Source organism: Bacillus paranthracis (assembly GCF_001883995.1).
In the GTDB taxonomy this organism is placed as follows: domain Bacteria; phylum Bacillota; class Bacilli; order Bacillales; family Bacillaceae_G; genus Bacillus_A; species Bacillus_A paranthracis.
Window position 1 is genome coordinate 1 of the sequence record NZ_MACE01000069.1, and the last position, 100,663, is coordinate 100,663.

A 100,663-nucleotide genomic window follows, 5' to 3' on the forward strand; every position below is an offset into this window, starting at 1 on the left:
CTAAAATAATGAAGAAAGTAATTCAAGTTTTAGGTATCACTCTAGGATTAGTAGCCGTTTTTGGTTTTACTTCAAACAACACAATACAAAATGCTGAACACGGAGAAACATTTGCACCCAAAGTAAAAGATAACTCTATCCATTACGTAATGAGAGAACATGGAGAAACGTTTTAATACCTAAAAAGAGCCATAGTATCATATATGGCTCTTTTTTATTACATTAAGTTGTACTCTTGTGTCTTTAAGTTCATTTATTCAGCTGAATTCATCAAGCTTTAATGTGTGGTTAGTCTCCCACCTAACTTTTTGCTGTAATTCAATTTTAAGCTAGGAGTCGCATCGTCCATAAATAGTAGGATAAACCATCATTTAAAAATAGTGTAATATTAATTTTTGAGACCTATAAATAATATTTAATTTTCTAGGATTTTAATTCCATATACATCTGGATATACACCATATGTATTCCATGTTTTTAAAATACACTTCTTTAAAGGTTCTATTTCAGCAACTTGCGTCCAATTAGGATAAGTTTTGTTTAATCCTCTAAGTGCGGATTTTAAAGAAAACCAACAATCACTTATTTGATAATTACTTATAAAACTATCTAATAGTTGTTCATTAATTAACTCTGTTTCTTTTGTAATACCATCCAGCTCACCTATAATAGTTGAAAACACCTTTAATAAATGGCTAGTCTTTAATTGAAGTTCTCCGAAAAAATTATATATATTTATCTCTCCATTTTGATACTTTTCAATATCTTTTTTTACTTCTTTTTGAGTATAACTTATTATATCTGCTAAAAAATTTGTATCTATAATAGTATTTGGATCTTTAGTAGTAACCGCCATTTTAGGAACTATATATTCGCTGAATATGTTCATTGCATGTGCATTTAATACACTATAAATAGTATCGGATTCCATATCTAATTCCGCTTGAAAATCAAACATTTTCGCCAAATCATTATTATCATGAACATGACATAATTCATGATGCAGAGTATTCAAAGATAACTTTTGAGCATATCCCTCTCCTAATAACAGTTGTAATAAAATTTCTTTACGAAGAAAAATTCTATCTTTCAGTTCTCCATTTACTTCTAGTTCAATTGTTTTTCCGAATGTAGTTCCCATAGCATTGTTTGTTACACCTCTTTCAGATATACCTTGTTCAATCTGAAATTCCAGTATAGCTTTATCAAAATCGTTAGGAAAATATATATAATCTAACCTAGATAAATCTAAACCTTTTGAGAGCCATTCGACAATTATTTCTACGTGTTCTTTCATTTTTTCTGTATATTCTTCTTCAATTTCATCAAGCTTATCTATAACTATCATCACTCCACCCCCTAATAAACATCATTTTTTCATTCCTCATATATTGTTGGATTATTGTTTTTGAACAAACATATACTACTGAATTAACTATTTGAACGTTTGGTTAAATTAACCTAGACCAAATAATTCAGGAACACTTATCTTTATTAAGTCTTTTAAAATAACAGAACGTCCAGCATGACGTGGATCTCCGTTCTCGGTAAAAGTGCTAATAGCATTCTTAATATCAAAAACATATAAATCATCTTTGTGTAATATTGAAAGTAAATCAACAATACGCAGAACTTCTTTATAATAAAGTAGGTGGGGAATGGTTTTAGCTTCTGGTATTCCCCAACCTACTACTATAAGCCTCTTACCCTTCGTTGCAATTGCCAACTTAGCTTCATTTACCTTTTGAACTCTATCCAGGACATTCGCTTCGTTTAAAGATCTAATTTCCTTTAAAGCCGAGGAAGTATTGCTTGCATAGACCGGTAAGACATTACAAATGCTAATATCTTTAATTTGATGTCCATCTATTTGATAGTCATAGAAAAAATCAATTAGCTTATTAACAGTATCATCTGAGTTATCTTTGTTGGCTCCAGAAGGATTCATTAATATAATCCCTACTGACGAGCCCTCTCTTCTGTTCAAAAATGGTATTGTTAAAGAATATCTGATATCTACATTTCCTATAAAAGCTTCCTTATCGATAGCAATTCTAGGTTGATTGACTTTTGTTAAGTCGTACATTATTACCACTTTTCCCACTCCTGCTTCGTTTAAATGATTATATTCATGCACTCATCAATCTTAATACTTAAATCATATTAGAATAATAACAATTTACTGTTCTTATTCCTATGAAATTTTTGGGAATTTCCTTATTAAAGAATTATTCAACAATCTGGACTGATTGTTGAATAAAAAAACCTGCATATCTACACAGGATTTTTAATCAAACTTTATTATAAATGATCGAACTTTGTTTTAATTGATCAATCTTTTATATAAAACTACACATTTCTAAGTAAACAAAATGAAAGCTATAACAATGAAATAGATACTTATCTAAATATCCTGTCACATATCGAAAAGAATTTTAATTCAATGTCATTAATTTCATTTATTAAACAACGCTATTTTAGACATAATCAGTCCTATAATGAACATACTCTCATACAGTTATAAACTACAGTTTGATGGAATTATTACAATTAACCTTCATACTAAATCAAGAATAGGAAACAAGTTTTAAAAAGCACAATCGAAACTTGTTCTCTATTCTTATGTTATCTTATTTCTGTTTCTACGCCATGATTGTATAGCTTGATAGTATCCTCTGTAAAATTCTGAATGACTGTTGCAAGTTCTTGTAATTTCTCCTGCGTTACCCCATTGATATACCAAACAAAATTACTATTGGATTCAGAATCAGTTGGTATGGAACCAATGGTTATTTTATATTCTGTAGTTTCTGTTACCGTTTCTTCATATGACTTCTTTACCTCATACTGATATTTTTCAAGACGAATAAACATATCTCGCCAGAATAAATCAGCAATTTCCATTTGATGATACTAGACTTTACGGAAATAATCAGGAATACTTCTTGTATGTTCTAACAAATACCCTTTTGTCTTTGTTGGGTGATGGATCATCGTATGAATCGCTTCCGTAATATAATGCGCTGTTGGATGATTACGAACCAAGATACGACGCGTTTCCTGACGCACTTGTAGAAGAACATCGTAATAAAAATACATCATGTCACGAGTCGTAGTAGCAAGCTCCCCTTTTTGAAATGGAACCATAGTACCGTTGTAAAATGTTAGTGATGCATCACCAAGGTTCCATGTATATGTTTGCAAATTATAATCCCCTTTCGTTTTTTTATATCTAGTATAACCTCCACACTCCCAAAAAGGATTTATTCAGTAATGAGAAACAATACTAATATCCCTTTTACACTTTCTAATCTAACCTTCAATTTATAAGGACTTGGAGAGACACTCTTAAATCTTGTTCAACTAAAGTACCCATTAGTTCAATAAGAAAAAATTATCTATTATTATTAAAGTGGCCCACCTTCAAAACCAATTGGCCATCCATCGTCTTTAAATTTTACTTTATACTGAAACTCAAAGTGACCATCATAAATAAAAGCTAAACTAAACCCAGAAAATATATAATCATCAAAATTAACCATCTTTCCAAAACATATTGTGGATAGATAGTAGTTCTTCATTTCTTGATTAGGGAAGAATTTCTGTAAATATTTTAATGCACAGCTTATATGTAGATGGAGTTCATCAAATGTTTTTTCTGCCATTTCGATAATCTCCACATCGGGATTTTCATTATTCCCCTGAATAATAATATCAACATCTTCCCATTCTCCGATATTAATACTATAAAACCACCGTTTTTGAATGAGATACTTCTCATTTTCGTATACAGGGGGATTAACTAGGTTTAATTTTTTTACCTCATCTTTAGTTAACGGTTTATCAAGAATAAGCTTATTATGCAAAATTTCTTTGATATTAGAGACAATATATTTAGATTTGTTTAATTCTAAAGAGTCCATTTTCCACCTCATAAATTATAAAATAAAGTAAATTCCCCCTTAAGTATATCATCATCCTTATTCAACTATCCTGCACCGTTAGTTCAATAAGAATTTAACAACTTTATTATCTCTTAACAATATTAATATTAAGATATAATCCAATCAAATTATACATATATTGGATAACTTATGTTAAAATACCATTGAACATTATAAAAATACTAATTATTCAAACATCAAAAAGGGGCATATAAATGGCATGATAAATCAAGCTGAATGGTTGTGGCAACGGATTATCGAAAGAGGTTCAAATTCTGAAAGTAACTTTAAAGAATCGTTAAATCTTCAGCCAGGTGCAAGTGCTGAAGATTTCCAACTTATTGAGGATACACTAGGACTTACACTACCTGAAGAAATGAAGAGCTTTTATAAAGTGTATAACGGACAAATTTGGGAACCAGGGGTGAATCCATTTGTAAGAAATTTGACCCTGTCTCCCATTTCTGAAATTATATCAAATTGGGAATTTTTACAGGAAGAATTCGATCCGGATGATGATTTAGAGCCAGATATTGAAAAAGAGCTTAAACCAGCTCTTTGGAATTCTAAGTGGATTCCAATTGCAGAAAATGGTGGCGGAGATTACCTTTGCATTGATACAGATCCATCTGAAGTTGGGTTAACAGGACAGGTTTTATACTATTACCATGACTGGGGAAAGCGTGCTATCGAGGCAAAGAATATTTTTGCCTTCATCGAAATTTGTTTAAAAGAAGAGAATTGTGAATAAATGTAGCTAAAGTAATGTGTACTTTAGCTACATAAGAAAGGACATTACATATTAAATATGTAATGTCCTTTAATTTATCTAAGCCTATTCAATTTAGGTCTTGATTATGAGAAATTCACACAATCTTTTAAGATACCATTCTGTCCTAGTAAACAATCCATTTTTACAGATGGTACTTGCTGCGAATGAAACCCTTAGGATATTAAACCTATTTCACTAAAAACTTTTCTAATTCTTCAGCTAAATGTCTAGCTCCATTAGGACTTAATGTAATTTTTCCATCTGCTAAAGTTATATTTCTCTCAGTTACCTCTCCAGTAATTTGGCAAGCATTATAAGGTGAATATCTTTTTAAAATTATATTTTCATTATCAACAAAAATTTCTAATGGTGATTTAATCCCTATGCCTAGCGTATCTCTGAGTTCTTTTGGTATTACAACTCTGCCTAACTCATCAACTTTTCGAACAATTCCAGTTGCTTTCATAATATTATTCCCCCTAATAAATTATCAACCATTTATATTTTAACACTTTTACATTATGGCTTAGATTGCTCCAATTGCTGTTTCATTTTCTTTTCATTTTCAGTTATAAGATTTATTAACTCCTTTTCCCTATTATTATAATAACTAGTTAGTGTTTCAAAACGAAGCTTAATAAGCTTTTCAAGACTGAGTTTTTTATGATTATCAATTATTTCTTTCTCACTTAAGTAAGAAATATTATTCTTTAAGTTATAATGCTCTTTATTAATTACATCATTAATCTCCATATGAGCCTTTTTAATATCCATATATAAATCTGCCCACTGCGTATTCAGACTGAAGTATTGATCAATCTTCCAATTTCCCCATTCTTTATATAGTTTTTCATACTCCTTATTAAGAGTTTGGTGTAATTCATCAGCACTACTTACTGTCGCGTAATTCCCTTTTCCTGCTTCTGCAGTATTCTTTAATTGCTGGTGTTCGCTATTTTTCACATCAAATCCAATGATATTTACAACTGCATGAGTACTAGATTGGTTGAGATTTTTGGCAGCATTAACTGGGTCTCCTCCACAAGTCTCTTCTCCATCACTCACAATATATACTACGTTTAGGTTTTCTTCTCCGGTATACTCTTTAAAATCATCATTTATAGACTCTATAGCGGATGCTAACGGCGTCCAACCCTTTGGACCAAATTTAGATAAAGCAGCATTGAATTGCTCCTTATTATAAGGCTGTAATGGATACATTACCTCGGAAGATCCACAGGATAAACTTTTATCATTTTCATTATTACTTCCTTTATGTCCATATACCCTTAACATTACATTGGCATTGTCCGGAATCTTATCAAGATAGTTGTAAATAGCTTTCTTAGCTGCTTCCATTTTAACTTCACCATTAACTTTACCAGCCATACTCCCGCTTGCATCAAGTAAGATCTCCACATTCAGGGATTTAGCTTTTGGTTTTATAGAATGTACATTGTCATTATTTTGTTCTTTAATCGCTAATTCAGGAATTATTCCCTCCAGTTTACTTACAGCATCTTTATAACTTTGCGCCTGTAAATTTAGTAATTGTACATATATTTGTTCTGCACTTAAATCTTTTGGTAATTTCATCAATTCCTGATTAAGTTCATTCATTTCTTCTGATGATAGTGCTCTTTCCTTTGCGTATTTACCTGGTCCTTCTTGAATCATTAACGGGGCATTAGTAGCAAATAACGACTCATATGTCTTGGTATCCTCTTTTTTAATTTCTTTCTTGCTGATTTCCTTTTCAACTACTTCACTTTTTGGTTCATTAGATTTAGAAGGCATAGTATCTGATTTTGAACACGCAGTAATAAATACACAGAACCCCAGTGTTATTCCAATTACATTAAATAATGATTTCCCCACTTTAAAACCTCATTTCTTCCTGCAATGAAAACAGATTCAATGTTTTACTGTTGATTAAAAATTGAAATTTGAATGGTTCTTTCCTTCTTTTCCACCTTTTCTTTAATTTCAGGCTTTTTAAACTCTAACTTATTAGCTGCTACGTTATATGACAACACAGCATCGAAAAGGTCCTCCCCCTTCTTAAATCCCTTAATCGTGTTTGTTTTTCCATCCTTCAATAGTTTTTTCACTTGTGCACTAGATATTTTCTTACCTAATATCTTCTCTTTAATCTGAAAATCACAACCTGTCGTACTATATGCAGTGCAGCCATAAAAACCTTTTTTTAGAACCACTTGACTCCCGCACTTTAAACACGAACCTAGTAACTTCTTCTCTTCCTCTTTCCTTTTAGATTCTTCAATTTTTTTAATTGAAGAATCTAAATTCCACGATTTAGAGATTTGTTCAATATCATTTAATAGCTTCACAACTAATTTTTCAGCCTTACCTATAAATTGCTTATAATCAATTCGGCCATCTGAGATTGCCTCTAAAACATTTTCCCATTTTGCCGTTAATTCAGGTGAACACACAATCATCTTGTCGCCAAGTGCATCCATTAACATCCGGCCTTTCTCTAATAAAAGTACCTTATTATTCTTATTAATTAAATATCCACGATCATATAATGTATGGATAATACCATCACGTGTAGCAACAGTACCTATTCCACTTGTTTTTTTAAGGATTTTTTGCATTTCTTTTTCTTCCATAAGTGAACCGCAATTTTCCATAAATTCAACTAGTGTTCCAGGTGTCAAATATGGTGGGGCTTTTGTCATTCCTTTACTAATTTCCGTATCAACAATTGTCCCTGTATCTCCTTCTTTTACATCCGGTAATTGGGCCACTTCTTCATTTTCCTCTTCTTGATCATCTTTCTCTTCAGATACTTGTTCTTTCTGATATAACATCTTCCAACCCAAACTCACTTCTTGTTTCCCTTTAGTTAAAAACGTTTCTGTTTCGTCTACAACTGTGATAATTGAAGTAAAATCATACAATGCATCTTCGTGATGCGCGGCAATTACTCGTTTCACCACCAAATCATATATTGCTTTTTCACCAGGATTTAATTTAGAAAAATCCTTAGGAACGTCTAATACTATAATTCCGTGATGATCTGAGACCTTCTTCTCATTTATATACCGCGAGGACAAATCAGTACTACGTATTGGAGCAGGTAAATATTTAGAGTATGACTCGGTATACTTTAACTTTTCTAAAACTGATGAAAGGATTGGTGCTTCAGCTGCCGTAATATACGGGTTATCTGCACGGGGATAAGACAACAAACCAGCTAAATACAAGTTTTCTGCATGATGAAGAGTTTCCTTAGGATCCATTTTAAATAATTTATTAGCAGTAGATTGAAGTCTGGTTAAATCAAAAAACTGTGGTGGCTTAAATGCCTTACGTTCCTTTTTCACTTCCTTTATAACAGCTGGTTCTTCAACTAATCGAATTGAAAGTTCCTCTATTTCTTCTTCACTATCAAAACGATTCTTGTCTTCTTTGAACCATCTTCCTGTATATTCTTTACCGTCCACTTCAAAAGTCCCAGTTAAAGTCCAAAAAGGTTCTGGTACATGTGCTTCTATTTGTTTAATACGATCGTAAACAAGACGTAACGTTGGAGATTGACACCTTCCAATCGAAAATACTTCCCTTTTCAAAGCACTTAAATCCCCATTTTCAGAATTTCTACTTACAAATTCTGATTGCATTCTTAGAGATACAGACCTTGATAAATTTATACCTACTAAGAAATCAGCTATTGCTCGCGCATAAGCACTATGATATAAATTCTCTTTGGATTTATAAGGAACTAATTCTTGCATTCCTTTTTTAATTGATGCTGGCGTTAGAGAAGAAATCCACAAGCATTTTGTTGGAAGGTTTCTATTTGTTACGTACTTTATTATTTCAGTAAATATTTTCATACCTTCTCTAGCTGAATCACAACAATTAATAAACATTGTAACTTTAGGATCATTAGCCAGGTTTTTTATTGTTCTAACATATTTTTCTCTTCCTTTAATTGGCTTATAAATATAATTTTTAGGCATTATAGGTAATCCAGACAAACTCCATGGAGTGTTAGTCTCCATTTTTTCTTCATCAAAAGTCAAAAGGTGCCCCATACAATAGGCTACATATGCACCATTAGGAAATTCATTGCAGGGCATTATCTCGTAATACAAATCATGCTTTTTATATTTTGGAAAAGCAGCTACAATTTTCTTTGCTACATCCGGTTTTTCTGCCAAACATAAATACACTCTTAACCCTCCTTATAAGCATAATAGGCTTTTACTATCCTGTTACTATTTCTATAAATACCGCAACTGATATCAGCTTATAGAAATAGTCTCCCTCATATGGATTATGAGATTTTCTATCCAGAAATCTAAGAAAATATAAAAAGAGATAAACCAATTGTTTTATTTAGTTTCAAGTAATTTGAATCAACCTTTTTCTTAACAGGAATAGGCATATAATGTTAAACATTATATAATAATAAAAGAAAAGGATAGAACAGACAGAATTATTCTGTCTATTCTATCCTTTTTTATCACAAAAAACTGCATTTACCACAATGTTTGTATTGACAGTCCACTTGTTATCAACTTAATACCCTTATTGATTCTTATAAGCCATTTAATGGCTTCATCAACCTTTTTACATCTACCTGAAGAAGATAATACTCTTAGTACACTATTTTCCTATTAATACTGAAATTAAATCATATCTTAATAATAATATATTTATTTTTCAAATAACTAAATGTCGTGATTTTTTGGTAAAATATCCTTAGAAGATATTTCCTAAAAATATATTAAATAAGGAATGAATATACATGATATCAACTACACAATCACATACTAAATGGTTTGTAGATGCAGGTACAACTATCTTAACATCAGAAGGTAAAAATATTGAAATTTTTGAATTTAAATATGAGCAAAATGATGAAACTTTATCTTCATGGGCAAAACATTTCCGTCAACATTATTGTTTAGATAGTGAAATTGATTATTTCAGGAAGGGTTATAAATTTACAAGAACTGAGTACTTAAACAGAATAAAATTTCCTGACCCTTCTCGTGCTCCAGGGCCAAGTATACGAGCTGGAGATTTCAGTGAGATATTAGTAGCTGATTACCTTGAGTTTATTCTAAATTACTGGGTACCTCGTACTCGATATGGTACAAAAACAATTAGTAATGAATCTACAAAAGGATGCGATACCCTGGCTTTTAAAATTATTAGTGATGGAGAGTATTCACCTGAAGATACTCTAGCAATTTTCGAAACCAAAGCACAATTCTCTGGTACAAAGGCGAATCCACGGTTGCAGGATGCCGTTGATGATTCAAAAAAAGATATAGCTAGAAAAGGTGAATCACTAAATGCAATTAAACAACAACTTTTTCTGAAAAGAGAACTTGAAGAATCTGAAAAGATAGATAGGTTCCAAAATCCTACAGATTATCCGTATAAAGAGATTTCAGGGGCTGTTGCTATGTTTTCTTCAAACCTACTGGATCTTTCAATGATTACAAATACATCTATTAATGAGCATCCAAATAAAGATAATCTAACATTATTAGTAATTCATGGTGAAGATATGATGCCCCTTGTCCATGAATTGTATAGGAGGGCGGCACATGAAGCCTGAGAAACATTCCAAACAATTATTAAGTGCTACTAGATCAAAAGCAAAAATGAATGAATACAATGTCAATGAAGAAGATCATATAAAACTCACTAAAGATCCATCAACTCTTTTTACATTGGCAATAGGCTTGCTAGGTGATTTGTCAGCCCATCTGAATTCCAAGGATCCAGACGAGCGACACCTAAAGGAATTGCGTGAAAACCTTAAATTTTCAGCGCATTTTTTTGATGCATATTTACAAACAAATCTTAAGGCAGATTTAGATGACTACGTTTTACTGCTAGGTTCAGCTTCCTATTATTTATGCGATTTACCAGGAAGTTCACTTGTTTTAGTAAATCGTATCGATATAGATAATCTAAACTTAGAATGTTCGAATTTAGATACTTTATTAGCAAGGATCCTCACTGGGAATTTCTATCCATGTTATGTGGAAGAAGGCGGAATATATACAAAAAATATATTAGATATTTCATTTTATCTAACTAAATTTTATGAGGATGGATGGTATGAGCAACATGTTTATAACCTCATTTCCACTCTCAGGGTTAATGCTTATGCATTTGGCACTCCAAGAGAATTACTTTTCGCTGATGTAATAGGTGCAGTAATAAAAAAAAGAATAGAAAACTCTAGTAGGAAATGTCTACCTATATATTCTGATATTAGCGTTGAAAATTGGGAAGATATTTTACAAAATAAAAATTTCATGCAAGAATTTTGGCCAGCTCAACACCTTTTGGGGAAAACTGGTGTTTTTAAAGGGGAATCCGCTGTAATTCAATTACCAACTAGTGCTGGGAAAACCAAAGCAACAGAAGTAATAATACGTAGCGCCTTTCTATCAAATAGAACTTCTTTAGCTGTAATTGTGGCTCCATTTAGAGCATTATGTCATGAAATTAGTATCAGTCTAAGTAAATCATTCCAAAATGAGTCTATTAATATTGATGAAGTATCAGATGTGCTTCAAATGGATTTTGAACTTAAATCAATACTTAGGGATGATTTAATCTTAGTTGTTACTCCAGAAAAACTTATTTATATGCTTCGCCAATGTCCAGAATTGGCAACGGAAATTGGATTATTAATATATGATGAAGGACATCAATTTGATAGTAATACACGAGGGATCAATTATGAATTACTCCTTACAGCTTTAAAAGGGATGGTTCCTGAAGGTGTACAAAAAGTATTAATATCCGCTGTAATCAATAATGCAGAAGTGGTTGGTTCTTGGCTTAATGGCCCTGAAAATAAAGTTGTTTCAGGAGTTAATCTTTCTCCTACATATCGAACTGTAGCACTTACAAGTTGGTTGGATCGTCTTGGAAAGCTTCAATTTCTGAATGAAGAAAATCCCGATGAAATAGATTTTTATGTACCCAGAATAATTGAGCAACAAAAACTGCAATTGAAAGGAAGAGAAACAACCGAACGCTTCTTTCCTATTAAAAACGATAGCAGCACCGTTTCTTTATTTTTAGGTTTAAAGCTAATTTCAAATGGAAGTGTAGCAATATTTTGTGGAAAGAAAGATAATGTATCCAGTCTTTGTGACAAGGTAGTGGAGGCGTATGAACGAGGATTAGCTTTAAAAACTCCATTTGAATTATCAGAAAAAAATGAAATAAGGAAACTGCACTGGCTATATCATGGACATCTGGGTTCACAAGCTTCTGTCACAAAAAGTGCAAAACTAGGGATTTTAACACATCATGGAAATATACCTTCTGGTATACGTCTTGCTGTTGAACACTCAATTAAAGAAGGTTTATCAAAATTCGTCATATGTACATCCACATTAGCACAAGGTGTTAATCTACCAATTAGGTATCTTATTGTAACGAGTATTTATCAAGGATCTGAAAAAATAAAAGTTCGTGATTTTCATAATTTGATTGGTCGCGTCGGTCGTTCTGGTATGCATACAGAAGGTAGTGTTATTTTCGCAGACCCTAGTATCTACGATAAACGTAACAGCCAAAATAACAAATGGCGTTGGCGACAAGTAAAAAACTTATTAGATCCTAATAACTCAGAACCAGTTGAAAGCTCATTGTTAAAGATATTTGATCCCTTATGTAGCGACGATAGGAAGACTACATATAATATTAATTACATAAGACTATTTGAAATTTATTTAGAAGATCCTGATAAAATATTTAATGTATTGGAAAAAATAGCTAAAGCATTTGCCGACGATGGATTTTCATTTGATGGACTAATTCAACAAGTTAAATCAAAAATAAATGCACTCTCATCTATTGAAAGTTATTTGATGGCCAATTGGGAAAATTCAACTAATGAAACAGAAGATATATGGATAAGTTCACTCGCTAAAGAAACTTTGGCTCATTCACTAGCTGAAGAACAAGTGAAAGAACAAATTATTATCTTATTCCAATTGCTAGCTAAAAATATTTCAAAAAAAATCCCACAAAACTCAAAAAAGAAACTGTTTGGGAAAATGCTATACGGAGTAGAAACTGCTATAAAAATTGAAGAATGGTCTAAAATGCATTTAGAAGAACTTGAGAAGTGTGAAAGCTATGAGGAGCTTTTGAATGTTTTATGGCCACTTTTAGCATCGAATATTAAAAATAATATTTTTAACAAATGCGAAAAACCTGAAATTTTAAGAGAAGTTGCTTTAGCATGGATTTATGGATTGCCCTACTTTAAACTACTAGATATTCTTAAAGAAAATGATATTAGGATAAAAACAAAAAAACAGCGTAGAAAATATAGAATAGATCATATTGTAGAACTCTGTGACAATGCATTTTCATATGAAGGCATGCTTCTAATTGGAGCAGTAGCGGAAATAGTTGAATCTTTAATTGCTGATCGAAATTTATATTTAGTTGACAATCTCAAGAAATTACAAAAACGTATAAAATATGGTGTACCTACCCCTTTAAGTATACTATTTTACGAATTGGGTTTTGCTGATCGGATCATTTCTTTAGATTTGAGCACAATTTTAATAGATCAACCTCCACCAGCAAATAAGAGAATGTTAAAATCGTTAATTCAAAGTTACGAAAAGGATTTTCGCAACAAACTAGTAAACTACCCTTCATATTATACCTCTGTTTTAGATAATATCTTGATGGGTAGCGACAATAGAATCATCTAAAGAATTGAATGCAATATACACAATTACTGTAATTTCATTATTATCAAAATACAGTCGTTTAAATTTTGGATGAACTATTGCATCTACACCATGCTCAAGTTCTAGCTAGATTAAATTTGCCTCACTATAGTTTTTATACGAGAAAAATTTTAAAATAGACACAAGCAATATTTTTGCTCGTGTCTATTTTTTTGTACACATTTACCACAACATTTGTATTAGCCCTTATAAGATTTTTTATGACTTCATCGACCTTTTTGTCTAAAAGAAACAAAATCACCCCTTCTAAAAGAACTAACGTTCTTTAAAGCGGAACAAAAAATGGTATAGTATTAAACAATATATTCGAATACGATAAAAGTAAAGGGGGTTCACCTATGGGATTATTCGATAAGTTTTTCGAGAAAAAAAAGAAAAATAAACAAGAAAAAATGAGAAAGCTAATTGACAAAACAATAGAAGACGAACCGAAAGAAAGTGAAAAAAAATATAGGATGTTAAAAACTTTATTGGATAGTAATACTTTATTCTAGTTATATCTGGATGCTCAGCAAAGTATGAGGTTGCATCATCTTCAATTGCAGCAATACTCCTTCTGCGACGCGCACTCTCTTCATTCCTTACACCGTTATAAAGCAAAACATCAAATTCGTCATTTTCTATATCCATAGGAATTTCATTTAAAATTTCTTTCAATTTATTCTGCATTGGCAGAAGTTTTAAATGGCTCGTGCACCATCTATTTCTTACATTTCCTAACGGAATAGAAGTACCGCGACCTAATAATTCATAAAAAAATCTACTTTTCATTGGTGGTTTCACCATATGAACCAAAAACGGCATTTTCCCCTTATTATGAAATTCACCTGCCGCATATCTCTTAATTTGTTCTAAGCATCTATATTGATAAGCAGTCATTTCTGGTGTCTCAACACCCGTATCAGCACAAATTATATGAACCTGTGAATACGTTCCTCTGGTTTCATATTCTCTAATGTTTCACATAATAATTGCATTACAAGTGATGAATCTTTCCCTCCACTCATTGCAACCATGTGAGTCTTATATTTTAAATATACTTCTTTCATTCTTTGCTTTATTATTTCAATTTCATCTAAAGAGTTTCTATTCATTTTTTCTTACCCAATATTACAATAAAAAACACAAAGGGATCTCTCCCTTGTGCTTATTGCAACAAAGGGTTATCCCCCTTTCATTTATGGTATTTACTGCATACGTAGTTTTTAATGAAGCAGCTGCTTAAAATAAAGTTAACTGTCCTAATTCATCATTATTCAAGCTCATCTCTCTAGTAATTTTTTCTTCTTGTTCTGAAGGTTCTTCTGTACATGATTGTGATAAGACGTTTTGTTCATTACACTCTGTATGATTTCGCTTATAACATGCGCAATACAATGGTACTTCAGGATCCACTTGTTCTAAATAGCAATCTCCTTTTCCCAATGAACAAGTTTTCCAGTGTCCACATGCCCCAAACCCTTTCTTAGAGTAACCTAGAGCAGTATATAAAGCGTCTGATTTCATATGTGGGTTTCTTTTCAACTGTTCTATCCACATAGATTCTCCTCCTTATAAAGCAACCATATATACGTTTTTTTGCAACTTAATGAACATTTCTTGCAGAACAAGATTTAACGAAACATTCGCTTGTCTTCTTATATAACCTTTTTCTAAAAGTTCTATTGCATCAGCAATTCCTTTTACACCTAGTTTTTCAGCATGTAACTCTAAAGTATCGATTTGACTTTGAAAAGATACAAAATCTTTCTTGTTTGTTAAAGCATATAGCACATCTTTAAACCATATATTTATAAATTTAAATAGAATGGGCTCTTTTTCTTTTGTATCTATTAATTTTAATAACTTTATTATTTCTATAAAGACTGTAGGTTCCATCAAATTTTTCATTAAACTAACTATTTGTAAATGGAGTTCTATAAACCACTGCCCTTTTGCTAGTGACATAGCTTTATCTATATTATTTGTCATACGAGTTAAAAGCTTTACTATATCCTGAGAAAGATTAGCTGCTGATAATTCTTCTTCGTATTCTCCCATAGGTGTATCTAGAAAGTTTAAAATTTGGCATCTAGATTGAATCGTACCGAGAACCTTTTGTATATTTTCAGTAACAAGAATAGCCGTTGTATTTCCATCTGGTTCTTCTAAAAATTTTAATAAACTATTAGCAGCACTAGTTGTTAGCATCTCGACTCGATCAATAAGATAAATCTTTCTTGAGAGTTCAGTAGATGTGTATGAGATTTCTTTGTGTAACTGCTGAATTTGCTCCTTTTTAATACTCCCACCCTCTTCTGGTGAAATAATAACTACGTCAGGATGAATGTTGTTATTTATGCGATTACAATTTCGGCAATCATTACATGGTATTCTCTCTGAATTTTCTAAGCAAAATAGGCTTTTAATAAATAATAAAGCTGTCTCTTTTTTTAAAGTACCTGCTTCCCCGTTAAATAGATACGCATGATTAACCTTATTATTTACTAATCCATTTTTCAGTATTGTCCCTACGATATGTTGCTTTTGCATAACTTCGCCCCAAGATATAATCCGCGTCATCATTACCACTCCTTAAATTTTATTAACACAAAAAGACCTTCCGAAGAAATAAGTGCTATTGTAAGAGACTTACAATAATTCTTATAACCCGAAAGGTCTTGTGTATTATTTTAAACAAAATAAAAGTATTATTTAATCTATATTAACTCGAACTCACGAAACATTCAAACATTTCCCTGTTACTATAATGGGTTAATATATAGTAGATAAGAGTCTTTCAATCTTATCCATAACATTATTTTGTATCATTATTAATATAATTTAAAATTGTTTTGATACCTTTTACTAAATCCTCCCCGTCTATTCCAACGTCTGATTCTTTAACATTTATTCCAATTACTTTTAGGTTTTGCTTCGAAAAGGTTAGCGCATCACTATATGAAATATTAGGAAGGATAATAAAATGTTCTCCACCCGTTTTAGATATAATTTTTTCGTACAAGTCTTTAAAATAAACATCTTGAAAAGAAAAACCTAAGAAGATAAATGATTTATTGCTCATAAACGTAGAGATTATTCTCATAAAATCCTCATTCTTATACAGCCCATCATAACTTTCCTTTGTAACAATCATAGTTTTAGGTTTATGAATCATCCCGTGTAAATGCACTATGGATTGTTTTTTCTCGCCTAAAAATTTCTGCATATTTTCAATATCATCCCACATAAGAGGGGGATGGAAACTACCCCTAATCGTCGAAAAAATATTATCATAATTTGTTGTTAAATAAAAATCAGAATTCAAATCTAAAACATCTTGATAATTATGATTTTCTCTTTCTATTTTCATGTTAATTTTTTCATTAAATATATCAACAATTTGTTCTTGAATTAATTCGTCCTTGCTTAAGAACGAAGACTTTTTTAAATAACTAAGCGCTTCGAAATAATCTCCTTCATCTAGCTTATCATTATAATACCCCTCATATCCTTTTTTCAGATATCTTGAAAATCCATTTAACATGCCTTTCCAATTAGGTAAATTAAAAGGAACTGACAATCCCGAACCCATAAATGGTATTAAATTCTCTTTTCTTTTCTTTAATTGCTCTAGATTAAGAGAATAATCCTCTATAAGATAATGATCTAACATTTCTTTTTCTCTCCTTAAATTTAACTCCTCTAATAGTATCAAAGTTTTCGTCTTATTTATTTGAAACATATGTTTAATTTCATGATTACCATTTACAACACTAATATTGTTTCCACAATGTACACATGTGGTCATCATTACATTTGTATTTTCAGTTTTATCATATCTTAAACATGTGTAATTAAAATACTCTCGTGTTAAACCTAATTCCTTCATTGCTAAAATAATTTCACTAAAATTCGGAAAAGACGAATCGCTACTAAACTTGATAAAACGAAATTTTTTTAGAAAAGAATTAATATTTTCTATGGCCTCTGATTCACTCATCGCCTTCTTCGTAATCACGGCACTGACTAAGCTCTCCAATAACATGCTGAAATAATTCCTTCCCAATATGGTTTTTGTTAATAAAAGTCACCTTGAAATTCTCTTTCATAGATACTACAGATGTTTGAATGACTTCTGTGCTATCTGTTAAATGATTTATATCTGTAAACCAAGATAGTGCCCATTTTGGTAATTCCAGAGCTTCCTGGAAGTCAGTATATAAACTATGAAACATAACAGATGTAGCTACCGGTTCACTTGCTCCTGATGTTCCAGTTGCTCCCTTTAAAGAATTACTAGATTGAAATGCCACTCTAGTAGGATAACCAACTAACTTACTACTCTTTGCGATATATATTAAATTATCATCTTCGGTCATTACATCTAAATATGTTGCCAATAATAAAGATTTAAAACGTTTTACTAAATTATCTTGTTTTACAATTGGGGCAATTGCTTTCCCAAATAGTTCTTCAGTTAACGTACTTACCATAGTTTTAAGCGTGTCCGAATTTTTCAATTCAATTTCTTCTCTTAAATCATACAACATAGTATTATCAAGTTTTTCACACATTTCAAACATTGCTCTTCTATCTTTTTTAACTTTAATAAACTTTTGAATTTGTAAGTGATTTTCAAAAAGTTTTAAAAATTTTTTATACGCTTGAACTACTGTTTTTTGTATTCCCTCATCTATTTCTCCATTCTCATCTTCATTTACTATATTGGGAATGTTTTTTAAAGCTGCTACAAGTGTTTTTTTTGTATAATTAATTTCTATTGCACATACAAGATATTTTATAACTGTTCTATCAGCGTCTGTTTTTGTTGGAACAACATGTGTAATTAGAAATCTGGATTTATCTACATAACCATTTGCAGTACTATAATCGAAACCAGCTAAAAATGTATTTTTTTCTGTAGTGTTTACTAAATCCATTATGTAAAAGCCATCTTCCTTCATTAACCTTTTAACATCTGGTGGTAAAGTATTTCTAGAATTCATATCATCAATTAAGCGTTTGACTGCTTGTTTGAAAATGTCCTCAGTAACGGGTTCATTTTTTATTTTATTTATGAATACATTGGTTAATCGTCCATAAAAAATTGATTCAAAAAATTCTCTTTCTAAAATTTCTGCCTCGCTAGCTTTTTCTGTTAGAAAGCGCTTATAATACTCTCCAAAACCCTCTCCATCCTGTTCCTCAAAACCTGTCTTCTCTTTTATAACTTTCTTTATCTCAATTGGTTCTATATACTCTAAAAAACGATTACCTTGAAAGATATACATGCTATTAGTTTCTGCATTTATATTAATTGGTTGTGACATCAGGATTCACCCTCTTTTTCAAAATCAATATAAATGCATTATAACAATAATATTATTACTTTTGGAGATAATAATATACAAATTTCACCACCTACAAGGTCTTTAATTAATTCTTAAAAATATATATTGTTGATTTTTTAAATAATGTTTGATTAGAAGTCTCTTATAAACACGTATTTTATAACATCTTAAAAGGATTCATTTTGAATAAAGTTTAATCAAAATGAATCCTTTTAAGATGAACTTACCGTTTTTCAACTTAACACTTTATTATATATTAAACTCTCTCTTATTTTATATCTTTGTATCCTTCAACCCAAATGCGTCCCCTCACCATCGAACATTCTAGCTAAATCTCAAACTTCCATCAAATTTTTATCTAATTCTCATTAGCATATCTTTTTAATGCACTTTCAAATGCTGAAATCCCCTTACTATTTACAAAGCGAATAGGAGTGTTATAACGAGCTGCGGCCGGAATAATTAATTCATGATATATATGACTCAATAATTCTGTTAGATAAAAGACTACATCAGCTTTTTTAACTGTACTATCTATCTTACGATGCTGATCTTCTGCTACAAATATAATTTCTGCATTGTATTTTTCAACGCACTCTCTATAGTATCTTTCTTTATTCCCACCAATTACAGCCACTTTCTTTCCTGACAAATCATTCTTATGCACATTTCCTTCCGGCTCTTCTTCTTTCTGCAATTGAATGATTTCTAGAGCCATTTGTTCAATCGTTTTATTTAAATACTCTATTTCTTTTTTATGTTGTTCTGACTTGATTTCCTCCTCAGTTGCCAAATCAGTCATCAATTCATTTACTGACCTCTCCGTTTGTTTAACAACTCTTGAGGCCTTAGCATCTGATGAGATTTTTTGTTTTTTCAAATGTTCATTTTCCATTTTGTATTTATTTAACATCTTCTCTTGTTTGTTAAACTTTTTTTCATACTCGTTTAACTTACTTTGAAGTTTATTCCACTCCTCTTTAAACGAAATCTCTTCGGCCTTTTCTTGACTAGGATATCTCTCCTGATGAAATATTGCTAATTCTGCAAGAATGTTAATGTATCTAAATGGAGCAGCTTCTAAATACAAATCATGCATATCATCTGTTCCTTTAGTTTTCATATAAGCAGTGATAAAAATTGTGAAATGCATTCCGTACTTCTCAATTACTTCTTGTACATCTTTAATTTTTTTCTGTTGATTATCTGTTTGATCATACGCTGCTTGTAATTGAGCTATCTCAATTTCACCAGCGACTTTCAAGTTCTTTTGAAGTCTTTCTTTCATTTGTGGTTTACTATATTCTTTTAACAAGCGATCGATTTTCCCTCGTTTACCTTGTTTCTTTTCCTTTGCAGTTAAGAAAATTTTACAGTCATTGAAAAAACGAGTAACTATTTTCTTGTGTTTTGGTGAATCACTTTCTATTAATGAAATAATAATGTACAAATCAACAACATCAGGTAATGAGTCCGTAGATTCTAACCAATACTGAGTAACAGCATCTTTCACTTTTGTAAATAATTCATCAGATATCTTATCTTGACCTATAGAATCTCCTTCCTCAAAACACTCACTATAATGTTTAAATAAATCTATTGATTCTTTTCCATCCTTTTTTGTAATCGAAACTAATTCACCCATTTTTAATCCCCTCCACAATAGAATTTTCTGACAACTCCTCTAAATAGTAATATGTGGAATTATGAGTGTCAAATCGATTCATAAACTTTTTAATCTTCCTTTTTGCTAAATCAAGAGTTATAATATTCTTATATTTTTTTACTTTTTGTTTTTTCTTCTTTAAATTAAAAGCAGCCCTTTGGGTTGAGTTAACACATGAAAATGTGAACAGTAACTCTACTCATTTGGCTGCTTTTTTGCGTTTAAAAGGATTGCCATTTAATAAAATTTATATTTATGGGAGGAATATTAATGAGTAATTATATTGCACTATACCGTGCGTATAGACCAAATAACTTTAATGATTTAGTGGGGCAAGATCATATTAAAACGACAATCATGAATGCGATTAAACTAGAAAAAGTAGCTCATGCCTACCTACTATCTGGACCACGAGGTACTGGTAAAACAACTGTTGCCAAAATAATTGGAAAAGGCGTTAACTGCTTAGCTCCATTAAGTAATGGTGAGCCTTGTCAAAAGTGCGCCAACTGTAGTGATATCAATAATAATAAATTCGCGGACATTCTAGAATTTGATGCTGCAAGTAATAATGGAGTAGAAGAAATACGGCAGATACGAGACCAGGTACATTTAGCACCGGTTACAGGAAAATATAAAGTGTACATCATCGATGAAGTGCATATGCTTTCAAATTCTGCATTTAATGCCCTATTAAAGACATTAGAAGAGCCACCAGCACATGTTATTTTCATACTGGCTACAACAGATCCACAAAAAGTTCCTAAAACTATCATTTCTAGATGCCAACAATTTGAATTTCGAAATATACCACTTCAAGCAATGATTGACAGGTTAAAATTCATCTCCCATGATCAAGGGATTCGGATTACAGATGAAGCATTGCATTTAATATCCCAATTAGCTGAAGGTGGTTTAAGAAATGCTCTTAGCATAATGGACCAAGTAATTGCATACGCAACAAATAATGTAACAATAGAGCATGTTGCAACAGTCGTTGGTAAGGTAGCAATTCAGGATATTGAAAAACTAATACATTATATAACTGAGAAAGATTTAAACAGCACTTTGGATTCCTTGCAAACTATCCTAGAGAGAAAACAAGCGGATTTCTTTTTAAGCGATTTAATCGGTTACTATAGAGACCTCATGATATTTAATCTATCTCAAAAAACTGACATGTTTAAAGTGGCCATTTATAATAATGCCTTTATAAACCTTGCTGAGCGAATACCATTATCCAAGATTCCAAATATTCTTGAAGAGCTTACTACGGTACAGTATAAAATAAAAAATTCTGTATATGCAGCAACGCTAATCGAAATTGCATTAGTTAAGATACTTCAACTGGAGCAGGAAATATCAACGATCCAACCGAATATCAAAAATAATGAAAATGAAGATTCCAGTGAGCTTAATCAAACATTGTTACAAAGTTTACTTGATACCATCGCAGCATTCAATCAGCGTTTAGACGAATTAGAAAAACAAAAAGAAGAACCAACTGCTAATCAAAGACGCAGAAACATTCAAATTTATCGCGATCCTAAAGCTAAGGAAACTGCAAAAGATATTGTTTTACCTGAAATCACTTGGGAAACAAGCAAATTGTTAGAAACTTTCCTCCCTAACTGTATTGCTCATATAAAGAAAGATAATCCCCTTATTGCAAATAGTTTAGGAGAAATAGTTCATGCTACTGGATCAAAGCACCATATTATATTCGTAATGGAACATCCCCAACAAGTTGAAACTTTATATAATCCATTAAATGATTCCATAGTTACTAAAACCATTTCACAATTACTTAGACGTCAAATTAAAATGATTTACTTAGAAAAAAGTGAGTGGGAAGAGATAAATACTAATAAGGAAGTGTAGAAATGAATCGTATCAAAGTACCGTTTGGAAGAAAAAAGAAACCTAAACTCCCAGTTGAAGATATTTCCGCCTTATCTTCTATGGAATTTGATCATCTATTGTATGTACTTAACGAACTTGCAAATAGATATAAGTATTATAATACTACCCCATATGACATTAGAAAGTTTCTTCAATTAATTGCATTTCATCTAGCAAATAAATTAACAAAGCAGCATACATTCTCTAATATCGAATTAGGTATCCTAAACGTTATACTTGAAAACAGGCTCCTACCATTTGAGGAAAGTAATAAATTAGGTGATTTTGTATTATTAGAGAAAATTGATAAGCAAAATAATTCAAATGAATTTATTACCCAATTAATAGAAAATGACTTTCAATTAGTTGAGAACATTGCATATGTAAGGATAAATAACAACACTCAATGTAATTAAATACTTCATTATGGAAGAAAATGTTGGTTTGAAATAAAGTTTAATCAAAAAAACTCCACAAACCCATATTATATGGTAAATAAGAAGACTCCATTTTGAAAAAAGATTAATCAAAATGGAGTCTTTTGTTAGAAATCCGAATCTAGTTTTTATAAAAAAGATTAATCAAAACTCATAGACATATCTATTACAACAATATACTTATACCTAACCTATTCTTCAAACCAAAACAGAACTTCAATAGGTGCTTTCAAAACCTTCGCAATATCATAAGTGAGTTTGAATGAAGGATTATATTTTCCATTTTCGAGATTGCCAATTGTTTCCCTTCGGACACCAACCTCATTGGCTAGATCTTCTTGAGACATACTTAGCTTTACCCTATATTCTTTCATTCGAGTTTTAAGTGGCATCTTGCATCCCTTTCTTTTCTCTACGTTCAAATATTTCTAAATTAATTACAAAAGTTCCTAATGGTATTACAACTGCAAGTACAACGCATAATCTGATTACATGTACATTTGCAAAAATAACGATACTTAAGATTAGTAAAACACCCATTACTAATGCCACGAAAAATGCCTTTGTGGCAGCAATGCGAACATGTAGAATAAAAAGTTCATCTGGTATAACTTTTGCATATAAAAAGAAGGGGAAGAAAGCGAAAAAGTAATATGTAAATGATGTTTCACCTAAAAATGAATGAGGACCTAAAAGTCCTAGAAATCCAATAAACCCCAAGTAAGCCAGTTTGTTTTTCATGTGAATTCTCCTTTGCGATGTATTTCGCACTAATTGTTATAAATATATCACATCAACTTGGAAATAAAAAGGATTGAAAACGGTACGACTTTTTTATAAGCAGTTAATCTTTTTTCAAAACGGTTAAACCTTATTGCAAACCTACACAAAAATCAAAAAAGACCAACCCCTTAATAAATAAGGGGTTGGTCTTTTGGGAATTCTCTATAATCTCTTAATATATTCCTTTAAAATATATCAATTACTCATAATATTTATCATATTCCACTGCATATTTAGTTTTTAATTGTTCTATTAACTTCTCATTAAATGAAATTATATCAAGTACATCCTGATTTATATATAATAAATAATTGTCATTATAAAATGAGATATATGCTGATGGATGCCCTTGTGATACATTTTGACAGTATTTATAGACATCTTGATAATTTAAATTTTTTATAGATGCAAAAATTGTTGAACTTGTAAAATTATCGTTTTTTATTAATGTTTCTTTCCAATTTCTAATTTTAGTAAATTTACCTAAACCTGTTTTTTCATGAATTCTTTTACCATTTATAATATATCCACAGATAAAGGAAGAATTTATTTTTTCGTTTTGATTGAATAAATTATCCAAGATATTTTTTAATAATCGAGTGTTATTATTCACAAATAAATCCATATCGAATCTAATTCTATGATTCGAAGTTACTTGAAAAAAGGGAGTTTCTTCAGTATTTGTAAAATCTACTTTGAATTTTTTAAATTTATCCATAATTAGTTATTAAGCTCCGATTCTTCTTAATTCTAAATCATAAGTTCCAGATCTAGTTTTCTTATTTGCAAGAGCTTTTACTGTATCAGCACCTTTAAAAGCTCCACCAATGTGGCCATCTTTGTCTCTAGTTATATATTTAGGTTTTCCTTTTTTGTTATAATATACTCTTGCACCATGAGAGTAAAATTTTGTTTCTGCGTATCCTAATCTGCTTGCAACTGCTTTAGCAAGAGGTTCAGAGTTTTTCATTAGAGTTCTAATAGCAGTTGGTCCATATTTTTTTATAGCTGCTTTTAGACCGCTTTTAACTATGAATGCAACAAGAACGGGAACCAAAGGAAGAGCAGATGCAGTTATTTCTTGTGTATCAATAGAATATTGCTCACCAGTTTCTTGATCCACAAAAATGGCTTTTAAATCTTCACCTTCTACATCAGTCACAAGAATTGAAAAATTCTTCTCTATTTCATTTCCATTATCATCATTTAGTATTGCTTTAGCACTCATTTCACTTGTTTCAATATTATATTCCAATGTACTTTCCATTTGTACTTGATCAGTATCTAATATTGATTCAAAAGTGTCTACATTATCAACAACATTTTCAGTTATTTCAATTTGTTCGGATGATTCTATTCCTAAATCTTCCTTTACATCAACTTTAACTTCGGTATCTATTTTACTAGTTTCAGTGTTTTCGGTAACATTTACAATTTCTTTTAATGCAGAATCATTTTCTTGCGCTGCATATACAAACCCTGTAGGAACATATGTAATGAAAAGCGCTGTAATTATACTGAAGATAAAATATTTTTTCATTAAATTCTCCACCTTATTCTTTTATTTGTACTAATCCCATCCCAAATTTTTCTTTCGCACCTAATTTTATTGCTCCAAAGCGTAGATCCTTTTCTATGTCTTTACTCCCATTTTGAAGCAATATAGAAACTATCCCTGTTGTATAAGCTGTTGCATAAGAAGTCCCGCTTTGCATTTCAACCTCTCCATGTATGTTTAATACAGGTACATCTACGCCTGGTGCCACAAAATCAACCTTGCCTTGGCCGGCATAAGCATATAATTTCATATCCTTATCAATAGCAGAAATAGATAATACTTCAGGGTATTTAGCAGGGTAATCAGTAGATAAGCCAATGGTATTTCCTGTAGCAGCAATAATTATTATCCCTTTATTTGATGCATTTCTTATCGCTTCCCTTAGCTTAGGGTCATCTTTAGAAAAGCCAAAACTTAAATTGATAATATCAACACCTTGTTCAACACTCCAGTTTATCCCTGATATTATATCCGCTATTTTTCCACTACCCTTTTCATTTAAAACTTGAACATCATACAATTCAACAGCAGGATTAATTCCCACCACATTATTTCTACTTTTTGTAGAAGCAATGATACTTGCAATCATAGTTCCATGATCTAATATAGCCTCTGTCTCAAAAGTATTATTAAGCGCATTATAACTTTTCTTTACCTGGCCTTTAAGTCCCTTTATGTCCTGATTAATCCCACTATCTAAAACAGCTACTTTCACAGTTTTAGAACCTGCAATTTTGATTACACGTTCAGGAAATAACGTACAAACTGCCCAATTTTTCTGGCAACTTCCCTCTGAGATAACATACTTATTAGATACTTTTTTAGTACATCCAAACATGACAAATAACACTAAAGCGCATACAAATAATAATATTTTCTTTATAAACACCACTCCTTTTTAACGATTCCTTCAAAAAACGTCCCCTTGTAATGACGAGGATTAATCAACACAAACTTAAAGTTCATATGACCCTTTAAATATTAAAGTCAATTGAATGTAATAAAAAGACTGTTTTTTACCAATATTTTCTGATATATTCAATGAGAACAGATACCAATATTTAACTTAGTTTAATATTTATATAATGCGATAAATATATTTTTATAAAGATAAAATTACTTACTAACAGAAGCAATACGTAAAGTATAAATCAACATAAAAAAGCAATAATTTCCTGTCACGAAAATATGATAGGAAATTATTGCTTTTATTTAAAATGACTTTATTACACATAAAATGATTTTTGGACAAAATTTAATCAATAAATGATATTATCTAAAAATCCTCTTTCCATACTTCAAAAGCCTTATCAAAATATAGTTTTTTAGCTGTTTCATCACTTATTACTTCTGAAACAATAGCATTCCCTTTTTCATCTTTAATGATTTTTATGAATTCTACTTCTTGAATATCTCCTTCACTATCAGGGTTATCCAATAATATAAACCCTGATGTGCCCTCAGCTATAAGGTCACCACTTGCTGCTTCCTTAGTTTCTAAATAACCTGTTATCCATTCTTCTCCTTTACCTTTGTAATTAAAAATGCTAGTTGTCCATCGGTATTTAACTTCAGCTCCCATCGAATCATCCTTTCTGATTGTACTAAAGCTTTGTAAATAAATTTGAAACTGATTATCCTATTATGAATTTATCTGTCACCCTTTATTTTATATATACTACTTTTTAACTTAGGCTTCTTGTGTAACCGTACTTTAGTTCCATTAATATCTAAGTCAATTTTCTCTTCCTCTAAAGCCTCTATTTTCTCTTCATGTTCCTTTTTAATTCTATCTCTTTCTTCTTTTTTCTTAGTCGCTTTTGGACCAATTACGAACAGAATTAAGAATATGCTTACCATTACAACAAAAGTAGTCACTAGTACCTCTCCCCTTTGGCAAAACTTCGTATCATATATTTTTTTAATCTATTAGATTTACCTTGAAATCTACAGGAGAACGGATACTAGCATCATTACACAGAAATATTTTAGAAATTACTTGCACTATTCCTCCTTCTCCTTTTATAAACCGAAATTATAAATGACGCAGTAAGGCCGGTACTAGCAATGTCATTACAAATATAAAAATGGAACTATATCTCAAACTTGAACTCCATTTTCCATATTTGGGATGTTCAAATTTCTTATAAAGCATACCTAATGCTAAAGATATCAAAAACATTAATACAGCTGTTCCTAAAATTATAGAAGTAATTAAGCCCACCATATTACTCATAAAGGTTTGAAAATCAAAAGAACGTGTCGTCAACATTAACACTGGTAGAATCCTTATTAAAAGTATGAGAATAAATGAACCTACTCCAAAATATATAGATCTTTTTTTCCACTTAATATGTTTAAACCATAACGAAGCCCCAAAAACTAATAATGATATTAAAATTACTACAGAAAGTATAAGGAAAATAACATCAAAGAATGCAGGCACACTCGCATGGACTGCACCATCTATTTTATCTCCCCCATCTTTCATTACATCACTGCCGCCATTAAACAAAGAACCAAACCAGTCTACAATCCAATCGGTCATCCAAGAAATATCAAATGGTAAATCTTCATTTTTTGTTTGTGCAGGAGCAGCTGAGTTATACACTTCCAAATTATCCTCCCCCTTAATTGAAATTAAGTCCTTTACTTTAAGTATATAAACTTAACGAACCAAAACTAAGAAAATATCAAATCATATCTTATTTGATAGAAGAACCACACTTTCGAACTTTAGTTCTGTACCTCTTTATTTATCACTAACATTTTTTTATTAGTTAACTTTGCAATATAAGTTTGTATATAATTCCTTTCAAAGACACAAAATATCGGAGTTTCTATTAATAATTCCATTGTTTTTTATCTCATTCCAAAAAAGAGCTGTATAATATGGACGAAGAAAATCTATTGAGCGAACAGATTAATCGCGTCCCATCGGATGCCCTGAATACCCCTAGTAAGGAACAAGAACAAATGCTAGAAATAAAGATATTAACCAAGACCTATATGGCACAGACTTACCCATTTCAGATGTAGATAGAACAACAAACAAAAAATAAATTACAAAGAAAAAACTTAATAACCAGCAAACTAATTTTCCCCATAAAAAATAGCTATCGGGTCAGAAGCACACGTCAAAATAAAGGATTATTTCTACATACTTACTGAAAGAATTCTCCTTCTTCAAATGTGTGCAGGACGATAGCCCGACGGTAACAGTAAGAAGGATTTTCCTTTCTGCGCATAAATAGAAAAACGAGCACCCTATCACTATAAATAGGAGTGCTCGTTTTTCTATTTATCTATTCCTTTTCTGGCCAAATTTTCACGTTTGGTTCTAATAACCACTTGTGGTCTTCCTCCATAATACGATCATTCCATGGGTTATTCTCAAGATGTCGAATCATCCAACAAAAATACATTGCATATCCAGGCGCAGTTGCTTGCGGGTGGTCTAGCTCACCTGGAATTGTAATAAAGCTATTATGTACAACGCGATAAGCATCCTCACCAACCATTACACATCCAAATCCCTGCGGCTTATTAAAGCGATAATAATATACCTCCGGTTGATCATGGTGATGCGGTGGATAACTGGACCATCGTCCTGGATAAGAAATAACTTCTCCTACTACCATGTTAGAATATGCTGCATTGTTATAGTCAAAAATCGTACGAATAACACGCTGGGCTGTTCCCTCTAATAGACCTTCCCCAGCTACAACACTTTGGCACTCATTTGGAGTATACAACTTAGACGCAAATTCTTGGTCATTATCTGTTTTTTGGACAAGCACTTCACTATCTGAAAGAGCAGTAATTGTAACCTTCACATTTTTAGCCACATGTAAACACCAAGGGTTTTCTTCAAAAACAGACTGTCTTTGAATTACTTGTTCCATTCCCACTCTAAACGTATTGTCTCTTCTAGTAAAAGTACTGCTGTTTCATTCTTATTATCAAATAACAACTCTTCTTTTCCATTAGACATCTTATATATACCTATACCCATTAACATATCATTGTATTGACCGTTCATTTCTGTTAATACATTATATCCTTCATTTTTCTATGCAAAATAAAAAAGAATAAGAAGATTCATGCGAGTAAACGCTTTAGAATCTTCCTATTCCTCTATACACCCCCTTAAAAATAGTTGGCTTATTGCTTTGTATTAGATAATCCCCTTTTTCATTAAACTCACATAGTTGTTATCTCCAATGATGACATGATCTAGAAGAGGTATACCAATAATGTTTCCACATTCTTTTAACCTTTTAGTCACTTCAACATCTTCGTGAGATTCCGCACTATGGCCTGAAGATAGCAATAGGTAAGACTTTGAGGTTATCTCCACCTTTTCCCCTGCTCCACACCGTGCATGCAACTTTCATCGCACACGGCATTCCATCGTTTACCTTCTATTTCATTTTCCTCAATCTACTTAGTTTAATTTGAATCCCTAATTTACTTGATTATTTCATTCCCAATTAACAACCTTAGTTTATTCAGCTTCATAAGTTGTTCCTCATTTAATTCAAGAAATTCAAGATACTTTTGGATAGTTTCTACATCTGTGGCATGGATTAGCCGGTGAACATCTCTAGTAATTAGCACTAAGTTGGAATAACTATCATCCTTCGTTTTACTCCATAATGTTTTATGATGGCAATCCATTTCCGTTAGAATCAATTCTTCCCCAGTCACTGCACATTTTCCATTTTGGGCTATAAACAGCGATATTCGATTGTCATTGAATTCTATTGTTGCCCGTTCATTAATGATAGGGTGTTCCCTAATCCATTGAACTTGCCAGTTCGGAACCGACTTTTGTTCCCGATGCATTAGTTCTCGTCCTTCTTTGGTAAATTTATTAACACCATTTTTAGGCATTAATGCTGTTTTTGTTTTAATGAACCCAATAGGAATAAGGGGATATCCATTAATATATCTTGTCATCTTTGATTTTAAATAAGGTTTAATGCCTTTATCTTTGATTGCATAATTGGTTGTTTTTCTCAATGAAAATTGCTTTAATCGCTGACGTTCTATTTGTGTTAATTGGTATTGTATTGGCATCAAACTATTGACTACTTGCGTCGCAATTTGATAATAATTGTGAATGCCAATAACCATACTATTATAAATTCGAACGTTCTTGATTAATTCGTTTCCATTGGGAACTCTTTGCATGAGTTTGATCTGGTCTTTGAGTTGTTTCTTAATCCTCTTTCGTGCTTTTTCTGCTATATGTGATTGACAAACGTATTTTCTGCGGCCAAAACGGTCATATCCTTTTCGTTCCATTTTCAGTTCAAAGCCGAGAAACTCGCTACTTTTCTTTTTCAGATTTGTAATTTGAGATTTCTCCTCAGAAATAGGAAGGTTTAACCGTTCCTCTAGCCACATTTTGCTTGCCATGAAAATCTTTTCAGCATCTAATCGCGTTGTAGTAAAAATTTTAAAATCATCTGCGTAGCGGACAATGTACATTTCTTTTAATGTAGATGTTTTTCTAAGTTGTTGATAGCGATATTGGCGACTATACCATCCTGTTTTCTTATTAAGATAGTCCTTAAGTGTTCGGCACTTTTTACTTTCCCATTGGTTTGCAATCCACCAATCAAATTCATTTAAAGCGATATTCGCCAATAGAGGGGAAAGTATTCCACCTTGCGGTGTCCCTTTTGTTGGATGTACGATTTCTCCATTTGGTAAAACAATAGGCGCTTTTAACATTTTACGTATAATCACAAGTAATTGTTTATCACGAATACCCATTGCCCAAATTTGTCGCATAAGTTTTGAATGTTTCACTTCATCGAAGAAACCTTTAATGTCTATATCCACTACATATTGCATTTTATTATTGTTTATTGGTCCATTACATGCAGATATTGCATTTTCAGCTGATTTTGTCGGTCTAAACCCATAACTATATTTGTAAAAATTAGCTTCACATATAGGTTCCAGTACTTGTAGAATACATTGTTGCGCAATTCTATCCCACATAGATGGAATACCTAATGGTCTAGTTTTTCCATTAGGTTTTGGAATTTCCACACGTTTTACTTTTCAAGGATTATACTGTTTAAATCTTTTCTTCACAATTCCAATAAACTCATGGGTTCCAAGCTCTTCAACGTCCTTTATCGTAACTTCATCGACTCCAGGCGTAGCACTTCCGTTATTCCGTTTAATATTTCGATAGGCGAGTAGAATGTTGTTGTATGAAGTAATGATTGACATGAGGTTTTTAAATTTTTGTTTATCCTTACTTTTTGCATAAAGTTCATCGAAGATTTCAGTCATGCCATAATAATCAGCATGGCGTAACCTTGTATTTTTCATTCTAGGGATCTTCTTAAAGTTTTTGTTCAAGGTATATCACGCTCCAATCTTGGCTCGTGACCTTTTTAGTCATACGAGAATCCTTGAGATGATTGAGTTGAAATAGTTTAGGCGAAACGACTTGAGGCTATTGTTCCATTTCCATTACAGAAACTTTATCACTCCTGCCTCTACTCTCACTATCATAAAAGGAAGTTATAGATATATTCCTTTCCTCCCTACCACTTCATAGAGTGTGTACTCTCCATGTTGATAGCTTTCCACGTTCCCTTAACTCTATCTATTCTTAACTTAGGTGCTAGCTCTTGCCTGACGTCCTCTCCATCGCCTGTAACGATGCATGGAGCTTTCGAAACCACCATACTTACTCGCCCACGGAACGCACTTGAAGTTTTCATCAAGTCTACTCATTTCTAAGTAGTTCCACTTACAGACATTTCATTCGCTAGTTCGTCAGTGTTTTACCACATTCTCACCATATTAAGTTTTTCACGACTCCCGACCTATCAGTTGTACCAACCACCTCTGGTTAGCTTTCGGTTATTCATGAGTACTACGACAACTTTCAGCCGACTTCACCGAGCTTCACACCCTATTCTTATACACATTCGAATAACGCATGTCGGAGTATTAGAGTAGGCATTTCAAGGCGTTACCCTATCATTCTACCTATCGAGTTAAGAGTTCACGACTCTCTTACTTGCCATAAATGACGTTCAGACAGCGTGCGTAACCTTTTCAGTTAGGAACGTGTCGCACGGTGATTGTGAAAACATATAATAGAAGATGCATTGTTTAATATTGCCGTGCGGAAAGTTTCCCTTGGATGGACTAACGATGAATCAACAGTTCCTTCAAACACAATGCTACAACCAATAATTTCATTCTTTGTATTTAAGTTAAATACACCAAAAATTTCATTTGGCCTTGATTCTATATCAAATATAATCTGTGCAAAGCGTACAGCATCCGCTGGACAAGTAATTTTCTTTTTCTCAATATCATAAATTCGATTACTATCTTTTACCAACTTTACAGATTGAACCATAATTTTCTTACCCATGCCCTTCTCCTTTCGAAATAAAAAAGACGAGACTGCTTCTCTCATCTTTTTCCACCTTCTTTTGTATTTTGAAATTCAAAATTCTTACTTCCTTATTACATTTCTTAAAAAGTTAAGACATCCTATCACATCCTTGTTAGTTCAATACTTGTCCTATTCCTACAACGCAAAAAAACCTCTCAGGAATACATTCGTATTACAAATTAGCGTATATGTTTTATACACTTCCTTGTAATGGATCGTAAACCCGAAAGGTTTGTGGTTATTTAGGAATGATTAAAAAGGAAAAAATTTCTTGAGCTTATTATATAATAAGCTCATTTCTATTTCAATTAAAAAAACAAAATATTCATACTTTTACAAAGGAGATTTGATTTCTAAAATAAAAGACACCCAAATTCAATTGAGTGTCTTTACAAAATTATTTAACTTGTTTTTGTAGAATTTCTTTTAATTCTCGCACAGTCTTGGAAAATTCATCAATTCTTATCGTGCACATTTCGATAGTTTTTTCAGTATTGATAACTTCCCACACAGGATGAATAACTTCTCCCTCCTGTTTCGGATACAGCAATATACATCTTTGAACTTCCTTATAAGCAGTTACATACGCATACATTTGATAAATGTCACTCTGAACATAACTAATTCTTCCATTATTTGTTGCACTTTTCCACTTCGTATCCATGATTATCATATTATCAATCACAAAATCTGGTTTTAATAAAATGTTCTGGCGTCCACTCTTCTTGTTACGTAATAGCCTCTTCTCTGCATGTTGACTGATTATTTTATTATTACCAATAGCCTCTTGTAGTGCTACTTCAATATATTTTTCAAACAACATATTCATTTGAAATAAGAAAGAGAACGATGATGCTCCTCGCCCTTTACTATAAATCGTTGCTCGCTCAACAATTAGGTTAGCAAATAAAGCAGCTTGACGAAAACGTTCATTCCGTCGGTTAAATGTAATGCTTTTTAATTCCTTCTCTGTGAAATGTACTATATCCACAGTTTCTAAGTAGCCTAAACAGCGCTCAAGATAAAGTTTTAAAGTATGTATTTTGGTATGCTTTTTTACAATGAGCAATGCACATTTAAATAACTGGTTTAAAGAGTTATTTTCCGTATATTCATCAAATGCACAATATGCTTTTGTTTTTTGAAATATATTCTTATAAATGTGTTTACTAAGCTCGAGCTTGCCACGCAGTGTATTTAAATTTTCTTCATGACGTTCGTATGTTTTATAAGTCCCTTTTCTGAGCTCATTTAGCAAACGGGTAAGAAATGTAGCAAGAAATGCCGTAAGCAGTTCACCTCTATCTTCACCATTTAGTACTTCCTCATAAAATGAAACCGGCAAAAAGCCTGTAATTGAAAGCATTCCTAGCAATGCCTTTCGATCGTCAATAGGTGTGATTTTTATTTTTGGTATAATTTCATACCGCACATCAGAACATTGTATGACGCCAACATAATTAATAAAGCGAAGTCGTTTATACTTTTGATCAATCACCTGTTCATTTGGATATTTTTCTTCAATATATCGTATAAGCTCATCAAATTGTTCTACTGTAACGTCGTTTTCTGTAATCCAGTCATACGCCTCACGCACTATAATTGTCTTATTCATAAATCGCGATTAGCTCTTGCGCTGTTAATTTTCGTTTTACTCGGTACAGTGCAGGAATATAAATAGATGGCTTTTGTTTAAACAGTTCATTTATATTAACTTCTTCTTTATAAACAATATATTGATCTTCCTTTGAGCTCCCAATTCCACCCAAAACAAGACCAATCTTTTCCCAATCATCATAAAAATACTCTTGTAAAAGTGGAATGATTTTCGTTTGAAAAATAGCTATAACTTCATTATCTGTTTTCGCGTTTATAAAATACGCATGCCCAATCATATGATCACGATCGTACAGCACTTCAATCCTCCTATTAATAACAGAAAGCATTTCAGCAAGATCAATTTCATCACCAATCGATTCAAGAAGATCCGTATTTGGCATGATTTCTTCAAACACAAAGCGACGGCGTAACGCTGTATCAAGCAGTGCAATTGAACGGTCGGCTGTATTCATCGTCCCTATTACATATAAATTGGGTGGTAACGTAAACTTCGCTTTTGAATAAGGTAGTTCAACAATCAATTCATTACTTTGTGTTAAACGCTTATCCTCTTCTAGTAACGTTAACAGCTCACCAAAAATCTTAGAAATATTGCCTCGGTTCATTTCATCAATAATTACAACATGTTTTTTCGCATTCGAATAATCAAACGAACTGTTTTCCAACAATGCCTTTTGAATAATTGCCTTTTTCTCTTCTACTTCAACTTCAATTTTTTCTTCGTCTTCTACTGTATCTTCCATTTTTTCTAATATCCAATTTAGTACAGACCAATATCTCGTCTGATTACACCCACCAATCGCCTCACGAACAAACATAATATTATTCTTCCAATCAATATCATGCTCCTGAATATAACGATAAAGGCTTAGTAAACGATTCTTTGAAACTATTGAACTAGTTTTTACATCTTCACTCGTTACAACGATATTATTTTGCTCTGAAATGTATGAAATGAAATTTTTCGTTCCTGTTTTTGATTCGAATTGAATATTATTCTTCAAGCCATTTTCAACCAGGTAATTATAAAGTTGCTCAAAACGAACTTCATTCGAAAATTCCTGACTTGTACTTTGAATTCCTTCATACATCGCTTCAAGAGCGGCTTTTTTCAAAATACCATCCGTTGGCACAAAATTCCCTTTTCCATCAGATTTCAATCCTTCTATAAAATCTTCATATCCATAGGACTGATGGAACGTTACAAGATGAATTTGTCCTTCTTTTGTTAAACGTGAAAACTCTTGTTGCAATGCTTCTCGTCCATCTGCCTTCAGTTCCTCATGTGTTTTTTTATCGATTAATTCAAGAGCACGTTCAACAATTTGATATGTTTTCCCTGTTCCAGGTGGACCAAAAAATACATAGTTTCTTGGATCTGAGTCTGACACTTCATTAGATTCTTGGAGCGTATTGCTAATTTCCTTTCCCTGCATAAATACTAAGTTAATTACATTCTTATTTTTTACTTCATTTAATGTACTCACACTGCGGTTTTTCATACACTTCTTTATCCGAATACTTAATTTCTTTTTATATGGTTGCCTGCGCCTTATGTTTACCTGCATCCAATTGTGTATACGCTGCGAACTGATTACACTCTTCTTTGCTATATACCTCTGAACAATTCTCATCGATCTTCGGCGTAACTCTTTCTTTAGAGTTGGAATTCTCCTTTCATACACCATTTTTACTATCTTCCTTAGAAACATTCTTTGTCTTTTCTTTTGTATCTGTACAACCTACAACCATAGCAGATAGTCCAAGACATAAACAAACAATCTTTATCTTACTAACTTTCATAAATACTCCCCTTTTCCCTCCATCTATATTTGACCTATATAAAAAAGAAAGAGGCTACAAGACTCCCTTTCTTTTTTGCTAACTTGCCGTCATCGCCCAGTTTTTTTGTTATCGCTTTACACAATCACAAACTTCATCCCCACTTTAAATAAATTAGTGTAGCAAGGATAAGAAGTACCGCCCACATATATATATTGCCCCTCCAGACTTTTCACCAGCACCACCTTCTATAACCGTTAGACTTACACCACCCTTTGTTTTCATAATGGTTTTTTGACTCAAATGATAATCTCTTGAAACGACAGTAGCCTTTACAGGGTTTCTTTTAAAATACCCATCGCTTAACCCCATTTCACTTGGTGATAACTTATTTTGTATAACTAATTCATACTGTTCCTCACTTACTTTACAATGCTCTGCCTCTTCACGATATCCCCTAGCCAAACAAAACTCGATTGAATATTCTCTTGCATCCCTCTCAACTTCACAATTTAAGTATTCACGCGCGGAGCTGTAAGTTGTATTAAAGTATAAATCCTGAAAATATATATACTGATAAGCATACCTCATCTCATGAGAAAGAATCGAGATTAAATAATAGTGATCAACTATATAGACATGATTCCTGTCAGCATGATAAAAGCCCCCAATACCACCATCTAACGCATAGCCCCTCGGATATATTTTAACTGTTGGGTAAACCTTTAAATTTCTTGCAATAATGTCATAATTTTTATATAGCGTCTTTATAGTAAAAGCATCCAATTGACCTACAATTTGAATTTTCAATTGCCCATTACCTGTATTATTGAGCCATTTAAATTATTAAATTTGAAACTCGTATTATTTTTTTGTAATTCAATGAATCGATTGGACACGATAATTAACCCCTCTTTATATATACGTAATCAAAAACATATAGTTTTAATTACGTTCAAAAAATCTAAATATGCATAATTTCATCTACATAAAATTATATAATGATATATACCCTAACAAATTATCTCCCTCATTACAAAGCAGTTTAAAAATAACGTCGATAAAGTATACAGCCCTTTGATAGAAAAACCTCGAAACCCTTACAGCGTAACGAGGTTTTCAATCGTTATTTGCATCTATGTATCTTTGAATTTCTCTTAGCGCTTCTTCCTCTAAATCGTACTAACTTTCGGACAGATTCACTGGCAAATGCTTTTTTCATCAAAAATATCATGTTTTTGAAGGATATCAATAACATTGTGTTTTCCTGCTTGTAGAGTTTTATTCGTATGTACATTACCAAAAACAAGTGCTTCCTCATTATCATCCTTTATACATATCTTCATGCATTTCCCCATTCGAAAAGAGCTGATTTTACCCTCTTATGGGTGTATCGGCCCTTTATTATTTAAAGCGCGTAAGGTATCTAAACTTGTTTAATTTATGTAATTTTTCTTGATGATATCTTTTACATTATTGATAAGGAACGCAAGGAAGAAAACTGCTAGGATACCATTTATCCAGTAATATGTATTTCCAGAGTTAAATTTATTATAAAAAGAATTGACATTAAAATATAATAGACCCGCTGAAAGGACGGTAGAGATTACTAACATACCAAAACTTTTCATGATGCTCACCTTCATTTCGAACATTTTGATTTTTATTACAATTATACATAAAAATGGGGGGATTAAAATGTATGCAGTATCCCATCGTTATCAAGTTAACAATACATTCTTCCTCAAAACAAAAATAACGACTAAATACACACTTCGTTGCTACTTCAGAACCTTAGATTGATTGACATGCGCCATTACCTATAAGAGACCTAATACTCCAATGCATTCAAAGTTTTATATCTTGAGGAAATGGAGTTCCCCTGATTGATAAGTATATCTAAATAAACTAAAATATAGATTGCAGAAGGGGGAATTGTTGTGAAAAAAGTTATGGCAACAGTTTTAGGTTTGTTAATTGTAGCAAGTGGGTGTAGCTCAAAAATGTATGATGAGCAAGTTGATTCAGGTAAAAAGGCCATAGAAAAAGGGGAATATGCAGATGCTGTTAACTCTTTCGAAAAAGCTGCAAAGGATAAATCAACAGACGAAATTCAGAAATACATTCGATTAGCAAATGATATGAAAGACAGCGCTACTGCATTAAAAGAAGAAAAATACGAAGTGGCAATTGCAAATGCTGAAAAAATTACGAAAGAAAAACGGATGATAAAATATTCAAATCTGCAAAAGAACAAGCGGATAAAATCATCAAAACCGCTAAGAGTTCTCAAGAACAACAAGAATCAACAAAGAAAGAAATTCAATCGGGGAAAGATTTATTAAACCAACAAAAATATGATGAAGCCTATCAAGCTTTCAAAGCAATAGCTGATAAAAAAGAATCACCACAACTTGTAAGTGAAGCAACAACATTAATGAATGAAGCGATTACATCGAAGAAACAACATGAAGATGAACAGGAAAAGGTAAGAAAAGAGAAAGCAGAAAAAGAACAAGCTGCGCAAGAAAAGAAAAAAGCGGAACAAGAACACCAAAAAACAAAAGAAGAAATTAAGAAACAACAAGACACAGTCACGGATAAAGGTGAAATAACTGAACACGAGGCTGAAGACCTTGTACGACGACAATTTAATTTCTCAACAGATGTAGTAGTACAATATAATAACGACGATGAGAATGGTAATTTTGTTATCCAAGTGTATGAAGATCATCCCGATCATACAGCTACATTAGGATGGTTTGCTGTAAATCCAAAGACGAAAAAAGTTACTAAAATACAATTATAAAATTGAACAAAGAGAAACATTCGAATAAAGGACTTCTATTACTTTACAGTAAAATAGAGGTCTTTTTCATTACAATGTGAATATTGTCAACTCATGTGCTTCCTCTCTTCCTTATAACTTTTATTTTGAAAAACAAGAAAATAATTCTTTTTTCTACTCCCCATATATTAGTTTGGAAACTTATCTTATCAATATTTAAGTAACTGTTTATATTCAAATAAAATATTATCAAATCTAGTACTCTTTTTCACATGAAACATCTAAATTATTCTTTATTACTTATGGTACTTCACCTCATGTATAAAATAATTTAAATCATCTTTTGATAAAAAATAAAGAAGTAACAAATTTAAAATTAAGACTAAGTGAAGCAATTGCTGTGAATGGGAATGTAGATTCTTTTGAAGTTAACAATAACAAGGTACACGATAACAACATCAGAATTGTTCTTATTGGACATGAAGAAATATATCCAGTAGCTGCTTTAGATCAAGCACGGAATGGAATTGTTCGTAACAATATCGCTCATTACAATTCATCTTTCATTAATCCTAGTTATAATGAAACTTATCAAAACGCTCAATTTTTAAAAGGACCTAGAAATACATATATCGGAAAATCAATGAACAGACTACAAATCCAGATGTGTCTTGATAAATCAACTGGTAGAATTATATCAGTATTTCTAATCTACTAATAGAAGGATAAACACCTACGAAATATATCTCTAAATTTTGTAAAGAATCTTTTGATATATTACTGATTAGCTTACCTGAAGAAATTTCTTTAGTTAGTGATTTGCCAACCTATCTTGTTTACTATCAATCAATTTTAAAAGAAATTCTTTGTTTAGGGGATACTTTAAAATCTTAAGTTGATGGGCATGTACAGTCCCCTACTAATATTCTTGCTTTTAAATCATTTTCAATATATTATATAAATATGGTAATATAGGAATTACGGTATACAGAAAGGGATCCAATCTATTTGTAAGATTTAAATCCTTTTCAAAGATAAAAAAATTTCACCAAAACGTAATATAATCTATGCTGGTCTTTTTAAGATGTATCTAATAAAAACACATTTTTTATCAATACAATTGTGTTTTCAATATAAACGGAAAATTTTTAATAGACGTTTATTTACTTTCAATAATAAGAGCTAGTGTTCTAAAACATAGAGAAATAAGGCACTATACATAGCATCTGACAAACTTGAGAGGTTTTGTATGTAGTTTGCTCATCACAGATAAAAACAAAAGAACCTTACCTATCTAGGCAAGACTCTACTAGTTTAGTTATATAATATTTACATAACAATTAAGAAACTAAAAACATATAACACCAAGTAGCAGAACCCTAATATTCCTCCTACAGCTAATACCTGTTTAGCCAAACTTTTAATTTTCAGATTACTGTAAATCACTTGTACTCTTTCCATATTTCCTCCTATTAGGGAAAACCCTTAAAGACTCACACCTCGCTATGGTACCATTAAAGAATGACTAATAGGACCTAATTTTTGTCCAAACGTATAAATATGCAATATTGCATACAAAAACGTATTGTTATAAATGTAAGCGCTTACTATAATGAGGTTATAAAGATTCACACATCTTAATACAAAAACAGAGGAGAGAATACTATGGAAATCGCAATGGCAGTTTTAAAATTTATTGGTGGAGCAATCCCATTAATTCAAGAACTTCTAAAAGCATTTATGTAATTTCATTCTTTAGCAATTCTTTATAAATATTATCATACAAATGATCTGTATATCAAAAATGAATTGATTTACAGATCATTTGCGTGAGTAAGGTCCCTTGAACATGATCGAGGGGCTTTTTTAAATTTTTAAATACTTACGATTACGTCACATCAAAATCAAGTTAGCAAAACAAAAATACGCCACCCTTTCCTAGGAAGTAACTCGTTCATTTCTTCTTCGAATAGCTTTTTACATAGAAAAAAGGCCTTGTAAATTACAAAGTCTTTTTTCTTCTATATAAATTTATAACTTTCATATTAGTATTAGTTAAATCCCCCCGCCAGGCTCTGTATTAGCTAGTGCTCCTGTATTCTCATGTGATTCTAACTTCGGCGCAGGGAAATGTCCATGAGTATAAGTTGGAGCTCCTCCATGATCCCCATCAGCTTCTAACTTAGGTGCAGGCGCGCCTCCTATCGCCCAAAAACACCTTGATGACACCGAGCAGAATACAGCCTGCAGCGACAATCCTAGCTAAGATGATCTGCAGTTGTAAAGTATTGCCCGGCAACCCCTTGTAGTCAGTTGTGCCACTCAGTGCCTCTGGCCAACGTGCCATTGCATACCCCGCCAATGCAAGCGGCAGGAAGACGCCGATCCCGAAAAGTGAGATCATGACGAAAATCTGCTCGTATACCCAGAAGTCGGCGGCACCTGCTTCTTGATCCCGTATCATAGCTGCAGGGCCCAGAAACGGTGCAATCAACAGCATGGGAGCGAGTAAACCGGTACCAACCCAAATAACCACGCAGGTAGCCGCTCCCCCAACGGCCTGCAAAACGCCATTGCAAGAAAGATACCAATTGCAGCGAGAACGGCGGTTACTGCGTTTATAATGCGCCAACTAGCGTCACCCATTTGCTCGGTTGGAAGGAAGATACCAAAAGTCCATACGATTTTGATCAGCAGGTAAGGTGCTACTGATATTGCGGCACCATAACCGCAGATTCTACGCAACCTCATCAATCTGGAATACTTCCTCTCTGCACTAATTGTCATCTTCTAAGCTCCTTTATAAGCTCTAACTTACTTTGTTTCATAATTATTTATTCACAACTATCCTAATGCCTCTAACGCTTTTAAACCTTTCTTGTACAACTTTCAATTATTTATATTTCCAAGACTTATATTAGTTCCTTCCTTACATAACATAGTTACTTTAGATTATCGAAAAAAAATATCATAACTCTAAATTAACTTCGATTTCCCTTTGAATAATCCCCTCCTTAATTCCATTAAATGGCCCGATTGTTGAACAGAATGACTCACATTTTTTTAAACAACTTTTTTGTCACTTTACAACAAAATTAAAATATTTTTAAATCGTAAAAAGGAAATTGAATTTTTTAACAAAAAATCAATTTCCTTAAATGATATAAAAAAAGCACTGCTGAAATCTTCAGCAATGCTTTCCCATTAACCGTATATGATAATGAACGTCTAATTTTTCTACTCATGAGTTCTGTATACTCACATATATTTATTTTATATTTAAGATACGTTCTATTTCCTTCACACTCAACTTACTTGCTTTTGCAATAGTTTCAAGTGGTACACCAATTTCATGCATTCCTCGGATCATCTGCATCTTACCTTGCTCAATGCCTTTTTCCATGCCCTCTTGTTCTGCATGTGCTAGCTTGGCTTGTTCATCTAAAAGCAATTTCTCTCGAGCTTCGTACGCTGTTCTAAAAGAAGAATCATGGCTCATATTTTCCCATTTATTTATTGCCTTTTGTAAAATTGGATCTTGATTCATCGCAATCTCCTCCAATGTTTGAGTTAAATGTTCATCTTCATGCGCTGGTAATAATAACATCCAACGAACAAATGTATTTTCCCACGGGTTTACTTTTTCTTCACGCCATTGTTTTACCAATTTCGGTATCTCTACAAAATGGATTTCAATGTCGTCACTTAGGAGTTGCTGCATTTTAGTATTCCATAATTGTCCGATGGTATGAAATGCATCATCCTGAGAAAATAAAATAAAATCTAGTAAGTTAATGGTAATAGTTTTCCGAAGTGAACGATATGGCATTCCTTCTTGCATTTGGGATGTATAAAGTTTACTCCAGTAATATAATGATCTCTTTACCATATCATGTGTATTTCGAAGCTGAATTTCAATATTCACTTGCGTTCCATTATCTAGCGTTGCTAATAGGTCTAAAATCGATAACTTATCATCTTCATAAGATTTATGGAGATGTGGATCATCTAATTGTAGCGAAGTAATAGGTGCATCTAAAGATTCCTCTAAAATTGCATTTAGGAAACCCGTTAAAATTTCCTCATTTCCTTTTGTTCCAAATAACTGTTTAAAAGCAAAATCAATGCGTAAATTCACTAATTTAGTGGACATGGATTTCCTCTCCCTGTCTATATCATATCTTATTACTATTGTACATAAAAAAAGGTAGCACATGCAAACAGGCTCTTATGTTATCAGATTGTCTAAACCTATAAAAACCTATGATTCCGACAAAATGGTATTTTTAATTCCAGATGCACCTCTATTTCTATATCTAATTCCTCATTTTTAACAGCCTTATATACATTCTTTAAATGCTCAATTTTTTCCAAGGCGCTTTGTTTTAAATATTCTTCGGCTCCTACTATTTTTAAATTAATATCTCCCTCATAAAACACTTTATCTTTATAACATTCCCTATAATATTACAATTTAAAGAGAAACTAAAAACTCATTTCATCATTTTTCTTTTCTGAATTCCTACTTAATATAACTAGTTTTAGTTGTTCATAGATTTTCTGTGTATCTGGTGTACTTTCAGCTTGTTTACGCTTACGTTTTACTGTAGTACCATTTTCCACTATTACATCATCTTTAGTTTCTGCGATCATTTCCAGGTGTTTAAGTACCTCAATATGTTCTAATCCCTCCATTCCCTCTGACTCTTTAACTTCATCTGCATCATCAATTATTTCTAGCTTTTCTGTTTTTATAATTTTCTCTTTTTCTTTTTTTAGCTCAATTGCTGGTTTCTCTTGTGACCTGCTCTCTTTTTCTATGTTAACTTCAGAAGCTTGAATGACCTCTAAAGGTTTATTTTTAACATTTACTTTTTTATTTGCTTTTGCTATAGCATTTTTCACTTTCATCGCTCTTAAAGAAGAGGATATTTGATTTAGTATTCTTCCTAACCCATAGAAACGAATTGCTTCAACTATGACACCCATTATAATTCCAAAAATCCATGAATTCGAAAAATATCCAACTAAGCCAAAAGTTATAACTCCTGGTAAATATAAGCTGGCATAGGCTATTAAGTTAGGTATAGCTTTTTCTACTGTTAATTTGAAGCTATATTTAATTATTAAATATATGGTACTTAACCCCACTATCAAAACAGCCAGACTTATTAGCAAATTTTTAAAAGTTTCACCTATCATTATAATTATCTCCCTTAATGTTTTAATTTTAATAACTCATAGTGTTTTCACATTACAAATTAACAACTCATCGCACTCTCTTTATTGAAAACCTTTAAATAATGGGACCAGCTTAATTGTTTTTAAATATAAAAAAAACCTTTCAGGTATATGAATAATTGCAAGCAATTCAGCTTTACAAAATCATAGCCCCGAAAGGGTTATATTAGTAATTGATTATGAAAAGTAAAAAAAAAGAAAGTCTTATCTATATAATATCTTTAGTTGTCTTAATTTTCAATATATAATAGTTAGTTCTCCTAATCGATAAAAACAATAAATCATAATAAAAGAAATGTTTTTATGATTTATAAACATATTTACTTTTTCACTACAACTACCAAGTTATTTTTTCTTCATATTATGTTTTTTTGTTATAATATTATTAGGAAATTCTAGTATAGAAAGAATTGTATTTGATGACAGAAGTTGGTCTTGTTCTAGCTGGTGGTGGGGGCAAAGGAGCCTATCACATAAGTGCTTGGAAAGCATTCAATGAATACGGTATTAGTGACAATATTTGTGCCATTTCAGGTACATCTGTTGGAGCTTTAAATGCAGCACTTTTCTCCCAAGGTGATTACCGTTTTGCAGAAACCATATGATTAAACATAGAACCCAGTCAAATTTTATCAATTGATACAAAACAATATATATCCAAAATGGTAGGTAGTAACTACTTAGCAACTTCTATAATGACTCCGTTAATAAAATTAGCAAAAAAAGTATCAAAAACAGGCGTTTTTTCTCGCAGTGATATTTTAGAAATTATTAATCGATATATATATAATTATATATAGAAATCTACAAAAAATAAAATTAGATATATTTCAAACAAAAGTTAAGTTGTGCATATCGATTCATCGTTAGAACAACAGAGAGCTGCTTCAGCATATTTACCTGAAGCAGCTCTTGTTATCTCAAAAATGGTAATGATGCTTGCTGAATGCTGCTTTGAGTTGAGACATAAAATGATTTTGCAAATCCCTCATTGTGAATACATTCATCTATTACAAGCATTATAGGAATCTTTCGTAAGTCTAACATTAGCTCCTTTCTAACATATTCTGCTAAAGCGAGATTAGATATAGATAATATAAAAATTCCTGGTAAACTCTTCGTGTTTTCGAAATTCAATAAATTATTTGGTCCATTTTGAATTTGATCTTCCCAAATTCTCAATCTCGATTTCAAATGTTGTGCATATCGCTGACCTTGTTGTACCCTTTCAAATATGAAGTTTTGATTTCCAATTGGAGTTTTAATTTCTCCAACAGCAATTGGATTATATCCCCTACCAGTACCTTGTAGCTTCGGATACCAGCACCAATTTTTTAATAACTGTTGGCCTACTGCAAACTCATATTTTATCTGATTCATAGTGACAAATCTCTGTACACCCGCCACCCCAAGTTTTAACCACTGCTCTGGCTTTAATGAATAGTTTGTATTACGGTTATGATAAGCCCACATCATCAAATGACCTGCAGTATTTAGCGTAATTGGAGCAGAGGTTTTGGGTTGATCCGGAAATAGCCCCGATTTTATCTCCCATCTACTAACAAATCCATACAGTACTAGCTTTTTCAGCGATTCGGAAACCTGAGACCTACTAATTTTAGACTCCACAAAATTTTTAATTTGAGCTTCAGTAATTGCTAATGAATCCCAAATAAGCTTTAGTATTAAATTGTCTTTTTCATTTATAAAACCTGAATTAATTCTGTCATAAATACTACGTAAATCTGTGAGTGGTTTGAATTTATCTGGAAGAATTGGTCCCCCCTGTAAAGAGGGGTCATCCCAAAGTGATAAAGATTGGTCCCTATTAAGCCAATATTGAACCGCCTTTCCATTCTCTTGTACGGAAACCTGCGGCGCACTCATTAGTTATATAAAAACGCCGTTGGGTCGTTAACTTTTTTGCGTCCAAAAGGAAACTTGAAGATAACCCCCGACCCTCTCTCTTTTTCTACATCCACATTCACAATTCTCATACTAACTACTTCATCCAATACTGGCTGTTCGATTGTTTTAGGGACAATTCCTTTAATTGTGCAGCCTTGGTCCAATTCAACAAAAACTCCAAAACGCGGGTCAACATTTACTACCCTTCCAACGATTGTATCTCCTTCAGCTAATTCAGATAATAACTGATAAGGGTTTTCCACTGCTGCTTTTCTAGAAACGTGGATTAATCGTTGCTCCGGATTAAATTGTAGAACCTTGACTGGAATGCGTTCACCAATAGGTGCATAACGATCCACAGCATTTTTATACACTCTTCCATAGTTTAGTTCATGTAATTTCATGAAGCATTCGGCACCATTGATGCGTAAGAATATAGTTGGAACCTGAGCATTCATATTGTATCCAGTTACTTCTGCTTCGTAGGTTGGCTCTTGCAGTCTATCATCTTGCTCCAATTCTATTAACTCACGAATTAAAGCATCTGCCGATCTCCTACTTGCTTCTTTTACTGATACCTGAACTTTATTAACATCCAGTTCATCAGACATCTGAGTGATTACTACATTAAAAATATTACCTGTGAATTGTGTAATACTTCTAAAAGAATAATCTGAGAAGTCTTCTTTTTTACAAATACCTATAATTTTACCGTTTTCAAGGGCAAACTCAGCGTATTCAGTATCTGGATCTTCTTTATCATGTCTTTTAACCGTTCTCAATACTGCTTGAATTGGCTCTTTATATCTACGTAGTGCCTGTAGCTTTTCATAAGTTTTTGAATCCATAAAAATATCTCCTCTCCCTCGTTCAATATTTATAAAATTCAAAAATAATACTTCTACTTGAATTATTGATACTTTTAACTGAGAAACTAAGTGTTTTAGAAATATTTTCTAAAATTTTTAAAACTAGCTCTGATTCTTATCTTATTTATAAAAGTTAATGTTAAAATAGTTGTATATTTAATCAATTAAATTTTCATCAAAAACTAATTCTATATAAACTATTTTTTTATTTTCAATTTTGATTGCGAGGGGAAAAAGGATGCGTAAACTATTTAATGAAAAAAGGATATTAGAAAAAGAAACCGAGGAAGGTTCGCTATATTTCATATTGCCTGCAGATGCATTTCAGAAATACGTAGGACTTTGGGGGTATCTAATACGCCCTGGAGAATTTCATAAACCTGTGAAGTGGGTAAATACTTATAAGATGCATTCTTTGGATTCCTACGTATTACTAAATGAATTTAACCCTAACGAATACGAATACATGATTTTTGAAGAGTTTGGTTTAGCCAAACAACTAAATCAAATATTGTCTTCTCATGGAATTAATATAAACAATAGCTTTGAAGAATTTTTGAATATAGCAGAAATACCAGCAGCAGCTGTAGAAGAAGTAAGAGATTGTTTAATTAAAAATGAGTGTATGAACGTTTATCCAGAAGATTTCCCTATTGTTGATGGGTATGAATATGCATATGCAGGAGAAAAGAAAAAATTCATTGTTGAAACTGAAGATCATTATGATGATGTTACTTTGTATGATCAAACCCATTACTTTTCCGATCATTACATTGTGGAATCGTACAAAAAAACAATTAACGGGCAACATACATACTTATACAAAACACATTACGATGAGTGGTATCAACTTTATTCTTTAGATACAAGTGATAAGTGCTGGGTTTTTAAAGAAGTCTTTGAAGAAGAATTTGATAACCTACCACTCTCCTCATATGAAAAAATGATAACTGAAAAAAGAGAAATTCCACAAGAAGAGATAAATTATCAATTAAATTTAAAGAAATTACATGACCCTAATACTGAATGTGATTTTTATTATTCTGACAAGATGTTTGCGTTAGGCTTCTTAAATAATGGGGGAAGAATTAATGTAGTAAACATTGATGGAGAATTAAAACGGTATAGCGAGATGGTTTTTAAAGGGGAACAGCCATTCTCAAAGTGGGACGATTTAGTATATGTAGGTACAGCAGCGCAAAAGGAAATACAAGAAGATTTTCTAACAGAGCAAGAAATGATGCAATTTGCTGTTTATATGAGAAATAAAAGAGAAAAGTCATCATTACACTAAATTGTTAGTTATTAATAATAACTACTAAAAGTAAAAGAGCCCTTTCTATTCAAGAATGATAGAAGAGGCTCTTTTATTATTACACCCTTATAGTACTTATTTATTAACTTATGGCATCTGATCTCTTAAATCAGCTAATGGTATAACCTTGTCAACGAGCCATAACTTCTTATTTCCATCATAAATTAAATTGATTTGCATCAATGACATATTTTCAGATGATACACCATTTATAATCATTTTACTTTTAACCTTAGCAAGTACGTTTGCTTTTGTAGTATCTATGAAAGCATAGTACAATTCACCACCAACGTACTCTGATTTAAAAGCTACCTTTTTCTTATCTTTTTCCTCTGCAGTACTTGAAGCAGGTGGATTTGGTGCACCAGGAGGTGTCAATTCCTTCTTCGCATTTGGAGTTATATACGCTTCAACGTTTGTAATATATGATTCTCCTTTACCAGTATCATATGTTCGAAATGCTTTCAAAAATCTCTCAGCTGCTTCCTTTACCTGTTGTTGGTTATTACTCTTTAAAGCTTGCAATTCTTTCTCCGTATCTTTATATTGTGATTCTACTTTTTGTATTTTCTTAGACAGCTTTGCCTTTTCATCTTTAAGTTGGGCATTATCTGCATTTATTTTAAAATTTAATCCTATGCTACCTATAAGCAATACGATTAATAAAATTGTCGTTTTTTTCATTTCACCCCTCCTATCTTGCCACCTTTCCATAACCCGCAAAATGCTGTTGCCAATACGGTGTATTTAAATCTGCATAACCAATTGGATCTCCTGCATGGAACATACGATTGTTACCTACATAAATTCCAACGTGTGAAATACCTGGTTTATAGGTACCTTGGAAAAATATTAAATCTCCTGGTTGTGGATCATTGGTTCGCTGTGTAATTTTAAATTGTGTTTCTGCAGTACCATTTAGATTAACACCGGCCTGCCCATATACCCACTGAATGAGTCCACTACAATCAAATGATGTTTGTGGAGTTCTTCCTGCCCAAACATAGGGCCACCCCTGATATTTAATTGCTTCATCCATTACCTTTTTAAATAATTCATCTCCTCCGGCTACAGGTCCACCACCACTACCGCCTTGATAATATCTTAATACATGTGGAACATAGTCTGGATCACCATAACACCAATTATTGGCTACTGCTTCTGCACTTCGCCAAGAAGCACATTTATAACCAGTTTTCGCTGTCTGTTCTGCTGAAAATGCTCTTGCATTCGCGTGTGTATATCCACCGTTAGAAAGTGCATAGTTTGCATAACCAGTACCATAGTTATAACACTGTAGTGTAATATTTGGATCGCCGTTAGATTTTTTATGACAATCAGCAAAATGCATTAAACCATATTTAATACTTTCTTCTGGATCTGTAAAATATCCTGGACCATATCCTTGTGATTCCGAACTTTGCATTACATCCAATTGAGTCCCAGAACTTTCTTGTTGAATAAGAGCTAATATTAATGGGGTCATCGCTTCTATGCCGTGTTGTGCTGCATACTTCCTCACCAATGGCTCCCATCTCATTACTTCAGGACTAACACTTGCAGTACCTGGTGTAAAAGGACCACCAATTCCTCCAGGACTGACTTCATCCTCTCCCATTGTAGCAGTTAATAAAAATATGACTATTCCTAAACCTGCAACAACAGCCAGAATAACACCAGCTATTATTAATAATGGCTTTGCAATAGCAACTGTAGCTGCCTTTTGAGCTACCTTAACCGCTACTTTCTTACCAACTTGCGCAACTGCTTTACCCGCTATTTTGGATCCTTTTCCAGCCGCCTTTCCTAAAGAATGGCCTGCCTTTTTCAAGGCAGGCTTAGCATTCCCTAGTTCAGCTTCAGGACGATGTTCATTTTCAAAGTCGCGATTTGGTTCCGCACTCAATGTATAAACCCTCCCTCACGAGCTGAATTATTTTGGTTTTATCGTTTCTTTTGCTTTTACATTTTTTAAAGCTTCTTGTTGTGTTTGTGCTTTCGTTTCAACTTTTTTAATTGCCGCTCCATCTTTTACCTGTTGCTGATTATTCTCTTTAGGAACATTCTTAATTTGTTGTGGATTAACCGGTTTTACCTCTACTTGTTTTTGTGGAGTACTTACATGTGAAGTAGTAACTGGTTTACTTTCAATCGGATTCGCTGGCGATGGTGTTGGTCCTGACTGTGGTGCTGTAATTTGCTTGCTCTCCACTGGATTTGCTGGCGATGGTGTTGGTCCCGACTGTGGTGTTGTAATTTGCTTGCTCTCCACTGGATTTGCTGGCGACGGTGTTGGTCCCGACTGTGGTGTTGTAACTGGCTTTGTTTGACCTGTTGGTGTTTTAATTGTTGCTGCTGGTTTTGCTTCTGCTTTTACATCTTCTTTTTTATTCTCAAGTCCACCATTATTTTGACTTGCTACTGGTCTAACTTGAGCTTTTACATCTTCTTCTTTACTATTTAGTTCCTCATTTGATTGCGCTACTGGTTTAACGTCCGCTTTTACATCCTCTTCTTTACCTTTTAATTCAGCCTGTTGCATTTCAGAATCATTACCTTCATGATTCCCTCGTACTGCTAATTCTGGATTCTCTTTAGTTGCGGCTACTTCTTCCTTAACTCTTTCTTGCTCCTGATTTCCTTTTCTATCGCGAACACCTAAATTTTCTTCTTTTTTCATTTGATTAATATTTTTTTCTTTTTCTGCTTGCATTTGCTCTTTTTCCTTACGCTTTCCTTCTCCTACCTTTTCTTTTCTGTTTGCATAGTTTGCTTTCATCTGTTTAAATTTACTATAGCCTGATTTCCCCGCATTACTAGCTACTGCAGCACCAGTTGCTACACCTCTTCCAACTGTCTTAGATCCACGTTTAACATCACGATATTTCTGCCTAATATTACTCATAGCATCTGATGCGCGTGCCGCTCCTGCACTTGCCGGTACTGTAGTAATTGCGTCGAAAATTGTTTTACGGTATAACCAAACACCTAAGAATGAAAGTACTTGTAATGCGGCAACTACTAAATAACCATACTTATCTGTTGCGCTAAATAAGATTGAAGAAACCCAAAACATTAAAGTTATAAGAAAGCCAATTGCTACTTTCATTAAAAGTGTTCTAAATAATTCAGCTAAGAACCTTTTAGCTGTTCCAGTCCAGGCTGGAACTAATGCCATTAATAACATTACAGGTGACATTAAAGCTACAATAATAAACATTAATTGATAGAATAACATCGCCATACTACATAATCCAAGAACAATCCATAAAGGTAGATTAATTGCTCCAAGTAATAATACAAGCGCCCCTCTTTCAAAAGTAGCATCTAACGAGAGTGTTTGGTTTTTCTGAACCTCAACTTCATCCTTTAAAAGAGCTTTTCTTTCTTCAGGATCTGTCGTTGTTAACATTTTCTTAATTCTCTCATCACCAATTTTCTTCATATCTGTTGTACCAAACTGTAATAACGTATACGGTTGTTTGATTAATAGGGTATGTGTTAAATCAGTGATAGAATCGACACCACTTGAATATCCTTCACTTGCTCCACTAATACTTTGAGTTGAATCAAGAACTGTTTTATTTACTTGTTCGGAGAAAGTATTAAGTCCTTTGATGATATAACTTGAATTCGCAAAAAAACCTAGGGTGAAAACTAAAATACCTAATGCCTTTAATAATCCTCCTAGCATCTCTGACTGGCGTCGTTGTACAAAGCCTACCCAGATAACCCAGCAAGCTAATAAAGCTAACATGAGTCCAATTAATTCACTATATATTCCATTCCCCCAGGAACCATTGAAGCCTGCCGCTTTAGAGATTACATCACCTAACTTATCTCCAACATCATCTACTATATTTAAACTCATTGATTGGCCTACCATACTAGTCACAAAACTACTAATTGCAAGGTTTACTGACCACCCAATACTAATTAATATAAAAATAGTTGCTACAATTTGTTCTTTAATATTATCTTTCCATTTCCAAAATTTAAGAGATTCTCCAAATCCACCTTCTGGAGTATAAACATCAATCCCATAACTACTTGGTGGATATTCTTCATATTTTAATTTTTCCTTATTCTTTGGAATGATGTCGTCTATAAGAGAAGGTCTGGGTTCTTCCTCTGCATATACTGGAGCAGCTTTAAAAAGTAAATTAAATGCTAAAAGCAAAGTACAAATTAATAACAATAGGGTAATAAACTTTTTCATTACATGTTACTCCCCCTTTTATGGGAAAACCATTAATCTTTGGAACTAAACTCATTTGTCGGTTTAGTATTTGCTACTTCATCAATTTCATTTCGTTCAGGTCCGGTATAGCTTCGAACTTTGAACCCATCTTCTGTACGAACTACTCTTACCCATTTCACTGCTTTATCGATATTCTTAGGGGGCTTCTTTGAAATAAAGTTATACATAATTGTGTCCTTATCTACCACATATTCTTTTACAGTGTAATCTTTGTAAGATAAATTATTTTGAGGTCCTTTATTAGGGTCCAATATTTTATTTTTCTCCCCATCGACAACTAATTTACGTATTGTTTTATAATCATGTTGTAAGTCGGCCTTTACAAAATCAAGCATCATTTCCCTTGGAGTGTGCCCCTGTTTATCTTTTTCTTCTCCTACATTTGTTTCGCTATTTCCACATGCTGCGCTCAAAACTAGAGCGCCAGCACATAGGCTAGATAGCATTAATTTTTTTAGTTTAGTTTTTACCATATTAACTCACTCCTACATTTATTTTTTCTCCCCCTTCTTCGACAAAGGTTGCATTAACTTCCTGCTTTTCATCATCATTTGACTTTCTATAATTCTTTCTTGCATTTGGTCTTGTATCGAATGCATCGTATAAATCCTTAAACACTACATCCATTGTGACAACACCTGTTCTTCCTTGGATATCTTGGAACAAGCATTGTCCTGTTTCCAAATTAGTAACAATCGCATGATTTTCCTCATTATCAGGTAATCCAAAGAAATCTAAGATTGAAGAAATTTCTTTACTGTCTGTGTTACGGAATGAGAACTTCATACCGATATTATTCTTAAATGTCTCATCTCCAAGGTCACTTGCACTTTGAGTAGCAAAGTATACTGCTGAGTTTAAGGCACGACCCTCACGAACTAGCTTACGAGCTAACTCTCGCCCTTGAGAAGTTCCCATGATTGCCCATGCTTCATCTAATAGAACAATTTTGAATTTAGTAGGATCCTTTTGAAAGAATTTTCTTGCAAAAGAAGATAGAGACATCAGCATACTAACTGATAAATTTTCTTGTAAGGTATAATCTTTCGGATCTTTTTGAATATCTGGCATATCAAGATGCTGAATTTGTATGATATTCACTGCTGTATCAAGTTCAATATCTCTATTTGTTCCATCACCAAAGATTAAGTGTGCAAAGGATAAATTCTCAAAAGCTTGAATATGAGCAGCTAATTGTTGATCCACTTTATCCTCACTATCTTCAAGGTATTGAGATACAGCTGTTAAGCACGGTTCTTCCATCCCTGCAACAAATTCTACAGCTGAAGCCAAACGCGGGAATTTTTCCGAGTTATCAGGTTTAATACCTGTAATGAAAGTAAGAATTGTCATTGCTAACTCAATTGCATCTTTTCTGCTATGTTTATGGATGATAAATGGGTCTAGTTTCCCTTCATCTCGTCTATCAGTACCTAGTGTAATTACATTTACCTTACCTTCTAAGCCGTGTAAATCTTCTGTCCAGTTCCCCCTCTATGATGATAGGTAAGGCTTTGATGCAATCTCCACCTTTTCCCCCACCTCACACCGTACGTGCTAGTTTCCTAGCATACGGCGTTCCATCGTTTCCAACTGACTTTTAAATCAAATTATGTTACTATCGGTTCATTTCCAGCTTTAGTTCTTAGCACATTCAGTTTATCCATTTGTTTCTTATTAAGGTTAAAAGACCGAAGGTAATGTGTAATCTTATTAAGGTTAAAAGACCGAAGGTAATGTGTAATCTTATTAAGATTCGTCATGTGAATCAGTTTGTGTATAAACCAATCTACAATTACCAAGTTGTTGTACTTGTCATCCCCACCTTGTTTAACGGGAACAATGTGATGACAATGAACACGTTCAATACCAATTTCCTCACCAGTTACATAACACTTACCATATTGAGCAACGTATTTTGATATCCTATTATCGTTGTACTCAATACTTTTATTCTTCGAATAAGTCCTCATAACTTGGTTGAGAACATCCTTAGGTATTGCCTTAAGATTACTATGTACTTTATTACGCCCAGTTTCCGTATAGTTACAGATAACCTGCGAGAAATTCCACGGGTTTTTATGATGTATTCCTGTAACTGGTAAGAGTGGAGTGTTCTGTACAACGTAAATCTTAGAGTTGGGTTGTATTCCTTTGGTCTTCCTTTTAAAATTCACAGATGTTTCACAGAACTTCATGTGCTTCATATTGTTTCTAAGTCTGGTTCTCATGACTCTTCGCAAAGAGTAATTAACCTCCGTTAAATCCATGTAAATTGTAACCGCATATTTAAAGTAATTTTGTATACCAAGAAGGGTTGAATTAAATTGAGTAACTTTCTCTGAAGTGGGCTCCTTTTGAATTCCTTTGATCCGTTCTTTTAGTTGTCTTTTAGCTTTTGTAATAGCTTTGTCGGACATACTGGTTTTTGCAATATGTCCAAATTTAGCTTTACCTTGTTTAACCACTTTGATTTTGAATCCAAGGAAATCTGACGAGTTTTTCTTGAGATTAACCACTTTGGACTTTTTGGCGTTAATTTCTAATCCCAAACGGGATTTGAGAAAATCAACTGTCGCATGATAAAAGCGTTGCGCTTCATCATAAGTCCGACACATTATTTTGAAGTCATCCGCGTATCTCACTACATAACCACATTTTAGATTCGTGTACTTCCTAGCATATTGTCGAAACCCTAGATGCCGAGTAGATATTCTGTGAGGTTTGTAAGTTTCCCATTGGCTACTTATCCACCAATCAAGTTCATTTAGAACAATGTTGGAAAGTAAAGGAGAAATAATTCCTCCTTGCGGAGTACCCTTATTGGGAATACCCTCTCCTTCTATCTCTGATTTAAGGATTTTTGAAATAACACATAGAAGCGATTTGTCTCTTATTCCCAAAGTCCACATTTGCCTTAATAGCTTTTTGTGGCATACATTATCAAAGAACCCCTTAATGTCAATATCAACGCAATAGTGTTGGTGACCTATGTTAATAAGACTTACAACTCTACTGAGTGCATGGTGTGTACTTCTGTTCGGTCTAAATCCATAACTATGGTTATGAAACTTAGCTTCACAAATAGGTTCCAATACTTGGAGGATAGATTGTTGTACTAATCTGTCCCAAATTGTTGGAATCCCCAGGGGTCGCTTCTTATCACTGCCCTCTTTTGGGATAAGAACTCTTTTAACTGCTTGTGGTTGATAGTTATTTAATCGTTTTCTAACTTCATGAACAATCTTTGTATCGTTTAGGTGCCAAATATCTTTAATGGTTAAATTGTCAACTCCAGCCGTGTTACTCCCCTTATTAGTTTTGATGTTGCGGTATGCTAATCTAATATTTTCTTCCGAACCGATAATATCAATTAATTTATAGAAATTGTTACCATTAAGGCTATTTGAATATAACTCATCATACTTTGTTTGCATGTCGTAATATTCACTGTGCCTTAGTTTAGTTTTCTTTAACATGGGCTGTAACCTCCCCTTATTTACTGGAGGTTTACATCTCTTTAGTCTTACTCGAAACCATGTCAACCATAAGTAACAGTCAGTTTTCAATCGACTAGTGGCTATCCCTCCACGTTCATTACACGTTTCATAGGTACTATGCCACCACTTTCACTGTCATAAACCTAGGTTATACAATTTACAATTGTTTTCCCTAGAACCACTTCATTGGAAGCAAGCCCTCAGTGTTGACAGCTTACCACGTTCCGTCATTCCTATCTGTACATATACCGTTAGGTTTCTCCTATGAGCCTGCTACCTTGATATTGCCTGTAACAATATATGGACTTTCATAAAGGCGAGTTTTACTCATCCACAGTAGCGACACTAATTGTGCCAGTAAGCCTTTCGACTTACTTCCGATATAGACCCGTACCATCAGAGATTCGTCCGCACATCCCATACTCAATTGGTTCATAGTGCATACTAACCATAGGTAATTTATAGACTTCCGATTTATAGGTTACATCACCCACCTCTGAGTGACTTTCGCATCCTATAGGATTACGGTAACTCTCAACCGACTTCACCGAGCTTCATACAGTTCAGCTCTTGCTAACTTCACTGCATGTCGGAGTATTAAAGGAAGCCCTTCAAGGCGTTACCCTATCATTTGACTTCTTGGAATGACAGTTCACTGTTGAACTGTAAGTTCGACAATGCCTAAGCTTTTCACTTAGGAACGTGTCGCACCACCTTTTGGATCGACTATCAGAGTTTGGGCTCCTCCCAGTACCGCTAGGTAAACAATTAAGTTTGTTCCAAATGATTTACCAGAACCAGTACTTCCTGTTACTGCAACTGAAAGTGCGCTCGTTTTTTGATTTGCAACAGTATTTGTCGCTGCGAGAGAAGGTGTCATATAAACCGCTTTGTTTAAAATACCAGTTGTACCTATATAAAATCCGATATTATCACCTAAATCTTGTGTTGCACCAAACATACCGGCTGCCAGAACCCCAGGCTCCATAAAGTGTATATAATCATTTACATATCTTCTAGCACCAGGGATAAATTCATTAAACAGCAGGAACTGATCTCCATATGGTCTTACTAGTTCAATCATCATCTCTCTATAAATAGGAATAAGTGAATTGGTATTTCGACGCATTGTATCTAAATCTTCAGCACATATACAGAAGGATACCGATGTCTTAACAAGTGGCATACGTGTCTTTTGTATAAGGGCCTGTAATTCAGTAGCTTCTTGAACACCTTCATACACGTTTAATCCAACAGTTTGTGAATTTTCCCTTGCATGTGCTTCTTGATCTTCTAAATCTTTTTTCTTTTTATTTAGTTTAGATAGAGCTTTACGATGGTTAATATTTTCTGTGCGTACACTTAGTTCAATTGGGAAATCTATATTTTGGATCATATACATCCACTCTTGGTCTGGAAACTCCATTGTATATGGAATCTTGGATGCCGATAAGAAACTCATATATGCTGGATAATCTAATCCATCAGAACCAATTTGGGACATTTCTATATGTCTTCCTTTAACCTCTACTTCTGATTCTGTTAAACGTAATAAACTCTCTTGATTCGGAAAGATTGCAGAATCGTCATCAATTACTGGTGGCGTCCATCCTGCTGTAACAGGTGCTTCCAATGTACGATAGAAGTTTCGTAATACAATCCATTGTGTTTCATTTGTTTCTAAACTTCTTACTGCTAAATGTTTTCTTATTTTGTTTCTAAAGGCACTAGCTTCCCGCTTATACATCTCCAAATCAGTTTTTAATATTTTTGTATCACCAAGTAGTCCAAACTGTTCTGCAGTGTTTTTAAAGGTATGAAATGCAGTGTAAAGCATTTCCTTAAGTCCTTCTTGTATGTGTCTTACTTTTAATTTCACACCTATAAAATAGCGATATTCTACAGCGTTTTTACCAAATTTTCTTTCTAACTCATGGACAACGTCATCAGTATGATCGATTGCCAGCTCTTTTAGTTCACCGCTTACTGTTTCTTTAAACTCATCGGCTTTTTCTTTGAAATTCTGATAAACAGGTATCATTAATAGATGTTTTTCTTCTTCATAATTCCAAAATAAGCCGAGTTGTCGCATAAACAACGTATTTTTATCATCGTCTCCTTTAAATTCATAAGGAATCCCGTATGCCTCATAATACGCCCAGCAAGAACCATCTTGGTTAAAAATCAAATTATCATGAAAATATTTGACTGGAAATTCAACCTGATTCATTTGTGCCTCCTTAGAGAAGAATATGAGACTAAACTAATTCTTCCGTATAGATTAATTAATTACTTTTTCTTAATTGAATCATCCTTAAATCGAACTACTGTCTTATATTGATAGCTTCCAATATTGCCAGTTGTATCTTTATAACGACTCAACTTCTTTTTTTCAAATGTAAATACAAAGAATCGATATATAAATTTGTGTGGACTTTTTCCATCCAATTCTACATTTCCAAAGAAGTACGCTATACCACCAGGTAATATTAGATATTTGAAAAAGACGTTATTTCCTAATGGTAAAATCTGTTCTAAGAATAATATTATTAATAATGTTCCAACAAAAATCCCCAGCTGTCTGTAAGGTACAGGGAAAGGGAGTGTTATATCCCTTATCCCATATAAACTCTTAGGAATATCCCATATAGAGTTGTAAGTCCTTACTTCCTTGCGAGTCGGTTTCTGAATCACTTATACCAACTCCTTAAAATTTCTATTTTTTACAAATGATCATTTAAATAATAAATTATATAATTTTGTTCCAAGGTCTTTGAATACATCTGGAGTGAATACAAACACAGATACAATCGCACAAAGTACTAACCAACCAATTAGACCAGCCATTTGTCTTTTTACAAGTAAAACTATTACACCGATGATTGCTACAACTAAAAATATGGGACCTAACTGAGCTACTAACCAGTTTTTTGCATTTACTCCAAAATTAATGTTGCCTAAGACCGCTGCATCCGTAATAGCAGGTAATTGCTGAGCAACCATATCTAATCCCAAAAGCTCCATAATTATTTACCCTCCACTTTCTCTAATGTGTTTTCAAATTTCTTCATAGAGCTAATTGAAAACTTGTTATCTTTATTTACAAGATTTAAATCATATGTGTATGTGTACTCTAAGCTGCTATCATTATCTTTTAATTTGGCATCGACTAAGACTCTATATTCTTTATCCTTATCCTCATAAATTCGTAGGTTTTCTAATTTGCTAAATGTCATAATACCTTTTAATCCATTTGTTATATTACTTTTTTCAAAGTAGTAAGCAATTTCTTCTGGTGTTCCTTCTGTATACACTTTAAATACAGATTGTAAAAATTGTTCTACTTTTTTTATTTCTGCATCTGTATTAATTTCTCGTCCTTCTGATTTGAAAGTTGCTACTTTATAAGCCGCCTTTTCTCTCTCTCCATGAACGATTGTAGGATTGTTAGGGACTACCATTTTCCCTTTCTCCATTAAAATTGGAATTGAGAAGTACCTTGTTACTTCTTTTGGTTCTTTTGGTTCTTTTGGTGTGTCTGGAGCTTGTGTCGTTCCAGGAGCAGGATTATTTACAGGTTCTAGTTTTTGAATGATTTTTAATGTAACTTCTGCTTCATTTCCCTTTTGTCGGACCTCTACTGCTTCCGATTTAACTAAAGTACTAGAAGCGTTTTTTAAAGTGTCTCTATTTAATCCACCTTGCTCATCAGATCCTTCAACTAGAAATTTCTCTAATCGTTTTCTTCGTTCTTCAGCTACATTCATATCAACTTTCCAATTAAAATAATTAGCAGCAAAATTATTCGCATATGCAATTAATTCTGCTTCAGACATTTTAATTTTTACAGGTTCCTCTTTCTTTTCCTGAACAGCTACTGCTCTAGGAGGACCGGCAAGTTGGATAAATGAAAGGGAGCTTCCTACAACCACAAATCCCATTACAAACCAAAATGTAACCTTCCCTACTTTTCTTCCTGTTATCGCTGGAACTTTCTCCCTTGTTTTACGTTTCTTCTTTTCTTTAAGAGCTTCTGAATTCTCTTGTTGCATATCTAATATTTCTGTTGTTTTATTTTTTGCTTTTTTAAAGAATGTAAATTTCTTTTTTTCGGGGTTTTTCTGGGATTTCTTTTTTACCATGTCTTCACCTCTCTTTTTAAATGGTTAGGAGATTACAAATTTCATTGTAATTTCCACTAATCAACTATCTAATTTAAGTATGATTTACTTTTTTCGGAAATCTAAGAGAAAATGAAAAAAATTATGTTTTATATTAAATTTTTTTAGAATCAGTTATAATGTTTATTAGAATACATAAAAAACCAATTCCATTTAGAAATGAAATTGGTTATACACAGAATCGCTTCCCTATAGTAAGTATTACTGTAATATAAAACCTAATATAATATATATCTTTAATATATTTAAAGAATAAAGATAAAACTTTTATACAAAGAAAAAGTAGTGTTGGACTCTTGCTGTAGCAAGGGTCCATTATTATTTTAGTCATAAAAAATCATAAACAACAAATACTGGAAACGTAATTATTACTTATGGTTACGGTTTTAAACTACATAAAATCAAAAAGTGGAAATATAAAACCTACATATAATCATCATTATATTAATGCGGAAAACTGAATAAATAATAAAACTAAATCTTAAGGACTTACAAACAAATTTTCCACATTTAGATGAAAACTATACACAAACTACTAACAAAGTGATCAAAGTTAGAAACAGTATTCACTTTTTAAACATAACTAACATAGATTTTTCTGATTTTAAGTAGATTTAAAGGTAAAAGCCTATAAGAACTGTATTTCGAGCAATATATTATACACACATGGTCTAATTTATTAAGATATCAACACAATAATAAAAAAAGTTTATGTTTTTTTGTAGATAATAAACGAATTTAAAGACAGAAAATTCAGATTTATAAACTTGGAAACTTGTGAATAATAAAATTTACTCAGTCTGCAATATATGAAATTGCATAAAAATAGAGAGGAAGTTTTCAAGTTTAATGAAAACGCCTCTCTTTTTTATTTGAAGCAATCCACTTTAAATGCTATTTCCAACACGAATAGCCCTCTACTTTTGTTTTTTTCAAAAATAGAGAGCTTATCATTACATTGCTGGAAGCAGCTGATCAACAGTATGTGGTACTTCTTTTGTTGAACGGTAGTATGCTTCTAAAGAATGAAGAAACTGGATTAAATCAAAGTCTTCAGGGACCTCAATTACACGGATCTTTTCTTTCGGCAATTTATCAATTTTTTCAATGAACAGTTCACGAATATCGCTAGGGATTTGATTTCCTTTATGTCCACTGGACTTTAAGAGTTCGCGAATTTCAATTTCTAATGCTGTATATGCGTTAATATTTACTCCTTGTTCATAAGCATATTTTCTAAATAGTGATTCCTCTTGATACTGCATGTAATTACGATGGTAAGCATCTATAGTTACAGGTACAGCATATTTTGCATGAAGCAGGTCATGCGCTTTTCGGAATAGCTTTTGAACATTGCGTAAAGAGTATATAGCAAAATGAGTACCGAATTTAAAAATGGCCTCTTCTTGATCATGTTTAGGTACATTGTGTGTAATTAAAGGATAAATACCAGTTTTAGCAGCTGTGTCTAATACACGATATTGAGAAGATTGCTTTAATAATTTACTTAGTGTATAAACAAGCTTTTTAGGATATCCTTCTTGTCGATCAATCATTTCTCGTAAGCCACGAACTACTTGGCGAATTTGACGGTGACAAGAGTGTTTTAAAACGTTAATGAATTGGTTCATATCCTTTGCAAATTCAGCAATGTTCATTTCAACTAACAAGTTTTCAATGAATTTAACTTTACGCTTATATGTATCTCGTGGTGTAAAAGGATCACGGTATTCTGCTCCTTCTTCTTTCGCGCATAAGAAATCAGGATGTACAGATAAATGCAATGTTGTGTATTGCTTTTTATTCCTCTTCCCTTTTTCTAACTTACAAATTTTAAATAAAGGAGATCCAGTTGCAGAAAGTTTTGTTTCTAATTCATCTAGTACAGCACGAATCTGATGTGGGTATTTCTTATGTAAGTAACGATACATACCACCAAAATGAGTTGAGTTTCCTTGCTCATCCACTTTGAATAAAGAACGTTTCAGGGTAGTTTCGCGTTTCTGCTGCATTGCTACATCCATGAATAGTTTCTTAGCTGCAATTGATAACTCAAAGAATTCTTTGGTAAATACTATCGGGCTAATAAATGTATAGGCATTTGCTTTATTCGTTTCTTTATTCATGAAATCAGTTAAGGTAATTTTATATTTACCACTGTATTCATTTTCGATTGTAATGATGTTATGGAAACTTAACTTCTTCAAAGCTACATAAAATTGTGAGTGGTGAATATGTGCAAATGCTTCTTTATAATTTTTATAATCTTCCCAAAGCATGTGGATCGATACATGTGAAAGCTCACCATATGTATTACATTTTTTATGAAGAAATAGAAATACTTCTAGATCAGCATTTGTAATACCATATAGTTTATGTTTTCTGCCTTCGTTTTTATCAAATTCACTTACTTTATCTACAATCTTTTTCATTTTCAGTGAAAAAGATGGCTTTGCTTTAGCAACAAATCCTTCTTCATCTGCAATTCGTTCTTCATAGGACATTGACTTCACAATGTCTTCTAGATAAGTATCTTTAAAACTGTAATACTTACCTTCTAAAGCTTCTACTAACCTTTGCCATGATTTAATTGTTACAATTACTGGTGTTGTTGTTTCACCATTCAAACTACGTTTGTTCTTTATAACGAAAGGTTTTGCCATCTTTTTCACCTCCTTTTATTTTAAGTTGCAGTTTTCCCCACAATTAGATATAGATTTTCATTTTTGATTATATCAAATCGAATACTGGCGAAATCTGTCCCTTTAAGAGGAAAAATAAAAAAATGAAACGTGCCTCAATCCCTTGTGCGACAAGGGATTTGACGTTTCATTTAAAAAAGTTTGTTGCCACCATAGGGCTATAAAGTTTTTTGAATATGAAACGTATTATGTAGTGGGATAAATCCCTCGAAACCATTGATTTTATAGGGTTTTCATCTAATCTCGTTTGAAAGTTGTAGCCATCATATAGCTATAACGTTTCATGTTTTTACAACGAGTTGTATTTTATTGAAAACTGCTGTAACCCTTGGTACATATAGGTTGTTGGGATTTTCACAGTGAAAGTTGTAACCATCATATAGCTATAAACGTTTCAGTTCGTTTCATGTTTACTGCCATCATATAGCTATAACGTTTCATGTTTTTACAACAAGTTATATTTTATTGAAAACTGCTGTAACCCTTGGTGTGTGTAGCTTTGTTGTGATTTTCACAGTGAAAGTTGTAGCCATCATATAGCTATAATGATTTTAGCTTGTTTTTTTTCGTTTTTTATGAAATGGCTTTATATCAACGTTTATTACTAATTTTAATAGAATAAAAAAATTTTTTAATCAAATGATTTTCAAGATATTCTCGTTTCATTTTTTCAAAGTTGTAGCCATCATATAGCTATAACGTTTCATAAATTACGAAATTGTAGCCATTATATAGCTATTCATTATTAAAAGTAAGAAGTAATTGCCGCGATATGGCTATAAAATTTGAAATAAGAGCTTATAGCCATGATAAAACTATACAGTTTCAAGTAAGAAGTAGTAGCCGCGATATAGCTATGCATTTCAAGTAAGAAGTAATTGCCGTGATAAAGCTATAAAATTTGAAATAAAAGCTTATAGCCATAATAAGGCTACATAGTTTCAAATAAAAAGTAGTAGCCATGATAAAGCTATTCAGTTTCAATTAAGAAGCAGCTGGTGTATTTTAGTTGTGACCTAAAGTAACAAGTTACTAGTCGTTAAGCAAAAATCAGTGTATTTAACTAATTTACTTTTAAAAATTGAAATTGTATTGTAAAGTAGTGATTTTACAAATAGAAGCAGTTTTATATAATTAAAGACAAGTAAATAGAATTAAAATGACCCACAATAAAACGAGTAAAAACCAATAATTGTGTGAATTATTCAGATAACATTTCAACTTAAAGGTTATGTAGCCATCATATAGCTATGACGTTTCATATTGTTAGGATTTAATTATATTGGTTAATAACATTATTAGGAGGTACTTAAATATGGAGAGAGTAATAGCATTGTTCAGTGACGCCCTCCTACTTGCTGCTCCAATCTATGAAGATAATAAGCAGTTATGGGCCAAATGGCAAAAATATTATAACGAAGTCCAAGAGAATCACGATAAATTAGTAACTTCAGCTAATATATCCCCTTCTTTCTCAACACTTGTTTCTTGGCTGGGGCAGAAACAAGAACAAGGAATATCGTTATTGCACATTTACGCGAATCTAGATAAATATAAAATTGAGATTCAAAATGTATTAGATAAAATCATTGAACAAGAGTTTGGAGAAAAGTTTGAAGCAGCTGAACCAACTCAAATTTCAAATCCTGAACATGGTCAGATAGAAGAGCGTATAGCAGATATGCCTGACGAATATTATCCTGTATCAAATGACGCAATGTACTATCAATTACGTGATGGAATAGCAAAAAATCAGTTTGAAGAAGATGAAGCAGCGGCAAAACCGGTACTGCCATTAGAAACAAAAAATTCAAGCGGAGTAGCACAACTATCTTCACATAAGGATGAGGATTTGAGATTAGTGAATACAAATGAAGCGGAAAGATGGTCTATATTGGTTGATGGAGTAATTAGTAATATGGATGATCTTACAGCAGACTGTTTAGATACCATTACAATACAATGGTTAAATCAAGCTAAATCACCAGATGAATTCATAGATTTTAGTTATGAGAATGTATTGGAATTATGTAATATGCCAAAAGCATCAGCAAATGGTGTAGAGTATTATCGTGCAGAAGATAAGATAAAGGTAGCACAACGTATTGCAGCGTTAGCAAGCATCTTTATTTATTTGAATGATGATAATGAAGTTGTAGTACTGAACGATCAAGCTGAAACTGGGGAAAAATTTGAAGTAAAACGTGAAGTAATCAAAAGGCTATTCGTACTGGACTCTGTAGTGTTATGGAGAGATAAGAATACAAATGAATATATGGGGATAGAATCCTGTAAGATTAAACCGGGTAGTTTCTTATCGGGCTATTTGTATGGATCTAATAGCACAACGGCTTTATTATCGAAAAAAGCATTAGAGTATAATAGCTATAGACACAAGTTTCATAAACGTTTAATACGTTATTTATCCTGGCAGTGGAGAATCCGTCAACAATACAGTACTTTAAAAAGACCATACTCCATTGGTGGAGAAAAAGGTCTACTATCTGTAATGGGTATTACACCCACAAAGGGTCGCCCAACTCGAACTCGTGAACAATTAGAGAATATTTTAAATGATTTAGAAAAAGAAAATGTAATTTCACATTGGGCGTATGCAGAGGAATTGGATGAAACAAAGATAGGCGAACGTAATTGGTTTAAGAATTACTATTCCAAATTAGGAATCATTATCTTACCACCAAAAGAATTAATGAATAATATATATAGTATGGTAAAGAAAAAAGCAATAGATATGCAAGAGAAGCAGGAGGACCATTATATTGCAGAGACAGTAAAACAAACTCCTGAAGGATCAGAAGATGTGATACGAGAAAAAATTATGTATCAGCATATGCATCAAAATAAAACAATGCGTGAGATAGCAGATGAAATAGGTTTATCCCCTGCTACACTATCAAGATTCTGTAATAACAAAATGAAGCGTATTTCAAAAAGTGTTAATGAAAAACTAAAAAAGTGGTATGAAAGACAAATGATTATAGAGTCAATGTAAAGAGAAGCAGATCCTTTAAAGGGAGAGGTACCTGCTTCTTTTTAATTTCTTCACAAACTCATTTGAATTTTTAGCATAAAGAACTAATTTTCTTTAATGAAATTGCTTCGGAGTTTACATAAATTATCCCTATCTATTATTTGTAACATGCTGATGTTTTCGGCCATATTTATTCCCTTCCCCTCTTATCATTTTTATAGGCTTTCTATAATAAGTTCATTACTTCTTGTCTCTCTATCCACTTATCCAGTTTATTTTTTGTATCATCATTTAATCGTTTTCTTTGACCGGATAACATCCTTGAAAGCGTTGAATACGAAATATCAATTTCTTTCGCTAACCCACGAATACTTTTATTATTCTTCTCTTTATACGTGTTCATTTTTTCGATATAGAACTCAATACTATTAGGAATTTCTTGGTTTAGTATACTTACAGGCTTCTCTTCAATTACTGATGGCTTTTCTTCCATCTCGATAACTAATGGTACCTGTTGTTTATTTTTCTTAGTTATTAACTCTTGTTGTAATTTAACAAGTTCATTTGTAGGAGAAATAATGACTTTCAATTTTAACCAATAGTTTTCAAACCAGTTTTTTCCCTTACATTTTTCTTCATCGATTTCAGGAGAGTATTTCCACTCTTGAATTACTTGGTCTCTCATAAGATCATCTAACGTCTTTTCGAAAACTTGTCTTATTAGGCTTGGTTTTCTATTCATACTTATCTCCATTACTTGTAATAGCCCTTTAGGACCACCAATACTATATGAATGAGTTAGATGTTGATATGATTGTTGAATACGCCAACGCCAACTTAGATATCTAGTTAACCTTTTGTGATATCTCTGCTGCTTGCTGTTATACTCCAATGCTTTCTTAGATAATAAACCTGTTAACTTTTCAGAACCATATAGATATTTCGATAAAAAACTACCTGGAGTAACGTTCATACTCTCTATTCCTAATGTTTTATCCGTATCAATATCTTTTGCAATGATAATTTCATCCATTACAAACAATCTTCTAATTCTTTGTTTTTTATATGCTAGTGTTTCATTCGGATCCTCTTCATTCAATATCACGATCTCATTATCTTCATTAACATAAATAAAAATACTAGCAAGAGCAGCTAAACGCTCCATAATCTTTAATCTGTCCTCTTTTCGATAATAAGCCTTACCATTTTTGATTTGCTTCATATTACACATATCTAATATTTGTTCATAATGTACAGGCACAATAGTCTTATCATTTTCTGCACTCTTTACCCATAGTTCTGTAACAATATCGAGGCAGTCCGCCGTTAAATCATCCATTACTCGTGTTAAAAAAGTAGAGTCAATCAAAGTATTCCATCTTTTTAACTCTTCCCTTTGTAACTTCATATCACCATCGTCGTGTGACGATACTACGACTAGACTATTTTGTTTATCCTGCAATTGCGCAATACGAACATTTTTATCTTGATCATCTGTAAACTTATTCTTAGCAATGGTGTCCGATAAATGATACATAAATCCTGCATTACTTCGTTCTATATACTCGCTCTTAGCCTCTGAATCTAAAGGCAATTCTTTTTTGATAACAGGTAGTTTAATTCCAAATTCCATATATAAGTCGTCTTTTAAGCATTCGAAAATTTCTTCCTTATGATTATCTAATTTTGGAAGAATGTCTATCGCAGATAAACCTAAGGCTTCCTTTTTAGAAACCCATTTCACTAACCTTTCAAAAGTCTGTGATGAATAAGTTGAGTTGAAAATTGCCTGTAAGTCTTTTTCTACATCTTGATAGAACTGTTGCCATTTATTTAAAACTCTTTCACTACCCTCAACTCCAGTTAGTAGAGGGTATGCTATATATAAGGTGTTTTGAAATAGTACTTTTAACTTTTCCACTAATAATCCTCCTAAATGCTCCTAATACAATTATATCAATTGCTACTTATCATTCATACCATTCTAATTAGAGTTTCGATAGGATATATTATTATTAAGCATTCCTATTGTTTAGCTCACGTAAAAATAATGAACAATTAATATCTTTTTGTAAACTGAAGTGCCCATGAGAAAGGTATCTATCCAGAAGCAGGCAACTTTTATGAACACTTATTAAAGAAAATTAAAATGCAATTGATTATGAGTAGTGGGAATAATATTTAACAAACCTTTTTATAAAGGTTTGCTTTGAGGGTTCAGTAGATTTGACATAAATCCATTATTTAAGGTGGAATGAAAGTAAACAAATAAATATAAGTTCACATAAAAAAGAGGCATAGAAAAACACTCTATGCCTTTTTTTATATACAACTCAATTCCCTTTAATTATTAACTTAAAATCCACTACTAATAGTATAAAGTATTCTTTAAAACATTTATAACTGTGATGCTATAACAGCAATAGAGTTATGTAGTGAGTGAATCAAAACAACAATCCAAAAAGCAGATATTGTAACTTCTACTTTTTCATTCTTTTTTTGATATACCCAATAAGCATAGTTATATAATACTCCAATTATTGCTGTAGCGACTATATAAGTGATACCATCTGAATGAATTAATCCGAATATAATCGATGCTATTAAAATGATAAGATAATCACGATCTTTAATAAGAGGAATACAACTTAATACCCAAAATAAAAATACCTGGAAAATTACTGTTTCATATACAGGTGCCGCAAATACTCCTACTAAAATCTGTATAATAGCGGGTTCTTCCTTTATTGGATGTTGTTTTATTGCGGGTAAAAATAAATCTAATGGCATCACAAGTAAAAATGATCCAAATACTATAAGTAATACAAACCAAATTATAGGTAAATCAAACATAAATCTATTCAATTTTTCCAGCATATATCTTTCTCCTATCACCTTATTATATTCATAAAATTATATATTATATTTTATTTAATACAATAAGATAATAGAATTAAATTAGTATAAATAGTAAAAAATAATAAATTCTCTATCTTCTTCCCTATCCCACGAATATAAATTTTTATTCAAGAATTACCTTTCGTATTTGTAATAGCAACAATACATTTAATTATATTAAGTTTACAAAATTCGTTTTACACTAATTATAAGTTAAACATGCAACATCTTTCCCACCCTGTGTACCTTTCCTATAAAACATGCAACGCTTTTCCCATCTTGCGTACCTTTCCTGCAAAACATGCAACACCTTTCCCATCTTGCATAACCTTTCTACAAAACGTGCAACATCTTTCCCACCTTGTGTACCTTTCCTATAAAACATGCAACATCTTTCCCATCTTGCGTACTTTTAATATAAAATGAGCAACGCTTTTCCCATGTTACGTACTCTTTTACTAAAACAAGCAACATCTTTCCCATGTTGCGTACTTATTTTTCGCAACAAGCAACACCTAATATTTAAATTATTTAATTTTCCATTGAAAATAAGCAACATCTTTCCCAAGTCGCGTACCTATCCTGCTATCAAAATTTACTACAAACGCTGTTATATCAGACGATTAAAGATATTCAATCAAAAATAATCTATATATTTCACAAAAATCCTTTCCCAAGTCGCGTACCTATTTTCCTAAAAAATAAGCAACATCTTTCCCAAGTTGCGTACCGAAAATTAATTAAAGTATCTATGAAGTATTGATATTAAAGGATTTTTCCTATTCTTAATAAATAGCATCATACAAGAAAAGAGCAACACCGCTTCCCAAGTCGCGTACCAAAAAAAATCTCAAACTTTTTTTAAATCCCTTGTGGCTCTAAGACTCATAAGGTGTTGCTTTTTTTAAAATTCTCTCTTAAAGGGCACATTTTTACAAAATTCATTTTGCTATAATCAAAATTGGTATATTTTATAGTCTTTTGGCATATATTTCTGAATTTGTAGAATGGAGGTGAAAAAGATGGGGAAATCATTTGTAATAAGAAATCAACGTAGTTTAAATGGGGAAACAACCAATGCTGTGCTAGTAACATTAAAATCATGGCAAAAATTTGTGGAAACATTTGAAGAGAAATACTACAGCTATAAAGATACATATTTAGAAGATATTCTACAGCACATGACATATGAAGACCGTATTGCTGATGTTGACGGTTTTGTCGAAAAAGCCAAACCATCTTTTTCACGTCGCGCAATATCTGCACTTGCAGAGAAAACAGGAAGAAAACATAAATTATATGGTATTACAAATGCAGATCTTGAAGTATTCTTATACCTTCATAAAAAATGTTTTACTAATGGTATTATTCCAAATGTAACAGTACATATGATGTGGGAAGATTACAAGCAATATAAAGAAGAATTAGCATACATTCAGCATTCTCAATTCTATATCGCTTTGAAAAAGTTAAGCTTACATAATATTATCTCTATTAAAAATGGGGTAGATGGCCGATATACAATTAAATTGACTCATTTTACGAATGAGGAAACAAAAAAGGCAAATCCATATGTATATATTAGTCCTGTTGTATTTACAAAGGCTTTCTTTAAACTATCTGTAGCAGCTAAGAAGCTATTCTTAGACATTGCTATGCAACAACATAGGGAAACAACATTAAAACGCTCTTTAGACAAGCTGGACGAAAGAGGAAACAAAACTCATTTTGGTGGGATGTATCGTTACTTACATAAAAAATATCCACATCAAATCCATGCAGTTATAGATGAATTAACTACAGTAGTCCCAAGTACGGGTACTCCCCTATTCAAAATTTGCAAAATGCAAAAGGGGGTAAAAAATACAAAACGATATACAACATTATATCTATCTATCCATCCGGACTTCTTATGTACAAAAGAATCTGGGAATGTTCATCATAGGGATCCGTTTACACCAAAAGCTACATATGCTCGTAAAGCAAGATTCATTGAAGACCTCCTACAAGAAATGAATATCGGTGAACTGTCTGCAGACATGGATAAATTTATTCATGTATTAAAGCATACTTCACATCGCCAAATTCGGAGTGTAATTCGTGGACTTCGCGACATGATTGACAGTAAAGAAGGATTTCCAAAGAAAATTGTATATACATTAAAAAAACTATTATATCAAACATCTCAATATAAAATTCTTGATACTGCAGCGAAAGAAGGTATCTATCCTCTTATCGCTCAGCATATACCAAAAGAGAGAAATAGTGACCGTGAACAAGCTGTCTTTAATTTCGGTCTACATTATGCCATGTACTCTCTTCGTAACATTAAGAAAATATTTAAAAGTGTATATGCACTACTGAAACAGAAATTTGCAGTACCCGCGAATGAAGAATCTTATAACCGTAATTACCTAAAATACCAGGAAGAAACATTATTTAGAAAATATGCATATGACCAGGGCGTTAATGTCCATGCATATGTCGCATTGGAAATTAAAATGCGTGAGAAATTAAAAAATCGTGGTCATAAAGATCGTACTATTCCAAGCGATATACGTGAATGGTTTATTGAAGAGATTGATAGATTACCGCAAGAACAGCTGCGCGTAATTGAACTATCAGAATCGTTTAATTTACTAGAATTTATGCGTACTTTTGAACGTTTAGTACGAGCTGGTGTAACAATAAAATCTGCAGATCAGGTACTAAACGCAATAGCAATAAAATAAGTGTAACGAGCCCCCTATTTTCAAAAATTTCGAAAGTAGAGGGCTATTAGTGTTTGTTTCATTAGTATTCCTTTTTAACTACTCCATTAATAAAGACCAAATTAGAAGGACTTCATTTAAAATGAAGTCTATTTTTATACATATCTATTCAAATTCTCGTTCTTCTACATCGAACTCTCCACATCAATATAGAAAGTAATTCTATTATCGATAAAATATCATCTTGCTATACCTACATAAAATCACAAGAAAATATTAAAAAACTGTTGATATGAGGACAAAAATCATTAAATGTGAATAAAAATTACCTATAATCCTTATAATTACTGAGGTAAATGTATTTACCTAATAAAAATCATCAAAAATAATGTGTATTATGTGGAAACACTTAATTATGTTTATATATCTTAAGCAGATTGTGAACAATTTGTTTATAAGCTGAGGTTGAACAACCTGATTTTCAAAAAAAAGGAATGTTTACCTTTTTAAAAAGTAATGTATAAATATAAGATGCCTCGTATTAATTCTTTTGTGATTTCATGTATGTAAATATATTTTACTTTCTGCTTTTTTGTAGAATTGAAGCCGAATAATTAAAGGATTGATTGATTCTATTTATTACCAATTATGATTTTTTATGTTCGTATATCTAATAATCTCTTGTGAGAGTATATTTACACCTTATTTTTCATTACCTATAAAAGTTCCATCTTTTTATTTTTTTATTTTTTAAGATATATATTTATATTAGATTTTTAAAACCGGGGAGTTATCAACAATTATTAAAATTAAAACTTAAATATATTGGTAATTTGAAATATAATGAGTTAAATTAAACAGATCATTACCCTCATACAAAAGGACAAAACTACGTATCCCTACCAGGACTAAGTTTGTCCTTTTTTCATTTTAATAAACAATTTATATTGGAGGATTACACATGGCTGCACTAAAAGAAACAACTTACATAGAAACGAATACCTATAACGAGATTGGATTTTTTACAGGGATTGTTTGGGGATTAGTTTTTGTAGTGCCTTTTTGGATATGCCCGCAACCGTGCGTAGCAAAGGGCGGTAGCAGGTCTTTTACTTGTTTTCTGTTATAATATATCCAAAGAAATTAGGTGATTATATTGAACGAGACAATTAGCTTAGAGGAAAATTTAAAAGCTTTCTCTACATATTTAAGTGAAAAAGGGCGAAAACATTCTACAATCCAACGCTATGCATACGATATTAAAGATTTTTATAGATGGTTAAATGAAAATGAGTTGCTTTTACATATCAAATCATGGAATGAAATATCTGTTCATGATTATCAAGCTTATTTCTCAATGTTAGAAAACAAACGAGAATATTCTCTTAAAACAAGGCACAGGATATGGGTGGTTTTAAAAAAGTTACACACGTTTTTAGGAATAGTTAGTCCATTAGATGATATTCATCTCTCTTTAATTCCGGATCAATCATTAAATGACAATGATTTTATTACCGAATTAGAAGAGAAGCTTTTAAAACAAACTGTTCTATCAACTAAGGGGTTAACAGAGAGACAAACTAAATATCGGCCTCTAATCATGGATAGAAACGCTTGTATAATTAATTTAATAGTAAACTACGGTTTGTCATTGCAAGAGCTTGTATCGCTTAATATGAGCCATATACAGTTTGCTAGGAACACTTTAATTGTTTCAGGAGAAAACGGAGTTACTAGATCCGTCTTCTTAACAGCCGAAGATACAAAACAGCTTTACAAATATTATTCGACTATCCCTGAATCTGTAAGACCTCGACAGCACACAGATAATCCCCTATTTGTGGCATTTGATTTTAATCGAGGTACTTATCGATGGGTTTACGAAAATGATGCACCAAAGGCTTTATCTGAGGTTGCTATACAGAAGATGATTCGACTGGAAGTAAAACGAGCAGAATTAGGTAGACGTATTTCTGCACAACAGATGAGAAATACGTTTATTTTTCGTCTTATTAAACAAGGAATAAATGAGGATGAATTAGTAAATAAAATAGGTTTTAAAACAAAAGTATCTTTAAAAAGATACTATCAATACTTGATGTTATCTAAAAAAACTCGATGAAAAATACGTAACTACTATTTCACAGAAAAAGACTTTTGAACTGTACAAAGTTCATCTTTTGTTAATTGTTTCTTATTTACATTAGATGAATAAATTTGATAATGTACGTCATTTTCATTCCAGTATACATAATGTGATTCATTTTTTTGCTGATTGAATGCTTGACGAGTTTTATCAAATGCATTGATCTTTTGTAAAGATTTTTGTGGGAAAACATCTTTTCCTCTTGTTATTTCAACAATTAAGTTTTGATTGTCTTTACTTGAATAAACGATGGTAACATGTGTGGCTTTAAAATACAGTTCGATTAAAAATATTGTGTTAAACCGTATTCTATGGTTTCTTATCCGACAGGCTTATGTTTTATAAAAAAAGTTTGATCTTAGCTTATTTATAATTCTTTGATTAAAGAGATAAAGCATCGTAACTTTATTTCAATGCTACATTAAATTTTAGCATAAAGAAATGATCCTCTTAGTGAAAGTTACATTTGAAATAATAAAAAGGTATGGGGTTACGCCCCACACCTTTTTACCAGTAGAAATATTCGTTATATGCTTCGTGTATCAATCACGATCAATGTCACCTTCGATATATTGACTGAGTTTATCCTTAATTGCCGCACTTTCTGGAGTTAATTCTGCTACTTTACGATTATGAAGACGAGAGCCACCTTCGAATTCATCTAAAGGTAACGTATTTTCATCATCTTGAGGAACGGTAGCAGCCATTTGTTGTAACCATTGCATTGTTAAGTTAGATGTTGTATTTTTACCATTGATTTCTGCAGTTCGTTGAATTTCCTGTTCCTGCTGATTATGGGTCACAGTCGATGTGTAAGCAGGCTCTCTATATTGTGGTGTATGCTTCGCCCTTGGCACTTCTATTGGAGTTTCAGTAATAACTGGTGCTTTGTTGTTAAGTTCAATAGGTTCTCTATGTTTACTTGTATCTGGTACATTTTCTTTTTGAATATCGATTACTTCATTAATTTTTGCAGATTCTGTTTTATTAGAAGTAGCCATTGATGCTGTAGCGTCCTCCTTTTCGAGCTTAGGAGCAGAATTCCTTGAGTAACCTTGAACAGACTGATTATTTGTTAACTCCCCTTCATTGTCAGTATCATCTTCATTACTATAAAAATCGTAAGTATCAGGATTTAACGTTTGTAACCAGCCTTCTATTGCAGTAGGTGCTGTTTTAGGTGTACTTAATTCTTCAATTACAGCTTCTTCACTATCAACATCTGTATCTGTGACATAATCATCATATTTAATTTCCGTATTTAATGACTCTTCACGAATTTTTAACCAATAAGCAGCTGCTTCTGCATCAACTTGAATCTTAGCTGTTTTAAACTCAGAGGCAGGAACAAAGTTAGCATTTACTTGTATCCCTCCTTGAGGAGCATTATCTTTTACAATTTTAGCAGCACACTGGAATGCTTTTTGAATTAAAATGTCATTTTCAGAAAGAATTGGTACCTCTGTTTTCGAATAAGAGTAGGATGTTCTACGAGTACTTTGTGTTTTTGTTTCTGCTGTTACCATATCAATTTCTTGATCACCTTCACGTGCCTCATAAATTGTTTTCGTACCCATTAGCTTACTAAATAATTTAGCGTCTTCATTTGTAACATCACCATAAACAAGTTTATTACGAAATGTACCTAACAGTATATCCATGAATCTTGGGCCATGTTCAATTGCTAATTGACTAATGGTTTGTGCAATAACAATTAAAGGTGCTTTATATTTACGTGATTGAGCAGGAAAACTTTTAAATGCTTTGTAAATGTAATCCGCAAACTCATCGACTAAAACCGGATGGTAAGGAGATACGTTAGGCTTACGACGGAAAACAGCATTCTGCACGGCATATAAACATAATTTACCGAATACATCGGATAGATCAGAAAGTTCCCCTTTCGCTGTGTTGACTAACAGAATACCTCCAAATTCCAAATGCTTCTCAAAATCAAAATCCGATGGACCACATAAAACACGTCGGAGCAGAGGTTGAGCAGAAATATCATTTAATGTGTTTCGTAAACCGCGAACAAAGGTTTCTTGTTTATCAATTATCTTTGGTTGACCATAGTATTTCCCTTCAGTATGATAAACAACTTCCCCTCCCCCACGACCACCAGAAATTTCAGGAACATAATTTAAATCAAACCATTCATCAACTTGTTTCATTATGCGGAAATGATTTCGTTCATCCCTATCTGGAATAGATTCAATATCATTTGGAAGTCGTTCTTTTAATTTGAGATGCATCTCAAATACGAGATTAGCATCATTATACATATCAATTAAATGCTCAAATCTAGCTTCAAAATTAGAATCATGAAGTTTTAGCAAATAAATATGTTGTTTAAGATGGGAACGCTCAGATTGAACGAAGAACGGATTTCCTGCTCCATTATCAGAGAGACCCGTTAATACTGAACATAACATCTCAGCAACTTTATCAACTGGACCACGTACAAAATTTATTGAAGGGGTATCAGGATTTGTTGGGTCTAAATAGAAAATAACACTTTCGGGAATCTTGTGTGCTAATACCAATTTATATACTTTTTCGCAGAAGTCATTAGATGGCTCGATAACTGTAAGACCATTAACCTGCGTTCCTTTTACATCCTCTGAATGATAATCTTTTCTTGCATATAAAGTTTTAAAATTATTAATCATGGAAGCCATATAGTCAAGAATTTGATTGGCAATTGGCAAACCTAGTGCCGCAGATTTACCGGTACCAATGTTACCGATGATCATTATATTAAGCGTTAGAGACTTGCCCTGTATTACTGCCATTTCCCGTGTAGCACTGTTAGGACCAAGAAAGATATCGGGTTCTGGCAATTTTGATGGATTTTTTTCAGTGAAAAATCTGTGTAATGAAGTAGCAAGTTTTCGTTGACGATCATCATTCAAAAAGGAAAGCATCCAACCAGGTATTTTAAATACGTATTCCCATTTTCCGAATTCATCTAAAAGCTCTTTTTTATGTTCATAAAAAATCTTAAAGAGCCATAAGAGTACGAGAATAATAATAATTACAGGTATTGCAAATACAAGGTGCATGATATTACTAAAATTTGAAAGTATAGTATCCTCTAATCCTTTGTCATTTAGTGAAACTTCTCCAGCTTTCGAATTTAAGAATGGAATAAATATTTTAGCTAATGGAACACTAAACGCCCATAAGTACTGGGCAACTATACCAATTAACATCATCGAGAATATAAACCATCTACGCTTTATCTCCTGGTAGGTCTTAACCTTGGTTGATAGTTGCCAAGTATAAATTAAAATCCAAAAACTAAAAAAGGTTTCAATGTAATAATTAGTTTCAAAAGGATTACCGAAGATACTTAAAGTAGGTAACGGAGCTCCCATTTGTATGGACCAGAAAGAAGCGTATTTATATATTCCTCTAAAAGCAAAATACCAAGCTAGCAGAAGTAGTAATGTTATAACATAGTAAGATGAGCGGGCTGCTAAACGATATTTCCAGCTTTTTGTAATATCGATTGTAACTGTATAGGAATTTTTTTTGCTCTTTCCGGCTTTTGGATCCTCCCCATTACCTGGTGCATTATTGAGTTCAGCATTCTTTTGAACTGCATTCTCCAAATTCTTGTTTCACCCTCTCTTTTAACGAATAAAAAGCAGCGGTGAAATTAAGCAATTCAGCAGAAGTAGCCAATAATATATTCTCTGGTGCTATGGAATTGTGATACAAATTAGTAAAAATGGCTTGCTGCCCATGCTCTAATTCATCCGCTTCATATATCCCCAAAATCTTAATTGGGTTTAGTGTTCGGTGTTGATTTTGCATAGCCAACAATCCTGATAATTGCTGTAATTTAAAGTGTGTGTTAACCTCCCCTACCTTAAGTATTGTTAATATACATAATATTTCTAAGTAATCTAAAGATTTTTTTTCTTCATCAGGTGCTTTTTTTCGTAATATCAAAATGTCATCTGTTAGCTCAAGTAGTTTAGAATGTTGAATCCCTTTCGCTTGAATTTCATTTTTATTAGAAATCCACTCTACTGAATAAGGGAAAGAAGAATTTATGTTTAAACGTTCAGCGATTTTTTTGAGCAAATGACTTTTGTTTAAACTATTAATCTCGCGAATTTCATGAAGAATATTATTTATTACAAGTGCAGATCCACCCATATTGCTTACGTAAACATTTAGGTTATTCACTACACTTAAACGTGGTATATTGCTGAATGCCTTTTTTAAATTTGTTACACGTGTAGTTCTTTTTTTGTAAGTAGAAATTGTGTGATAGGAATCATCGATTACTGAAAATAAAACGTAAAACTGTTTAGACGGATTAGAAGCAGCGATATCAAGATATTTTTTTAGTTTGTTTTCTAGAAATGGAATGTTTTCCGTCCCTGTATCAACTTCAATATTGATAATAGAATCATTACATGTAAGAACCCAATCAGGAATGATTAATGGGTCTCCCTTTGGGTCTGGATAAAACTCCTTAGATGGACGAAATGAATAAACGAGTTGAGGTAAGTCTGGTTGGAAGGAAACGGGTTGAAGTTCTGGCTGAAACATTTCGCGATACTCTTCATCTTCATATAAGAAGTAGACATCATTTGAATCGGAATACATTAGGTTGGGTAAATGTAAGTTTTGCTTAACAATTGAGTTTAATGGAAAAAGATAATCGCCATTACCACCTACAATTGCACCGGTATGTTCATTTTGAGATTCTGCTTCAAGTAGATTTAGCACGAATTGTGTAATAGCTATATTGTGTTCATATTGCCTTTTGGTAACAAACGATGTGTTGCAATCAGTAATTAATTTTAAACGATATAATATTTCTGCTCCCTTTGAAGCTATAGAAACGAAATCTAATGTAAATCCACGCTTTTTTCTCACACTTATATTTTCTTTTTTTATTAATTTCATTTTTGCCCACTTAGTTAACTTGGATGAAAATGTAGTTCGACTTATAGGCTCCCCACTTATTAATTCATAAAATTTTCGTAATTGAATTTGAGATACTGTTCGTTGTTCATATAAAAATAAGACTGTAAAAATGTCAGAACGATTAAAATAAACTCCACGGTCATTCTCTCCGACGATATATTTAACGGCATGATCAAATGATTTTTTCAATTTAAAACACTCCCTTGATATGGAAATAATATACGGAAATCTGCATAAAAACGGGTGCAATTGTCATGAAATGAAAGTAATTAATGTTGGATAAATTAAGCAGTTCAGTACATAAAAATGATTAGTGTATATTTTAACTGAAATTTACAAAAAAGTAACTCATTATCCCCTATGAACTCTCGATTTAAAAACACATATTATTTCGTCAGGTGTGGGTAATTAAATTCAATGATATCAAGTGGAAAATTACAGTTAGAGTTCGTCATTTGTACTTCGACATAGATAAAAGAACATATGACGAACTCTAATGATGAAAAAAGGGTTCGTCATATGTATCTCGTTATATATGTGTAGAGTAACAAAAATAGATGAAATGTACAGTGAATATTCTTTTGCATAGATGATATTATGTGTTAAACAGAATTGTATTTAATTCTATAGAGCTATTTGTTTATCAGAAGGAAAAATCACATCATAAAAGAAATAAGTAAATAAACATAATAAAGTAAATGAAAATTGTGTATATTTCATATTTTGCATGTTACAATTTGATTTAAGGGGTGAAAAAATGCGGAATTGGAACATAGAATATGGGTTAATAACAAAGATAATACAAAGTGAATTTGAAACGGACTTTCTTTATACCCAAGTAATTAATACATTAAGTAACGAACATGAGATAATCCCAATAAAGTTTGCAGCTCTAGATCCTTATAAAACGTATAATATGGCACAAGTCAGTAGAATTTTGAGGATAAAATCTAACCAATTAAGATATTTAATCAACAAATACGGTGAATACATCCAATTAATAAAAAAAAGAGCTAAATATGCTATTTCATTTAAAGCTTTATACAGGATATATTTGGTGAACCTATGTTTAACAAAGAAATTAATTAGTTTAGGTGAGTTTAACAAAATCATGACTACACATGTTAGTTATAGCGATTATATTGATATGAAATTGACAAGTTATACTGACAAGTTTGTAGAACTTAACTATAAAACTAGCCAATTGAATGAAAATGAATCAGAATTTTATGTGTTATTCCTACAAATATCAGAAATAACTACGGAATTAATAAAAGAAATAGCTGAATATAATATGACATTAACATCCCCTTTCCATTCTGTTGACAACAGAGAGAGAAATAAGTTGGTAAATAAGAAACGAGATCATGAAGTTCTTTTCAATAAACTAAGTATTGTATATAAAAATTTATAATTAGAAGAGTAATACTTTAATAAGTATTACTCTTTTTTTATAGACTTATCTATAACGTGTATATATAAGACTTACAAATAAGACGTATAAAGGTTTGTGGTGATATTATATTGACATGAAATTTATATAAAAGTGGATAAAACCTTTATTTTTAGGTGTTTGTACATAAGTCTTATATATAGTGCGTTTATATAGGTTGTATATGTACGATAGAGGGGTTATTAGTACTATATTTTAGATGTATCAAATGGTAATAATATAAATCTGGATAAAAATCTACATAAATACTGTCTTTTTATTAAGTATCCGATAGTTATTGTTAGTTATATGAAATCTAGTATTAACATGTTTTGTTTACTACGTATATAAAGGATTTACATGTACGTCTTATATGTAAAGTGGTGATAGGTAAGAGTTTAATGTATTTTTTTGAAATGAAAGTCTTATATAAGTCTTGTATATAATAACCTTATATAAGACTTATATATAATGACTTGATATACGTCTTATAATAAGGTAATATGTTTTTAGGAATAATTAACCAACGTTTTAAGGGGGGGACAACTTGAACGAGGTATTAAGTGAAAAATATAAACAGAATAAATTTACTCCTGAAGTTGTAGAAATGTTCGCAGACATTATTGAAGAAGACGAAATACTGTACAATGTATTTCATTACATAGGATCTCAAGTAAACAAACAATACCAAGAGACGAAGTATATGAGAGGTATTTCAATAAATGAGATAGTAGAAAATGTTGTTATTGATAGGAGAGTAAAGAAACCTAAGGGAAAATCCTATTCGTTAGAAATTGAAAGGACTAATATTTCTAGAAGATCAGCAGAGGGAAGTGTGGGTACTTTAGCTGCCATGTCATTAATAACAGAAAAAATTATGCATCCGTATAAGTTTTTAATTTCAACAATAAGAGGACAACAGATTTTAATTGAATTAGAGAAACGTAAAAACAAGTAAAAAGAACGAAGGAGAGATGGAAAATGGCAAAAAACTTTCTGAAAAACGAAGTTGCTGTAAAGATGACTATGGTTGGTTTTGGGCAAGCCGGAACTAGAATGGTAGATAAGTTTGCTGAGTATAAACATACAGATGGTACAGCAGTATATAATTGTCTTGCATTAAATAGTAATGACGGAGATTTAGCTGAACTTAAGAATGTTCCAAAAAGTAACCAGGTTTCACTAAAATTAGGTGGTTTAGGTAAAAATCCTGAACGTGCTGTAAAGGTTTTAGAATCTAATGATGATGCTAAAGATAAATTAAAAGAGTTTATTACAGAACGTGTAAGACCATCTGATGAATTAGTGCTATTTTTTGCTGGTTTAGGCGGTGGAACAGGTACATCTACAATTATTAAGGCAATTGAGGAATTCTCTGCTTTCCATAATAAGCCTGTTATCGCGGAAGAACTTAAAAGTATGGCAATGAAAATCCCTAGAGAAGAACTAATAGCAAATCAACAAAAGTATGCAAGAATTGCTTTCAATAATGCAATTGAACGTAAAGATTTCATTAAAATGGGTATTGTAGTTACACTTCCAGTTAGAGCTGATGGACCAGACGTACTAAGACAAGTAAATAAATTCTCACAAGAAATTTGGAAATTAGCTAATGATCCGGCTAAAGGTGTAGCGTTTGTTGTGTTTGCAGATAATCAACATTTTTATGATGAGTTTAAAGGATTAAATGAAAATGAGAAAAAAGGAATTGCAAACTCACGTGACTATGCAAACCAACGCATTGGAGATATTATTCATGAGTTAAACACAGCTGCAAATGGCTCTGGAACGTCTGTAATTTTAGATTCTCAAGACTTTAAACGAATTCTGCTAGAAAGAACTGGCTGCTTGGTAATTAATAAGGTTTCACGTAACATGAGCCAAATTGAAAATAGTAAAGAAATTGTAGATATGTTCTCAGAATCATTAAAAGGAAGCTCATTCCACCATCCAATTGATCTAATGAAAACAAATGAAAATGGAGATTTAGAGGCATCTAAAGTGCATCATTTTGGTATGTTGGCAATTTTAGATGAACAAAAGAATATTGATGATTCATTTATGGATGATGCTAAGGTAGAAGTAACAAATAAACTACCAATCAATGGAACTGTTTTTAATGGATATCTAGTTAGTAAGAATGACTTTATGGGTAGCGTGTATACTTTCTATAAAACAGATGCACTACCATCTCGTTTATCTAAAGGATTAGTCGAGGAATACAATGAATTTAAAGAAAAGCAAAGTCAAATTCAATATACAAAGTCTCAAATTACAACTATTGAGGAACAAGATTCAGATGATGATTTCCACATTAATTTTGGTGATTATTTAGAAATAGAACCAGCTAAAGATGACGAAAAGAATGTACAAAATGATGAAGAATTAGCGGCATTTATGGATCCCGATAAAATGTTTGGAGCAAAATAAAAAATAAGCCTGGAAAATTCCAGGCTTATTTTTCTATATTCATTGTATTTTGTATATACTCAATCATGTTTTCATCAATATAGTTTTCAATGAAAAGTTGTTTCCGCGCAAGATCTTCTTCTTTTTTAAACCAACCAACCTTTTTAATTCGGGTGTCTTCAGGAAGGCTATTCCACTCTTTTTCAGCCTGTTTTCTTAACTCTGTACGCGCTCTGTGCTGAATAATCATATTATCTAGTCTTTCTTGTCTTTGACGCTCTTTTAAGGTTTCAGGGTCTTCTGGTTCAGGTAACGCAGAACGCACAGCTTCCTCCAATTTTTCTCTATACTCCATTTCAATGCTCTGTAAATGCAATTCAAGCTTTTGTTCTACTATTTTTTCGATTGTTGCAGCTGCTTCATGTATGTTTAATTGAGCTGAAAGTTCACTGGTTTGATTTTCTGGTGAAACGGGCCTTAGTTCAAATTGATGTGGTAAAAGTTCAATAATTGCATCTAGTGACCATTTTTCGTCTCTCTTCTGCTTGATAAATAAAGCAATATCTAAATCGAGACTATTATATAATTTTTCATTTGTATTATTGGTTCTAAGAGTCCCATGTAACCCTTTTTCTTCTAAGGTATTGAACCAATTATATACCGTATTGTGATGGCGACCTACTAACTTTGAAAACTCAGTTATTCGCCATGCTTTTTCAAAAGCGTCTTCATGAATAAAGTTTTTATTAGTTTCTTCACCATTTTCAGTGGTAGTTTGCTGTTCTTGTTCAATCATTGTTATACCTCCTTGGAATTTAATCGTAGAAAGTGAAATTAACATAGAAAGTGGAATTGACATGTTAAGTACTTTTCGGCAATACTAATTAAAATACCTTTATAAAATGAAATTAACATCAAATATAACATTAACATGTAATGAATTAATGGTTAACATGACATTAATGTTTGTGCGATATTGACATAATAATGTTAATGTCATGTTAATGTTTTGTTATTTGTAATGCGTTATTTGGAGTGTTAATCCGCTTTATTGTTGCTATGAAATTAACAAATTAGTCTACAATATATTAATGATAAGTAAATAAAAGTGATTTGTAAATAAATTATAAAGATATAATATTAAACTTATAATATAAAAAACTAAAAGTTTATGTATAAAACAAATAAAAAAAGCCCATACTTGATAGTATAGGCTTTATTATTTAATTAATAATGCTAGGTAGTATGAATCTAAAGTCTGAATAATGAATCGGCTGTAACGGCTCAGTAGAATTAACACCAAGGTTATTGTAATAATCTTCATGTACTATACTAATTGGCTTTTTCTCACCATTAAAGCCGATCGAAATTAAATCGCAGTTTATAACTTTTATAGAAGTATAAAGTAATTGTACATTAAAACCGAATTTTATAATTGAGTCTTCAGGTTTAACTGATGGATCTGGTGTTGTAATATCCTCAGTTTGTATTAAGATTTGTGCGTTGCCTTCGGATTTTTCTTCATTTTCTATAGTGATCGCGTTATTATTTAATGTAAAGATACCGGTAGGTTTATTTGATGTAAATAGCATTATTTGTTCTAGAGCCTCTAATATCTCACGTTTGTTAACTAAAATTACATTTTCATAGAGTGGAGAAAGTAATCTAACTAAGACATCTGGATAATCGCCCTCAAGTGTTTGGGTTCTAAATGTTTCAGTATCACTTGATAAAATAAATGTATTATCAAGTTTGCTCAGTTTAATTGATTTTTTTATATCGAAACTATTGATAGCTTCTTTTAAAGCGATGGCTGGAATTGTCATTTTAATTTCTTCTTTGAAGGCTGTCTGTAATTTAATAGCTTTATACGCTAGTTGATGGCTATCTGTAGATCGAAAGGTCATGAGATTCTCTGATACAGTTAGGTGAATACCTTTTAAAATAGGTCTTTGATTTGAAGTAGATGCTGCATAGCAGACGCTGTTTATAGCTTCTTCTAATATAGAACACTCTATATCAGCGAAATATTCCGCTTGACTCGGTTTAATTACAGGATAATCGCTTACTTTAAAGATATTAAGAGTGAACTTGCTTTTACCAGAAATTAGTTGAAGAATATTTTTGGATAGTTTTAGTTTAATAGGTTCTTTTGTTAATTTTTTTGCGACATCTACTATTTTCTTTTCAACTAATACTGTTCCTTCTGCTATCACCGATACATCTTCATCGCAAAAAACAATACGCTCAATTGTTTCTTTTGAATTTGTGGCAATAAATCGCAATTTATCCGTTTCAGCTACAATCAAAATACTCTCAAGAATAGGTTCTTTTTTGTCTTTACCTGCGAATTTCACCACGCTAGATAAGTTTTCGACTAATTTAGATTTTGAAATTTCGATGTGCATAATTAATTCCTCCTCAAAAGTTTAAAATGTTAATGTTATGTCAATCTCTAAGAGATTCCGTTGATATAACATTGATATTTTGGTGTTTTACCGTTCTTAACATGTTAATTTCAGTTGATATGTTAATGACAAAGAGTCGTTCTAATTCATTGAATTCCGTCCGATGTTAACATGAAATTGATAGTTAGATTGCACTTTTACTTTGTTTTAAATAGCTACCTGTATATTCAACAGCTGCTTCGTTCATAAATCGAATAGTAGTTTTAAAATTATTAAATTGTTGATTACAGCATCTTGATAACTCATTTAATATAAGTTTTTCAGTATTTGAATTAGTGGCCATTACTGCAATTTCTGCAGAATGTTTTATTATAGAAATGTAAAATTCTAATTGTTTTTCATTTAATTTTTTAAAATCGCGTTGCTTAGGGTATGAAGATATTAATATTTCTTTTCGATCATCAATATTGATTTTTAACGCTTTTTCATAATTGTTTACGATGTTCCACAATTCATTGTAATTGCTATTAGATGGTGGAGTTGTATTACTTGTTTGTTGGTGGTTCGGATTTAAGCATAGATATAAGCCAATCCCAATAGATTCGCATGCCTTTACAAATGCTCTAGCCATTGCTGATTTTTCATCATCGCCTAAATCACAAATTTGTCCCACAACTCCATTTTCTATATTTTTTTCTTTATTAGAAAATCTGTTCAATTTCTTTGCATCTGTGCCATAAACAATTCTTTTCTCGCCACCCCATTCTGAAAAGTCTAATGTTAACTTACATGTTGTTCTTGCCCACATAATAGGGGGGACGCTACTTGGTTCTGCATAAAGTTCTTGAATCGGATATTCAATTGAAAATCCGTAAACACCTAAAATCTCTATTAATCTCTTTCTAGCTTGATAATGAGGAATGTATGGTTTACCATCTTTGTATTTCAATTCATTCTTTTCAAAGGGAGCTAATAAAGCGTCGTGTACATCTTCTAATCTTTGGTATTTTCTCTTTTTGAACATCTTTTTTCCTCCTTTTAAACACAAAAATGCCCTTCGAAGGAATCGATTTTTTTACACGAAGTAAGTGTAATAAAATCGATTACCCGAAGGGCATGAGTGTTTTTTGAAATAAAATAAAAAATAATGGTACATTTTAAGTATATGTTTTGTAGTCAGTATTTTCAATTTATTTTTTCGAGAGAAACACTTAGTAATTTGGTAGAAAAAGAATATTCTTATTATGACAAGGAATTTAAATAGTTCGTTAACAATTTGAATAATGGAAGGAGGGGGAAGGTTGCTTATTGATACATTGAAGCCAGAAAATGATTCTGAAATATTGGTGCTTTGTAGAAAAAGATTAGGAATTAAACAAAACGAATTAGCTAAAGAATTAGGAGTGACTCCTAGCCATTTATCCAATATAGAAAATGGTAAGTATGAGCTTTCATACAAAATGAGGAAACAGTTATGTCGTTTATTAGAGGAATTTAATTTGAGTAGAGAGCAAGGTGGTGCTTGAATTGAAAGTTCTAGTTTTAAAATCAATTGCTACCGAATTAAAAAAGGTTATTGAAGAATTTTTTCCTGGTGATGAGATCATTGAAGTTACGTATACCAACATAGACGATTATAATGAAGTTTTTGCAGTTTTCGTGGATTCAGAAGAAATAATAGGCGAAAATGGAAGCAGTTATATTGCAATGCTGCGGCAAAACTTAAGAGCGAATTACAAGATATGCTTAGCTGATGAATTAGATAGTTTAGAACTAGATCTTATAACACATCCTTTTAAAGTAGTTGATAATACACCCGACAGTTTACATTCTTATTTACAAAAAATAATTATGGTTAACTCAAGAAGCGATGTAGGTGAGGGAGACCAGGAGAATTCCGGTAGTAAAGAATCGCGTGATAAAAATAATGAAGATATAGAAATAGAATCTCATATTATAGAGGAAGTCAAAATACGAAAATTAAATACTGATAAAAATGAACAGGATAATATTGTTCAAAATGAAACCAAAGCAATCGAGAAATATAATGATGGAAATGTAGCTGCTAGTAAAGAGAATTATTTAGAAAAACCTCTTGAAAATCAAAATGCTAACAATTCTAAAGATGATATATGTAGTAGAGAGGGTACTCCGGTAAGTGAAGAAATTAAAAAAGAAACTATAAAAAGGGAAAGTGTACTTGCAATAAGTGAAGAAACATATGAAAAAGCAATATTAAACCTTAGAAATTATATAAATATCCCTGTTCATAGAAGAAAACTAATAGGTGAAAAAGTAATTGGTGTATGGTCACCTATTAATCGTGTAGGCGTTACAAGCTTTTTGACTAACCTCGCCGTGTTTATGGCTAATTACTCAATTTCAATTTCTGTGTTAGAAGGTGTATCAAATACACCAAAATTATATTCTTATGTTCAAAAATTTTTGAACATAGATGAACGTTGGATATCATTAAGTGATTATTTAATTAACCCTAATTTAACAACACAACACATTCCACTTCATTATAAGGGAGTAACCTTTTTCCCTTTTAATCGCAATAATTATAAATGCTTTACAGATAACATAATGAACCGCTATTACATTGAAGGACTACGTTTTTTTGATTTAGTCTTTTTAGATATTCCTTCTGGTCCTATGGTAAAGCATACACTTGAAAGTTTAAAACACATTGATGAATTATGGATCCTATGCAATAACGATGTATATAATTATAATCTTGCCTCGAAATTTATTACTCAAAAAATAAATCCTAAAGTTGAAACTAAACTCATCTTTATAGATCAGTTTGAGTTTAGTAAACCAAAAATAATTCAGAAAATGTTTGAATCTGATATTTTGTTTGAATTTCCTTCTATTTTTGAGGAAGTAGCTAAAATACAATACTCTAATAGACTTTTTGTTGAGGATGATGCTACATTTGCAAAGTTAAAGCCTGGATTCGAACATATTATGAATTATTTAATATCAGAATCGAATTTTAAAGGCAGTTATAACGATGAGTCTAATGTAAAAAGGATTTGGAATGTAATGAAAAAAATTATTATTAATCCCTAGATTAAATTAGGAAAATTTAGTATATTCGTAATATACTCTTTCAATTTTTTGTTTTATTTTCTAGTGATTACATAAAGCCCTTCGGGTTACGGATTAAATTACACTATTGTGTGGTATTTAACCTCCGTATTCCAAAGGGCTTTTTTTATTAATTTAATGGAAAAGGAGAGATATTATGTCGATAGAAAAATTAGCGGTAAGTAGAGTTTTAAGGCCTGCAAGAAGTATGAGTAAAGGTAGCAATGAAAGATGGTTTGAATATTATAGAACAACTTGCCCAATATGCGGTCATCAAGGATGGTGTAGTGCGATCCGTTAATCTATAAGTTCCATATCAACATGGTAATGTCATGTTAATGGAATGAAATGATTGGGGTTCTTTGATAAGAGCTCACAACTAATTATTCGAAAAGTGGAATGAAAGCCGTCATGTTGAGCTGAAACACTTTCCCTAATACTCCTACGTGCGTCAAACTGTGATAGCGGTGAGAGGTACGAAGCTAGGTGAAGTCGCCTGAATTTAATCTGGAGCCACTTGGTGAGAAGGTATGATTAAAGATAGGGCGGGGGGCTATAAGATTCCTATGGTTAGAATGTGTAAAGGTAACACTGACAAAGTGGCGAATGTACAGGTCTAGAAGCCTACGGAATACGAAAGTTTCCGCAATCCAAAGAGATTGGTAAATTACCGATGAGTAAGCTTTGCACCCATGAAAATCGGGATAGCAAACAATGATGCTATAAGATTTACAGGCCTAAAGTCACGACCTAAGGGAATATATGTACAGCTAGGATAATTGGAACGGAGAAAGCAACGAACGTCTATTTCAACGACTATCATCGGGGCGGTTACTATAAGGAAAAATTAATTTTCCGAAATGTATTTATCGTTGTGAGAGTAGGGCCACAGTACCAAAGAAACGTCTAATAAACGTGGAGGGATGGGCCTAAGTCTAACTAGTTTATAACCTAAAGTAATACCTTAAGACGAAGTTCAGCGGTCGAGTAGGAAAGTGGGAGACATCTTCATTACATGAGAAATTGAAAGGAGATGCCACACTGAACACGTCATTACGACATTGGGAATATTACGGTATGCATACTGTATTTGATAATTTATACAAGTCGAGCACAGAAAATCAATCATTTCGCAAACTATACAGAATTATCATTTCCGAAGAGAATATTTTACTTGCATATCGTTCAATCAAATCAAATAAAGGGTCAAAAACGGAAGGTACTGATAAATTTACCATCGATAACTATAAAGGAATGACAAAAGGTGAGTTTATTCAATTTATAAGAGATGATTTAACGAATTATAAACCTAAAGCAGTTCGGAGAAAAATGATCCCTAAACCTAATGGAGAAAAAAGGCCATTAGGTATACCTTGCATGAAGGATAGGCTAATACAGCAAATGTTTAAGCAGGTTTTAGAACCAATAGCTGAAGCGAAATTTCATAAACACAGTTATGGTTTTAGACCAATTAGAAGTGCTAACCATGCTATTGCTAGGTGTGCATCTCTCGTAAACAGATATCAGCTTAATTATGTCGTTGATATTGATATTAGAGGTTTTTCGATAACGTAAATCACACCCTACTAATGAAACAACTGTGGAATATGGGAATTAAGGACAGGATAGTTCTTAAAATTATCATGAAGATGTTAAAAGCTCCAATAAAAGGTGAAGGGTTGCCTAGTAAAGGAACCCCACAGGGTGGAATACTTTCTCCGTTACTATCCAATATTGTCCTTAATGATTTAGATCAATGGGTATATAGCCAATGGGAAGGTTTTAAAACGAAGCGGGAATATTCTGGTGATAATAAGAAGAATAGAGCTTTAAAAACCACAAACTTAAAAGAAGGCTATATTGTGAGATATGCGGACGATTTTAAAATATTTGCGAGGGATTGGAAGACAGCACAAAAATGGTACTACGCTGTACGCTTATACCTAAAAGAAAGACTGAAACTAGATATTTCGCTTGAAAAATCTAAAGTTATAAACCTTAGAAGGGGTTATTCGGAATTTCTAGGATTCAAAATCTGTGCAAAGGTTAAGGGGAGTAATAATAAAGGCAGATTAAAGTATGTAATGCAGACTAATATTAAGAATAAAAAGAAGCAAGAGATTAAGAGCAAGGTAAAGAAGAAAATCAAAAAAATTCAAAAAGAACCAATAGCTGAAAATATCTTGAATCTTAATCAGTACATTGCCGGAATACAAAATTACTTTAAATATGCCACGAATGTTTTTAGGGAACTAAAGGATGTCTCATATAAACTTTCCACGCTCATGTACAATCGTCTGAAGGATATTAGTAAGAAAAAATATCCTTTAAATGCTAACCAAACGTATAAGAAGCGATATAGCTTAACTTATAAAACATGGGAAATAGCCGGCGTATATATTTATCCATTACACGATATAAACTATGTAGTTACGAGGTTATTACCTAATAAGTACAATGTTTACACTATAGAAGGAAGAGCAGCGATATATAAAAATCTCGATATGATGGTTAATTCACAACTTGAAGTCTTGAGGAAATCATTAACTCTAAATAATAGTATTGAATTCTATGATAATAGACTTTCAAGATATTCTATGAAAAAAGGAAGATGTGAAATCACAGAAAGATTTTTATATGCTTATGAGGTTCATTGTCATCATTATATCCCATTACATCTTGGCGGTGATGATAGCTACAATAACCTCAGAATTATCCATGTAGACATTCATAAGCTAATTCATGCTACACGGTTAGAAACGATTGAAAAATACATGAAAGAATGGTCGCTAAATGATGAAATGGTTAGAAAGATAAACCAATATCGTAAGAAATGTAATCTTAAGGCTATCACAATGAACTAGTTAGATGGCGCGCCGTATGCGGGGAAACTCGCCTGTGCGGTGCAGAGCGGGGGAAAAGCTGGAGATAGCATCAAAAGCTTACCTATCACTATTGGTAAATGAAACTGAAACAAAAATAATTTGTGGGCGAATAGAATCTGATACTAAATTAGGTGAAGCTGGCTATTTGCATATAGTCAATGAAAAACAAAAAAGGGGATATGATTTTTCGCCGGATCAGATGGTAAAAGAACATAAAAAGAAAAATGATTATACTTTAGATGTTTTATATTACATGTTTCTGCAAGAACTAGAACTACGAGAAGAACATATTGAAATGTTGACTGGTCCTGAACGTAGGATTGCAATAGAAACAATAAATATACGAAATTATAAAAGTTTTCCTATCAAACCATGGGATGTAACGAAAGAAATAATCAAGAAAGCTGGCGGTAAAACAAGTTTGATTGTAGGGATCCCGGGATTCTATGCAAAAGAAACAAAGGAAGGAAGGTATTTTACATTTGCGGGTAGGAGAGATTCTCTCTTAATTCCACAAAGGAATATTTATAATCAAATATGTGGTTTTCAGTATAGAATTGATAATCCAAAATATGTGACAGTTGTGAGAGACCATAAACCTAGCTTTCAAGCAGCTGTTATTGAGCAGCCTAATATCATTGAAGTAACTTATAAAATCAATGGTAAGAAAGAGTCGTTGTTTAAAGGTGCAGTAGATGTAAAAGAATGGTATGAAATAGATTACGAAGGCAAGAAAATAGGTGAAGTACAGCTGAAATTGGAGAGTAAATACATTTGGGTTAGCTCCGGTGGAAAGTTTCATGGAACAGGAGCTGGTAACCCATTACCGATACATGTAGCAGTACCAAGTCGAGAGTTGCAATATTGGGAACGTGGAGAATTAATTAAAAAGGATAATGTATGGATCACAGAAGGTAGTTTAAAGGCTGATATATCTGCAGAAAACTTAGACGAACTTCTAACCAATGAGGAGAAGTTAATGTATGGTACTACAGTTGTATCCATACCAGGAGTAAAAGTTTGGAGAATATTAATTGATCCATTAAAAAAAATGGGGGTTAAGCAGGCGACTTTCGCTTTAGACATGGATATGATTACAAATCCTGACGTTCAAAGAACATTGTTAGAGTGTGCACAAGCATTATATCAGGAAGGTATTAGTATTAATTATGCTAGTTGGGATATCAATCTTGGGAAGGGACTTGATGATTTGTTATTGCAGGATTATATTCCAGCAGTAGAAAAGGTAAGATAATCACTGGTAAAATGGGGTTTTATAATAAAGTTCATGTTTTTTAATTATACAAATAAAGTATGTAATAGTCAATAAATGTAAATAGGGGTTTTAATGGTAAATCATTTTTTACTTTGTTTTAATGGATGTTTTGTAGTAAAAATACAAAGCATCCATCATTTTATACTTGTTCTTCATAATCATCAAGGTTTAGATTGTATATTTAAATTTTGATGATTATGAAGAGTAATATATATGTGAAATGATGTGTAATTATTTTGCTAAGTTTATATAGATATAATTAGTCAAACCACAAGAAAATGATGTATATTTTAATATCTTGGTAATTTTTTTAAATTTTTTGAAGAATTGATTTTACATTTTTTTATAATCCTATATCATATACATACAGGGGAAATTGGAAGATTTTTGAAGAGGAAGTTTCGTATCTATGTCATATCGATGATAGTTTTTAATTACTAAATACTATTCATGTATACGAGGTGAAACAAATGGGGAGACGAGTAAGCGAGAAGAAAACAAAAGAACAATTTTTATATGAAAGAAGAAAGCAATTAGAAATAATGGAAGGCATTAGTAGCATCTGTAAAGGGTGCGATATATATAAAGAGCTGAGAAAAACGAAAGCGCATAAGGAAGTTTCTAATACATGTGCAAAAGAATGTAAGTTAATTAGTAGTGTACAAAAGGAAACAAAGTTGTTTTTAGAAACAATCCGTTAAAAAAGAGAGAGGAGGAATGGGTATGAATCAATCATATAGCAGGATAAATCGTGATGAATCATTAAATAAAACTATAACACAAGGTACTGCTGCAGTAACTATTAGGCCAATGCCTAATACTGAAGAAAACAATAATAATATTAGGGGAATTGGAAATTACAAGGTACTGTCAAAAGAAGAAAGTTTACATTTGTTTAAGCGGTATAAGCATGGAGAAAAAGATCTTCGTGACTATTTGTTCCATGTAAATGAAGGTCTAGTATTATCAATTGCAAGAAATTATAAAAATAAGCATCCTGATATAGAATTTGATGATTTGGTTCAAGAGGGAAATGAGGGAATGTTACGGGCAATGGAAGATTTTAATCCGGATTTAGGATATTGTTTTTCCACATACGCTTTCTGATGGATACAAAAAAGTATGTTAGGAATTATACGTAAAAAAAAGTCTGGGCCTTTTAAAATTCCTACTCATGTAAATCAATTTAATTTGAAATATGTAGAATTGGAAGATAAATATTTACAAAGGTACAATAGGACTCCATCGGTAGAAGAAGTAGTAAAAGAGCTAAATGTAACTAGAGAAACGGTTATAAGGCACAAAGTATATTATAAACGAGCTACTACTATGACTTTGGATATAGATACTATAAATGAAGATGTAGGTATATCAACGCCATTCTTTGATGATAGATCAGCAATACCTTCAACAAATGAGATGATAATAGAGGACTTAAATTACGAGATATGGTTAATATTTGATGAAGTATTAAATCCAAAGCAAAAGATGGTGCTAAATTTATGTTTTGGTCTACTTGACGGTAAAGTGTATTTGCATAAAGAAATTGCAAAAGCACTTATGATTACAACTGAAAGAGTTTCACAAATAAAAGATGAAGCAATAAAAAAATTAAAGAAATGTCAACATAAGAGTGAAATTTTCAATTTACTTCACGAAAAAATGAAAGTGATGGATGAACTTAACATGGCGTGAAAATGAATATTCATATTTGTCAGAAGATACAGTATAATATACATATTGTATCTTTTTATTTTTAAATCTATTTCACAAAATTTTGCCCCTCGGGTAACGTGAATTACAAATTTGTTATTAAAGTTTGTAATAATACGCGACCTTGAGGGGCTTTTTGTGTCTAAAGGAGGAAACTATGTGATGCAGAAAAGAGAAAAAATCTTTAGTTTAAGAAAAGAACTGGGAAAAAAACTAAAAAATAACGGTTTTTCTAAGGAGTTTATGGACATTCAATTAAAGTTTAGAAAACCAATTAATCAGTATTCAACTGCTGAGTTGAAAGAAGAGACTTTAAAAGCATTAATAAAATATTACAGAAGAAAAATAGAACAAGTAACAAGTTATAAAGAACTAGAAGAAATAATAGAAGGAATCCCATTTTCAAGGCAATCAATAGAAATATCAGAGATTGAAGAGGAAGGATACTCAAGTGCAATACACTTATTGACAGACATTAATCCGAAATTAAAAGAAAGACGTAATGATTATAAAGAGAGATTTACAGTTCGAAATTTTAAAGAATTATTACCGATTAATATAAAAGTGAAGAAGTTTTCAAATAATAAACAGCAATTCCTTGAAAAAACAGGAATTGCATTTGGGAAAATCCCTATTCGAAAGAGTGCTCATTTGCGCTCATATAGAATTAAAACGGATTATAAGTCATATAGACTAATTGATTTAGGGACGTTATTAGCCGAGGCATTTCTAGAGAATTCGCTTGAGCTATTTATTATTTCTAACCCCGAGTTGTATGAATATCAGGGGATAAAATTTTGCTTTGAGAACAAGATGGAGAATGGAAATGTCATCGATGTATATGTGGATATGAAAATTGATAATATGAATGCTGAAGGAAGAATGGTTTTTGAGAAGTTGAAAAAATTTAAATATATTAGTGCTAATGCAGAATTAAATATAATTCCTGTAGTTGATGAAACAAGAAGTTTCTATAAACTTTACTTAAATTCAGAGTATAATGTGATCCATAATTTTAACGATCTGCATTATAAAATCATGCTCAGAGAGTTTATAGATAGACAGGAGAATATAAAAAAGCATATTAAAATAAGGGGCGATAAAGCTACGGTTTATGCCCGTTTTTTTGAAACAAAAAAACATATAAACAAATCAACATTTAAGGTAATGAAGAACAATTGTTTTAAGGAGAACTTTGGGTATGTTGAATTAGACAATGATGTTGGTGCGATGTGTTCCTAAGTGAAAAGCTTAGGCTTGATAAAGATACAATTATCAGGAACTGATAAACTGAAAAGTCAAATGATAGGGTAACGCCTTGAAGGGCTTTCCATAATACTCCGACTGGAAACGGATTAGGTAAATAATCTTTTGTCAGAAGCTCGGTGAAGTCGACTGAGATTGTCCCCTAACAGATTAAGCTGAGGAAATGCGAACCAGAGGTGGTCGAGGGCAAGATAGGTCGGTGGTCCCAAATATCTATGATAAGAATGTTCTAAATGTGCTTTAGCACCATATGAACTGACGAAGCTCCGAATGTACGGGTCTAGACGTTGAAGGAATCGAAAGGTTTCTGCCCCCTAAGTAGGTAGTCTATGAGGGTTAGTAAGTTTCGACGTTATGAACGCCCTTATAATGTTACAGGCATTATTGAATAGACAGGCTCATAGGAGATATCTAAGGATATTTATTTGGATAAGTTTATCGGAACACAGGAAGCTGAGTACGAGGAGACTTTACCGTCAATGAATCGGTATTAAGGAAAACTTATAGTGTGAGATTAGCACATAAAGGATAACTTAATTTTAACTCAGTGAAAGTGGTGGCAATATACCAATGAACCCGTGATAATAAGCGGCGGAGGGACAGCCACTAGTCTTACAGAAGGATAACTAATTATTCCCTTATTTAGAATCTAACGATTTCAAGGTTCTCGTATGACTAAGAAAGTGAAATCTCCTACGGGAGTGATTAGCGACTTGGAAAAACGTAAGAAGCTAAGGCATAACGAATACTATGACATTCAAGAAATTTTTGATGAATTGTATTCTCAAAGTCAACAAGGGAAATATTTTAGAAATCTCATTAGCATAATGAAAAGCAAGAAAAATATCCGATTAGCATACAGAAACATCAAAAGAAACGGAGGAAAAGATACAGCAGGTGTTGATGGGATAACCATCAAAGACATTGCTAAATTACCTCCACATGTAATAGTTGAAAATATCGAGAAAATGTTTGATTTTTATGTCCCTAAACCTGTTCGTCGAAAAATGATTCCGAAGGAAAACGGGAAAAAAAGACCGCTTGGCATCCCATGTATGTGGGATAGGTTGTTCCAACAGTGTATTCTACAAGTTTTGGAACCAATTTGCGAAGCGAGATTTCACAACCACTCCTATGGATTCAGACCTAACAGAGGAACCAATCATGCTATTGCAAGAATGTTATTTCTTATAAATCAATGTGGATTGCACCATTGCGTCGATGTTGATATTAAAGGATTCTTCGATAATGTGAATCATGGCAAACTTCTTAAACAGATGTGGACATTGGGTATTAAAGATAAAAAATTGCTTTCCATAATCTCTACCCTAGTCAAAGCTGAAATAGAAGGTGAAGGCATCCCGTCCAAGGGAACACCTCAAGGAGGTATCCTATCACCACTATTATCAAACATTGTACTTAATGAATTAGACTGGTGGGTAAGCAATCAATATGAAACTTTTGAAACGAAACATCAATATACCCAATCAAACAAGTTTAGAGCTTTAAAAAGCACTAAACTAAAGGAAATCTACATTATTCGATATGCTGACGACTTCAAAATACTTTGTAGAACTAGAAACCAAGCAATCAAAACCAAAATTGCTGTAGAAAAATTTCTAAAGGAAAGACTACAATTGGACTGCTCTGAAGACAAGTCCAAAGTGGTTAATCTAAAGAAAAATTGGTCCGATTTTCTGGGTTTCCAGTTAAAAGTTAAGGCTAAAGGTTATAAGGAAACTAAACAATGGGCGAAAACTAATGTGAAAGACGAAAATACAGGGAAATGGAGAACTAAGAACTATGTTAAATCAATTCTAAAGGAACCAAAGTACACTTGCACTAGTCGCATGTCGCCTAAAGCTTTGAAAAAAGCAAAAGATAAAATAACTAAAGCCATTAAAACAATACAGAAGTCACCCACACCAGATAAGGCAAAACTTTTCAACTCTACGGTGATGGGCATTCAAAACTATTATAAAATAGCAACTAATATAACATTAAATCTATCGGAGATTAGCTTTCATTGTCAGAGAGCCATATACAATCGTCTTAGATTGAATACAAAACAAGCTAGCTATAAGGATATGACCAAAATGCAACAAAAGAGGTACAAAGGATATAATCCAAAACTAATCTCTCTCGGTCCAGTGGTACTTGCTCCAATTCATGCACAAAAACATGAAGCTCCAATGAATTTTAACCAAAACATAAGTAATTATACATCTAATGGTAGAAAGCTCATTCATAACAAACTTATGAAAATCGCTGAAACAACCATTGCAGCGATTATGGAACAGTATTTATCGGACAGGAGTATAGAATACCACGATAATCGAATCTCAAAATTTGTTGGTCAACAAGGTAAATGTTATGTAACAGGAAAGTTACTTGGAATAATTGGTTGGCATTGCCATCACATCATTCCATTTCATAAAAATAAAGACGACAGTTACAAGAATTTGGTCATAGTTGAAAACGACATACACCGACTAATTCACATGACGGATGAAGTTAAAATCTATAATCTTCTTGTGATGAATGAGATAAAAGGAGCTAAACTCAAGAGAGTTAACTCGTTGAGAGAAAAAGTAGGGTTAGAACCTATAGACCTAAAGAGTATCAAGAAGAATATCCTAATAGCAAGTTAATGTTTTAGATATTCATTCAAAGAATTCTAAAATTTAGGTTATTTGGAGTAAGAGGGAACGCCGTGTGCGGTGAAAGTCGCATGCACGGTGTGAAGTGGGGGAAAAGGTCAACTTAGTAAAGAGATACATACTAATCACTAGTATCACTGAAAAGTTGTTTGCGGAGGGTGCCGAACCTAAAGACTTACCTATCACTATACTTGATGAAATTCAAAAAAATAGAGAGGGAGTTCTTAGAATTCAAAAAAGTCGTTCCTTTACCTGAGTTGAATGATCATAGCTTTAGGGTAAAAAAATTAGGCAGAATAAAAGCAGATGGTGTATACGTTTCTTCACCGGTCAAAGCACTAATAGTAGATATTGCTGCTCCTAATTCTTTTGCACACGAATGTTTGCATCTAATCGATTATACAGTGATGAAAGATTCAACGCTATTAAGTGAAGGTATTCGGTTTAGACCGATATTAGATAGATATATAGAACTTGTTTCAAAAAAAGTGGATTCATTAGAAAATGGGCACGCTTTTAAATCTCAGTGGTTTAGTAATAAGAAGTATAACAAAGATTATTACTTAGATTATTCGGAGATATTCGCACGTGCTGGGGAGATGTACTTGTTTTATATTGCAAAGATAGAAACATCATTCTTGTATGATAATTATAATTCAATTGTTTTTCCAAAAGATGATGAGTTGATGACTATGATAAGTGATTACTTTAAATGGTTGTTTCTAAAATTAAAGGCTCAGTTACCTAAAAAAGAACGATCTATTATGAAAATCTTAAATGATACGAAATCAAGTGTGGATACATTAAGTGCTGCTCCATTGGAATATGTCATTAACAGTGATGGACAGCTCACGTTGTTTTAATAAAATTATCTGGAGGTGGATAGGAATGCCAACATATGTGTTATATGGAAAAGAAACTTATTTATTAGAAGATAAGGTTAAAGGGATAATTCAGGAATTTACTAATAATACAAAAGAAGATTTAAATGTTGTTGAATTTGATATGGAAGAGGAAACAATTCAAACTGCGATAAATGAAGCAGAAGAGTATTCATTTTTCGGAGGTAAAAAAATCGTCATAACAAGAAACGCGAATTTTTTAACAAGTGATAATAATAAAGAAGTGAATCATGATGTTAATTATATACTCAGTTTTTTAGAGAAGAAAATGGAGGATTCAGTACTAATATTAATTGTTAATCAGGAAAAATTAGATCAAAGAAAAAAAGTAGTAAAAGAATTAAAAAAGAAAGCAATTATTTTTGAAGCAAAGACACTCAATCAGGCAGAAACAGCTACATGGATACTAAAGTATGCAAATAACAAAAACATACAAATTTCTAATGAATCGGTTCAGGAATTGATAGTATCAGTAGGGTGTAATTTAAGATGTTTAAAAAATGAAGTTGATAAGTTGTATGCATATAGTAACGGTGGAAAAGAAATAACTATGGACGCAATAGCAGCGGTCACTGTTAAGAGTCTAGAGCAGTCAATCTTTAATTTGAGTGAATATTTACTAAGTCAAGATACTAATAAAGCAATCGAATTATTTAATGAATTGATTTTGAAAAAGCATAATCCTATTCAAATATTAGCTACCCTTATATATAAATTTGATATGTTATTCAAAATTAAAGTTTTACAGAATTGTACAAAGGATAAAGAGCTAATTGGGATATTAGGTTGCCATCCATATGTATTACAAAAGTCTAAAGAACAAATTAAGGGATTTAATCTTTCAAAAGATGACTTAGGAAATATCTTATGTATACTTACAGAAGCTGATAATAATATGAAAATGGGAAAAGATTCATATCTTACTATGGAAATTTCAATAACTAAAATTTGTGATGTATTAAGAACATCTCTTATAATATAAATTAAAAACTATACTATATATTTTAGGAGGGGGATAATGAGTTATTGTGAATTATGTGGTTCCTTTGTTCGAGAAGGGGATTATGGACAATCAAAGTATATATGTGAGAATATGAATTGCGAAAGAGCGAATCCATATTGGGCTTCTAAAAAAAGAAATGAACTTATTAAACCCTTTTTAGAAGAAATAGAGAAATATAGTTCGTTTAGTCAAGGCGTAATTGATTTCCATGATGTTAGATGGATTGGTGATGGTTCGGCTGAAATTAAACTGAATGATGGAACTGAATTTATGTGCCATGTTAAAAAGGATAAATTTAATCCTTTTGATTTTCCGCATTTTGAAGAACTAGAAATTAATTTGGATGAGGGTGCCATCAAAGAAATAAAAGAAAACATGTCAAATTTAATTAATTTACATGAAGAAATGAGAAAAGTTATTAAAAAAGGGATTAGACAGTAGTTTCTAACAACCTATAATAAAATATTCAACTGTATTACAATTTCAAAAAAGAAGGATAAATGGGGCGACCTGTTTATCCTTCTTTTTGGTTTATCATGCTAAAAAAAATAATATTATCTGTATTTTTCCTTAGTTTTTTTGTGGAAATATCTCATGATTAATTATGAAGGATGAATAATTTAATTACTCTCATTAATGAGGTACTGATAGAAAGGAGGCCATTGTTGTTATATGCAAAATAATAGAAAAAGAAACGTAATTAAAGAAAGGATTAGACAAGAAAAAGAACGAAGAGAGCGATTACTAGCAGAGGAAGAAGAACAATATGAGGATGTCAATAAAGATCCAATAAGTGAGCAAATACAACAAGAGCATTTGGAACAACCGCGGAACCAACGTGAAGAAAGTGTAAATGTGAATTTACCTAAAAATGAATCTTCAAATAGTAACCCAGCTCTTGATTGGATCACTACAATTCAAAATCAGGCAGGCACTTCTGAGAATGATTTAAAAATAAAAGAAGCAGAAGAAGAAGCGATTGAACGTGAAGAAGTAGAAGCGCGTAGAAAAGCAGAGGAAGAAGCAAGAAAACGAGCAGAAGCGGAAGCGCGTAGAAAAGCAGAGGAAGAAGCAAGAAACCAAGCAGAAGCGGAAGCACGTAGAAAAGCAGAGGAAGAAGCAAGAAA

The 100,663-nt window shown here is 32.3% G+C and carries 76 protein-coding genes and 14 pseudogenes; 31 read left to right on the forward strand and 59 right to left on the reverse strand.

The window, feature by feature from the left end:
- Positions 1 to 415: 415 nt before the first annotated feature.
- A complete protein-coding gene (locus tag BAQ46_RS23990) occupies positions 416 to 1,348 on the reverse strand; it encodes a hypothetical protein (protein ID WP_000635310.1) in 933 nt (310 codons plus the stop codon).
- Between the two features lie 108 nt (positions 1,349 to 1,456).
- Positions 1,457 to 2,086 (reverse strand): DUF1643 domain-containing protein, encoded by a 630-nt coding sequence (locus BAQ46_RS23995; protein WP_071742966.1) that lies wholly within the window; start codon positions 2,084 to 2,086, stop codon positions 1,457 to 1,459.
- A 264-nt stretch (positions 2,087 to 2,350) separates the two neighbouring features.
- Between BAQ46_RS23995 and BAQ46_RS31610 the strand changes: the two are divergent.
- A pseudogene (locus tag BAQ46_RS31610) lies at positions 2,351 to 2,524 on the forward strand (GNAT family N-acetyltransferase); the annotation flags it as partial.
- 101 nt (positions 2,525 to 2,625) lie between these two features.
- On the opposite strand, the gene BAQ46_RS31195 reads toward BAQ46_RS31610, so the two are convergent.
- The 3 genes from BAQ46_RS31195 to BAQ46_RS24005 all read right to left on the reverse strand — a co-directional run bounded on the left by BAQ46_RS31195 (position 2,626) and on the right by BAQ46_RS24005 (position 3,923).
- The gene (locus tag BAQ46_RS31195) at positions 2,626 to 2,904 is read right to left on the reverse strand and encodes a hypothetical protein (RefSeq protein ID WP_000401453.1); all 279 of its coding nucleotides are present in this window, start codon (positions 2,902 to 2,904) and stop codon (positions 2,626 to 2,628) included.
- A gap of 9 nt (positions 2,905 to 2,913) precedes the next feature.
- Positions 2,914 to 3,204 (reverse strand): hypothetical protein, encoded by a 291-nt coding sequence (locus BAQ46_RS31200; RefSeq protein ID WP_001195496.1) that lies wholly within the window; start codon positions 3,202 to 3,204, stop codon positions 2,914 to 2,916.
- A gap of 203 nt (positions 3,205 to 3,407) precedes the next feature.
- On the reverse strand, positions 3,408 to 3,923 hold the full coding sequence (locus BAQ46_RS24005; RefSeq protein WP_013142330.1) for a hypothetical protein: 516 nt from the start codon (positions 3,921 to 3,923) through the stop codon (positions 3,408 to 3,410).
- Between the two features lie 241 nt (positions 3,924 to 4,164).
- Between BAQ46_RS24005 and BAQ46_RS24010 the strand changes: the two genes are divergently transcribed.
- Entirely contained in the window at positions 4,165 to 4,695 is a 531-nt protein-coding gene (locus BAQ46_RS24010) for an SMI1/KNR4 family protein (protein WP_000609756.1), read from the forward strand.
- A 208-nt stretch (positions 4,696 to 4,903) separates the two neighbouring features.
- On the opposite strand, the gene BAQ46_RS24015 is transcribed toward BAQ46_RS24010, so the two are convergent.
- From BAQ46_RS24015 to BAQ46_RS24025, 3 genes are read right to left on the reverse strand one after another with little or no spacing between them, the layout of a single operon-like run.
- A complete protein-coding gene (locus BAQ46_RS24015; RefSeq protein WP_046947106.1) occupies positions 4,904 to 5,182 on the reverse strand; it encodes an AbrB/MazE/SpoVT family DNA-binding domain-containing protein in 279 nt (92 codons plus the stop codon).
- A 53-nt stretch (positions 5,183 to 5,235) separates the two neighbouring features.
- Positions 5,236 to 6,594 (reverse strand): VWA domain-containing protein, encoded by a 1,359-nt coding sequence (locus tag BAQ46_RS24020; protein WP_071742941.1) that lies wholly within the window; start codon positions 6,592 to 6,594, stop codon positions 5,236 to 5,238.
- A gap of 44 nt (positions 6,595 to 6,638) precedes the next feature.
- Positions 6,639 to 8,909, reverse strand: coding sequence for a type IA DNA topoisomerase (locus BAQ46_RS24025; protein ID WP_071742967.1), 2,271 nt, complete (start codon positions 8,907 to 8,909; stop codon positions 6,639 to 6,641).
- 590 nt (positions 8,910 to 9,499) lie between these two features.
- Between BAQ46_RS24025 and BAQ46_RS24030 the strand changes: the two genes are divergently transcribed.
- Positions 9,500 to 10,321 (forward strand): Hachiman antiphage defense system protein HamA, encoded by an 822-nt coding sequence (locus BAQ46_RS24030; RefSeq protein ID WP_071742943.1) that lies wholly within the window; start codon positions 9,500 to 9,502, stop codon positions 10,319 to 10,321.
- Positions 10,311 to 13,463 carry a DEAD/DEAH box helicase gene (locus tag BAQ46_RS24035; RefSeq protein WP_071742945.1) on the forward strand — a complete coding sequence of 1,051 codons (3,153 nt, stop codon included), beginning with the start codon at positions 10,311 to 10,313 and terminating at the stop codon, positions 13,461 to 13,463. Before BAQ46_RS24030 ends, BAQ46_RS24035 begins: the two co-directional genes overlap by 11 nt.
- A 375-nt stretch (positions 13,464 to 13,838) precedes the next feature.
- On the opposite strand, the gene BAQ46_RS24040 is transcribed toward BAQ46_RS24035, so the two are convergent.
- The 7 genes from BAQ46_RS24040 to BAQ46_RS24065 form a co-directional block, all read right to left on the reverse strand.
- Positions 13,839 to 14,381 carry an adenine nucleotide alpha hydrolase family protein gene (locus BAQ46_RS24040; RefSeq protein ID WP_239534392.1) on the reverse strand — a complete coding sequence of 181 codons (543 nt, stop codon included), beginning with the start codon at positions 14,379 to 14,381 and terminating at the stop codon, positions 13,839 to 13,841.
- A gap of 32 nt (positions 14,382 to 14,413) precedes the next feature.
- Positions 14,414 to 14,551: a hypothetical protein gene (locus BAQ46_RS31205; protein ID WP_249024565.1), complete on the reverse strand. Its 138-nt coding sequence runs from the start codon at positions 14,549 to 14,551 to the stop codon at positions 14,414 to 14,416.
- A gap of 172 nt (positions 14,552 to 14,723) precedes the next feature.
- Positions 14,724 to 15,041 (reverse strand): hypothetical protein, encoded by a 318-nt coding sequence (locus BAQ46_RS24045; protein ID WP_071742947.1) that lies wholly within the window; start codon positions 15,039 to 15,041, stop codon positions 14,724 to 14,726.
- A 12-nt stretch (positions 15,042 to 15,053) separates the two neighbouring features.
- Positions 15,054 to 16,064, reverse strand: a complete 1,011-nt coding sequence (locus tag BAQ46_RS24050) for a DNA polymerase III subunit delta' (protein WP_239534390.1) — start codon at positions 16,062 to 16,064, stop codon at positions 15,054 to 15,056.
- 235 nt (positions 16,065 to 16,299) lie between these two features.
- On the reverse strand, positions 16,300 to 17,484 hold the full coding sequence (locus BAQ46_RS24055) for an SIR2 family protein (RefSeq protein ID WP_071742950.1): 1,185 nt from the start codon (positions 17,482 to 17,484) through the stop codon (positions 16,300 to 16,302).
- A complete protein-coding gene (locus BAQ46_RS24060; RefSeq protein ID WP_071742952.1) occupies positions 17,477 to 18,814 on the reverse strand; it encodes a hypothetical protein in 1,338 nt (445 codons plus the stop codon). The genes BAQ46_RS24055 and BAQ46_RS24060 overlap by 8 nt, the downstream gene beginning before the upstream one ends.
- A gap of 379 nt (positions 18,815 to 19,193) precedes the next feature.
- Positions 19,194 to 20,480, reverse strand: a complete 1,287-nt coding sequence (locus BAQ46_RS24065) for a DUF2325 domain-containing protein (RefSeq protein WP_071742954.1) — start codon at positions 20,478 to 20,480, stop codon at positions 19,194 to 19,196.
- A gap of 291 nt (positions 20,481 to 20,771) precedes the next feature.
- Between BAQ46_RS24065 and dnaX the strand changes: the two genes are divergently transcribed.
- Positions 20,772 to 22,382: a DNA polymerase III subunit gamma/tau gene (gene dnaX / locus BAQ46_RS24070; protein WP_170933251.1), complete on the forward strand. Its 1,611-nt coding sequence runs from the start codon at positions 20,772 to 20,774 to the stop codon at positions 22,380 to 22,382.
- 2 nt (positions 22,383 to 22,384) lie between these two features.
- Positions 22,385 to 22,819, forward strand: coding sequence for a hypothetical protein (locus tag BAQ46_RS24075; RefSeq protein ID WP_001079848.1), 435 nt, complete (start codon positions 22,385 to 22,387; stop codon positions 22,817 to 22,819).
- A 212-nt stretch (positions 22,820 to 23,031) separates the two neighbouring features.
- Here BAQ46_RS24075 and BAQ46_RS24080 read toward each other — a convergent pair whose 3' ends face one another.
- The 19 genes and pseudogenes from BAQ46_RS24080 to BAQ46_RS24160 form a co-directional block, all read right to left on the reverse strand.
- On the reverse strand, positions 23,032 to 23,232 hold the full coding sequence (locus BAQ46_RS24080) for a helix-turn-helix transcriptional regulator (RefSeq protein WP_001128818.1): 201 nt from the start codon (positions 23,230 to 23,232) through the stop codon (positions 23,032 to 23,034).
- The gene (locus BAQ46_RS24085) at positions 23,222 to 23,581 is read right to left on the reverse strand and encodes a DUF3796 domain-containing protein (protein WP_071742956.1); all 360 of its coding nucleotides are present in this window, start codon (positions 23,579 to 23,581) and stop codon (positions 23,222 to 23,224) included. Before BAQ46_RS24085 ends, BAQ46_RS24080 begins: the two co-directional genes overlap by 11 nt.
- 241 nt (positions 23,582 to 23,822) lie before the next feature.
- Entirely contained in the window at positions 23,823 to 24,341 is a 519-nt protein-coding gene (locus BAQ46_RS24090; protein ID WP_000357144.1) for a hypothetical protein, read from the reverse strand.
- Between the two features lie 9 nt (positions 24,342 to 24,350).
- Positions 24,351 to 25,163: an SAR2788 family putative toxin gene (locus tag BAQ46_RS24095; protein WP_000759759.1), complete on the reverse strand. Its 813-nt coding sequence runs from the start codon at positions 25,161 to 25,163 to the stop codon at positions 24,351 to 24,353.
- Positions 25,164 to 25,176: 13 nt separating this feature from the next.
- Positions 25,177 to 26,073 carry a S8 family serine peptidase gene (locus BAQ46_RS24100; RefSeq protein ID WP_000231293.1) on the reverse strand — a complete coding sequence of 299 codons (897 nt, stop codon included), beginning with the start codon at positions 26,071 to 26,073 and terminating at the stop codon, positions 25,177 to 25,179.
- Positions 26,074 to 26,457: 384 nt separating this feature from the next.
- A complete protein-coding gene (locus BAQ46_RS24105) occupies positions 26,458 to 26,763 on the reverse strand; it encodes a hypothetical protein (protein ID WP_000500630.1) in 306 nt (101 codons plus the stop codon).
- Positions 26,764 to 26,831: 68 nt separating this feature from the next.
- The gene (locus BAQ46_RS24110; RefSeq protein ID WP_000206847.1) at positions 26,832 to 27,059 is read right to left on the reverse strand and encodes a hypothetical protein; all 228 of its coding nucleotides are present in this window, start codon (positions 27,057 to 27,059) and stop codon (positions 26,832 to 26,834) included.
- A 157-nt stretch (positions 27,060 to 27,216) separates the two neighbouring features.
- The gene (locus tag BAQ46_RS24115) at positions 27,217 to 27,816 is read right to left on the reverse strand and encodes a hypothetical protein (protein WP_078437645.1); all 600 of its coding nucleotides are present in this window, start codon (positions 27,814 to 27,816) and stop codon (positions 27,217 to 27,219) included.
- A 670-nt stretch (positions 27,817 to 28,486) separates the two neighbouring features.
- Positions 28,487 to 29,223 (reverse strand): annotated as a pseudogene (locus tag BAQ46_RS24120) (5-deoxy-glucuronate isomerase).
- A gap of 135 nt (positions 29,224 to 29,358) precedes the next feature.
- Positions 29,359 to 29,505: pseudogene (locus tag BAQ46_RS24125) on the reverse strand (JAB domain-containing protein); the annotation flags it as partial.
- Between the two features lie 146 nt (positions 29,506 to 29,651).
- Positions 29,652 to 31,565, reverse strand: a pseudogene (ltrA, locus tag BAQ46_RS24130) (group II intron reverse transcriptase/maturase).
- 188 nt (positions 31,566 to 31,753) lie between these two features.
- Complete coding sequence (locus tag BAQ46_RS24135) at positions 31,754 to 31,933, reverse strand: hypothetical protein (protein WP_000858402.1); 180 nt, start codon at positions 31,931 to 31,933, stop codon at positions 31,754 to 31,756.
- A gap of 347 nt (positions 31,934 to 32,280) precedes the next feature.
- Positions 32,281 to 32,598 (reverse strand): annotated as a pseudogene (locus tag BAQ46_RS24140) (JAB domain-containing protein); the annotation flags it as partial.
- 421 nt (positions 32,599 to 33,019) lie between these two features.
- Positions 33,020 to 34,237: an McrC family protein gene (locus tag BAQ46_RS24145; protein WP_001044030.1), complete on the reverse strand. Its 1,218-nt coding sequence runs from the start codon at positions 34,235 to 34,237 to the stop codon at positions 33,020 to 33,022.
- A complete protein-coding gene (locus BAQ46_RS24150; protein WP_013142322.1) occupies positions 34,230 to 35,930 on the reverse strand; it encodes an McrB family protein in 1,701 nt (566 codons plus the stop codon). Before BAQ46_RS24150 ends, BAQ46_RS24145 begins: the two co-directional genes overlap by 8 nt.
- Positions 35,920 to 36,045, reverse strand: coding sequence for a hypothetical protein (locus BAQ46_RS31465; RefSeq protein WP_255829288.1), 126 nt, complete (start codon positions 36,043 to 36,045; stop codon positions 35,920 to 35,922). The genes BAQ46_RS24150 and BAQ46_RS31465 overlap by 11 nt, the downstream gene beginning before the upstream one ends.
- A 153-nt stretch (positions 36,046 to 36,198) precedes the next feature.
- On the reverse strand, positions 36,199 to 36,834 hold the full coding sequence (locus tag BAQ46_RS24155; protein ID WP_000701548.1) for a hypothetical protein: 636 nt from the start codon (positions 36,832 to 36,834) through the stop codon (positions 36,199 to 36,201).
- A 389-nt stretch (positions 36,835 to 37,223) separates the two neighbouring features.
- Positions 37,224 to 37,370 carry a hypothetical protein gene (locus tag BAQ46_RS30455; protein ID WP_000686580.1) on the reverse strand — a complete coding sequence of 49 codons (147 nt, stop codon included), beginning with the start codon at positions 37,368 to 37,370 and terminating at the stop codon, positions 37,224 to 37,226.
- 90 nt (positions 37,371 to 37,460) lie between these two features.
- On the reverse strand, positions 37,461 to 37,655 hold the full coding sequence (locus tag BAQ46_RS24160; RefSeq protein WP_000834518.1) for a hypothetical protein: 195 nt from the start codon (positions 37,653 to 37,655) through the stop codon (positions 37,461 to 37,463).
- A gap of 309 nt (positions 37,656 to 37,964) precedes the next feature.
- On the opposite strand from BAQ46_RS24160, the gene BAQ46_RS31210 reads away from it, so the two are divergent.
- The 4 genes and pseudogenes from BAQ46_RS31210 (at position 37,965) to BAQ46_RS31220 (ending at position 40,558) form a co-directional block, all read left to right on the forward strand.
- The gene (locus BAQ46_RS31210; RefSeq protein ID WP_013142321.1) at positions 37,965 to 38,369 is read left to right on the forward strand and encodes a COG3014 family protein; all 405 of its coding nucleotides are present in this window, start codon (positions 37,965 to 37,967) and stop codon (positions 38,367 to 38,369) included.
- Positions 38,370 to 38,461: 92 nt separating this feature from the next.
- Positions 38,462 to 38,833, forward strand: a complete 372-nt coding sequence (locus BAQ46_RS31215; protein WP_013142320.1) for an axoneme-associated protein mst101(2) — start codon at positions 38,462 to 38,464, stop codon at positions 38,831 to 38,833.
- Positions 38,834 to 39,137: 304 nt separating this feature from the next.
- Positions 39,138 to 39,461: pseudogene (locus BAQ46_RS30210) on the forward strand (DUF5123 domain-containing protein); the annotation flags it as partial.
- A gap of 911 nt (positions 39,462 to 40,372) precedes the next feature.
- Positions 40,373 to 40,558 (forward strand): annotated as a pseudogene (locus BAQ46_RS31220) (hypothetical protein).
- A gap of 309 nt (positions 40,559 to 40,867) precedes the next feature.
- Here the strand turns inward: BAQ46_RS31220 and BAQ46_RS31225 are convergent.
- From BAQ46_RS31225 to BAQ46_RS24200, 5 genes and pseudogenes are all read right to left on the reverse strand, one after another.
- Positions 40,868 to 41,017: pseudogene (locus tag BAQ46_RS31225) on the reverse strand (group-specific protein); the annotation flags it as partial.
- A pseudogene (locus tag BAQ46_RS24185) lies at positions 41,006 to 41,599 on the reverse strand (hypothetical protein); the annotation flags it as partial. The pseudogenes BAQ46_RS24185 and BAQ46_RS31225, both read right to left, overlap by 12 nt.
- Before the next feature lie 481 nt (positions 41,600 to 42,080).
- Positions 42,081 to 42,965 carry an Rpn family recombination-promoting nuclease/putative transposase gene (locus BAQ46_RS24190; RefSeq protein ID WP_000104998.1) on the reverse strand — a complete coding sequence of 295 codons (885 nt, stop codon included), beginning with the start codon at positions 42,963 to 42,965 and terminating at the stop codon, positions 42,081 to 42,083.
- Between the two features lie 98 nt (positions 42,966 to 43,063).
- Complete coding sequence (locus BAQ46_RS30350) at positions 43,064 to 43,252, reverse strand: hypothetical protein (protein ID WP_000499123.1); 189 nt, start codon at positions 43,250 to 43,252, stop codon at positions 43,064 to 43,066.
- Between the two features lie 45 nt (positions 43,253 to 43,297).
- On the reverse strand, positions 43,298 to 44,014 hold the full coding sequence (locus BAQ46_RS24200; protein ID WP_000578901.1) for a hypothetical protein: 717 nt from the start codon (positions 44,012 to 44,014) through the stop codon (positions 43,298 to 43,300).
- Positions 44,015 to 44,472: 458 nt separating this feature from the next.
- On the opposite strand from BAQ46_RS24200, the gene BAQ46_RS24205 reads away from it, so the two are divergent.
- Entirely contained in the window at positions 44,473 to 44,658 is a 186-nt protein-coding gene (locus BAQ46_RS24205; protein WP_000141146.1) for a patatin-like phospholipase family protein, read from the forward strand.
- Between the two features lie 310 nt (positions 44,659 to 44,968).
- Here BAQ46_RS24205 and BAQ46_RS24210 read toward each other — a convergent pair whose 3' ends face one another.
- Positions 44,969 to 45,940 (reverse strand): hypothetical protein, encoded by a 972-nt coding sequence (locus BAQ46_RS24210; RefSeq protein ID WP_001275788.1) that lies wholly within the window; start codon positions 45,938 to 45,940, stop codon positions 44,969 to 44,971.
- Positions 45,940 to 46,809, reverse strand: coding sequence for a S1 RNA-binding domain protein (locus BAQ46_RS24215; protein ID WP_000377610.1), 870 nt, complete (start codon positions 46,807 to 46,809; stop codon positions 45,940 to 45,942). The genes BAQ46_RS24210 and BAQ46_RS24215 overlap by 1 nt, the downstream gene beginning before the upstream one ends.
- Before the next feature lie 259 nt (positions 46,810 to 47,068).
- Here BAQ46_RS24215 and BAQ46_RS24220 point away from each other — a divergent pair, with 259 nt between their 5' ends.
- Positions 47,069 to 48,124 carry a hypothetical protein gene (locus BAQ46_RS24220; RefSeq protein WP_001228475.1) on the forward strand — a complete coding sequence of 352 codons (1,056 nt, stop codon included), beginning with the start codon at positions 47,069 to 47,071 and terminating at the stop codon, positions 48,122 to 48,124.
- A gap of 108 nt (positions 48,125 to 48,232) precedes the next feature.
- On the opposite strand, the gene BAQ46_RS24225 is transcribed toward BAQ46_RS24220, so the two are convergent.
- The 11 genes and pseudogenes from BAQ46_RS24225 to BAQ46_RS24275 all read right to left on the reverse strand — a co-directional run bounded on the left by BAQ46_RS24225 (position 48,233) and on the right by BAQ46_RS24275 (position 62,750).
- Complete coding sequence (locus tag BAQ46_RS24225) at positions 48,233 to 48,829, reverse strand: prefoldin domain-containing protein (protein WP_000753851.1); 597 nt, start codon at positions 48,827 to 48,829, stop codon at positions 48,233 to 48,235.
- 10 nt (positions 48,830 to 48,839) lie between these two features.
- The gene (locus tag BAQ46_RS24230) at positions 48,840 to 50,051 is read right to left on the reverse strand and encodes a bifunctional lytic transglycosylase/C40 family peptidase (protein ID WP_001271984.1); all 1,212 of its coding nucleotides are present in this window, start codon (positions 50,049 to 50,051) and stop codon (positions 48,840 to 48,842) included.
- A 27-nt stretch (positions 50,052 to 50,078) separates the two neighbouring features.
- Complete coding sequence (locus BAQ46_RS24235; RefSeq protein WP_071742958.1) at positions 50,079 to 52,364, reverse strand: CD3337/EF1877 family mobilome membrane protein; 2,286 nt, start codon at positions 52,362 to 52,364, stop codon at positions 50,079 to 50,081.
- Positions 52,365 to 52,396: 32 nt separating this feature from the next.
- Positions 52,397 to 52,879 carry a hypothetical protein gene (locus BAQ46_RS24240; RefSeq protein ID WP_000241157.1) on the reverse strand — a complete coding sequence of 161 codons (483 nt, stop codon included), beginning with the start codon at positions 52,877 to 52,879 and terminating at the stop codon, positions 52,397 to 52,399.
- A gap of 1 nt (position 52,880) precedes the next feature.
- Positions 52,881 to 53,900, reverse strand: a pseudogene (locus tag BAQ46_RS24245) (ATP-binding protein); the annotation flags it as partial.
- Positions 53,901 to 54,016: 116 nt separating this feature from the next.
- Positions 54,017 to 55,885 (reverse strand): group II intron reverse transcriptase/maturase, encoded by a 1,869-nt coding sequence (gene ltrA / locus BAQ46_RS24250; RefSeq protein ID WP_000914979.1) that lies wholly within the window; start codon positions 55,883 to 55,885, stop codon positions 54,017 to 54,019.
- A gap of 733 nt (positions 55,886 to 56,618) precedes the next feature.
- Positions 56,619 to 58,136 (reverse strand): annotated as a pseudogene (locus BAQ46_RS24255) (ATP-binding protein); the annotation flags it as partial.
- Between the two features lie 59 nt (positions 58,137 to 58,195).
- Positions 58,196 to 58,600 (reverse strand): TcpE family conjugal transfer membrane protein, encoded by a 405-nt coding sequence (locus BAQ46_RS24260; RefSeq protein WP_000615187.1) that lies wholly within the window; start codon positions 58,598 to 58,600, stop codon positions 58,196 to 58,198.
- A gap of 39 nt (positions 58,601 to 58,639) precedes the next feature.
- Complete coding sequence (locus BAQ46_RS24265) at positions 58,640 to 58,930, reverse strand: hypothetical protein (protein ID WP_000421394.1); 291 nt, start codon at positions 58,928 to 58,930, stop codon at positions 58,640 to 58,642.
- Positions 58,931 to 58,932: 2 nt separating this feature from the next.
- Complete coding sequence (locus BAQ46_RS24270) at positions 58,933 to 60,048, reverse strand: conjugal transfer protein (protein ID WP_000239388.1); 1,116 nt, start codon at positions 60,046 to 60,048, stop codon at positions 58,933 to 58,935.
- Positions 60,049 to 61,040: 992 nt separating this feature from the next.
- Positions 61,041 to 62,750 carry a hypothetical protein gene (locus BAQ46_RS24275; RefSeq protein ID WP_001118187.1) on the reverse strand — a complete coding sequence of 570 codons (1,710 nt, stop codon included), beginning with the start codon at positions 62,748 to 62,750 and terminating at the stop codon, positions 61,041 to 61,043.
- A 1,354-nt stretch (positions 62,751 to 64,104) separates the two neighbouring features.
- On the opposite strand from BAQ46_RS24275, the gene BAQ46_RS24280 reads away from it, so the two are divergent.
- Positions 64,105 to 65,802 (forward strand): helix-turn-helix domain-containing protein, encoded by a 1,698-nt coding sequence (locus BAQ46_RS24280; protein WP_000442643.1) that lies wholly within the window; start codon positions 64,105 to 64,107, stop codon positions 65,800 to 65,802.
- A gap of 205 nt (positions 65,803 to 66,007) precedes the next feature.
- On the opposite strand, the gene BAQ46_RS24285 is transcribed toward BAQ46_RS24280, so the two are convergent.
- Positions 66,008 to 67,702 carry a hypothetical protein gene (locus tag BAQ46_RS24285; RefSeq protein ID WP_000413212.1) on the reverse strand — a complete coding sequence of 565 codons (1,695 nt, stop codon included), beginning with the start codon at positions 67,700 to 67,702 and terminating at the stop codon, positions 66,008 to 66,010.
- A gap of 476 nt (positions 67,703 to 68,178) precedes the next feature.
- Positions 68,179 to 68,658 (reverse strand): CPBP family intramembrane glutamic endopeptidase, encoded by a 480-nt coding sequence (locus BAQ46_RS24290; protein WP_000890574.1) that lies wholly within the window; start codon positions 68,656 to 68,658, stop codon positions 68,179 to 68,181.
- Between the two features lie 1,043 nt (positions 68,659 to 69,701).
- On the opposite strand from BAQ46_RS24290, the gene BAQ46_RS24305 reads away from it, so the two are divergent.
- The 3 genes from BAQ46_RS24305 to BAQ46_RS24310 all read left to right on the forward strand — a co-directional run bounded on the left by BAQ46_RS24305 (position 69,702) and on the right by BAQ46_RS24310 (position 73,512).
- The gene (locus BAQ46_RS24305) at positions 69,702 to 71,411 is read left to right on the forward strand and encodes a hypothetical protein (protein WP_000520257.1); all 1,710 of its coding nucleotides are present in this window, start codon (positions 69,702 to 69,704) and stop codon (positions 71,409 to 71,411) included.
- 940 nt (positions 71,412 to 72,351) lie between these two features.
- Positions 72,352 to 72,519, forward strand: a complete 168-nt coding sequence (locus tag BAQ46_RS30815; RefSeq protein WP_000729391.1) for a hypothetical protein — start codon at positions 72,352 to 72,354, stop codon at positions 72,517 to 72,519.
- A gap of 18 nt (positions 72,520 to 72,537) precedes the next feature.
- Positions 72,538 to 73,512, forward strand: coding sequence for a tyrosine-type recombinase/integrase (locus tag BAQ46_RS24310; RefSeq protein ID WP_044128546.1), 975 nt, complete (start codon positions 72,538 to 72,540; stop codon positions 73,510 to 73,512).
- A 566-nt stretch (positions 73,513 to 74,078) separates the two neighbouring features.
- Here the strand turns inward: BAQ46_RS24310 and BAQ46_RS24320 are convergent.
- Both BAQ46_RS24320 and BAQ46_RS24325 read right to left on the reverse strand, forming a co-directional pair.
- Positions 74,079 to 77,153, reverse strand: a complete 3,075-nt coding sequence (locus BAQ46_RS24320) for a type IV secretory system conjugative DNA transfer family protein (protein WP_000426526.1) — start codon at positions 77,151 to 77,153, stop codon at positions 74,079 to 74,081.
- Positions 77,125 to 78,675 carry a replication-relaxation family protein gene (locus BAQ46_RS24325; protein WP_071742960.1) on the reverse strand — a complete coding sequence of 517 codons (1,551 nt, stop codon included), beginning with the start codon at positions 78,673 to 78,675 and terminating at the stop codon, positions 77,125 to 77,127. Before BAQ46_RS24325 ends, BAQ46_RS24320 begins: the two co-directional genes overlap by 29 nt.
- Before the next feature lie 538 nt (positions 78,676 to 79,213).
- On the opposite strand from BAQ46_RS24325, the gene BAQ46_RS24330 reads away from it, so the two are divergent.
- The 3 genes from BAQ46_RS24330 to BAQ46_RS24340 all read left to right on the forward strand — a co-directional run bounded on the left by BAQ46_RS24330 (position 79,214) and on the right by BAQ46_RS24340 (position 82,348).
- A complete protein-coding gene (locus BAQ46_RS24330; protein WP_025921769.1) occupies positions 79,214 to 79,900 on the forward strand; it encodes a hypothetical protein in 687 nt (228 codons plus the stop codon).
- A 565-nt stretch (positions 79,901 to 80,465) separates the two neighbouring features.
- Positions 80,466 to 80,876, forward strand: a complete 411-nt coding sequence (locus tag BAQ46_RS24335; protein WP_001006724.1) for a hypothetical protein — start codon at positions 80,466 to 80,468, stop codon at positions 80,874 to 80,876.
- A gap of 23 nt (positions 80,877 to 80,899) precedes the next feature.
- Complete coding sequence (locus BAQ46_RS24340) at positions 80,900 to 82,348, forward strand: FtsZ/tubulin family protein (protein WP_001097018.1); 1,449 nt, start codon at positions 80,900 to 80,902, stop codon at positions 82,346 to 82,348.
- Positions 82,349 to 82,373: 25 nt separating this feature from the next.
- Here the strand turns inward: BAQ46_RS24340 and BAQ46_RS24345 are convergent, their stop codons facing one another.
- The 3 genes from BAQ46_RS24345 to BAQ46_RS24355 form a co-directional block, all read right to left on the reverse strand.
- Positions 82,374 to 83,123 (reverse strand): terminase gpP N-terminus-related DNA-binding protein, encoded by a 750-nt coding sequence (locus BAQ46_RS24345; RefSeq protein ID WP_000572425.1) that lies wholly within the window; start codon positions 83,121 to 83,123, stop codon positions 82,374 to 82,376.
- 427 nt (positions 83,124 to 83,550) lie between these two features.
- Positions 83,551 to 84,735: a DNA polymerase III subunit beta gene (gene dnaN / locus BAQ46_RS24350; RefSeq protein ID WP_071742962.1), complete on the reverse strand. Its 1,185-nt coding sequence runs from the start codon at positions 84,733 to 84,735 to the stop codon at positions 83,551 to 83,553.
- Positions 84,736 to 84,919: 184 nt separating this feature from the next.
- Positions 84,920 to 85,759, reverse strand: coding sequence for a hypothetical protein (locus BAQ46_RS24355; RefSeq protein ID WP_071742964.1), 840 nt, complete (start codon positions 85,757 to 85,759; stop codon positions 84,920 to 84,922).
- Positions 85,760 to 86,036: 277 nt separating this feature from the next.
- Here BAQ46_RS24355 and BAQ46_RS24360 point away from each other — a divergent pair, with 277 nt between their 5' ends.
- The 12 genes and pseudogenes from BAQ46_RS24360 to BAQ46_RS24415 form a co-directional block, all read left to right on the forward strand.
- Complete coding sequence (locus BAQ46_RS24360; protein ID WP_000904320.1) at positions 86,037 to 86,261, forward strand: helix-turn-helix transcriptional regulator; 225 nt, start codon at positions 86,037 to 86,039, stop codon at positions 86,259 to 86,261.
- Positions 86,254 to 87,813: a hypothetical protein gene (locus BAQ46_RS24365; RefSeq protein WP_239534394.1), complete on the forward strand. Its 1,560-nt coding sequence runs from the start codon at positions 86,254 to 86,256 to the stop codon at positions 87,811 to 87,813. The genes BAQ46_RS24360 and BAQ46_RS24365 overlap by 8 nt, the downstream gene beginning before the upstream one ends.
- 1,059 nt (positions 87,814 to 88,872) lie before the next feature.
- Positions 88,873 to 90,695: pseudogene (gene ltrA, locus BAQ46_RS24370) on the forward strand (group II intron reverse transcriptase/maturase).
- A 34-nt stretch (positions 90,696 to 90,729) separates the two neighbouring features.
- The gene (locus BAQ46_RS24375) at positions 90,730 to 91,971 is read left to right on the forward strand and encodes a DUF3854 domain-containing protein (protein WP_078399686.1); all 1,242 of its coding nucleotides are present in this window, start codon (positions 90,730 to 90,732) and stop codon (positions 91,969 to 91,971) included.
- Positions 91,972 to 92,462: 491 nt separating this feature from the next.
- Positions 92,463 to 92,693 carry a hypothetical protein gene (locus BAQ46_RS24380; protein ID WP_000533694.1) on the forward strand — a complete coding sequence of 77 codons (231 nt, stop codon included), beginning with the start codon at positions 92,463 to 92,465 and terminating at the stop codon, positions 92,691 to 92,693.
- 22 nt (positions 92,694 to 92,715) lie between these two features.
- Positions 92,716 to 93,687: pseudogene (locus tag BAQ46_RS24385) on the forward strand (sigma-70 family RNA polymerase sigma factor).
- A gap of 180 nt (positions 93,688 to 93,867) precedes the next feature.
- A complete protein-coding gene (locus tag BAQ46_RS24390; RefSeq protein WP_001171910.1) occupies positions 93,868 to 94,947 on the forward strand; it encodes a hypothetical protein in 1,080 nt (359 codons plus the stop codon).
- Between the two features lie 695 nt (positions 94,948 to 95,642).
- Positions 95,643 to 97,622 (forward strand): group II intron reverse transcriptase/maturase, encoded by a 1,980-nt coding sequence (gene ltrA / locus BAQ46_RS24395; RefSeq protein ID WP_013142315.1) that lies wholly within the window; start codon positions 95,643 to 95,645, stop codon positions 97,620 to 97,622.
- 167 nt (positions 97,623 to 97,789) lie between these two features.
- Positions 97,790 to 98,494, forward strand: coding sequence for an LPD1 domain-containing protein (locus BAQ46_RS24400; protein WP_239661235.1), 705 nt, complete (start codon positions 97,790 to 97,792; stop codon positions 98,492 to 98,494).
- 25 nt (positions 98,495 to 98,519) lie between these two features.
- Positions 98,520 to 99,515: a DNA polymerase III subunit delta gene (holA, locus tag BAQ46_RS24405; RefSeq protein WP_001143700.1), complete on the forward strand. Its 996-nt coding sequence runs from the start codon at positions 98,520 to 98,522 to the stop codon at positions 99,513 to 99,515.
- A 36-nt stretch (positions 99,516 to 99,551) separates the two neighbouring features.
- Positions 99,552 to 99,977: a hypothetical protein gene (locus tag BAQ46_RS24410; protein ID WP_000119415.1), complete on the forward strand. Its 426-nt coding sequence runs from the start codon at positions 99,552 to 99,554 to the stop codon at positions 99,975 to 99,977.
- Between the two features lie 231 nt (positions 99,978 to 100,208).
- Positions 100,209 to 100,663: pseudogene (locus BAQ46_RS24415) on the forward strand (hypothetical protein); the annotation flags it as partial.

What these genes read in the sequence shown, in the direction of transcription:
- BAQ46_RS23990 (WP_000635310.1), bottom strand. Translation starts at nt 1,348, where the DNA reads ATGATAGTTATAGATAAGCTTGATGAAATTGAAGAAGAATATACAGAA.
- BAQ46_RS23995 (WP_071742966.1), bottom strand. Translation starts at nt 2,086, where the DNA reads ATGTACGACTTAACAAAAGTCAATCAACCTAGAATTGCTATCGATAAG.
- BAQ46_RS31195 (WP_000401453.1), bottom strand. Translation starts at nt 2,904, where the DNA reads ATGGAAATTGCTGATTTATTCTGGCGAGATATGTTTATTCGTCTTGAA.
- BAQ46_RS24005 (WP_013142330.1), bottom strand. Translation starts at nt 3,923, where the DNA reads ATGGACTCTTTAGAATTAAACAAATCTAAATATATTGTCTCTAATATC.
- BAQ46_RS24010 (WP_000609756.1), top strand. Translation starts at nt 4,165, where the DNA reads ATGATAAATCAAGCTGAATGGTTGTGGCAACGGATTATCGAAAGAGGT.
- BAQ46_RS24015 (WP_046947106.1), bottom strand. Translation starts at nt 5,182, where the DNA reads ATGAAAGCAACTGGAATTGTTCGAAAAGTTGATGAGTTAGGCAGAGTT.
- BAQ46_RS24030 (WP_071742943.1), top strand. Translation starts at nt 9,500, where the DNA reads ATGATATCAACTACACAATCACATACTAAATGGTTTGTAGATGCAGGT.
- BAQ46_RS24035 (WP_071742945.1), top strand. Translation starts at nt 10,311, where the DNA reads ATGAAGCCTGAGAAACATTCCAAACAATTATTAAGTGCTACTAGATCA.
- BAQ46_RS24040 (WP_239534392.1), bottom strand. Translation starts at nt 14,381, where the DNA reads ATGACTGCTTATCAATATAGATGCTTAGAACAAATTAAGAGATATGCG.
- BAQ46_RS31205 (WP_249024565.1), bottom strand. Translation starts at nt 14,551, where the DNA reads ATGAAAGAAGTATATTTAAAATATAAGACTCACATGGTTGCAATGAGT.
- BAQ46_RS24045 (WP_071742947.1), bottom strand. Translation starts at nt 15,041, where the DNA reads ATGTGGATAGAACAGTTGAAAAGAAACCCACATATGAAATCAGACGCT.
- BAQ46_RS24050 (WP_239534390.1), bottom strand. Translation starts at nt 16,064, where the DNA reads ATGACGCGGATTATATCTTGGGGCGAAGTTATGCAAAAGCAACATATC.
- BAQ46_RS24055 (WP_071742950.1), bottom strand. Translation starts at nt 17,484, where the DNA reads ATGAGTGAATCAGAGGCCATAGAAAATATTAATTCTTTTCTAAAAAAA.
- BAQ46_RS24060 (WP_071742952.1), bottom strand. Translation starts at nt 18,814, where the DNA reads ATGTCACAACCAATTAATATAAATGCAGAAACTAATAGCATGTATATC.
- BAQ46_RS24065 (WP_071742954.1), bottom strand. Translation starts at nt 20,480, where the DNA reads ATGGGTGAATTAGTTTCGATTACAAAAAAGGATGGAAAAGAATCAATA.
- dnaX (WP_170933251.1), top strand. Translation starts at nt 20,772, where the DNA reads ATGAGTAATTATATTGCACTATACCGTGCGTATAGACCAAATAACTTT.
- BAQ46_RS24075 (WP_001079848.1), top strand. Translation starts at nt 22,385, where the DNA reads ATGAATCGTATCAAAGTACCGTTTGGAAGAAAAAAGAAACCTAAACTC.
- BAQ46_RS24080 (WP_001128818.1), bottom strand. Translation starts at nt 23,232, where the DNA reads ATGCCACTTAAAACTCGAATGAAAGAATATAGGGTAAAGCTAAGTATG.
- BAQ46_RS24085 (WP_071742956.1), bottom strand. Translation starts at nt 23,581, where the DNA reads ATGAAAAACAAACTGGCTTACTTGGGGTTTATTGGATTTCTAGGACTT.
- BAQ46_RS24090 (WP_000357144.1), bottom strand. Translation starts at nt 24,341, where the DNA reads ATGGATAAATTTAAAAAATTCAAAGTAGATTTTACAAATACTGAAGAA.
- BAQ46_RS24095 (WP_000759759.1), bottom strand. Translation starts at nt 25,163, where the DNA reads ATGAAAAAATATTTTATCTTCAGTATAATTACAGCGCTTTTCATTACA.
- BAQ46_RS24105 (WP_000500630.1), bottom strand. Translation starts at nt 26,763, where the DNA reads ATGGGAGCTGAAGTTAAATACCGATGGACAACTAGCATTTTTAATTAC.
- BAQ46_RS24135 (WP_000858402.1), bottom strand. Translation starts at nt 31,933, where the DNA reads ATGAAAACTTCAAGTGCGTTCCGTGGGCGAGTAAGTATGGTGGTTTCG.
- BAQ46_RS24145 (WP_001044030.1), bottom strand. Translation starts at nt 34,237, where the DNA reads ATGAATAAGACAATTATAGTGCGTGAGGCGTATGACTGGATTACAGAA.
- BAQ46_RS24150 (WP_013142322.1), bottom strand. Translation starts at nt 35,930, where the DNA reads ATGGTGTATGAAAGGAGAATTCCAACTCTAAAGAAAGAGTTACGCCGA.
- BAQ46_RS31465 (WP_255829288.1), bottom strand. Translation starts at nt 36,045, where the DNA reads ATGAAAGTTAGTAAGATAAAGATTGTTTGTTTATGTCTTGGACTATCT.
- BAQ46_RS30455 (WP_000686580.1), bottom strand. Translation starts at nt 37,370, where the DNA reads ATGAAGATATGTATAAAGGATGATAATGAGGAAGCACTTGTTTTTGGT.
- BAQ46_RS24160 (WP_000834518.1), bottom strand. Translation starts at nt 37,655, where the DNA reads ATGAAAAGTTTTGGTATGTTAGTAATCTCTACCGTCCTTTCAGCGGGT.
- BAQ46_RS31215 (WP_013142320.1), top strand. Translation starts at nt 38,462, where the DNA reads ATGAATGAAGCGATTACATCGAAGAAACAACATGAAGATGAACAGGAA.
- BAQ46_RS24190 (WP_000104998.1), bottom strand. Translation starts at nt 42,965, where the DNA reads ATGTCCACTAAATTAGTGAATTTACGCATTGATTTTGCTTTTAAACAG.
- BAQ46_RS24200 (WP_000578901.1), bottom strand. Translation starts at nt 44,014, where the DNA reads ATGATAGGTGAAACTTTTAAAAATTTGCTAATAAGTCTGGCTGTTTTG.
- BAQ46_RS24205 (WP_000141146.1), top strand. Translation starts at nt 44,473, where the DNA reads ATGACAGAAGTTGGTCTTGTTCTAGCTGGTGGTGGGGGCAAAGGAGCC.
- BAQ46_RS24210 (WP_001275788.1), bottom strand. Translation starts at nt 45,940, where the DNA reads ATGAGTGCGCCGCAGGTTTCCGTACAAGAGAATGGAAAGGCGGTTCAA.
- BAQ46_RS24215 (WP_000377610.1), bottom strand. Translation starts at nt 46,809, where the DNA reads ATGGATTCAAAAACTTATGAAAAGCTACAGGCACTACGTAGATATAAA.
- BAQ46_RS24220 (WP_001228475.1), top strand. Translation starts at nt 47,069, where the DNA reads ATGCGTAAACTATTTAATGAAAAAAGGATATTAGAAAAAGAAACCGAG.
- BAQ46_RS24225 (WP_000753851.1), bottom strand. Translation starts at nt 48,829, where the DNA reads ATGAAAAAAACGACAATTTTATTAATCGTATTGCTTATAGGTAGCATA.
- BAQ46_RS24235 (WP_071742958.1), bottom strand. Translation starts at nt 52,364, where the DNA reads ATGAAAAAGTTTATTACCCTATTGTTATTAATTTGTACTTTGCTTTTA.
- BAQ46_RS24240 (WP_000241157.1), bottom strand. Translation starts at nt 52,879, where the DNA reads ATGGTAAAAACTAAACTAAAAAAATTAATGCTATCTAGCCTATGTGCT.
- ltrA (WP_000914979.1), bottom strand. Translation starts at nt 55,885, where the DNA reads ATGTTAAAGAAAACTAAACTAAGGCACAGTGAATATTACGACATGCAA.
- BAQ46_RS24265 (WP_000421394.1), bottom strand. Translation starts at nt 58,930, where the DNA reads ATGGAGCTTTTGGGATTAGATATGGTTGCTCAGCAATTACCTGCTATT.
- BAQ46_RS24270 (WP_000239388.1), bottom strand. Translation starts at nt 60,048, where the DNA reads ATGGTAAAAAAGAAATCCCAGAAAAACCCCGAAAAAAAGAAATTTACA.
- BAQ46_RS24275 (WP_001118187.1), bottom strand. Translation starts at nt 62,750, where the DNA reads ATGGCAAAACCTTTCGTTATAAAGAACAAACGTAGTTTGAATGGTGAA.
- BAQ46_RS24280 (WP_000442643.1), top strand. Translation starts at nt 64,105, where the DNA reads ATGGAGAGAGTAATAGCATTGTTCAGTGACGCCCTCCTACTTGCTGCT.
- BAQ46_RS24290 (WP_000890574.1), bottom strand. Translation starts at nt 68,658, where the DNA reads ATGCTGGAAAAATTGAATAGATTTATGTTTGATTTACCTATAATTTGG.
- BAQ46_RS24305 (WP_000520257.1), top strand. Translation starts at nt 69,702, where the DNA reads ATGGGGAAATCATTTGTAATAAGAAATCAACGTAGTTTAAATGGGGAA.
- BAQ46_RS30815 (WP_000729391.1), top strand. Translation starts at nt 72,352, where the DNA reads ATGGCTGCACTAAAAGAAACAACTTACATAGAAACGAATACCTATAAC.
- BAQ46_RS24330 (WP_025921769.1), top strand. Translation starts at nt 79,214, where the DNA reads ATGTTACAATTTGATTTAAGGGGTGAAAAAATGCGGAATTGGAACATA.
- BAQ46_RS24340 (WP_001097018.1), top strand. Translation starts at nt 80,900, where the DNA reads ATGGCAAAAAACTTTCTGAAAAACGAAGTTGCTGTAAAGATGACTATG.
- BAQ46_RS24345 (WP_000572425.1), bottom strand. Translation starts at nt 83,123, where the DNA reads ATGATTGAACAAGAACAGCAAACTACCACTGAAAATGGTGAAGAAACT.
- dnaN (WP_071742962.1), bottom strand. Translation starts at nt 84,735, where the DNA reads ATGCACATCGAAATTTCAAAATCTAAATTAGTCGAAAACTTATCTAGC.
- BAQ46_RS24355 (WP_071742964.1), bottom strand. Translation starts at nt 85,759, where the DNA reads ATGTTCAAAAAGAGAAAATACCAAAGATTAGAAGATGTACACGACGCT.
- BAQ46_RS24380 (WP_000533694.1), top strand. Translation starts at nt 92,463, where the DNA reads ATGGGGAGACGAGTAAGCGAGAAGAAAACAAAAGAACAATTTTTATAT.
- BAQ46_RS24390 (WP_001171910.1), top strand. Translation starts at nt 93,868, where the DNA reads ATGCAGAAAAGAGAAAAAATCTTTAGTTTAAGAAAAGAACTGGGAAAA.
- ltrA (WP_013142315.1), top strand. Translation starts at nt 95,643, where the DNA reads ATGACTAAGAAAGTGAAATCTCCTACGGGAGTGATTAGCGACTTGGAA.
- holA (WP_001143700.1), top strand. Translation starts at nt 98,520, where the DNA reads ATGCCAACATATGTGTTATATGGAAAAGAAACTTATTTATTAGAAGAT.
- BAQ46_RS24410 (WP_000119415.1), top strand. Translation starts at nt 99,552, where the DNA reads ATGAGTTATTGTGAATTATGTGGTTCCTTTGTTCGAGAAGGGGATTAT.